Origin of the sequence: Qipengyuania sp. Mu-71 (assembly GCF_036867055.1) — a bacterium.
In the GTDB taxonomy this organism is placed as follows: Bacteria; Pseudomonadota; Alphaproteobacteria; order Sphingomonadales; family Sphingomonadaceae; genus Qipengyuania; species Qipengyuania profunda.
The window spans coordinates 446,754-560,827 of record NZ_JBAJHR010000002.1 but is presented as its reverse complement, the minus strand read 5'-3'; the positions used below and the strand labels follow the sequence as shown (position 1 = coordinate 560,827).

114 protein-coding genes and 2 pseudogenes (2 of these 116 cut by a window edge) are annotated in these 114,074 nt (G+C 60.3%); 57 read left to right on the top strand and 59 right to left on the bottom strand.

The window, feature by feature from the left end; all coding sequences use genetic code 11:
• The 4 genes in view from V6B15_RS14660 to V6B15_RS14645 are tightly spaced (at most 36 nt apart) and all read left to right on the top strand, a layout consistent with a single transcriptional unit that may run on beyond the window.
• Positions 1–401, top strand: partial view of a protein-L-isoaspartate O-methyltransferase family protein gene (locus tag V6B15_RS14660; protein WP_063505652.1) — the 3' portion only. The gene continues 13 nt to the left of window position 1, outside the view; only the last 401 of its 414 coding nucleotides appear in the window; the start codon falls outside the window, past its left edge; it ends in the stop codon at positions 399–401.
• 12 nt (positions 402–413) lie between these two features.
• Positions 414–1,157 (top strand): ZIP family metal transporter, encoded by a 744-nt coding sequence (locus V6B15_RS14655; protein ID WP_063512442.1) that lies wholly within the window; start codon positions 414–416, stop codon positions 1,155–1,157.
• Positions 1,147–2,199, top strand: coding sequence for a sodium:calcium antiporter (locus tag V6B15_RS14650; protein ID WP_320181089.1), 1,053 nt, complete (start codon positions 1,147–1,149; stop codon positions 2,197–2,199). Before V6B15_RS14655 ends, V6B15_RS14650 begins: the two co-directional genes overlap by 11 nt.
• A 36-nt stretch (positions 2,200–2,235) precedes the next feature.
• Entirely contained in the window at positions 2,236–2,508 is a 273-nt protein-coding gene (locus V6B15_RS14645) for an SDR family oxidoreductase (RefSeq protein WP_082835581.1), read from the top strand.
• Between the two features lie 134 nt (positions 2,509–2,642).
• Here V6B15_RS14645 and V6B15_RS14640 read toward each other — a convergent pair whose 3' ends face one another.
• Positions 2,643–3,008, bottom strand: coding sequence for a PRC-barrel domain-containing protein (locus tag V6B15_RS14640; protein ID WP_082850799.1), 366 nt, complete (start codon positions 3,006–3,008; stop codon positions 2,643–2,645).
• Between the two features lie 183 nt (positions 3,009–3,191).
• On the opposite strand from V6B15_RS14640, the gene V6B15_RS14635 reads away from it, so the two are divergent.
• The gene (locus tag V6B15_RS14635) at positions 3,192–3,617 is read left to right on the top strand and encodes a hypothetical protein (RefSeq protein ID WP_230834155.1); all 426 of its coding nucleotides are present in this window, start codon (positions 3,192–3,194) and stop codon (positions 3,615–3,617) included.
• Positions 3,618–3,754: 137 nt separating this feature from the next.
• On the opposite strand, the gene V6B15_RS14630 is transcribed toward V6B15_RS14635, so the two are convergent.
• The gene (locus tag V6B15_RS14630; RefSeq protein ID WP_156491280.1) at positions 3,755–4,060 is read right to left on the bottom strand and encodes a hypothetical protein; all 306 of its coding nucleotides are present in this window, start codon (positions 4,058–4,060) and stop codon (positions 3,755–3,757) included.
• 196 nt (positions 4,061–4,256) lie between these two features.
• On the opposite strand from V6B15_RS14630, the gene V6B15_RS14625 reads away from it, so the two are divergent.
• The 7 genes from V6B15_RS14625 to V6B15_RS14595 all read left to right on the top strand — a co-directional run bounded on the left by V6B15_RS14625 (position 4,257) and on the right by V6B15_RS14595 (position 10,346).
• Entirely contained in the window at positions 4,257–4,733 is a 477-nt protein-coding gene (locus tag V6B15_RS14625; protein ID WP_157052051.1) for a hypothetical protein, read from the top strand.
• Between the two features lie 43 nt (positions 4,734–4,776).
• Positions 4,777–6,015 (top strand): MFS transporter, encoded by a 1,239-nt coding sequence (locus V6B15_RS14620; protein ID WP_050599275.1) that lies wholly within the window; start codon positions 4,777–4,779, stop codon positions 6,013–6,015.
• Between the two features lie 126 nt (positions 6,016–6,141).
• Positions 6,142–6,786, top strand: a complete 645-nt coding sequence (locus tag V6B15_RS14615; RefSeq protein WP_082835583.1) for an SRPBCC family protein — start codon at positions 6,142–6,144, stop codon at positions 6,784–6,786.
• Positions 6,786–7,967, top strand: coding sequence for a zinc-dependent alcohol dehydrogenase (locus V6B15_RS14610; RefSeq protein WP_334201704.1), 1,182 nt, complete (start codon positions 6,786–6,788; stop codon positions 7,965–7,967). The genes V6B15_RS14615 and V6B15_RS14610 overlap by 1 nt, the downstream gene beginning before the upstream one ends.
• Positions 7,968–7,969: 2 nt before the next feature.
• Complete coding sequence (locus V6B15_RS14605; RefSeq protein ID WP_334201703.1) at positions 7,970–8,764, top strand: SDR family NAD(P)-dependent oxidoreductase; 795 nt, start codon at positions 7,970–7,972, stop codon at positions 8,762–8,764.
• A 45-nt stretch (positions 8,765–8,809) separates the two neighbouring features.
• Positions 8,810–9,433: a flavodoxin family protein gene (locus tag V6B15_RS14600; RefSeq protein WP_050600377.1), complete on the top strand. Its 624-nt coding sequence runs from the start codon at positions 8,810–8,812 to the stop codon at positions 9,431–9,433.
• Between the two features lie 43 nt (positions 9,434–9,476).
• Positions 9,477–10,346: an SDR family oxidoreductase gene (locus tag V6B15_RS14595; protein ID WP_050600378.1), complete on the top strand. Its 870-nt coding sequence runs from the start codon at positions 9,477–9,479 to the stop codon at positions 10,344–10,346.
• Positions 10,347–10,433: 87 nt separating this feature from the next.
• Here the strand turns inward: V6B15_RS14595 and V6B15_RS14590 are convergent, their stop codons facing one another.
• Positions 10,434–10,931 (bottom strand): MgtC/SapB family protein, encoded by a 498-nt coding sequence (locus V6B15_RS14590; protein WP_050599070.1) that lies wholly within the window; start codon positions 10,929–10,931, stop codon positions 10,434–10,436.
• A gap of 251 nt (positions 10,932–11,182) precedes the next feature.
• Here V6B15_RS14590 and V6B15_RS14585 point away from each other — a divergent pair, with 251 nt between their 5' ends.
• The 11 genes from V6B15_RS14585 (at position 11,183) to V6B15_RS14535 (ending at position 21,268) form a co-directional block, all read left to right on the top strand.
• A complete protein-coding gene (locus tag V6B15_RS14585; protein WP_050600379.1) occupies positions 11,183–11,404 on the top strand; it encodes a hypothetical protein in 222 nt (73 codons plus the stop codon).
• On the top strand, positions 11,404–11,613 hold the full coding sequence (locus V6B15_RS14580) for a hypothetical protein (protein ID WP_050599068.1): 210 nt from the start codon (positions 11,404–11,406) through the stop codon (positions 11,611–11,613). The genes V6B15_RS14585 and V6B15_RS14580 overlap by 1 nt, the downstream gene beginning before the upstream one ends.
• A gap of 480 nt (positions 11,614–12,093) precedes the next feature.
• A complete protein-coding gene (locus V6B15_RS14575; RefSeq protein WP_157052118.1) occupies positions 12,094–14,208 on the top strand; it encodes a hypothetical protein in 2,115 nt (704 codons plus the stop codon).
• Positions 14,209–14,363: 155 nt separating this feature from the next.
• On the top strand, positions 14,364–14,759 hold the full coding sequence (locus V6B15_RS14570; RefSeq protein ID WP_050600381.1) for a YybH family protein: 396 nt from the start codon (positions 14,364–14,366) through the stop codon (positions 14,757–14,759).
• The gene (locus tag V6B15_RS14565; RefSeq protein ID WP_063512585.1) at positions 14,756–15,247 is read left to right on the top strand and encodes a YybH family protein; all 492 of its coding nucleotides are present in this window, start codon (positions 14,756–14,758) and stop codon (positions 15,245–15,247) included. The genes V6B15_RS14570 and V6B15_RS14565 overlap by 4 nt, the downstream gene beginning before the upstream one ends.
• Positions 15,247–15,831 carry a VOC family protein gene (locus V6B15_RS14560; protein ID WP_050600383.1) on the top strand — a complete coding sequence of 195 codons (585 nt, stop codon included), beginning with the start codon at positions 15,247–15,249 and terminating at the stop codon, positions 15,829–15,831. The genes V6B15_RS14565 and V6B15_RS14560 overlap by 1 nt, the downstream gene beginning before the upstream one ends.
• 99 nt (positions 15,832–15,930) lie before the next feature.
• Entirely contained in the window at positions 15,931–16,929 is a 999-nt protein-coding gene (locus tag V6B15_RS14555; RefSeq protein ID WP_050600384.1) for a methyltransferase, read from the top strand.
• A 96-nt stretch (positions 16,930–17,025) separates the two neighbouring features.
• Complete coding sequence (locus tag V6B15_RS14550) at positions 17,026–18,840, top strand: SMP-30/gluconolactonase/LRE family protein (RefSeq protein ID WP_157052119.1); 1,815 nt, start codon at positions 17,026–17,028, stop codon at positions 18,838–18,840.
• A gap of 1 nt (position 18,841) precedes the next feature.
• A complete protein-coding gene (locus tag V6B15_RS14545; protein ID WP_050600387.1) occupies positions 18,842–19,609 on the top strand; it encodes an SDR family NAD(P)-dependent oxidoreductase in 768 nt (255 codons plus the stop codon).
• A 10-nt stretch (positions 19,610–19,619) separates the two neighbouring features.
• Positions 19,620–20,024, top strand: coding sequence for a nuclear transport factor 2 family protein (locus V6B15_RS14540; protein ID WP_050600388.1), 405 nt, complete (start codon positions 19,620–19,622; stop codon positions 20,022–20,024).
• Positions 20,021–21,268 (top strand): DUF418 domain-containing protein, encoded by a 1,248-nt coding sequence (locus V6B15_RS14535; protein WP_050600389.1) that lies wholly within the window; start codon positions 20,021–20,023, stop codon positions 21,266–21,268. The genes V6B15_RS14540 and V6B15_RS14535 overlap by 4 nt, the downstream gene beginning before the upstream one ends.
• Positions 21,269–21,574: 306 nt before the next feature.
• Here V6B15_RS14535 and V6B15_RS14530 read toward each other — a convergent pair whose 3' ends face one another.
• From V6B15_RS14530 to V6B15_RS14520, 3 genes are all read right to left on the bottom strand, one after another.
• Entirely contained in the window at positions 21,575–22,498 is a 924-nt protein-coding gene (locus V6B15_RS14530) for a HEPN domain-containing protein (RefSeq protein ID WP_050600390.1), read from the bottom strand.
• A 173-nt stretch (positions 22,499–22,671) separates the two neighbouring features.
• Positions 22,672–23,112, bottom strand: a complete 441-nt coding sequence (locus V6B15_RS14525) for a hypothetical protein (protein ID WP_050600391.1) — start codon at positions 23,110–23,112, stop codon at positions 22,672–22,674.
• Positions 23,109–25,100, bottom strand: a complete 1,992-nt coding sequence (locus V6B15_RS14520; protein WP_050600392.1) for a conjugal transfer protein TraG — start codon at positions 25,098–25,100, stop codon at positions 23,109–23,111. The genes V6B15_RS14525 and V6B15_RS14520 overlap by 4 nt, the downstream gene beginning before the upstream one ends.
• Before the next feature lie 57 nt (positions 25,101–25,157).
• Here V6B15_RS14520 and V6B15_RS14515 point away from each other — a divergent pair, with 57 nt between their 5' ends.
• Positions 25,158–26,246, top strand: a complete 1,089-nt coding sequence (locus tag V6B15_RS14515; RefSeq protein ID WP_083437335.1) for a DMT family transporter — start codon at positions 25,158–25,160, stop codon at positions 26,244–26,246.
• A 55-nt stretch (positions 26,247–26,301) separates the two neighbouring features.
• Here the strand turns inward: V6B15_RS14515 and V6B15_RS14510 are convergent, their stop codons facing one another.
• The 14 genes from V6B15_RS14510 to V6B15_RS14445 form a co-directional block, all read right to left on the bottom strand.
• Complete coding sequence (locus tag V6B15_RS14510; protein WP_198143449.1) at positions 26,302–27,030, bottom strand: RES family NAD+ phosphorylase; 729 nt, start codon at positions 27,028–27,030, stop codon at positions 26,302–26,304.
• Positions 27,005–27,436, bottom strand: coding sequence for an antitoxin Xre-like helix-turn-helix domain-containing protein (locus V6B15_RS14505; protein WP_050600394.1), 432 nt, complete (start codon positions 27,434–27,436; stop codon positions 27,005–27,007). The genes V6B15_RS14510 and V6B15_RS14505 overlap by 26 nt, the downstream gene beginning before the upstream one ends.
• Before the next feature lie 72 nt (positions 27,437–27,508).
• Positions 27,509–29,251 carry a relaxase/mobilization nuclease domain-containing protein gene (locus V6B15_RS14500; RefSeq protein WP_050600395.1) on the bottom strand — a complete coding sequence of 581 codons (1,743 nt, stop codon included), beginning with the start codon at positions 29,249–29,251 and terminating at the stop codon, positions 27,509–27,511.
• Positions 29,252–29,491: 240 nt separating this feature from the next.
• Entirely contained in the window at positions 29,492–30,172 is a 681-nt protein-coding gene (locus V6B15_RS14495) for a lytic transglycosylase domain-containing protein (RefSeq protein WP_082847496.1), read from the bottom strand.
• 3 nt (positions 30,173–30,175) lie between these two features.
• Positions 30,176–30,508, bottom strand: coding sequence for a DUF736 domain-containing protein (locus V6B15_RS14490; protein ID WP_050600396.1), 333 nt, complete (start codon positions 30,506–30,508; stop codon positions 30,176–30,178).
• The gene (locus tag V6B15_RS14485) at positions 30,505–31,086 is read right to left on the bottom strand and encodes a S26 family signal peptidase (protein WP_050600397.1); all 582 of its coding nucleotides are present in this window, start codon (positions 31,084–31,086) and stop codon (positions 30,505–30,507) included. Before V6B15_RS14485 ends, V6B15_RS14490 begins: the two co-directional genes overlap by 4 nt.
• Positions 31,083–31,562, bottom strand: a complete 480-nt coding sequence (locus tag V6B15_RS14480; RefSeq protein WP_228135255.1) for a DUF2840 domain-containing protein — start codon at positions 31,560–31,562, stop codon at positions 31,083–31,085. The genes V6B15_RS14485 and V6B15_RS14480 overlap by 4 nt, the downstream gene beginning before the upstream one ends.
• Positions 31,563–31,765: 203 nt before the next feature.
• Positions 31,766–32,647 (bottom strand): replication initiator protein A, encoded by an 882-nt coding sequence (locus V6B15_RS14475; RefSeq protein WP_050600398.1) that lies wholly within the window; start codon positions 32,645–32,647, stop codon positions 31,766–31,768.
• Positions 32,648–32,658: 11 nt separating this feature from the next.
• A complete protein-coding gene (locus tag V6B15_RS14470; RefSeq protein ID WP_050600399.1) occupies positions 32,659–32,931 on the bottom strand; it encodes a helix-turn-helix transcriptional regulator in 273 nt (90 codons plus the stop codon).
• 489 nt (positions 32,932–33,420) lie between these two features.
• Positions 33,421–33,639 carry a hypothetical protein gene (locus V6B15_RS14465; protein ID WP_082847497.1) on the bottom strand — a complete coding sequence of 73 codons (219 nt, stop codon included), beginning with the start codon at positions 33,637–33,639 and terminating at the stop codon, positions 33,421–33,423.
• Positions 33,640–33,948: 309 nt separating this feature from the next.
• The gene (locus tag V6B15_RS14460; RefSeq protein ID WP_050600401.1) at positions 33,949–34,359 is read right to left on the bottom strand and encodes a single-stranded DNA-binding protein; all 411 of its coding nucleotides are present in this window, start codon (positions 34,357–34,359) and stop codon (positions 33,949–33,951) included.
• Positions 34,360–35,412: 1,053 nt separating this feature from the next.
• Positions 35,413–35,817, bottom strand: a complete 405-nt coding sequence (locus V6B15_RS14455) for a hypothetical protein (protein WP_156488758.1) — start codon at positions 35,815–35,817, stop codon at positions 35,413–35,415.
• 11 nt (positions 35,818–35,828) lie between these two features.
• On the bottom strand, positions 35,829–36,485 hold the full coding sequence (locus tag V6B15_RS14450; RefSeq protein WP_230832329.1) for a DUF2231 domain-containing protein: 657 nt from the start codon (positions 36,483–36,485) through the stop codon (positions 35,829–35,831).
• A 213-nt stretch (positions 36,486–36,698) separates the two neighbouring features.
• Positions 36,699–37,136: a hypothetical protein gene (locus tag V6B15_RS14445; RefSeq protein WP_050600404.1), complete on the bottom strand. Its 438-nt coding sequence runs from the start codon at positions 37,134–37,136 to the stop codon at positions 36,699–36,701.
• A 181-nt stretch (positions 37,137–37,317) separates the two neighbouring features.
• Between V6B15_RS14445 and V6B15_RS14440 the strand changes: the two genes are divergently transcribed.
• Together V6B15_RS14440 and V6B15_RS14435 are read left to right on the top strand one after the other, a co-directional pair.
• Positions 37,318–37,605, top strand: coding sequence for a hypothetical protein (locus tag V6B15_RS14440; RefSeq protein ID WP_050600405.1), 288 nt, complete (start codon positions 37,318–37,320; stop codon positions 37,603–37,605).
• A 123-nt stretch (positions 37,606–37,728) separates the two neighbouring features.
• Positions 37,729–38,130: a hypothetical protein gene (locus tag V6B15_RS14435; protein ID WP_228135256.1), complete on the top strand. Its 402-nt coding sequence runs from the start codon at positions 37,729–37,731 to the stop codon at positions 38,128–38,130.
• A gap of 13 nt (positions 38,131–38,143) precedes the next feature.
• Here the strand turns inward: V6B15_RS14435 and V6B15_RS14430 are convergent, their stop codons facing one another.
• The 7 genes from V6B15_RS14430 to V6B15_RS14400 are packed head-to-tail and all read right to left on the bottom strand — an operon-like array spanning position 38,144 to position 43,934.
• Positions 38,144–38,878, bottom strand: coding sequence for a PepSY domain-containing protein (locus tag V6B15_RS14430; RefSeq protein WP_050600407.1), 735 nt, complete (start codon positions 38,876–38,878; stop codon positions 38,144–38,146).
• A gap of 23 nt (positions 38,879–38,901) precedes the next feature.
• The gene (locus tag V6B15_RS14425; protein ID WP_228135257.1) at positions 38,902–39,465 is read right to left on the bottom strand and encodes a YybH family protein; all 564 of its coding nucleotides are present in this window, start codon (positions 39,463–39,465) and stop codon (positions 38,902–38,904) included.
• A 15-nt stretch (positions 39,466–39,480) separates the two neighbouring features.
• The gene (locus V6B15_RS14420) at positions 39,481–40,758 is read right to left on the bottom strand and encodes a copper resistance protein B (RefSeq protein WP_050600408.1); all 1,278 of its coding nucleotides are present in this window, start codon (positions 40,756–40,758) and stop codon (positions 39,481–39,483) included.
• Entirely contained in the window at positions 40,755–42,572 is a 1,818-nt protein-coding gene (locus V6B15_RS14415; RefSeq protein ID WP_063505472.1) for a copper resistance system multicopper oxidase, read from the bottom strand. The genes V6B15_RS14420 and V6B15_RS14415 overlap by 4 nt, the downstream gene beginning before the upstream one ends.
• A gap of 45 nt (positions 42,573–42,617) precedes the next feature.
• Entirely contained in the window at positions 42,618–43,193 is a 576-nt protein-coding gene (locus V6B15_RS14410) for an RNA polymerase sigma factor (protein ID WP_050600410.1), read from the bottom strand.
• 6 nt (positions 43,194–43,199) lie between these two features.
• The gene (locus V6B15_RS14405) at positions 43,200–43,634 is read right to left on the bottom strand and encodes a periplasmic heavy metal sensor (RefSeq protein ID WP_050600411.1); all 435 of its coding nucleotides are present in this window, start codon (positions 43,632–43,634) and stop codon (positions 43,200–43,202) included.
• 3 nt (positions 43,635–43,637) lie between these two features.
• On the bottom strand, positions 43,638–43,934 hold the full coding sequence (locus V6B15_RS14400; RefSeq protein WP_050600412.1) for a hypothetical protein: 297 nt from the start codon (positions 43,932–43,934) through the stop codon (positions 43,638–43,640).
• A 122-nt stretch (positions 43,935–44,056) separates the two neighbouring features.
• Here V6B15_RS14400 and V6B15_RS14395 point away from each other — a divergent pair, with 122 nt between their 5' ends.
• The 11 genes from V6B15_RS14395 (at position 44,057) to V6B15_RS14345 (ending at position 52,467) form a co-directional block, all read left to right on the top strand.
• On the top strand, positions 44,057–44,764 hold the full coding sequence (locus V6B15_RS14395) for a class I SAM-dependent methyltransferase (RefSeq protein WP_228135258.1): 708 nt from the start codon (positions 44,057–44,059) through the stop codon (positions 44,762–44,764).
• Position 44,765: 1 nt separating this feature from the next.
• Positions 44,766–45,233 carry a DUF411 domain-containing protein gene (locus V6B15_RS14390; RefSeq protein ID WP_050600413.1) on the top strand — a complete coding sequence of 156 codons (468 nt, stop codon included), beginning with the start codon at positions 44,766–44,768 and terminating at the stop codon, positions 45,231–45,233.
• 44 nt (positions 45,234–45,277) lie between these two features.
• The gene (locus V6B15_RS14385) at positions 45,278–45,538 is read left to right on the top strand and encodes a DUF5676 family membrane protein (protein WP_050600497.1); all 261 of its coding nucleotides are present in this window, start codon (positions 45,278–45,280) and stop codon (positions 45,536–45,538) included.
• Positions 45,539–45,739: 201 nt separating this feature from the next.
• Positions 45,740–46,486 (top strand): AlbA family DNA-binding domain-containing protein, encoded by a 747-nt coding sequence (locus V6B15_RS14380; RefSeq protein ID WP_050600414.1) that lies wholly within the window; start codon positions 45,740–45,742, stop codon positions 46,484–46,486.
• A gap of 194 nt (positions 46,487–46,680) precedes the next feature.
• Positions 46,681–47,964, top strand: coding sequence for an APC family permease (locus V6B15_RS14375; RefSeq protein WP_230832357.1), 1,284 nt, complete (start codon positions 46,681–46,683; stop codon positions 47,962–47,964).
• A gap of 112 nt (positions 47,965–48,076) precedes the next feature.
• Entirely contained in the window at positions 48,077–48,826 is a 750-nt protein-coding gene (locus tag V6B15_RS14370) for a MauE/DoxX family redox-associated membrane protein (protein ID WP_050600416.1), read from the top strand.
• On the top strand, positions 48,823–49,236 hold the full coding sequence (locus V6B15_RS14365) for a potassium channel family protein (protein WP_050600417.1): 414 nt from the start codon (positions 48,823–48,825) through the stop codon (positions 49,234–49,236). The genes V6B15_RS14370 and V6B15_RS14365 overlap by 4 nt, the downstream gene beginning before the upstream one ends.
• Complete coding sequence (locus V6B15_RS14360) at positions 49,233–49,760, top strand: DUF305 domain-containing protein (protein WP_050600418.1); 528 nt, start codon at positions 49,233–49,235, stop codon at positions 49,758–49,760. The genes V6B15_RS14365 and V6B15_RS14360 overlap by 4 nt, the downstream gene beginning before the upstream one ends.
• Positions 49,757–50,245, top strand: a complete 489-nt coding sequence (locus V6B15_RS14355) for a DUF6692 family protein (protein WP_050600419.1) — start codon at positions 49,757–49,759, stop codon at positions 50,243–50,245. The genes V6B15_RS14360 and V6B15_RS14355 overlap by 4 nt, the downstream gene beginning before the upstream one ends.
• A gap of 94 nt (positions 50,246–50,339) precedes the next feature.
• Positions 50,340–51,044, top strand: a complete 705-nt coding sequence (locus tag V6B15_RS14350; RefSeq protein WP_050600420.1) for an NAD(P)-dependent oxidoreductase — start codon at positions 50,340–50,342, stop codon at positions 51,042–51,044.
• A 70-nt stretch (positions 51,045–51,114) separates the two neighbouring features.
• Positions 51,115–52,467 (top strand): MBL fold metallo-hydrolase, encoded by a 1,353-nt coding sequence (locus V6B15_RS14345; protein WP_050600421.1) that lies wholly within the window; start codon positions 51,115–51,117, stop codon positions 52,465–52,467.
• Between the two features lie 92 nt (positions 52,468–52,559).
• Here the strand turns inward: V6B15_RS14345 and V6B15_RS14340 are convergent, their stop codons facing one another.
• The 3 genes from V6B15_RS14340 to V6B15_RS14330 are packed head-to-tail and all read right to left on the bottom strand — an operon-like array spanning position 52,560 to position 54,452.
• Positions 52,560–53,006 carry a DoxX family protein gene (locus tag V6B15_RS14340; protein WP_050600498.1) on the bottom strand — a complete coding sequence of 149 codons (447 nt, stop codon included), beginning with the start codon at positions 53,004–53,006 and terminating at the stop codon, positions 52,560–52,562.
• A gap of 41 nt (positions 53,007–53,047) precedes the next feature.
• The gene (locus V6B15_RS14335; protein ID WP_050600422.1) at positions 53,048–53,956 is read right to left on the bottom strand and encodes an MBL fold metallo-hydrolase; all 909 of its coding nucleotides are present in this window, start codon (positions 53,954–53,956) and stop codon (positions 53,048–53,050) included.
• Positions 53,957–53,999: 43 nt separating this feature from the next.
• The gene (locus V6B15_RS14330; protein WP_050600423.1) at positions 54,000–54,452 is read right to left on the bottom strand and encodes a beta-lactamase hydrolase domain-containing protein; all 453 of its coding nucleotides are present in this window, start codon (positions 54,450–54,452) and stop codon (positions 54,000–54,002) included.
• A gap of 98 nt (positions 54,453–54,550) precedes the next feature.
• On the opposite strand from V6B15_RS14330, the gene V6B15_RS14325 reads away from it, so the two are divergent.
• Both V6B15_RS14325 and V6B15_RS14320 read left to right on the top strand, forming a co-directional pair.
• Positions 54,551–54,883 (top strand): ArsR/SmtB family transcription factor, encoded by a 333-nt coding sequence (locus V6B15_RS14325; RefSeq protein WP_050600424.1) that lies wholly within the window; start codon positions 54,551–54,553, stop codon positions 54,881–54,883.
• 19 nt (positions 54,884–54,902) lie between these two features.
• Positions 54,903–55,703 (top strand): sulfite exporter TauE/SafE family protein, encoded by an 801-nt coding sequence (locus V6B15_RS14320; RefSeq protein ID WP_197462318.1) that lies wholly within the window; start codon positions 54,903–54,905, stop codon positions 55,701–55,703.
• Between the two features lie 16 nt (positions 55,704–55,719).
• On the opposite strand, the gene V6B15_RS14315 is transcribed toward V6B15_RS14320, so the two are convergent.
• The 8 genes from V6B15_RS14315 to V6B15_RS14280 all read right to left on the bottom strand — a co-directional run bounded on the left by V6B15_RS14315 (position 55,720) and on the right by V6B15_RS14280 (position 66,954).
• On the bottom strand, positions 55,720–58,050 hold the full coding sequence (locus V6B15_RS14315) for a heavy metal translocating P-type ATPase (protein ID WP_050600425.1): 2,331 nt from the start codon (positions 58,048–58,050) through the stop codon (positions 55,720–55,722).
• 12 nt (positions 58,051–58,062) lie between these two features.
• Positions 58,063–59,604 (bottom strand): multicopper oxidase family protein, encoded by a 1,542-nt coding sequence (locus tag V6B15_RS14310; protein WP_050600426.1) that lies wholly within the window; start codon positions 59,602–59,604, stop codon positions 58,063–58,065.
• 55 nt (positions 59,605–59,659) lie between these two features.
• The gene (locus V6B15_RS14305; protein WP_228135259.1) at positions 59,660–60,043 is read right to left on the bottom strand and encodes a copper-binding protein; all 384 of its coding nucleotides are present in this window, start codon (positions 60,041–60,043) and stop codon (positions 59,660–59,662) included.
• Complete coding sequence (locus V6B15_RS14300) at positions 60,022–63,189, bottom strand: efflux RND transporter permease subunit (protein WP_050600427.1); 3,168 nt, start codon at positions 63,187–63,189, stop codon at positions 60,022–60,024. The genes V6B15_RS14305 and V6B15_RS14300 overlap by 22 nt, the downstream gene beginning before the upstream one ends.
• Positions 63,186–64,697: an efflux RND transporter periplasmic adaptor subunit gene (locus tag V6B15_RS14295; RefSeq protein WP_050600428.1), complete on the bottom strand. Its 1,512-nt coding sequence runs from the start codon at positions 64,695–64,697 to the stop codon at positions 63,186–63,188. The genes V6B15_RS14300 and V6B15_RS14295 overlap by 4 nt, the downstream gene beginning before the upstream one ends.
• Positions 64,694–65,908 (bottom strand): TolC family protein, encoded by a 1,215-nt coding sequence (locus tag V6B15_RS14290; protein WP_228135260.1) that lies wholly within the window; start codon positions 65,906–65,908, stop codon positions 64,694–64,696. Before V6B15_RS14290 ends, V6B15_RS14295 begins: the two co-directional genes overlap by 4 nt.
• Positions 65,909–66,046: 138 nt before the next feature.
• Positions 66,047–66,397, bottom strand: a complete 351-nt coding sequence (locus V6B15_RS14285) for a hypothetical protein (RefSeq protein ID WP_063612670.1) — start codon at positions 66,395–66,397, stop codon at positions 66,047–66,049.
• Between the two features lie 113 nt (positions 66,398–66,510).
• Positions 66,511–66,954 (bottom strand): CBS domain-containing protein, encoded by a 444-nt coding sequence (locus V6B15_RS14280; RefSeq protein ID WP_050600430.1) that lies wholly within the window; start codon positions 66,952–66,954, stop codon positions 66,511–66,513.
• 346 nt (positions 66,955–67,300) lie between these two features.
• Here V6B15_RS14280 and V6B15_RS14275 point away from each other — a divergent pair, with 346 nt between their 5' ends.
• Complete coding sequence (locus V6B15_RS14275) at positions 67,301–69,841, top strand: NAD-dependent epimerase/dehydratase family protein (protein ID WP_334201701.1); 2,541 nt, start codon at positions 67,301–67,303, stop codon at positions 69,839–69,841.
• An 801-nt stretch (positions 69,842–70,642) separates the two neighbouring features.
• On the opposite strand, the gene V6B15_RS14270 is transcribed toward V6B15_RS14275, so the two are convergent.
• The gene (locus tag V6B15_RS14270; protein WP_050600433.1) at positions 70,643–71,260 is read right to left on the bottom strand and encodes a cation transporter; all 618 of its coding nucleotides are present in this window, start codon (positions 71,258–71,260) and stop codon (positions 70,643–70,645) included.
• A 74-nt stretch (positions 71,261–71,334) separates the two neighbouring features.
• Between V6B15_RS14270 and V6B15_RS14265 the strand changes: the two genes are divergently transcribed.
• Both V6B15_RS14265 and V6B15_RS14260 read left to right on the top strand, forming a co-directional pair.
• Positions 71,335–71,733 carry a MerR family transcriptional regulator gene (locus V6B15_RS14265; RefSeq protein WP_334201700.1) on the top strand — a complete coding sequence of 133 codons (399 nt, stop codon included), beginning with the start codon at positions 71,335–71,337 and terminating at the stop codon, positions 71,731–71,733.
• Positions 71,730–72,056, top strand: coding sequence for a YnfA family protein (locus V6B15_RS14260; RefSeq protein WP_050600435.1), 327 nt, complete (start codon positions 71,730–71,732; stop codon positions 72,054–72,056). Before V6B15_RS14265 ends, V6B15_RS14260 begins: the two co-directional genes overlap by 4 nt.
• 246 nt (positions 72,057–72,302) lie before the next feature.
• Here V6B15_RS14260 and V6B15_RS14255 read toward each other — a convergent pair whose 3' ends face one another.
• From V6B15_RS14255 to V6B15_RS14205, 11 genes are all read right to left on the bottom strand, one after another.
• Positions 72,303–74,555 carry a TonB-dependent receptor family protein gene (locus V6B15_RS14255; protein WP_050600436.1) on the bottom strand — a complete coding sequence of 751 codons (2,253 nt, stop codon included), beginning with the start codon at positions 74,553–74,555 and terminating at the stop codon, positions 72,303–72,305.
• A 440-nt stretch (positions 74,556–74,995) separates the two neighbouring features.
• Positions 74,996–75,955 (bottom strand): cation diffusion facilitator family transporter, encoded by a 960-nt coding sequence (locus V6B15_RS14250; protein WP_050600437.1) that lies wholly within the window; start codon positions 75,953–75,955, stop codon positions 74,996–74,998.
• Positions 75,955–76,842, bottom strand: a complete 888-nt coding sequence (locus V6B15_RS14245; RefSeq protein WP_050600438.1) for a hypothetical protein — start codon at positions 76,840–76,842, stop codon at positions 75,955–75,957. Before V6B15_RS14245 ends, V6B15_RS14250 begins: the two co-directional genes overlap by 1 nt.
• A 175-nt stretch (positions 76,843–77,017) precedes the next feature.
• Entirely contained in the window at positions 77,018–78,040 is a 1,023-nt protein-coding gene (locus V6B15_RS14240; RefSeq protein WP_050600439.1) for a sodium:calcium antiporter, read from the bottom strand.
• Entirely contained in the window at positions 78,037–78,666 is a 630-nt protein-coding gene (locus V6B15_RS14235) for a cation diffusion facilitator family transporter (RefSeq protein WP_050600440.1), read from the bottom strand. Before V6B15_RS14235 ends, V6B15_RS14240 begins: the two co-directional genes overlap by 4 nt.
• Entirely contained in the window at positions 78,663–79,034 is a 372-nt protein-coding gene (locus V6B15_RS14230) for an STAS/SEC14 domain-containing protein (RefSeq protein ID WP_050600441.1), read from the bottom strand. The genes V6B15_RS14235 and V6B15_RS14230 overlap by 4 nt, the downstream gene beginning before the upstream one ends.
• Before the next feature lie 440 nt (positions 79,035–79,474).
• Positions 79,475–82,771: an efflux RND transporter permease subunit gene (locus tag V6B15_RS14225; protein WP_050600442.1), complete on the bottom strand. Its 3,297-nt coding sequence runs from the start codon at positions 82,769–82,771 to the stop codon at positions 79,475–79,477.
• A 22-nt stretch (positions 82,772–82,793) separates the two neighbouring features.
• Complete coding sequence (locus V6B15_RS14220; RefSeq protein ID WP_050600443.1) at positions 82,794–83,942, bottom strand: efflux RND transporter periplasmic adaptor subunit; 1,149 nt, start codon at positions 83,940–83,942, stop codon at positions 82,794–82,796.
• Between the two features lie 11 nt (positions 83,943–83,953).
• Positions 83,954–85,141, bottom strand: coding sequence for a TolC family protein (locus V6B15_RS14215; RefSeq protein ID WP_269420624.1), 1,188 nt, complete (start codon positions 85,139–85,141; stop codon positions 83,954–83,956).
• 129 nt (positions 85,142–85,270) lie between these two features.
• Positions 85,271–85,618: a hypothetical protein gene (locus V6B15_RS14210; protein ID WP_050600445.1), complete on the bottom strand. Its 348-nt coding sequence runs from the start codon at positions 85,616–85,618 to the stop codon at positions 85,271–85,273.
• Positions 85,619–85,948: 330 nt separating this feature from the next.
• Positions 85,949–86,362, bottom strand: a complete 414-nt coding sequence (locus V6B15_RS14205) for a MerR family transcriptional regulator (protein WP_050600446.1) — start codon at positions 86,360–86,362, stop codon at positions 85,949–85,951.
• 86 nt (positions 86,363–86,448) lie between these two features.
• Here V6B15_RS14205 and V6B15_RS14200 point away from each other — a divergent pair, with 86 nt between their 5' ends.
• From V6B15_RS14200 to V6B15_RS14150, 11 genes are all read left to right on the top strand, one after another.
• Positions 86,449–87,111: a cation transporter gene (locus V6B15_RS14200; protein ID WP_050600447.1), complete on the top strand. Its 663-nt coding sequence runs from the start codon at positions 86,449–86,451 to the stop codon at positions 87,109–87,111.
• Complete coding sequence (locus tag V6B15_RS14195; protein WP_050600448.1) at positions 87,108–89,048, top strand: cytochrome c/FTR1 family iron permease; 1,941 nt, start codon at positions 87,108–87,110, stop codon at positions 89,046–89,048. The genes V6B15_RS14200 and V6B15_RS14195 overlap by 4 nt, the downstream gene beginning before the upstream one ends.
• A gap of 25 nt (positions 89,049–89,073) precedes the next feature.
• On the top strand, positions 89,074–90,693 hold the full coding sequence (locus V6B15_RS14190) for a multicopper oxidase family protein (protein ID WP_050600449.1): 1,620 nt from the start codon (positions 89,074–89,076) through the stop codon (positions 90,691–90,693).
• A gap of 67 nt (positions 90,694–90,760) precedes the next feature.
• Positions 90,761–92,401: an acetolactate synthase large subunit gene (locus tag V6B15_RS14185; protein ID WP_050600450.1), complete on the top strand. Its 1,641-nt coding sequence runs from the start codon at positions 90,761–90,763 to the stop codon at positions 92,399–92,401.
• Entirely contained in the window at positions 92,398–93,792 is a 1,395-nt protein-coding gene (locus tag V6B15_RS14180; RefSeq protein WP_050600451.1) for an aldehyde dehydrogenase family protein, read from the top strand. Before V6B15_RS14185 ends, V6B15_RS14180 begins: the two co-directional genes overlap by 4 nt.
• Positions 93,789–94,268: a signal peptidase II gene (gene lspA / locus V6B15_RS14175; RefSeq protein WP_050600452.1), complete on the top strand. Its 480-nt coding sequence runs from the start codon at positions 93,789–93,791 to the stop codon at positions 94,266–94,268. The genes V6B15_RS14180 and lspA overlap by 4 nt, the downstream gene beginning before the upstream one ends.
• Positions 94,269–94,461: 193 nt before the next feature.
• Entirely contained in the window at positions 94,462–95,097 is a 636-nt protein-coding gene (locus V6B15_RS14170; protein WP_050600453.1) for a peroxiredoxin, read from the top strand.
• Positions 95,098–95,216: 119 nt separating this feature from the next.
• Entirely contained in the window at positions 95,217–96,503 is a 1,287-nt protein-coding gene (locus V6B15_RS14165) for a cytochrome P450 (protein ID WP_050600454.1), read from the top strand.
• A gap of 107 nt (positions 96,504–96,610) precedes the next feature.
• Entirely contained in the window at positions 96,611–97,303 is a 693-nt protein-coding gene (locus V6B15_RS14160; protein WP_157052121.1) for an AraC family transcriptional regulator, read from the top strand.
• Between the two features lie 72 nt (positions 97,304–97,375).
• Positions 97,376–98,260, top strand: coding sequence for a sterol desaturase family protein (locus tag V6B15_RS14155; protein ID WP_157052122.1), 885 nt, complete (start codon positions 97,376–97,378; stop codon positions 98,258–98,260).
• The gene (locus V6B15_RS14150) at positions 98,257–98,931 is read left to right on the top strand and encodes a class I SAM-dependent methyltransferase (RefSeq protein WP_083437337.1); all 675 of its coding nucleotides are present in this window, start codon (positions 98,257–98,259) and stop codon (positions 98,929–98,931) included. Before V6B15_RS14155 ends, V6B15_RS14150 begins: the two co-directional genes overlap by 4 nt.
• A 64-nt stretch (positions 98,932–98,995) precedes the next feature.
• On the opposite strand, the gene V6B15_RS14145 is transcribed toward V6B15_RS14150, so the two are convergent.
• From V6B15_RS14145 to V6B15_RS14120, 6 genes and pseudogenes are all read right to left on the bottom strand, one after another.
• Positions 98,996–99,934, bottom strand: a complete 939-nt coding sequence (locus tag V6B15_RS14145; protein ID WP_050600458.1) for a DUF2493 domain-containing protein — start codon at positions 99,932–99,934, stop codon at positions 98,996–98,998.
• Between the two features lie 269 nt (positions 99,935–100,203).
• Positions 100,204–100,665, bottom strand: a complete 462-nt coding sequence (locus V6B15_RS14140) for a hypothetical protein (RefSeq protein ID WP_083437338.1) — start codon at positions 100,663–100,665, stop codon at positions 100,204–100,206.
• Between the two features lie 12 nt (positions 100,666–100,677).
• Entirely contained in the window at positions 100,678–101,625 is a 948-nt protein-coding gene (locus V6B15_RS14135) for an ArdC family protein (protein WP_050600460.1), read from the bottom strand.
• Positions 101,626–101,794: 169 nt separating this feature from the next.
• Positions 101,795–102,520, bottom strand: a pseudogene (locus tag V6B15_RS14130) (chromosome partitioning protein ParB); the annotation flags it as partial.
• A gap of 58 nt (positions 102,521–102,578) precedes the next feature.
• A pseudogene (locus V6B15_RS14125) lies at positions 102,579–106,159 on the bottom strand (strawberry notch family protein).
• 78 nt (positions 106,160–106,237) lie between these two features.
• Entirely contained in the window at positions 106,238–107,008 is a 771-nt protein-coding gene (locus V6B15_RS14120) for a DUF7146 domain-containing protein (RefSeq protein WP_409438073.1), read from the bottom strand.
• Between the two features lie 309 nt (positions 107,009–107,317).
• Between V6B15_RS14120 and V6B15_RS14115 the strand changes: the two genes are divergently transcribed.
• From V6B15_RS14115 to V6B15_RS14105, 3 genes are read left to right on the top strand one after another with little or no spacing between them, the layout of a single operon-like run.
• Positions 107,318–107,659, top strand: a complete 342-nt coding sequence (locus V6B15_RS14115; protein ID WP_156493942.1) for a helix-turn-helix domain-containing protein — start codon at positions 107,318–107,320, stop codon at positions 107,657–107,659.
• A 6-nt stretch (positions 107,660–107,665) separates the two neighbouring features.
• Entirely contained in the window at positions 107,666–108,916 is a 1,251-nt protein-coding gene (locus tag V6B15_RS14110) for a type II toxin-antitoxin system HipA family toxin (RefSeq protein ID WP_050600463.1), read from the top strand.
• Complete coding sequence (locus tag V6B15_RS14105; protein WP_083437340.1) at positions 108,909–110,135, top strand: VRR-NUC domain-containing protein; 1,227 nt, start codon at positions 108,909–108,911, stop codon at positions 110,133–110,135. Before V6B15_RS14110 ends, V6B15_RS14105 begins: the two co-directional genes overlap by 8 nt.
• Before the next feature lie 254 nt (positions 110,136–110,389).
• Here the strand turns inward: V6B15_RS14105 and V6B15_RS14100 are convergent, their stop codons facing one another.
• A complete protein-coding gene (locus V6B15_RS14100) occupies positions 110,390–110,995 on the bottom strand; it encodes an outer membrane protein (protein WP_253520507.1) in 606 nt (201 codons plus the stop codon).
• A 201-nt stretch (positions 110,996–111,196) separates the two neighbouring features.
• Between V6B15_RS14100 and V6B15_RS14095 the strand changes: the two genes are divergently transcribed.
• Positions 111,197–111,871: an SDR family NAD(P)-dependent oxidoreductase gene (locus tag V6B15_RS14095; protein WP_334201699.1), complete on the top strand. Its 675-nt coding sequence runs from the start codon at positions 111,197–111,199 to the stop codon at positions 111,869–111,871.
• Between the two features lie 9 nt (positions 111,872–111,880).
• Here V6B15_RS14095 and V6B15_RS14090 read toward each other — a convergent pair whose 3' ends face one another.
• A complete protein-coding gene (locus tag V6B15_RS14090; protein ID WP_334201698.1) occupies positions 111,881–112,276 on the bottom strand; it encodes a hypothetical protein in 396 nt (131 codons plus the stop codon).
• On the bottom strand, positions 112,273–114,074 hold the 3' portion of the coding sequence (locus V6B15_RS14085) for an NADP-dependent malic enzyme (protein ID WP_334201697.1). 460 nt of this gene lie beyond the right edge of the window; 1,802 of the gene's 2,262 nt are visible here — the last part of the coding sequence; the start codon falls outside the window, past its right edge; it ends in the stop codon at positions 112,273–112,275. The genes V6B15_RS14090 and V6B15_RS14085 overlap by 4 nt, the downstream gene beginning before the upstream one ends.

Genomic DNA, 114,074 nt, shown 5'->3' with positions numbered 1-114,074 from the left:
ACTATGCTGACCGGCGCCAGTTGATCAACCGCAACCAGATTGCCGCGCGCGGCTTTCGCGACGAGGCGTTTCTGTCCGCCTTTGCCAAAGCCCCGCGCGAGACCTACGTCGATCACCGGATGGATGCGGGGGAAGTCGGGGCAGACGACCGATTGCTCGAGGTCGGGGCGGTAACGGGTTATGCCGCAGCCGTCCTCTCCCGCCCTGCTGGGCAGGTCCATGCGATCAAGTGGCACGAGGCGCTGGCAAGGCAGGCGGCGGCGCGGATTAGGGAGTTGGCCTACGACGATTGCGAGATCATTACGGGAGATGGTCTGAAGGGTCTGCCGAACGAGGCGCCCTTCGACGCGATTTTGGTGGCGGTGCGGTTCGATAGCGTGCCGGACGCGCTCAAGCGGTGATCCGCTGACAGTATGGAGTCTTCTGGCCTTCTTGCGGTACTCGCTCTCGCGCTGCTGCCTTCGCTGGGTAATCTTCTTGGCGTTGCGCTGGCCGAGTGGCGCAAGCCGCCCGAATGGCTGGTCGGCGGCGCGCTCCATGCCGCTGCTGGGATCGCCACCGCGGTTGCCGCAATTGAGCTCATCCCGCGTTCGCAGGAGCGGATCGAGACCTGGCTGTTGGTCGTGGCGCTGATCGTCGGGGCAATCTGCTCCGCAAGTATCGCCAAAGCCACACGAAAGATCCGCGACCGAATGGGTAGCGCCGCAGGCCGTGCGACCACTTGGGGGGCCTATGCCGCAGTGGGCGTTGACTTGCTGACCGATGGACTGATGACCGGCGGCGGGGGAGCGGTGGCGCGCGAACTGGGGCTGCTGCTGGCCCTGTCTCAAGTGGCGGGCAACTTGCCGGGTGGCTTCGCCATCGCTGCGAATTTCCGCTCGGCAAAGATTACGCGCAGGCACCGGCTAAGCGCGCTGGCGATCTATCCGCTGCTTCCGGTGATCGGTGCGTTCGCGGGGTATACCGTGTTGGCCGGAGCGGGGGATGTGCTGACGGGCTTCGTGCTCGCTGTGTTCGCGGGCCTGCTACTGACCGCGACGATCGAGGATATCGTGCCCGAAGCCGACCAGCCCAAGGCTAAGCGCCGTATATCGAGCCCGTCCTTCGCACTGGGCTTCGGAGCACTCCTGTTGACCTCGGCTTATCTTGGACAGTGACATGAGCCTTGCTGGCTTGTCTCTGTTCGCGCTCGTCCCGCTGTTCCTGACCGGAGCCGTGCTCGTCTGGTTCGCCGGAGCACGGCTGGCGGGCTATGCCGACACGATATCGCAGCGGAGTGGCATCGGACAGGCGACTATCGGCGTCATCTTGCTGGGCGCGGTGACTTCGTTGCCCGAAATCACCACCACCAGCGTTGCGGTAATCTCCGACAATCCGCGCATGGCGGTCAATAATCTCGTCGGCGGGGTCGCCTTTCAGGTGGTCGTCATCGCGCTGGCTGATCTGTTCGTGGGCAAAAATGCGCTGACCAGTATGGTGCCGGGGCCGCGCGTTATGCTCAACGCGGCAGTCAGCATCGTGCTTCTGGTGCTCGTGGCGCTGGGCGTGATGGTGGGCGACTGGGAATTATGGGGTATCGGGGTCGGCTTCTTCCCGGTGCTGATCGCCACAATCTATCTTTTGTGCCTCTGGCGGTTAGGGAGGAGCGTCTCTTCGAGAGGCTGGACGCCGGAAGCCTTGCCGGAGGTGGATCGACAAGAAGAAGCTCCTTCCGAGCTTTCCAATATCCGACTTGTCGGCGTCACCGTGACAGCAGCCGTGCTGATTTGTGCAGGCGGCACACTCGTGACATTGGCGGCGGAGGGGATGGCCGAACAAACGGGTACCGATACCGGAGTGATGGGCCTGACCCTACTCGCCTTCGCCACGTCACTGCCCGAACTCAGCACGGCAATTGCCGCGGTTCGCATCCGCCGTGTGGAATTGGCTATTGGCGATATATTGGGCGGAAACATGTTCGATGTGACGCTGATCCTGCTGATCGATATCTTGGCGGCGGGTCCGCTCGTACTCAATCAGGTCGATCGCAGCGCGATGGTGGCCGCGCTCCTCGGCATATTGCTGACCATGCTGGTCCTGATCGGCCTGCTCGAACGGCGGGACAAGGCCATGCTCCGCATGGGCTACGATTCAATCGCCGTGCTTGTCGCCTATTGTGCGGGAATGGCGGCGATCCTGGGCGGCGCCTTTGCCGAATGACTTTCCGACGATTATGGGGTAGAGACCTGCTGTCCAATCCCGTGGCGGAGAAGGCGATGCCAAAGATGTCGATCGACAGCCACGAGGCCGCTACGGGTGAACTGCATCGCGTCCGGGCCGGTTTGGAGACCGCTTATTCCCTCGACGATGCCGGAAGAGGATGTTGCTGAATTCGGCAAGGATTATCCGCTTGGCCGCCCCGCGCAGCCCGCCGAACTTGCGCCGCCATACGTCATGCTGGCGAGCGATGACGCAAGCTACATTTCGGGAGCTACAATCACCGTTACGAGCGGCAAACCAATGATGTGATCATTCGACTCTCTGATATCCGGAATGGGGGCAAGAACTGAGCCTCCGCTAAAGGGCTGTAACCGCGGTCGCGGCCGGAATGACAGTTGCAAAAGGGCCCGACAGTCAAGCCGGGCCCCCCAATGCTCATAGTGCTAAGCTACCTGCGCTGTTTCATAGTATTTGTGAACGCCAGACCGGAAATTATCGTCGTAGGCCTTGTGTCGTTCCTCGGAAGTGAAGCGCGGCCCTTCGCGAAGGGCATCTTCGTCGATGTTAAGGTGGTAGCCACCAAGGTCGGTATCGTAATCGAGCTTCGACCAAGGGACGCAGTGCTTCTCATCACCCATTCCCAGGAAACCGCCGACCGACAAAACTGCCTCTGTTGCCTGTCCACCGCGCTTCTCGATCAATACGTAATCTACGTGGCCGATGTTTTTCCCGCCGCGATCAAAGACGGCTGTACCTTCGACGCGATCACTCGAAATAACAGCGGAATTTTTTTCTGCTTCAGTATGCATTTTGCCACTCCTTTGCTGAAACACACCAGACTACCCGAAAGCACATCGAGAACGGGCCGGTGCTACGGCAAAAAATGCCTTCGATTGAATCTTGATCCGGAACTCGTGGACCCTGTCAGACAGGACGTTCAACAAGTGGGCTAAGAGGGGTACTGTGTGTTTACTTGCGGCTCGCTCTTGATCATGTGCGACCAATGGTTCCCGTCATGCGACCGTTTAACAGCCATTGCCGTTGCCGTAGTGAGTGCAGATGATATTCTAAGCTCGGCCGTTGAGGCGGGGAAACGGTGCGCCAGGGGCGTGGATTTCGTTTCGTCGCCGGAAAGCGGATATTTAAAAGGCAAGGACGGGGACCGGAAATCAATTTCAGAAGTGAGGTTGCTTATGAGTCACTACGTTCTGCATTCTTGGGACCAACGTTCTGCGGCACGCGAAGAGATCGCTTTCGATAGCGTTTCAATTGCTGGGGCGCTGGACAAGGCGAAGAAGGTTGCGCGCGGGACCAAGGCCGACCTTTACGAAAACGGAAGACCTGTCTGCTCTATGGAACTGGTCGGCAAAACGGGGGTCTGGCTGATAGGTAAGCCAAACGAAAGCACGGAAGATTAATCAGGAAGCACTGAGCGCATCGCTGTGATCGGGCTCATATGCGCGTACTTTTCGCCTAGCCGATAAGCGTCGAAAGCGTGCGCCCATAAAATATCTTTTGGTGCCTGTCGGACCATGATTCTTTAGACGCTTTGTCGTCATGCAATATCTGCAGTTTGATCGGACGCTACGATTGAGGAACGGTAGATGACCCCCGAGTTCGCTAAGCTATCCTCCTTGCGGACCAGAGCCAGCATCTGCTTAACGCCCGTATCGGCAATGCGGCGCGCGGCGTTGTGCGAATTGATGATCGCCTCCACCTCGATCCCGTTCATCAGGATCACGCGGCATCTCGTATAGGGATGGACCTCGCGGGTGTCGAAAGGTTTGCTCGTCAATTCCGACCAATTGCGGAACTGACGGTCGATCGGAATGCCTTTTTCTGTAAGTGGATTGAAAGACAAGGGCATCTCCTGAACCTAGTGTTGCAGGTTCGGACGAATGCAGAATCAATTTCAATTAGATCGATAGGTTCCGCCCAAGCTCTGCTTTTGACGATAAGAAATGTTATCTAACACGCTCACATTATTATGAAAAGTCGAGAAACCCGCGGAACAAGGGAAGGCTGGAACAAACTCGAACGTCCGGCGCTCACGGAGTATGACCACGACGAACTTCAGCCAATTGCTACGAGTGGCGCTTGATGACCTGCGGGAGGGCCGTCGCTCACTTGCGTGCAGGATGCAGAAAGTTGCTGTCGCAACAAACGATGCCGTTACGAGAGAGACCTTCCGTACTTTGATTACTCGGTCCAATGAAGAAGCAAACATCCTCGGCCAGATGCTGGGTGATCCTGATGGGAAACCTAATCTCTGGGCAAATGGCATAATGGACGATGCATTGCGCGACGTAGCGTCGACAGCGCAGGGACGGGTGCGAGACGTCGCCGTAATTGGAGCGATCCGCAAATTTCTGGCTGCTGACATCGTGTCGCTGGAAACGGCCATTGCGCTCGATCAGTACGAAGGGGCCGCGAAAAACCAAGCGTTAAATGCGTTTCGCCAGCAAGCTCGGGATACGGACCATCTGCTCCGTGAGCGCTTGGCGGAATTAACCCGGTCGCTTGCTGGGGAATGAGGTAAAGCCTCTTGGCATCTTCACCGAAACCATGCTCTAGCTCGTGCAGCACTGCAGGACAAAGAACGCGTTGAACTCGGCCGAGCGTCTCACGATCGCTGGATTTCTCGCCACTGCAATCGGCTTCGGTCCCGCGAGAGTCGGTCTAGGTCTCTTCATGCCCCAGTTCGCCGATGAGTTCGGCCTTTCGGTGGCCGATGGCGGGCATATCGCGAGTATCGCATTTTCCGCCTTTATGGTGGCTTTGCCAATAACTGCTATCTTTGTTTTTCGGCTCGGACCTCGCACTCCTGTCATTCTGGCCTGCCTGATGGCGTGCGCGGGATCAGTGCTGGTAGCTACTGCATCGAATGCGACAATGCTGACCGCAGGGATAGTCATCGCGGGATCCAGCGCAGGCCTGTGTTGGACCCCGTTCAACGATGCCGCGCGCCACAGTTTAACCGAAGATCGGCGAAATACGGCCCTCTCGATAATCGCGACAGGAACGGCCACCGGCGTAGTAATTGCAGGCGTTCTCTCATTATTTACAGGGATGGGCGCAATCCACTGGCGACACGCTTGGTGGGCCTTCGCCGGCATCGCCCTCTTAGCGGCAATCGTGGCGTGGTTCGGGACCCCGAAGCTCGAACAGAGGCAATCGATGAAGGGGTTCGCCCTTTCGCATTTCTATGGCCGCAAGGCTTGGCCGCTCCACACCCTCGCTTTGGTTTTCGGCGCGACTAACGCGGTCTTCATTACCTTCGCGGCGAAGCGCATAGCCGATACGGGAGGGCTGCCTAGCCTGGTATCGGACGGCGCTTCGGCCGTGGTCTTCATCAGTTACGGTATCCTGGGCTTAGTCGGCGTAGCGGCGGGGCGTCTGGTAGACCGGTTCGGTCTGAGCGGCGTGCTGCGCGTGATTTTCGCGGCTGCCGCCCTCTCGATGGTCCTCATCGCGTTCGCACCCAATGACTGGATCACCGTGATAACCGCAAGCGCATTTCACGGAGCAGCGCTCATGGTCGTCAGCGCGGTGATCTCTTTCTGGAGCCTGAGATTGTTCCCCGGATGGAGCACGACCGGATTCACTGCGGCCCTCATGGCGCTAGCGATCGGGAGCTTGATCGGACCGACTCTCGTGAGCGGAATAGCCGAAAAAATGGGAGGACAGGCGATGTTCGCCATCGCGGCGGTTCCGTCAGTCGTGATTGCTCTTTGGCCCGGGCGTTTGCCCGCCTTGCCGACCATCCGTTCAAGCCCGGCAGGCGATTGCGACCTCGCAACTGCGTCTGACAGATAAACCCGGCCTGAAATTTCACCGAAGAAAGCTCGGTAAAATTGGTCGCAACCCACCAACGCCTCGCCGAGAACGTCCGGAACGGTTTGAGAGGGAATTCGCTGCGTCATCATGTCGCGGAGAAAATCTATGTCTCAAAATTCGAAAATCGGCGCCGGATTGGGCGGCGTCGTTCTTACTGCCGGAGCGATCGCATTCGGAGCGTTCCTGTCCAACAGGCACCAAAATCGCGGATATGGCGATGCCGCCAACCATACCAAACGCCAGCCTGAAGGCGACACCGCGCAGGTCGGCCGATCAGTAACCATCCGCAAGCCGCGAGCCGAAATGTTCGCGTTCTGGTCGGACTTCTCCAACCTGCCGCAATTCATGGAGAATGTGGAAGCGATCGAAGCCGGCGCAGACGGGGTTTCAACCTGGCGGATCAAGGCCCCCGCGGGCCAGACGGTCGCGGTGAAAACCGAAATCGCCAGCAAGAAGCAGGACGAGGTGATCGCCTGGCGCTCGGTCGAGGATTCCGAGATCGAGACCAGCGGCGAGGTTCGCTTCGAGGATGCACCGGGCGAGCGCGGAACCAGGGTCAGCCTGGTGATGGCCTACGACCCGCCCGCAGGCGCGCTCGGCCGAGCGGTGGCGAAGCTGTTCCTGCGCGAGCCGCAGGTTCAGGCCCGGCATGATCTGAAGCGTTTCAAGATGCTCATGGAAACCGGAGAAATAGCGACATCGGCGCGAACGCGGGACGAAACCCGTGCAGCCAAGCAGGAGAACGGATGATGCGAGCACTTACCTGGCATGGAACCAACGACGTTCGCGTGGACACGGTCAGCGATCCGGAAATTATCAATCCCCGCGATGCGATCATCAAGATCACCAGCACGGCCATCTGCGGGTCCGACCTTCACCTATACGATGGCGTCATTCCCGGCGTGGCGCCGGGCGATGTGCTGGGCCATGAATTCATGGGCGAAGTCGTCGAGACGGGGTCTGCGAGCGATCTGAAGAAAGGGCAGCGCGTCGTCGTGCCCTTCACGATCAGCTGCGGCGGCTGTTTCCATTGCAAGCAGCAGCAATATTCGGCCTGCGACAATTCCAACCCGGCTGAAAAGCAGGATATGTCGGCGACGCTCTACGGCCAGCCGATGGCCGCGCTGTTCGGCTATTCGCACCTGACCGGCGGCTATTCCGGCGGACAGGCCGAATACGCCCGCGTGCCCTTTTCCGATGTCGGCCCGATCGTCGTTCCCGACCATCTGGAGGACGACCAGGTGCTGTTCCTCTCGGACATCCTCCCGACCGGCTGGATGGCGGCGGAAAATGCCGACATCCAGCCCGACGATACGGTTGCGGTGTGGGGCTGCGGCCCGGTCGGATTGTTCGCGATCCAGTCGGCCATCGTGATGGGCGCATCCAGGGTGATTGCGATCGACCACTATCCGAACCGTCTCGCACTGGCGAAGCAGCTGGGCGCGGAGATCATCGACTTCCGCGAGACCAATGTGCGCGAAGCCCTGATGGAAATGTCCGGCGGGATCGGCGTGGATGCCGTGATCGACGCGGTCGGCATGGAGTCGCACGGCTTCGCTATCGACAACATGTTCGACGTCGTGAAGCAGAAGGTCGGCATGGGCGCCGACCGCGCGAGCGCGCTGAAGCAGGCGATCCTCGCGGTCCGGTTCGGCGGCAAGGTCTCGATCCCCGGCGTCTATGGCGGGATGACCGACAAGTGGCCGCTTGGGGCAATGATGGAGAAGGGCCTGCAAATCCGCGGCGGCCAGACCCATGTCCAGAAATATACCAAGCCGCTGCTCGAGAAGATCGAGGATGGCACGCTCGACACCACGTTCCTGATCAGCCACCGGCTGCCGCTCGAACAAGCAGCCGAGGGCTACAAGAATTTCAAGGAGCAGCAGAATGAATGGACCAAGGTCATTCTGAAGCCCGGGATGGAGAACTGATCATGGCCGGGAAAATCGACAGGCTGTCCGGGCTGTGCGTGATCACGGGTGCTTCGAGCGGCATCGGGCTCGAGCTCACGAAGCTGGCGGCCCGCGATGGGTGCGAGCTGATCCTCGCCGCCGACCGCGATCTTGCGGCGGCCGAAGCAGCCGCGCGGCAGTGCGGTTCCGCTGGCGTCGAGACGGTCGAAGCCGATCTCGCCACCCGCGACGGCCTCAAGGCCCTCGTGACGGCGCTCGGCGACCGTACGCCCGATGTCCTGCTGGCCAATGCCGGCCATGGGCTGGGCGAAGCGTTCCTCGATCAGGAGTGGAAGGACGTCGCCCATGTCATCCACACCAATGTCACCGGCACGACCTGGCTGCTGCACCATGTCGGGCAGAAGATGCGGGCGAAGAATGCCGGCCGCATCCTCGTGACCGGTTCGATCGCGGGGCACATCCCGGGCGCTTTCCAGCTCGTCTACAACAGCACCAAGAGCTACATCGATTACTTCTGCTTCGGGCTTCGCAACGAGCTCAAGGATACCGATGTTGTCGTCTCGTGCCTGATGCCGGGGCCGACGGATACCCAGTTCTTCGACCGCGCCGGGCTCGAGAACACCGATGTCGGCAAATCGGACAGCAAGGACGATCCCGCCATGGTCGCCGAGGCGGGCTACAAGGCCCTTCTCGAAGGCGACGCCCACACGGTCAGCGGCTTCATGAACAAGATCCAGGATATGTTCGCCGGCGTGATCCCCGACACCGTGCTTGCCCAGATGCACCGCCGCATGGCCGAACCCGACGATCGCTGAGGTCGCACGCCTTCGCCAGTCTGCAAGAAACCGAGGAGAATACCTATGCCTCTCACCGCCATCGCCCTGAACTGCTCGCTCAAGAAATCTTTGGGCGAAGCAAGCTCGACCGACGCCATGATCGCCGTGCTGAAAGAGCATCTGGCCGAGCAGGATGTCGAACTGGCCGAAACCATCCGCATCGCCGATTACAATGTACCCCCGGGCGTAACGTCGAACGAGGGCGAGGGCGAGGGCGACGACTGGCCGGCTATCCGCGAGAAAATCCTGAGCCACGACATCCTCGTTTTCGGCGGGCCGATCTGGATGGGCCAGATCGGGTCGGTCGCCAAACGCGTGCTCGAACGCATGGATGCCTTCACCAGCGAAACCGATGGCCAAGGCCGGATGCCGAGCTTCGGCAAGGTGGCGATTGCCGCGATCGTCGGCAATGAAGATGGCGCGCACTGGAGCTCGGCGCAGCTGTTCCAGTCGCTCAACGACACCGGCTGGACGATCCCGGCGGGCGCGGCCTGCTATTGGGTCGGCGAGGCGATGGGCAGCACCGACTTCAAGGAGTTCGCCGAAACCCCCGATGCGGTGACCGAGACCGCGCAGATGTGCGCGATCAATGCCGCGCATCTCGCCAAACTGCTTGCAGGCGACACCTACCCCGGGACGAAGGCCTGACGGCCCGGAACGCTCACACTCCGTAATCTCTTGGGAGACCATCATGGGACAAGGAACCACCAGCCGGATCGAGCGGCCCCTGCCTGAGCAGCAACAGCGTGTTCCGGGCGCGACCGAGGCAATGCACCCCAAGCCCGATCACGGCGAAGACAGCTACGAGGGCTCCGGCCATCTCGAAGGAAAAAGGGTCGTCATCACCGGCGGTGACAGCGGGATCGGTCGCGCGGTCGCAATCGCCTTCGCGCGCGAAGGCGCGGATGTGCTGATAGCCTATCTGTGCGAGGATCACGACGCGCAGGAAACGAAGGAATGGGTCGAAAAAGCCGGACGCAAATGCGCCTTGATGCGCGGCGATATCAGCGATGCGGCGCATTGCCGGGCGATTATCGACGAGGCTGCCCACACCTTCGGCGGGATCGATGTGCTGGTAAACAACGCTGCCCACCAGATGACTTTCAGGACGTTGGAGGACATTCCCGACGAGGAATGGGAGCGGACCTTCGCCACCAACATCCACGCGATGTTCTATCTTGCCAAAGCCGCTTTGCCCCACATGGGTGAAGGCAGTTCGATCATCAATTCGGCATCGATCAATTCCGACCAGCCCAATCCCACGCTGCTGCCCTATGCGACCACGAAGGGGGCGATCCAGAATTACACGGCAGGCCTCGCGCAACTGCTGGCAGACCGGAAAATCCGCGTGAACTGCGTCGCGCCCGGGCCGGTCTGGACACCGCTTATCCCCTCTACGATGCCCGAAGAGGACGTCGCCGAATTCGGGAAAGATTATCCGCTTGGCCGCCCGGCGCAGCCCGCCGAACTCGCGCCGCCATACGTCATGCTGGCGAGCGATGAAGCGAGCTACATCTCGGGAGCCACAATCGCCGTTACCGGCGGCAAACCGATGATGTGATCTGCCGGCTGCCCGAGTAAGGGGGCGATACAGCGCAGCTGACCAGTTTGGGCTGCTCCGACGAATACGCGGATCTGAGGCGGACGCCTATTCGTCGGGCGACCTTCCGATCGAGCGCGCGATGTTGCGATCCTCCTTGCCGAACTTGTCTTCGGCAACCCGCAGGACTGTGATCATGATCAGGCTGACTACGGTCAGTATTGCCACCAGGGGCCATTGCGCGGCACCGCAGGCGATGCCCACCATGGTCGCTAGCCACAGATGGGCCGCCGTCGTCAGATTGTGGAGCTGGCCCTTGCTGAAGACGATCAGACCGGCCCCGATTATCCCGATGAACGCTCCGGCTGCCTCGAACAGTCGCAGGGGGTCCATCCGCGGGCCGTCGAGCTGATGGTACAGGGCCATGATCGACACCACCATGGCCGCAGCCGAAACACAAATCAGGCCATGCGTTCGCATGCCGGCGGCATGGCCGCGCCATTCGCGATCAAGCCCCAGCACCAGACCGAGAATCGCAGCCACGCCAAGCCGGCTGATGATATCCCAATCGAGCCATTCGAGGGATGTGACAGGGTTGAGTTCCATGATTGGCTGCTCCGCTTTCTGCCCGGATCCCGGGATGGGTCTTTCCGCTCGCCGCAAGCTGATAGGACAATCAACCCGAGTGCTGCAATTGCTGGGTTGGCTGCTCTCTCCCGCCGACAGCCGGCCAGGCCCCTACGATAACCCGTTGCAAACGTGAGACAATATCTTCCTGGGACCCTTGCCCCATACGGGGTCGCTCATATATTTTCTTAGCGCGGACGGGTACTCGACACGACATGAGGAGAAACGTGATGGCGAAGGGAGACAAGGACAAATACACCGACAAGCAGAAGCGCAAGGCCGAGCACATCGAAGTGAGCTACGAGGACCGCGGCGTCTCGCAGGAAGAAGCCGAACGCCGCGCCTGGGCGACCGTCAACAAGGAAAGCGGCGGCGGCAACAAGTCCGGCTCCGGCCGGGGCGGCCAAGGCGGCAAAAAGAGTTCCAGCGAATACGGAGCGGAAAGCAAGTGATGCATAGCTACAAGCTGCGCGCCCGCGACGATCACAACTCAGTGATTGAAGAGATCGACTTCGAATGTCTCTCGATTGCCGGAGCGCTGGATAAGGCCAAGGCCATGGTCAAAGCCGGCCACGCCGATCTCTACGAAGATGGCATGCCGATCTGTTCGATGGAACTGGTGGCAGAAACAGGCGTGTGGCTGGTTGGTAAGCCGCGGTGATCTGAACGCTTAACGAAATTATAGCCGAGCGCCCCTTAAATCGCGCGCAGTTCCAGCTCTGCGTCTGCTTTTCGAATGCGTCGCGCGCGGCAGCTAAAAGGGGATTCGAAAGCAGCGGTGTACGTCCGGAATGAGGGCGCGAAGCTGCCGTTGCGTGAAATGCAATTGGCGGCTGAGCCATTTTGAGCAGGTTGTGTCCGGCTACACTCGCATTGGCGAATGCTGTGGAAACCAATCAGATATGGCGGGAAGTGGGCCGATTGCGGATCGTCCGCTTTTCTACACCATGAGGCAGAAACAGACATTGCGGAGGCATGTATCTACCGCTCGCTTCGTTCAAGGGTCCGTATCGTTTCTCGGTCCTTGTCGCATGGAAGATATGAGCCGTTCAGCCGGCTAGCGCGACTTCATTGATTTCGCGCGCATTCTCTTCAATGTGCTGTCATCCGTTTAGGATGCTGCCATACTGGGAGGGGCGAGTTGAAAGCAAGCGGGTCCGAGGCGTCTTTCGAGGATGCTCGGAAGCTGAAGATATCTGTCTTCGGCAAGCCCACGATAACGCTTGGCTCCGGAGAAGTCCCCAATCTATCCAACCAGCGCGCCCGCGCCATCCTGGCCATGCTGTGCCTCAATGATGGTGAGGCAATGGACCGTGAGACTATCAGCACGATGCTCTGGCCGGGTCGGTTTCCCGCTCAGGCTCGTGCCAGTTTGCGTCAATGCCTTCTGGCCTTGAGCAAACTTCCACCCGAGAGCGAGTGCAACCCACTCATCAAATCGACGCGCAGCACCATCGAACTCAGTCGAACGCGGATCGATGCTGATCTGTTTGTCCTGTTCGATGCCTTGTCGAACCGGCGCGGTGAGGAAGCCTCTCGCTTGATCGAGGACATCGGCGATCGCCCGCTTCTCGACGGTTTCAGTTTCGGTGCCTCATTCGCCGCGTGGCTTACCGAAAGACGCGATGCGATAGAACATCGACTGGATGCGGAAGTGCGCCGGGTCGTCTCATGGCTGAACTCCCGCGATGATCCAGAGACGGCCGCTCGCCTCGAAGCTGCTCTTCAAATCCGGCAGCGCGAAGCGTATCGGAAGCGCGGTGCGGGCTGCCGCATTGCGGTCCTGCCGTTCCATCAGCACGATGAGATCGGCGGCGAGCTTTTCCTGAGCGAGGGCGTCGTCGATGAGCTTTCTTCGCGTCTTGGCAATATCCAGGATATCACTCTTGCGGGGCGCACATCCATCGCGGCGCTTCTGGAGCGAGACTATACCTTGCAGCAGATGGGGAGCGAGCTGGGCGTATCGCACCTGATCGAAGGTGAGGTGCGGCGAACACATCAGGGGATCTCGGTACGCATCGCGCTGATCGATGGCCGATACGGCACCGAAATCTGGTCCGATTTCGTAAGCGGATCGATCGAGGAATTCATCGGATCGCGCGACATGATCGGTGCCACCGTGATTTCGGCGATCACCCGGACGCTCGGCCTTTCAGCACCACCTTCGACCTCGCGGCGCATGACTACAAATCGCGATGCCTATGCGCTGTATCTTCAAGGGCGCGCGCTGGCACAGCGCGTGGGCGTCGACGGAGCCATGGCCAAAGCCATCGAGTTTTTGGAAGAGGCCCTGGATACAGACCCCGAATTTGCAAGTTGCTGGACCGCGCTTGCCGATGCGCACATCAGCGTCGCCGCTCTCACGCCAAGTGTCGAGCGCGTCAAGAATTCACGGGATGCTGCACAATGCGCGCAGTGCGCCATTTCCCTCGATCCGGGGCAGGGTCATGCCTTCTCGATCATGGGCATTCACGAGTGGACGCAATTCAATCCGGCGCGCGCACTGGAACTGTCCTTCGAAGCTTTTGCCCGGGACCCCAATGATGCCGATGTGATCTCTCGGTTGGGATCGTGCCTTCTCTATCTCGGCAAGACGCGCGAAGGGCTTCCCTTTATCGAGCAATCCGTTGCTCGCGATCCGATTTATGGGCGCAACCACGTGATGCTGTCCTCAGCCTATCTCAGCATTGGCGAGGTCGACAAGGCGATCGCCGCAGGCCAGCGCATGGTCGATCTTGGCTTTCCCGGAATGTGGCTCGCCGTGGCGTACATGGCTGCGGGAGACCACGAGGCGGCTGTCAAGGCGCATTACGACAGCAGGATATATCTAGGGACGACCATCATGCGACCTCCGGGAATGCCGGTGATGGACGATGCCGCGCGTGATGCCTATTTCGACATTGCCGCGCGCGGAATTTTCAGCGGGAAGGCCGCCGATCGCGCGGTTTACTGCCAGATGCTCGACGGTCTGCATGCCACAATGGCGGATCCCTATGACTCGTCAATCGCCTTCCCAGCGATCTGGATGGGACATGCCGACCTCGTGATGAAACTCTACTCCGAATGCATTCACCCGGCCAACATGTTCAGCTTGATGAGCCTGTGGATCGATATCGACCCGATAAACCGCACCCGCCTCCATCCCGGCTTCATGCTGTTTGCAGAGAAGATCGGTATGGTCGAAGCGTGGGAGAAGTTCGGCTGGCCCGATCTCATTCCGCACGACCCGCGAAACACGTCGTCGGACCCGGATTGACGCTTTTTTGACGGTTGAGCCTATTGACGCTCGGCTCGGTTCGGCAGACAGTTCTCCTCAGTCGCACAACAGATCGACAAGCCTGCCTTAGCCCGGAAAAGCACCGCTTTCCGGTGCCGGCGAAGCTTGGCCCGGTCGTCGTGGGAGGGGGAGGAATGAGCGAGACGCATCCGGCAGGCGAGAACCTGCACAATCTCTATGTGACCGCGATCAATTCGAACGACACGCAGGCGGTCGCAGCACGCCTGTCCGACAACGTGGTGTTTCAAACCCCGGGCGAACCCGAACTGGTCGGCAAGGAAGCTGTGACCGAGTGGGCTTCGAGCTTCTTCGAGGCATTCGAAGCGCACTGGGACAAGACCGAAAACCTCTTCGAGGTTTCGGGCGATTTTGCGATCAGCCGGTACACCTATAGCGCTCGCATCCAGCCGCGTGAGGGTGGCGCGCCGATGGAGGAATTTGGCAAGGGCGTATGCGTTTATCGCCGAGGCACTGATGGCAAGTGGCTGCTCGCGATCGACAGCTGGAGCACGAATGAAGGCGCGCAATGATGCAGCGTATCTGGATATTGGCGGCGCCGCTCCTCCTTGTAACCGGATGCAGCGCCGAACGCGCGGAACCGGTCGACAAGGATGCGATCGCGCAAGCAGTGAAGACCGACGTCCAGTCGATCGTCGATGCCTTCAATGCCCGCGATGCCGATGCCGCGCTGGCGGTGAACGCGCCCGATACGCGGGTCATGTCGCATGGTCAGCCGAACATGGGCTTCGAGGAGAACCTCGCCACGGTGCGCCAGTATGTCAGCGATCCGGCAGTTCATCTGCAGGTGGCGGACGAAGAAGTGGATGTCGCCGATGCAGGGGACATGGCGGTCTACACTGCGACATATGACTGGGAGTTCACCGATCCCGAGACTGGCGACGTGGCAAACGAGCAGGGCAACTGGGTGATGGTCTTCAGGCGCCAGGAAGACGGCTCGCTGAAAATCTACCGCGAAGTCATCTCGGACATTCCAGCGAGCGGGGAAGGTGTCAGCTGATGCCCATGCCGACGCCCAAGCCCGTCCATGTCGTTTACCGGACGTGCCGCTTTGCAGAAATGCTCGACTGGTACGCACAGGTGTTCGGCTCCGAGGTCGTTTACCAGAACCCCGCGCTGGCGTTCATCACTCATGACGACGAACATCACCGGTTCGCCTTTGCCGATCTGAATGTCATCGCGCCCGGCGTCGATCCTGAGGACCGTGGGCGGGTGGGCGTAGATCACGTCGCCTACGACTGCCCGTCGATGCGCGAATTGCTCGAAGCCTATGACGACCTCAAGGCGCGCGGGATCGCACCCTACTGGTGCGTCAATCACGGGATGAGCGCGTCGCTTTATTACGCCGATCCCGATGGCAACCAGCTGGAATTCAGCGTCGATTGCTTCGCCAGCAAGGCCGAATGCACAGCCTATTTCAAAGGCGATGCGATCGGCGAGAACCCGGTCGGCGTGGAATTCGATCCCGATGAATGGCTGGAGAAGCTGCGCGGCGGAATGGCCGAAGCCAAGCTGCTCAAGATCGACCGCAAGGCCCCGGCGTCGCCTATCCGCGGCAAGCTCATGGAGATGACCGATGGCTGACGGGCTTGGCGAGGTTCCAGTGATCGGGCCGATCTCCTGACGATGATCGGCATCTCCACCGCGTTTTTCATGCTGCGCTGAACCAAGAGGAAATCGACCATGTCCCAACAGATCAGTGCGGAAGAGCAGGTTCTCGGCATCGTTACCAACCACTGGCAGGCGCATGGCGTCGGCCTGGCGGCCAAGCTCGAACTGGCCGATCATCTTGCCGACGGTCCGCTGGCGGTCGAGGAGCTTGCCAAGCGTTCCCGGACGCACGCGCCCAGCCTGTACCGCATGCTGCGCGCGCTGGAGAGCACGGGGATTTTCGCGAGCACGGAAAACGGTTCGTTCGAAAACACGCCCGCCAGCGATTGCCTGCGCCGCAACAAGCCCGGCTCGAACTGGGCCTGGGTGCGCTTCACGCTATGCCCCGGCGCCCCGGTTTACGAAGGATGGCGCGGCTTGCCCCTGGCGGTCGAAACCGGCGAACCGGGCTTCGACCAGCTGCACGGCAAGAGCAATTGGGAGAACATGCAGGCAAACCCAGAGGCCTATTCGATCTTCAATCTCGCCATGCGCGATCTTGCCGCCACGATCGGGCCCGCCGTTGCCTCGGCAATCGACTGGAGTCGCTACAACGTAATCGCCGACATCGGCGGCGGTATCGGGTCGCAGTTGTCCGAAATTCTTGCGGCGCATCCCAATACCAGAGGTATTCTTTTCGATCTTCCGCATGTGGTTGCCGAAGCGCCGAAGAACGAACGGTTCGACGTGGTAGCCGGCGACTTCTTCGCGAGCATTCCGGTCGAGGCCGATGCTTATGTGCTGCGCTGGGTACTGCATGACTGGTCCGACCAAGAATGTATTCGCCTGCTCCGCAACGTGCGAGAAGCGATGCAACCCAAAGCGCGATTAATGATCGTGGAATCGATCATCCCAGGCGGTTCGCAGTTCGACATGGGCAAGTGGATGGATCTCAACATGATGGTCATGGCGACCGGCAAGGAACGGACCGAAGCCGAATTCGCGGCTCTTCTCAAGAATGCCGGTTTCGAGCTCATGTCTATCGAACCGACTGCGTCGCCCCTGTCGATCCTGGTCTTTGAGCCCGCGTGATGAAAACCGATCAAGCACTGGAGGAAGTCGATGTCTAAGTATCGGAAGAACGCATTTGTCCGATCTAAGTCTTTGGGCGCGCTTCTAGCAGCCACGATGCTAGCCTCTCCGTCAGGAGCGCAAGAGAGCGATGTCGCTACGACCACCGGCGGGGGCGATGCGAATATCGGCTACGTGACGGGCGATCCCGATACTTGGCCAGCGGAACTCGAGGCTACGGTAGCAGCCGCCGAGAATCACAAGATCCTGCTCGAGAACGATCAGGTTCGCGTTCTGGAAGTGACGCTGGCACCGGGTGAAGTAGAGCCCTTGCATTTCCACCGCTGGCCCAGCGTGTTGTATCTCCAGCAGGCCGGCGACTGGATCGACCGCGATGCCGAGGGCAACGTGATTTTCGATTCACGCAAAGTGCCACCAATGCCCTTTCCGGTGACGCTTTGGAAGGGGCCTGAAGCGCCGCATTCTCCCGTCAACCTGAGCGACGACGTGACGGTCCGTCTCATCCGGGTCGAGATCAAGCCGCAAGAGGCGTGGGCTCCTGGCGGGCCAAGCGATGAATACTCGTTTTTTCCGGCCGACCGCTCGCTCACCCACGCCGAAGACGGGGTCGTCCTCCCCGACGGCAGGTTGTTGGTCGGGGATTGGGATCACGGTCTCGTTACCCTGTCTGCCGACGGCACCAAGACGCCGTTCGGCGATTTCGCGCGAGCGGGCTTCAGGTCGAAGCCGGACCCCATGTGGAACAGCCCGAACGGCGTTTCGTGGGAGCCGGACGGTCGCCATGTGCTGGTCGCCGACATAACCGGCGGACACATTTACCGCGTCGATACCGAGACCGAAGCGGTAACGCGGATTTACGATCACCCCTACGGGGTAAACGCCGTCGTGCGCGACCCGACCGGCGCGATCTGGTTCACGCAGTCGACCGAGAACGCAGAAGGCGAAGGCAGCGAAGCGCGGATGTTCGCTGCGGCCGACAAGCCGCTTGGCGACGGGGCTGTTTTCCGGATCGCGCCCGAACAGGTTGGCAAGCCCGAGCCAGTTGCCATCAAGGTGGCCGACGGGCTCGACTTCGCCAATGGTATCGCCTTCGACGGGGCGCGGGCGCGACTATATGTCGCCGAAATCGTGCGGAGCCGCATTCTCAGCTTTGCGGTGGATCAGGCGACGGGCGAATTGAGCGAGCGCCGCGTCCTCGCGACCCTTCCCACGCCCGATAATATCGAGCTGGATCGCGATGGCATGCTGTGGGTCGCCAGCCCCTTCGCGAACACCGTTTACGTGGTCGATCCCGATACCGGCGATCGCCGTACGGTGTTCAATCCTGCGCCCGAGACAAGCGCTCGCATCGTCACCGAGACTTATCGACGGTTCGATGCTGGCGAACCGATCCTTTCACTCCTGACACCGGAGATGTGGGGCCCGATGCCCGGCCTGCTTACCGGGATCATCCTCGCACCGGATGGGACGGTTTACGTCTCGAACCTCGGCGATGCGCTGGTGAAGCTCGAACGAGCCGATACGGCCCAAGTCGATCCCTCTCTGGCCAGCGTGCTGACCAACCGGACCGAGGTTGTTCTTGAGGCGATCAAGTCAGGAAACACCGAGCCGATCCTCTCGCTTTACACCGACGATGCCCTCTATTCGCCGTCGGGGGATATGCTGCTGAGCGACCGGACGGCACTCGCTGCCTTCTGGGAAGGCGTTGCCGCAAGCGAGGCCGCCGATGCGACGCTCGAAGTCGTCTCGATCGAGCGCCTCGGGCCAAATGCGTTCACCGAATTGCAGAAATACGAAGTGTTCGACGCCCAGGGCGGCTCACTCTTCGGTGGTTATGCCTTGCTGCTGTGGGTTCGCGAGGATGGCCACTGGCGGATGGCTGCGGATGTCTCGAACGAAGGGAGGCCCTGAGATGGCCGCTTTCGAGGGAAAGGTCGCCATTGTCACCGGTGCAAGCAGCGGGATCGGCAAGGCAACGGCGCTGATTCTGGCCGAGCGCGGAGCCACGGTCGTGGTCGCGGCGCGCCGCACGGAGGTGCTCGACGAACTGGTCGCGCAGATCGAACAGGCGGGAGGCAAGGCAAGCGCTGTCGTCACCGATGTCGCACAGGCCAGCGACGTCGAAGCGATGGTGGCGCATGCGGTAGACACGCATGGACGGCTCGATCTTGCCGTCAACAACGCGGGCATCGGTGCCGAGGTCTATCCGCTGATCGACACGCCAGACGATTACTGGGACCGCGTGATGGCGGTAAACCTTCGCGGCAATTTCCTGTGTCTCAAGCATGAAGCGCGCGCTATGCTGGCGGCGGGCAATGGCGGATCGATCGTCAATATCGGATCGGTCAACACGTTCCTGGGTTGCCCCGGAGCCAGCACATACACCGCGTCCAAGGCCGGCCAGTTGGGGCTGACGACCTCCGCCTCCGCAGAGCTGGCCGAACACGGCATACGCGTGAATCTGCTGTGCCCCGGCGTCATTCACACGCCGCTGCACGAACAGATCAAGGGCAATCTCGGCGCCGAAGCCTTCGATGGCATTCGTCAGCGCAAACATATGCGGCGCTTCGGGGAGCCAGAGGAAATAGCGCGCTGCATCGCCTTCCTCTGCTCCGAAGATGCCAGCTTCGTGACCGGCACTACACTGACACCCGACGGCGGCTTCCACCTATCTTTGTAAGGAGCACACCATGACCAGGGCACTGGAGATCGTGCAGCAATTCTATGCTGCCGTCGGCACTGGCGACAAGGACACAGCTGCATCGCTGATGGCCGATGACGTCCGCTGGATGGAGGCGGAGAACTTCCCGCTGGCGGACCGCAATCCCTATGTCGGCGCGCAGGCCGTGCTCGAAGGCGTCTTCGCGCGGTTGGGCGACGTGCTGGACGATTTCGGCGTCGAGCCGGGACGTTTCATCGCGGACGAGACCAGCGTCGTGATGGAAGGCCGTTACACCGGCACCGGGAAGGCGACCGGGCAGCCCTGCAACCCGCAGGTTGTCCATGTCTGGACTGTCGAGGATGGCAAGATCGCTACCTTCCAGCAGCATATTGATACACTCGCTGTCGCGCGGGCCACCGGCAAAGCGCCATGAGCGAGGCGGTCGCCCCGATTACTGCGAAAGACAGGGTCGGGGAGCTCGACGTGCTGCGAGGCTTCGCCTTGCTCGGAGTAATGACGATCAACCTGTGGGAATTTGGCGGCGAGAGCGTCACCATCACCGCCGATCAACTTGCCGCATTACCCAACGCCGCGCTCAACAGCTCGATCGAATTCTGGCTGCGCCTGTTCGTTTCCGACAAGGCCAACACCCTGTTCGCCTGCCTGTTCGGCATGGGGTTCTGGATTCAAATGGAGCGCCTGGAAGCACGCGGCGCACCGTTCCGCTCGATCTACTTCCGGCGTGCCGGCATCCTCCTGATCTTCGGCTGGCTGCACTTCTTTCTGCTGTTTTCCTGGGATGTCCTGCATGTCTACGGGATCGCCGCTTTCATCCTGCTGTTCAGTCGCAAGCTGTCAGCGCGCACGATGCTGGTCGTCGGAGGGGCGCTGCTCCTGTTTGCCAAGCCTCTGATCTCCGGTGTTTTCGAGTGGTCCGGCGTTTCGGTCACGCTCGATGCGATCACTTCCGCCGATAGCGAAGTCTTGGCCCGCCAGGCCGCAGCGCAGTCAGGCGATTTTGTCACCTTCATGGGCTTGATGGCGGAAAACAACTGGCTCGGCTGGATCATGAACGGCGGCCCCGTTGCCTGGATCGCATACGCTACCGGGAGGTTTTATATCGGCGCGTGGATCGCGCGAAAGGGGTGGATCCAAAACGCCTCGACGAATCTCGCGCCGTTCCGCCGGGTATTGTGGCCCACCCTGGTGCTTGGCCTTGCGCTGGAAGCGACCCATCTCCTTACCGAGAATGCCGAGCCGGGCACCACGCTCTCGGCGATCAGCGCATGGGGCGGCATTCTTCACGCCTTGGCGACGCCGCTGATTGCAATCGGCTACGGCTGCGCGCTCATTCTCCTTTTCAATGGCCGGTCCGCCAAGTGGCTTCTCGCCCCGTTCGGAGCGGTGGGGCGGATGGCGCTGACCAACTATGTGCTTCAGAGCATTGCGATTGTCCTGATCCTCACCGGGGTCGGGCCTGGACTCGCCTTGGCTGGCAAGGCCGGCATCGCCACCTTCCTGCCACTGGTGGCGATTTTCTACGGGGCGCAAGTTCTGATCAGCAATTTCTGGCTCAAGCGCTTCTCTTACGGCCCGCTCGAATGGGTCTGGCGCGCGCTAACCTATGGTGAGCGGCCCGCGATGCGGCGATCGACCTCCGCCATGATCGCGCAATAGCCAGCGCCCCGCTTTCTGCCAGTCCACGTGCCCCGCCCATCTCGCTCTCATCGAGATGTGAGAGCGTTTCTCCTGTGAAGAGGAGAACGGCAAACCAAGCCGCTGCTGCGAACATGAGGGATCCGCCACGTGCCGGACGGGCACCTGGGGTGTTTGTCGTTCCGGCAAATCGCCCCATCGCATCCGAGCAAATATGACGATCGAAACGACCGCTTTGGTCCTTTTAAGTGCAGCCACGAATGACCGAGATTAGGGCGCAAAACAGTCATAGTGTGAAGTGTAATCGGGCCCGCTGGCAAGCCACGGTCAAGCGACTGCTTCACTCTTGAGCTTCTCAAGCCTTACCGAGCATATATCATGGACAACGCGGCCGAGCTCCTCGACCTGCTCTCCGAGCCATTCGAGTTCCTCCTTGGTGATGCGGTAGTGCTGTGAGTAGCGGGCCTTCACGTAGGCTTCTTTGAGCTTTTCAAAGCGCGCCCGATCGCGGCGCGTATCGCGTGGCCAGACATAGGTGAGGCGTGGATCAATCCTCTCCGCTTGGGTGCGCAGAAAACCGAGGTTGTGCACGTGCGGCGTGTAGAAGGTGCAGACCAAAAGCACGCAGTGATAGAGGAATTCGGCGGATTGATGCATGTCAAACGCTGCCGGTTTTAGAAACCCTCGCTCTCGACCCACCTTTGATAGCTCGTATCGCTGCATCGCGGTTGGAAACCACTCGTCGAAATACTCCTGCGCCATCGCGAGTGCCTGCTCGGGCGTTTTGGGCTTAGGCTTATGCAGTTCGGTGTCGTCTGCCTGGTAGAGCGCCACCCCGTCTTTCGCGACATCCATGAAGAAGTAGCGCCCGTGCGCGAGGCCGTCGTTCACTTCCTGCAATGTGTGGACGATAAAATTCACCGGCGTGTTGAGGGTCTTGGTGACGCCGTATTCGCGCATCAGCCGGTCATCGAGCTTGGACCAGTACTTGATGCGGTCAACCAGACGCTTGTCATTGACGATAACAAGCAGATCATAGTCAGACTGGTAGCCCTTTGCAGTATGGGGTTCATCGACCCATGTTCCGCGTGCATAGCTGCCGTACAGAATGACCTTGAGGATGCGCCCGGCCTTCTTCCAGTCGTGCCTCGCCAGCGCGAAGGCGTCATCGAATTCTTCGAAGATAAGCTGCACCACGCGCTCAAGCTCGCGCTGTTTTTGCGGTGGCAGATGATCGAGTTCGGTGCGCATTACACAACCTCTAGCAAGCAGTTGGAATAGTTGCACCTATAGACTGGCGCGTCGGCAATTCGCCCTGCTCCAGAGCGCATCTCTCCTCCTTCCCAACTGAAGCATTTGACCAAGGTCTGCGCGTCTTTGCGCGCGAAGTTGCCGTGAAGACACCGAGGCGCGCTTCCAATGGCCTATTGGCCATTTTCCGCCTCATCATGTTGTGGCTCCCGACGAATAAGCTCGTCGGACAGGTGCTTTCCCGTTTCCATTCTGCGGGCCAGCGCCTCGACGAGATGACTGAAGCGTTTCTCGGCGTCGGCCCGCGCAGCAGCAGAGGCACCGGCACCAAGCGCGGGCGTGACTTCGAGCCAGCGCCGCAGGTAAAGAGCAAACGCCTCATTTCCGACCTCGACGTGATAGTCGAGCTTGTCGATCTGACGCGAAATCCGGTCGAGGCGCCGAGAGAATGCCGCCTCGAGTCTCTCCGATCCATCGGGCGACAAGAACGAAGCGATCGCGGCTTCCACCACCGAAGCCTGCGATACCCGCTTGCGTCCGGCAAAGTCGGCCAGTTGCCGCGAGAGAGCGGGCGGCAGGCGGAAAGTGTGCTTGATGCGGTTGCCTTTGCTCACAATTCGATCCCGTCATCGGGATCGAGCGCCGCCCGCTGCGCATTGGCGCGCATCTGGTCGGCGATCCGGCGGTTTCTGCCCGTCTCTTCGTCGTCGCGCCGGTCGTCGAACTCGAATTCATTGCGCGGTGGCGGTGGCGCGGGCGCTATATCCTCGTGCTGGGGTAGTTCGGGCTCGCGCCGGACACCGCCATCGGCAACCGTGTCGCGATCTTCCGGCTCAGCGTCATCCGACGCGACAAGCGGTTGCTTGGGTGCGCGCGCAATCACCCCTTCCCATTCTCCGGCGCCGGGCTGACTGGGCGATTGTTCGGCTACCGGCGGTGGCTCGACCCGTTTCGCCAATCTGGGATCGGCATAGTAGCGCGCCTTCTTCGCCCGGATCGGATGCGCGCCTGCGAGCATCACGATCTCATCGGTATCGGGCAGCTGCATGATCTCACCCTGGGTGAGCAAGGCCCGGGCCGTTTCGCTGCGTGAGACCATCAGATGGCCAAGCCATGGCGAGAGCCGGTGCCCGGCGTAATTCTTCATCGCGCGCAGTTCGGTCGCGGTGCCAAGCGATTCAGAAATGCGCTTCGCCGTGCGCTCGTCATTGGTCGCAAAGCAGACCCGGACATGACAATTATCGAGGATCGCGTTGTTCTGACCGTAAGCCTTCTCGATCTGGTTGAGCGATTGCGCGATCAGGAATGCCTTGATGCCGTAGCCTGCCATGAAGGCAAGCGCGCTTTCGAAAAAGTCGAGACGACCGAGCGCCGGAAATTCGTCAAGCATCAGCAGCAATCGGCGTCGATCCGATCCTTCGTTCAGGTCTTCGGTCAGGCGGCGGCCCAGCTGGTTGAGAATGAGCCGGATAAGCGGCTTGGTGCGGCTGATGTCGGACGGCGGCACGACGAGATAGAGTGTGACGGGGCGCGCCGGATCGACGAGATCGGCGATCCGCCAGTCGCATTGCCGCGTGACTTTGGCGATCACCGGATCGCGGTAGAGACCAAGGAAAGACATCGCGGTTGAGAGGACGCCCGAACGCTCATTCTCCGACTTGTTAAGCAGTTCGCGTGCGGCGCTCGCCACAACCGGGTGGACGCCTTCCGCTCCCAGATGCTGCGTTGCCATCATTGCGGTGAGCGTCGTCTCGATCGAGCGTTTCGGGTCGGACAGGAACGACGCCACTCCGGCCAGGGTCTTGTCAGGCTCGGCATAAAGAACATGGAGGATCGCTCCGACCAGCAAGGCATGGCTTGTCTTTTCCCAATGGTTGCGGCGTTCGAGTGAGCCTTCGGGATCGACCAGCACGTCGGCGATGTTCTGGACGTCGCGCACTTCGTTAATTCCCCGGCGCACCTCCATCAGCGGATTGTACGGCGCAGAGGCTTCATTGGTCGGATCGAACAGCAGGACCCGACTGAAACGCGAACGGAAGCCTGCGGTGAGATCCCAGTTTTCGCCTTTGATGTCGTGAACGATGGCCGAATGCGGCCAGGTCAGCAGCGTCGGGACAACGAGGCCGACACCTTTGCCGCTGCGCGTCGGGGCGAAACACAGCACATGCTCGGGTCCGTCATGCCGTAAATAGAGATTGGCATGGCGACCGATCACTGCGCCTTTGCCGCCGAGTAGCCCTTCGCGGGCGATCTCGGAGCGGGTTGCCCAGCGCGCGGAGCCATAGGTCGCGCTGGTCCGGGCCTCGCGGGCACGCCAGACCGACATGGCGATTGCCACAACCACCGCAATCAGACCGCCCGATGCGGCGATCATCCCGCCGGTTTCGAATATTCGCGGAGCATAGGCCTCGAAGCTGAACCACCACCAGAAGATCGAATATGGCGGATAGACCGGCTGACCAAACGCGGTGAACCATGCTGGACCGAGCTCTTGCTGGTAGCCGAGCGTTGCAGCAGTCCATTGGGTGGCCGCCCAGACTCCTGCAAGCGCCAGCGCAAATACGGCCAGGATCTGGCCCCACAGGATCTTGGTTGCCGACACAGTCGCCTCCTTTCGCTCAATAACAGGAGGCAGTTGTAACGCCGGTATCAAGTTCGAATGCGTGTGATCGGGGTCCAGCGTAGCCAAAGAAGCAGGAGGCGGGGTCGTGGCAAGACGGATCAATCCAGCGCGGCTGGCACGGAACCCGCTTGCTGGACCCTGTGCCGGATAAGACAACAAGGCTATGATTTGCGAACGAAACCCGACATGTTAAGTCGTTCCAGTATCATGGTATCCGAGAGACCAACGACCACTCCTGCGATTGTCGTGCAGCTTTTGCTAGGCATGGCACTCTTTGGCAGTGCAACGCCGCTCAGCAAGTTAATCGGGCAGCAGTTCTCGGTCTTCACAGCGTCATGCATGCGCATGCTGATCGCTTGTCTGGTCCTTGCTCCATTCACATGGTTGCTGACGAAAAGGTTTGCTCGTGCGAAGCGGTCGGACTGGTTGGTGATTGTCGCGATCTCATTATTCGGGATGGTCGGTTTCACCGCAGCCATGCTTTTTGGCATGCGTCTCACCACAGGCGTGATCGGCTCCACGATCATGAGCGCGACACCGGCAGTGACTGCCGCCGCGGCCGTAGTTTTCTTCGGTGCCGCAATGAACTGGCGCACATCAGGAGCATTGGCCCTTGCGATCGCGGGGATCGTAATGATCAATCTGCTGCGAACCGGGGGAAGCGGAGCCACCGAAGCGCCGATCCTTGGCGCAGCGCTTGTCGCAATGGCTGTGTGCTTCGAGGCAGCCTACACCCTGCTTGCGCGCAAACTGTCCGACGGGATCAGCTCACTGGAAGCCACTCTGGCAGCATCGCTCATTGCCGCTTTGCTCTTCGTTGCTCTGGCTTTTGTTTTCGACTCTCGACCGTTTGATTTTTCCGGCATAGGTCGGGATGGTTATTTTGCGCTGGCCTTTTGGGGTGCGGCCACAGGAGGGCTCGCTCCTGTTCTATGGTATAATGGTGCCCGCAAAGCGCCAGGAGCACTCACGGCAGGTGCGATGGCAGTCATGCCCCTTAGCGCGCTTGTCCTATCTTACGTCCTACTTGGCGAATCCTTTCGCTGGTCTCACCTTTTGGGCTTCGGGTTGGTTTTCGCAGGGCTTGTCCTGATGATAGTCGAGCATGCGAAATCGGCGGATTAATGAGAATGAGATGTTCGTCCCACCCAACCCCTGAGACAGAATGAGCGTCTAGAACCTACGCGGCCTCCCATGTAAATTCAGGACTACCCGACCAGGTCAGACGGTACATGGCGCCCTGAGTCACCGACTGAACGACATTGGGCCATAGCGCCGCGATGCAAATCCCTTCCGGATGGCGAACCGAGGGATAGATGATGCCGTTGTGACCCTCGGCACGAGCCTGCGCCGCCAGCGCGTTGCCGACCGGATAACCCTTTTCAGCATTTGGATGGAGGCCGGGATGATCGGACGTGCCGCGCAGGTCGACAAAGATGCCGGACATACTTGCAATCATCTCGCCATATTCCACCACGGCATTGAAATCGGCTGCATCCGCCAACGCCTGAGTCAGGTGATGTCCGACCTCGGCGAGGCAGGTTTCGACCGCCAGGGCCGCGTACCAAGCCCCACGATCCGCGGGGTTAAATCGCCCCGGCTCGCGTGGTTTGGCGTAAGCGAAACTCGCATTGATGAACTTGGCATGCGGCACGCCGTGCACCAATTCTTCGGCGCTAAGGCCGCCATGGCCGCGCTCCTCGGCTATCAGGCGCGAGCTAGTCGCCCCTTCGATCTCCGCAAGCAGCGTAAGTTCATCGTCATCGTCAGTGAGCGGCGCCATCGCCGCGTCGCGCAGGCGCGCACTCGAAACCAGCCGAATGGTGCGCTCGAACGCTTCTCGTTTGGTAGCCAGATCGGCCGACGGCGGTTCGGGATCGCTCTCAGAGCCCGCCACGAAGCGCGTCAATATACTGGCGGGTTTCGAGCATACGCGGGATACCGCCTTCGATCATTGCCTGGACTGGCGAAAGCCGGTCGAACACAGGTGCCGTATTGACGAGCCTGGGCCAGCGGTCGGCCATGTCGTCGGCAAACAGCAGATGCAGCCCCTTGAACAAGCCGATCAACGCCGAAGCGCGCGTCAACTGGTCCTGGCTAAGCGCGCCTTCCCAAGTTCCGGCCTTCATCCGGTCCCAGGTACTTTCAGAGACACCGAGCAGCGCAGCGCCCTCGGCATTACTGCCACCCCAAGCGTCGACAAGTCGCAGAACGGCTTTGACTGCCGCGCCCGTCAGGCGGTCACGATCATCACTGGCCGCGAAGGTCTGAATGCCTCGCGGTGCTTCGGCTTGCTCTAATGCTATACTTGCCATATCGCATCTCCTGACGCTTGTTTACGCATCACATGGTGTTTCGTCAAGGACAGATTTGTCTGCACAGCCCCGTCAGACAGAAGGCCCCCGTGAGCGCGTGAAGCTCCAGTCAACACTGCCGCGCTCGTTGACCCTGCCTGCGACCGTCTGGCCCAGATGGCGCTCCAGATCCTGCCGCCAGGGGACGAGTTGGAAACCCACACCGTTGTCGATCATCGCGAACCGGCCCGAAGCGAGTGTGACGCGTTCCCGATACACGCCTGCGACATGATCCCCGGAAGTCGCGCTCTGCATGGTGCTTCCGTGACGCGAGGCGAGCGCATCGCTCGCATTGGCCAGGTCCCGGTCACGCAAAGTGCCAAGCAGATTGCGAGCATAGACGATCTTTTGCCCCTGACGCTTGGCTAAGCCTTGCTCCAGGAGGACATCGGCCCGTTTAGCCAATGCCTCGCGTACCTCCGACCCGAACCCGCCTGCCACGGTTTTGAGGCGGGGCGATACGAGTTGCCGATCAAGCCAGGTCGCACCGCCTGCACCGATCTGTCTTTCGAGAGTGAAGTCGGAGCGAACAAGCAGGCTCATCTGCTGCCGGCCTTTCCGATCGGTCCATGCGCTCGTCTCCACGATGGCACCTGGCGCGGCATCACCTGTCCGCTCGAGGTCGGGAAAACGCAGGTGATGAATGCGCCCATCGGCCCCGTCGACGATGGCAAAGGCCTTGCCAGTAAGCTCGTCATGCAGCCCGCGCTCGACGAGCCTGCCAATCACACGCTCACCGTTCGCTTCGTCATGCAAAGCCAGCCGCGCCGGGTCCGCATCAAAGCCTTTGCCGGTCATGGCCCGGTGCATCGTTTTGATGATGTCGCCGCGTTCTCCAAGTGCCCGAAGCGTGGGCTCGATATCGGATGCCAGCGTCCAGCTTGCTGGTCCCACCTGCTCAGCCAGTCCCATGCGTTCGAGCACCTGGGCGCGACCAATCAAGATCGAGCGATCCCTACGTGCGTCCGAACCGGCTTCGGGCCGCAGATCGATCTCGCCAAACGCGCCGCGTTGCTTGTGCAGGCGGCGATCGAGACTGGTCCAGCGTTCAGCGTCAACCTCGCGCGCCAGAGCATTGAGGATATCACGTTCGCTGCGCGGTCCCAGCTCGATGGTCACGCGTTCCTCGGCGCGGGCGCGCATCCCCTCGCTGATATAGGCGCGGTCGATCACAAGGTCCTCGCCGCCTGTCGCGACGCCGCGAACCAGCACATGGATATGCGGATTGTCGGTGTTCCAGTGATCGACGGCCACCCAGTCAAGCCTGGTGTCGAGATCGCTGGCCATATCGGTCATCAATTCACGCGTGAAGGCGCGCAGGTCGCCCATCTCGTTGGCATCCTCAGGAGAGACGATGAAGCGGAAGTGGTGCCGGTCGTCCTCGCAGCGATCGGCAAAGCTATCCCCATCGGCCTGGTCGGAAGCGACATCGAACATCTGGCCATGCGATCCATCCTTCGTGACACCATCGCGCTCAAGATAGGAGATGTGACGCGCGAGCGGCGCCGAGCGGAAACGCGCACCCCCATGCCGCACAACGCGGGCCTTGATCACCACACGGCGCTGGACGGGACTTCGGCGGAGTCCGAGTGCCGCGTGTCTGCCCCGACCGAAATGGCCCGTTCCCGTCCGACCCTTGCCTTGGTGAAGCGGTGTGTGGCCGGCCCGTCGAGATGACTGAAGAACGCGGCCGACCAGCGTACTGGCTTTGCGATATTGGCGCTCCCCGCTGTCGCCCGAGCGACCCGGCCTGACGTTGAAATCCTCGTCAGCCATGCTCAAAATTGACGAGCGACGGCGCATTTAGCGCTGAAAAATATGCAGAATTTGAAGGAACCGACAGCAGAGCAATGCCGGAGACGGCGCTAATTACCCAGAAAAACCAACCACATGCAGCCCGGACGACGGCGCTGCTTTTATCTCGCCATCCTCTCTTACCCTTTCTGACCAGCCCGCAACCCGTTCGCAAAACTTCGCTAGCGGACGACGCAGAACGCAGGGATGCCCGCCTGGCTGTCATTGGTCGGCAACTGTCGATATGGGCGCGAAAAGATCATGCGCGGGCCGTACCGGGCGGACAAAAGCGGTGCCCGAGGCCTCCGGGAGACCCCGATCGCCGGGGGCATAATCCGAAGTGGAAACAGGTGCATCGGGCGCGCCCGGAGCGTCCGCAGAGTGTGAACCCGCCGCGACGAAGATGCGCTCGATCTGCAGCAGGGGCGCAATCTTCGCGACATAGCGGCGGGTTTCGAGGGGGAGCGAACGCCGTCCTGCAAGCCAGGCCTCGTAGCGCCCCGGCCCCGCATTATAAGCTGCAAGGAAGCCAGCTACACCGTAGCGGTCATACATTTCGCGCAAGTACGATGTGCCCGCGAGGATATTGTCGCGCGGGTCGAAAGGATCGCTGCCGAGCGAGTACCGATCGCGCTGGCGCGCCCAGGTGCCAGGCATGAGCTGCATCAATCCCATCGCGCCTGCCGACGACACTGCGCGCGTCCGGCCCGCACTTTCAATGCGGATCACGGCATAAATCCAGTGCTCGGGAATGCCGAAGCGCTGCGAGGCCTCGCGCACATGTGCTGCAATATCGATCGAATCTGGGTGCGTTTGCGCTGCGCGCGATTGCCCGCTCGCTTGCAGAGGATACGCGAGCGCCAGCGCGGCGAGAAGCGCGGTTAGTGCGATACCGAGGCGCACGGTTCAAGCCTTGCTGGCGCGCTGCGCAGGGCGCGACCACGTCAGAACGTGGGAGCCGTCATCGGATGCGAACAGATTGGCGCGTATTGGCCGGGCGAATGCCGGATCGTCGATCAGCACCGCGACAAAGTCGCCGGCTTTGTCGCCGACGCGCTTCCAGCCCGCACCAATTTCGTAGACGGCGTCATTGTCACCCACCATGATCCGGTAGTCCGGCGCATTCTCGGTTTCGGACGGTTGCGCAGGTACGAGGGCGAGCCTTGTATCGAGTGTGAGCGTCTGCAAGCGCCCTTCGAAGCCATCGCGGGTCGCTGTGAATGTGCCGATATATGTCATTGATCGTCTCCTTGGTTGTTGATTGAGGTTGCGGTGATGCTTGGCTGCGCGAACCAGATATGCGCGCCGTCACCGTGCTCGTCGGTCCAGACAGGGCTGGCCCGGCCAAGCAAGTGATCGCGCGCGATGGGTCCGAAATAGCGCCCGTCGAAGCTGCCTGACGCGCGCCGGTTCATGACGAATATCTGGCCTGCTGCGATGGTCCGGCAGCCTTGCCAGACCGGCAGAGCGCGCCCGATACTGTCTGCCGAGCGCGCCACACCGGCGCGCGCACGATTGATGGTGATGGTCAGACCCTGCCTGCAGACAGTGTCGCCGGGACGTGCCGCGATTTCCTTCAGCAGCGGAATTCCCGTCGGCAGATAACCGCGTGTCGCAAGGTAATCGCGCAGCCGAGGCGGCGGATCAATCGCCACGCGCTCGCCAACCTGCAGACCTGCCGTACCGCGGATATGATACAGTCCCGTCGGCACGCTGGCGGTCGCATTCCAGATCAGAACGCGCGAGAGTGGCAGCACGGCGCTGACCAATGCGGCAGCACAGACAGTGCCCGCGATGAGGACCGTTCGACGCTTCATGGCCGAAGATTCCGGTAGCGCAGCCAGACGCGGTGCCGGTCTGGATGATAGGCGCGTGGCGGCATTCCAGCTGCAAGCCGGTTGTGCATGTGCCGCCAGTGGTCGGGCGCTACCTCACATGGATCGGTGCCACCTGCATCGATTGCATCGATCAGGCCAAGGACCTGGCGCACCTTTGGCCAGCCCCGGACCGAGAGCAGTATCTCTGCGCCCGGATCGACTTGCGGAAGCGTGGAATAGGTGTCGCCAGCTGCGACCGCGCGCGCAATTGCGAGAGCCGAATGGATGGTGCCATATTCGTTGGACGCCCAGCGCACGAAAGCGAAGAGCTGCCCCGGCTTATAGCTTTCGACCCGTGTCCTGCGATCGATGATGCGCTGACCGACCGGCTTGCCGAAACGCAGCCAGTCTTCGCGCAGGCCTTCCTGCCACACCAGAGTGACGTGGGTCAGCGGCGGATCGCCATCACACCGCACGGCGCTGCTGCGCGGCGGTGCCAGCCAGTCGGCCGTGCACAGGCGCGGCGACGTTAGCAGGAATCGATAAGATTCCTTGTTAGGATAGTTAAGGAGCTCGCAAGGCCAGCATTTCTGCGGGTTTGCGCTGCATTTCGGTTCCCGATAGTCCGAACTTGCGGTTCCTGATAGTCCGTGCGCGGGGGTTCCTGATAGTCCGAACATCACACCGACTTGTCCACAGGGGGCAGGCCGATCCGCCGACGGGCGACATCGAAGGGATCGACGGGAATTGCCACGAAGCTCAGCCGCTCGCGGCCCAGCTGGTGGTCGAGCGAGAGGGTATAGCCCGGGAGCGGTTGGCGCCGGACGATTGCGCGCATCTCGAAAGCGAACCGTTTGAGCGGTGAAAGCGCACCAGATTTGAGGTGAAGATGGGCAATGTCGAAGCTCCATCCGCCCTTTTGTTTGCCGCCATGTTTGCGCACGATCCGGTATAGCCAGCGCTCCAGGCCCCCGGTCAGCGTGAAATAGGCCGGGTCGATCGTGAGTACGAGCGCTCGGTCGATGACCGCTTCATAGAGCCAGTCCGGCACGATCATCTCGATGCCGAGCGCGCGGCCATTGCCATCGAGGCATTCGCGCCATTCGTTGATCCAGGAAAAGCGGTGGCGACGGCGTCCGCCCAGCTGGCGGATCGATGTCGCGATGCTGGTCGATTGCAGCCTGTCGAGCGCGGCTTTCAGTCGCTCATAGGCGGCCTTGGCGGTACCGCGGCGGGTAAAGGCGAGGATTTCATGCGGGGTGGCGGCAATGAGCCGCGACGTCGGCTTTCCGGCATCGCGCGCCTCGACGATCTGGCTGGCCACCCAGATCAGCACATCGGCGTCCCATATGGTTGCCATGCCATGTTCGGCAGTTGCCTCGACAAGAATTGAGATGTCGCCCATGCGAAAGTCGATGGGCTTCACCCGCTTCGATTTGGCGAGGCTGAAAAAGGGCCATGCCATCAGGTCCTGCGCATCGCGCGCCGCGATTGCTGCGGAGGTTCCGACGAACAGATCGAGCTGCTGTGCTGCGCTGGCAAAGGTCGTGCGGGCCGTCATTGAACAGGCCCTCAGCGCCGAACCGGGCCGGTGTAGCCGTCAATCCTTTTAGCGGGATGGACCACGCCCTTGCCCGGATCGCTGGTCGAGCGGCGCAGCCCTTGTTCGGCCCAGGCATCGAGATCCTCGCGCCGGTAGACGATCCGCCCGCCCAGCTTGTGGTAAGCGGGACCGGTCCCGTAGCAGCGGTGTTTTTCCAGCGTACGCGGCGATAGGCCCAGATGAACGGCAGCATCGGGCGTTCGCAGAAAACGGGGGCGAACTGGTTCTGGAACGGCGGTCATGGGTAATCTCCGCAAAACATGGGGTGGATGGTGCGGCGAGCTGCCGCTTGTTGCAGAGAGTGATGGCGGGCAATTGGTCCCATGGGGGAGCGACAGAACTACGCGAGAACAATTGTCGCCCGTGCCTTGCTGCCCTGCCGCCAAATATGTGTCGCTGACCGTGCGGACGCACGAGAGTCCATCGTCCACCCGATCATGAGCGATGCCCCCAACAAGCTCCGCACCGCGAACAAGGCGGCGGCAAAGGATCGCGTGCGGAGCCAGGGACCGGGACTTGTCGGTCCCGCCAGCTTCGCGCCGGTCCGACCCGCTGCCGGTTCGCAGTGCGCGCGGGGCCCAAAACGAATATGCCGCGCCCTCAGGAGCGCTGCTGGAGGCAGCGCGGGACAGAGCGCGTCCCCAGCCCCGCTCCGCTTTTCGCAGCCATCCCTCCTGCATGCGGACACGCAAAAAGGCAGGAACCGGAGAAGGCTCCTGCCCAATCGCGCGTCAGAACTCGAGCATCGCACCGGGCACAGTATGCACTATGCGGCTTGCCAGATGCGCCGGCAGCGCATTGTAGTCGCCCTCATCGAAGGCGAAGTGACCGAGATCGTCATCCTCGACGACGTGCTGGTCAAAGAAGCTGTGCAAAGCACGCCGTTCGGCAACAGCCAGAGCTGCGAAATAGCTGTCCGAGCTCTGTACAGATTGAGTGAGTGTAGCCATGATATCCTCCTGATGTCTGCCTTGAAACGGCAGGAGGACCGGCAGACGGGCGTGCAGGTACCGGGTCACAGGATCGCCCGCACGGGCGACCACGAAGTGGCGTTGGGGGAAACGATTTTGTCGAACTGCAGCGCAGCTAAAGGAGGCAAAATGGTGGGGCCCCGCCGTCCTTGATGCGGTGGCTGCACGCCCGTCATGATCAGATTTCCGTGGGTCAGCCCCTCCCCGCTCTTACGCTCCTGAACAACACAAGAAGGGGCCCTGTCCGGTGAGGACAGGACCCCTTCGGGAGAGATCGACTGGGAGAGATCAGTCGATTTCGGGAGCGTCGCGATTATCGCTCTCGCCGCCAGATTCACCGCTCTGAGGGTTGCCGCGCGAGAGAAAGTCGACCTTGTCGGCGAGAATCTCGCAGCCGTACCGCTTCACGCCGTCCTGATCGTCCCACTGGGTGTAGTGCAGGCGGCCCTGTACCGACACCAGCTGGCCTTTCGAGCAATACTGCCCGACCGTCTTGGCGAGGCCGTTGAAGCAGGTCACGCGGTGAAATTCGCTGTCCTTGGCGGTGTAGCCGTTTTCATCCTTGTAGGTCTTGCCGTCCTTGTCGCGAGCGGGGCGATCGGTAACGACGGTGATCCCGGTGACGCTGGTCCCGCTCTTGGTTTCCCGTGTTTCGGGATCACGGGCAATGCGGCCGGTGAGGATAACGATATTGGTCATGATAAATTCTCCTTCAGCTCTCAACCCGGAAACCATTTCCGGCTTGCGACCGTCGATGAGAAACAGGGCATGGGAGGACTGCACCGCAGGCGCGCAGCGCCAAGGGAAACCCATTTACGCCGGGTGGTGCGGGCAGCCCGCGCAGCGGGCAACACGGCCGGAAAGAAAATGGGTTGCCGGGCTCAGCTGACCTGGTTCAGACAGGTTCGCATGAAAAGCCGGACTGGGTTCGGAGTGGGCATGAAGGCAGCGCAATGGTCCAACGCTTTATTCGCAGGCCGCGGTCCCTCCGCTTGCAGCAAGAAGGTCCATGAAATTGCGGGCAGCGCCGCAATCATCAGGATCCTCGAACTCAGCTCAAGGTCAGAGGCAGACCCAAGCCTATGAGGCAACCCCCACCAAGCGAAGCGCTTCACCCGGTCTTGCTCAAAGCCGAAATCGACCCGGCAGCGCTCGATACCCAAGGCCATCATCTCGGGGCTAACCGGCGACACATCGGTTGCAAGGACATGACGTAAAAGGAGATCACTGCGAGTTACGGTGACAAGCTAGCCTTTTTCATTTCTGCGCCATCAGGCGTTACGTTGCTTGCATCAGAGCGTTCGGTACTATCGCGTTTGTCACATGCGGCTCCCACAGCTTCTTGCGGTCCACAGGGCAGCGCGCCGCCTTCATCTTCCCATCGCAAAAGGTCTCTATCCTTCTTCTCGATCACCATATGGAATTCTCCAAATTGAAGCGGCGACGCAGCAGTCAATCATCGCACCGGGCAGAGGCCGAGCGTCTACAGCACCAGTATTATCATAGCTCCGATAGCACTGTTCCGGTCGCCCGTTCGGGAGGGGGATGACACTTGCACGACACAATATTCTTTCAGATCGCGGCTCTCCTGAAAATTGCCTCGTGCAGAAGAAACCCCGCGCATGAGCGTATCATACGCGGGGTTTCAAAGCGGCCCAATTGCACCTGCGACCCGCAGGGCTCCGGGGGGACGTCGGGACCGCCTGTTCGGTGAGCGATGTAAAAGACGCTCGATGTTCTTTCCCGCTCGCGTCACATGTCTTTCATGTCGTGATCCGGCATCGTCCGCATATCGTGACCTGCATGCGGGTCGGCGGGCTCGGCTGTCGGCGTGACCGCGCTGGCATCTGCCGGTAAAATTGGCGTCACTGGTGCCGCGCGCGAGTTGCCGGAGCGCGGCCTGGTTGAGGCCTCGCCCATGCTCTCAGGGGAAGTTCCTGCGGTCACTGACTGCGTCTCGCGGTTAGCATCCGAGGAATTTTTCGGACCCTCAACATCGAGGGAAGCTGTGGCAGCCGATGGCGCAGCTCCTATGCCCATTGGCGCCTGCGCGTCAGGCGCCGAAACCTGCGCTTCGTCACACCCGGCGAGGAAAAACAGGGCAGCCACGGCTGGAACGAGACCGGTGGCTGTCATCTTCGATTTGCTTTTACGCATCATACTATCCTCTACAGCCAAGATATGCCGAGATGGTTCTGGCCATGCGCCAGTTCGCCTCCGAGGAACCCCTGGGCGAGAATGAGCACAGCCATCGAAGCAAGCGCAATGCGCAGCATCGTCCGGCTTTCCGGGCGGCGGTGCGCGAGCGCGGCGAGTACAACACCCAGAACGGCAATGAGCATGCCGTTCCAGCGATGGAGCTGCATTGCCGTATCCCCGCCAAACCACAGTCCGGTGTGTATCCACCCGAATATGGCCGCAATGACGGCGCCGCCCGCACCGCCGTAAATGAGCACGCGTACCGCAGGCTCCAAGCCGGCCCCTCTTCGCTTACCGACGAAGAGCTCGGCCAGCGCGGCCATCAGAAACAGGGCAATCGGGAAATGTACCGTGGCGGGATGCAATCTCTTGAGCACACCAACGAAGCCCTCCTCGTTCACATTGGCGGTCTCTCCCGATGCTTCGTCGTGCCCGCCGGAAGCATGAGCGTCACCCGAAGCGCCATTCGATAGCTCCTGGGCTTCACCGGAATTGTTCACTGGACTGGCTGTCGCAGGCGCAGCTGCGCTCTCGGCCCCGCCATGCGCTTCGTCGCCATGCGCGTGGACCGGGCTGACCCAAAGAAGACTTGCGCAAACAAGCGCCAACAGTTGGATTGGCTTCATATTGACGAGTGCCCTTTCTAGGCGGCTTTCCGCTGCCCTACAGATTGTTACGCATCTGGAGATCTCACCCCTCAAAACAGTTTTCTGAGGGTGGGCCAGCGCAGGAGTTATGCGATTTTGTGTGCTCGGGCGATTGCACGTCTGTCCGAATTGCGACCCATTGCAGCGAGCGAAGCCCGGGGGAGCGTCAGCACCGATCCGGGCCGCCGGTTCCTAGTCTTGCTGCGCCATATCCTGCTGGGCAGCCATCTGCTCCATCATATCGTGCATCATCGTCATGCGCTGGTGACAGGCCGCCATCATATCGGCGTTGCCCCCCTGCATCATGCCCGCCATGTGCTCCTGCATCTTTTCGCGGTGCTCGGCCGTCAGCCTTTGGCGTTCGGCGGGATCGCTCGCGGCGCGGGCCTGCTGCATCAGCGCGCGCATTTCAGCCATCTTCTCACGATGGGCTGTCATGGCCTCGGAATCCTGCATCATGTGGCCACTGTGATCCTGCTGCTGTGCTACAGCTTGATTTGCATGGTCATGCTGCTGCTGTGCCATTACCGGGGAGGCTGTCAGGCCAGTGGCGAGCAAGAGGGCCAAGGCTGTGCGGTTCATGGTCGAATTCCCTTCTTTGGTCAGGTGGTGGATGCCTTGTGCATTCATCACCTTTACGCAGCGAACGTCGCTCCCCCTCAAACAATCACGCAAGAGATGGTGGCGGCGAAGGGCAGGCCAACAGCCGAGCCGGTTGCAGCATTACTGATTTTCAGCCACGTTTCCGGCACAAGCCAAGAGAAAAGAAGGAGACGGTCATGGTATCAGAAAAGCCGCCGGGAATGCTGCGATGAGCGCGGTCAACGAAGACGGCAGCTGGGAAGTCCCGGAACCGGACAAGGCCGAACTGGTGCAGATGCGCATTCGGCTCATCACGCTCGAAAACATCGTTCTTGGCCTGCTGTCCGGAGCGAGCAGTGAGCAGATCGAACAGATCAGAAAGCGCGCGGACATGATTGAACCGCGTCCCGAGGCGAGCAGGCACCCTCTTACCGAACTGGCAGCAAATGACATGCGCAAATTTCTTGACCGTGCTGCTCGGCTTACCGACAACGCGGATCATGGAGAGGCTGAGTAATCCGGCAATGCAAACGCGATCGAGGACCGAAAATGCAGGCCAGGAGCGGCTTTGCGATGCACATATCTGTGGAATCATGGCAAGGTGACCAGAACCCATTGGCTAGTCTATATTTGCGGCAGCTTGATCGCGTTCGTCTGGGAAATCTACCAGATGCCGTTTTTCGTTCCGGGCAATCTCGAACCCTATGAACAGACCATTCGTTGCGGCATTGCGAGCCTGGGCGATGGACTTATCCTGCTCGCAGCGTACACGCTCGCAGCCATGAAGGGCGGGCGCGCCTGGTTTCGCCAAGGCGCCAGGATATCTTATGCAATATACTTCGGTTTCGGCCTTGTCGTTGCAATCGCTGTCGAAATCATGGCGACGTCGCTACCGTCAGACAGCCTGCTGAGCTGGCGCTATAGCGATCTGATGCCCCATGAACCATTGACCGGCATGGCTCTGATCCCGATCGCGATGTGGACGATCGTGCCTGCGCTGACGATCCTTCTGGTTCGGTTTGCTCAAACCGAGCGCAACTGAACTGAAAGCAGTCTCAACGAGCGACTTGGCCATGTCTCGCCCGGCGCTTAGTCCTCGGGAACCTGTTGGCCAGCAAGACGAAGCCCGAGATCGCGATAATTGTCCCGCCGATGCCGAACAGCAAAAGCCACCAGCTGTTGATCCGGTCGCGCTGCGTCCAGTCCATGATGTGCAGCCCCCAGATGAAATCGAAGAACCGCCACGTGTCGCTTCGCGCGGAGAGGACCGCACCGCTCGATGCATCGACATAGACGCGCGTGTTAGCCACGTCATTATAGGTGATTTGCCATGCAGGAAACGGGCCCCTGAATTCGGTGCCAACGCTTTCGTCGACCAGGCGCGCCGCATGGATGGATGTTTGCGGACCGACCCAGGCGCGCCGCGCAATTGAACGTGCCGTGGCTGCGGGAATGGGAGATAATATCCGACCGCTTTGTGGCTCATGCAGGCTCACCGCGCCATCGGCTCGCCGCACCTCAGTAACAGTCTTGCCATCAAGAACCCGGGTCGTGATTGCGGTAATGTCATCGCTGTCGGACAGCCATCGCGGGATGGCGGCATCGTCGGGAAGCGTCTGTGCTGCGCGCGAGATGACATGCTCGGATCGCACTTCCTCCAGATCGAGAAAGGACATCAAAGCTCCGGTGCCCATCCACAAAAGCACCTGGAGGCCGACGAAGATCGCCAGCCATTTGTGCAGCTTGCTGCCCAGGACATGCAGGCGCAGCTTGAACGAGCGTTTCGCCACTCGGTTGCCCCCTCGCACTCCGATCAGCGGTTGCGCGGCGCGCGCGACGAGGAATGATATTGCACGATCTTCCAGCCATCGGCGTCATGGGCAAGTACGGATGTGGCCACGCCCTCGCGCTCGATAACCCGACCATCCGTCAGTTCGATCCGGTAGGTGTAGGTTTCGCGCCCGTAAGCGAGATGTCCCATGCGGGTGACCGCGACGGTCGGATCACCGAAGGTGAAACTTGCAATTGCATCCAGTTCGGGCCCGAGATGATGCTCCATGTAATGCGTGAAGCTACCTTCGTCCTTGCCGTTCTCGTAAACGAAAGATTCGTCGGCAAAAAGAGCGTCCATTGCGTCACCGTCGCGGGCAACCAAGGCCTCACGGTAGGCGACCAGAGCCGCTTCTGCACCGGCGACATCGTCGTTCATGGCCGCCATGTGATCGGCATGGTTCATGCCTTGCGCCGAATGGTCCATCTCCATCGCTTCAGCTTGTTCCTGATGCGCCGAATGATCCATGGTCTGCGCCATCGCCGGTACTGCGGAAACTGCGAGGGCCGAAGCCATCAAACCTTGAATGATCATCGAATTCTTCATTAGTCTTTCCTTTTTTTAGAACCAGAACCGGACACCGACGACATAGTTCGTCACGCTCGGGTCTTCGCCGGCCGCACGGGCATAGGCGGCACTATCGCCTATCCGCCATTCCTGAGAGACGCCGATATACGGCGCGAATTCGCGTGCGAATTCATAGCGCAGGCGAAGGCCTGCTTCGATTCGGTCGATCCCCGCGCCAACTCCCAGCTCCGGAATATCCTGAGCCGAAAGTGCAAGTTCCGCGCGCGGCTGAAGGATCAACCGCTGGGTGATGCGCTGGTCAAGTTCGCCCTCGATGCGGGCCGTCACATCGCCCTTGCTGGAAATAAACGCCGCAGCATCGACTTCGAACTTGTAAGGGGCAATACCCTGGATGCCGATCACCGCATGGGTGCGTTCAGGTCCGGTCAAGTCTTGTCGGACACCAGCCTGGAAGTCGAAAAAGGGTGCGATGGCGCGGCTCCACAGAGCCTGCACCTCGGCCCCTTCGATCGGTTCGCCGAAGCTGCCCTCGCCTTCCGATTTGAACCAGAACTTATTGATATCGCCGCCGTAATAACCCTGAACGTCCCAAAGATAGCCGTCCGCGCCTTCGCGCGCCCGGTATTCCACGCGGTCGCCCTGTATCCATAGCCGCATGCCGCCATCGGTTTCGCGGACCAGCTCCTGCCGGGCTTCGTTCATGGCTTCCTCGCCCCAAATTGCAATACCGGCGCGCGCGGGGCCGCTGCCAGCTTCGGGCGGAGGCGGGAGGAGCGGGATCATATCGTCGGCAGACCCTTGCATTGCGGAATGATCCATTCCCTGCATGGCTGGTGACGGCGCGGAAACCTGGCCCATCTGACTGTGGTCCATCTGGCTGTGGTCCATCTGGCTGTGGTCCATCTCGCTCTGGCTCGCCTGGCCTTGAGGCATATCGCCATGATTCATCTGGCTGTGATCCATTTCCATGGATTCCTGACCGGACTGCGCCATGGGCATCTCCATGCCCGAACTTTCTTCACCTTCGGCCATCGCCCCTTGGCTCATCTGCGAATGATCCATGGTTCCGTGATCCATCGCCGGTTGGTCGCTGGCGGTCGGCTCGCAAGCGCCGTCCGCAACGGCATGGCCCATGTCCCGATGGCGCTGCGCTTCCTGCGCACACCTGTCCGCAGCATCCTGGCCCGTGACCGGCTGAGCCCCGGGCTGGGGTTGACTGGTGTCATGCCCGGCATGCTGTGCCGAAGCCGGTGCCGACAGCATCGTTCCGGCAGCGAGCGAGGCAAGCAGGCTTGCTAGAAAAGTCTTCATGCTTCGCTCCCGTCCGGATTGGCGACCGTGACGATCTGAAACATCCCGGCGTGCATGTGGTAAAGAAGATGACAGTGAAAGGCCCAGTCACCCGGCTCGTCGGCAGTCAGGTCGAATTGGGCGCTGCCGCCTGGCTGCAGGATTACCGTGTGCTTCAAGGGCTGGCGATCCGCAGGGGCACCATTGACCAGTTCGAAGAAATGACCGTGGAGATGGATCGGATGCGCCATCATCGTGTCGTTGATGAGCTTGACCCGTACCCGCTCGTCATAGGCAAAGCGGATCGGTTCGTCGGAGACGGCGGAAAACTTCTTGCCGTCGAACGACCACATGTAGCGCTCCATATTGCCGGTCAGATGGATTTCCATCCGCCGGGACGGAGTTCTGCCTTCCTCGTGCGGCCTCAGCGCGCGAAGCTTGCGATAATCGAGCGTGCGATGGGGCACATCGGCAAGGCCAATGCCCGGATCGCCCATGCGATCGACCGGGTTCATCGATACCATGTCGAGGCCCGGGCCGACCTTCACGTCAGGCGGAAGGCGCGACGTATCGCGCATCTGCATGCCAGACATGCCTGCCATCCCCGCCATTGCGTCGCCGTTCGGCGCTCCGCTCGAACCATGATCCATGCCCGCCATGGCACCATCGGTTCCATGATCCATCCCTGACATGTCACCACCAGTGCCTGCACCGTGGTCCATACCGCTCATGCCCATGTCGGCCATGGTGAGCAGCGGCGGATCGCGCAGCGGAGGTATAGCTGCGCGCGCGCCGGGCCTGCTCGCCAGCGTCGCGATGCCCATGCCAGAGCGGTCCATCGACTCCGCCACCAGCGTGTAGGCCGGTTCCTCGCGCGGGGTGACGACAACGTCGTAGGTTTCGGCGACACCGATCTGCAGCTCATCGACCTCGACCGGTTCGACATTCTGTCCATCAGCCTGAACCACTGTCATGGGTAGGCCGGGGATGCGTATATTGAAGAAAGTCATCGCGCCGGCATTAACAAAGCGAAGGCGCACCCGCTCACCCGGCCGGAACAGATACTCCAGATTGTCCAGCGGGCCATGGCCATTCAGAAGATAGGTATAGGCCGCGCTCGATACGTCGAGGATGTCAGTCGGCATCATGCGCATCTTCGCCCACATCCGGCGGTCTTCACCCGACAGCGGATAATCATCAGTCCAGGTGTTCTGGTTGTAGTTGAAGTAGCCTTCGCCCTTCTTGAGCTTGTCGAAGATCGCGTGCGGCGACATGTCGCTGAATTCGCTCAGCACCACGATATATTCGCGGTCGGCCTGCACCGGATCGGGACCTGCGGGATCGACCACGATCGCGCCATAGTGGCCCGCCTGTTCCTGAAGGCCGCTGTGCGAATGCCACCAGTAAGTTCCCGATTGCCGCACGGGAAATTCGGCGGTGAAGGTCTCACCCGGCTTGACGCCGGGGAAGCTCACTCCCGGAACGCCATCGAGCTCAAATGGTACGAGAAGCCCGTGCCAGTGAATGGACGTATCTTCCTCAAGCTGGTTATGCACGTTTAGCCGGACCGTCGTTCCTTCCTGCAGGCGCAGGAGAGGTCCTGGAATACTGCCATTGACAGCGATCGCGCCGCCGCGCCTGTTGCCGCTTGCGAAGGCGGACCGGGCTACGGTGAGGTCGATATTCGGCCCCGCCACCTCGTCCAGTCCCTTACGGGCATTTCCCGCCAGGAGGTCACCGCCGCGCGCCCAGGCCGGCATTGCTCCGGCAAGGCCAAGCAGGCCCATCCCGCCTGCTCCCGTACCAAGGAATTTGCGTCGATTTACGGAAATCATTGAATGCGGCTCCTGATGTGACATACACCCACCCTTACGCGCCTGTCAGCTGTACCCCTCAAAGTTTTTGACCCGTTCTCTCAGCCGGTTGCGCGCACGATATATGCGCGTCTCGATCGCCTTCTCGGTCGTGCCGAGCAACGCGGCGGCTTCGGCCTGGCTTCGGCCTTCGACACTTACGAGCACAAGCGCTTCGCGCAGGCGTATGGGCAACCGCCCGATCTCCGCCTCGACGAGCCTGAGTTGCTCACGGCTCGCTGCAAGGTTTTCGGGATCGGGCGTGTCGTCGGCCACCGCCTGTACCTCGTCGGAACTCGGAAAACCGAAGAAACCGACGACCTTCCTTCGGCGAAGTCGGTCGCGACACCGGTTCAGGACAATTGTTGTAAGATAAGGGCCGACGGGCTTGGAGGCATCGAGACGATGCCGGGTGAGCCAGACCGATGCGAGGCTATCCTGGACCACGTCCTGAGCGGAGGAGGAAGACCCCAGCATGCGCGTCGCCAGCGCAATCAGCCGCGCGATGTGGGCTTCGACAAGAGACGAAAACGCCTGCCTGCTGCCGGCCACGACCTGCGCGACAAGTATTTGTTCTGAATTGCCCCCCTTTTTTACCGGCATGCGGGGTCAGCTGCGCGGGCTGTCGGTGAGAGCTTTGGACACTTGCTGGTCAAATCGTCTTTGCTGATCGGGGTCGAGAATTTCACGCATGTCGAAGACATGGCGGACCGTTGCTTTTTGGAGATCGCCCATGCGTGCATGAACCTCGTCGATGGCCGCCCCCACCCTGGGTCCGTATTCGTGTTCGGCTTCCATCGCCTGCGCGAGTTGGGCGTTGGCAGCGCGCGCAGAGGCCTCGAGCCTGGCCCGTTCCACAGCGAAGCGCGCTTCGAGTGTCTCAAGGCGTTGCTTCTGCTCGTTTGTTAGTGTGAGTTCATCATGCACGAACGCATGTAGGCCCGTATCAGCATCGTGATTGGCCCAGCGATCTGCGGCGAGCGCACCGAGACAACCGGCGAGCGCCGCGAGCAGCACCGCGAGGGCAATATGCAATTTCTTCAATGTCTAGCGCTCCACATGCAGCAGCTCGGAGGGCGAGAGCCGCTCTCCGACAATGATGCTATCTGCTATGCCAGGTTGGGAACCAGCAAATTGTGCAGGCCACCCGCTGGTGCCTGCACCGGCTCCCAGGCCGACGACGAACAGGCCCGCGAACAAGGCCATCCTGCGGCGTCTTTCAACGATTTCGCCAAGCTGGCCTGCCCGTTGCCACACGCCGGTCATGAAATCGTCCGGAACTTTGAAGGAGTCCTGTGTGCCCAGCGTCCCAAGCATCGCATCGAGTGTCTGATTGTTACGCATCCATTGCTCCTGTCGGTTGCCCGCTTCCTATACGCGATAGAATACCCGAACCCTTAAGTTTCTTTTTTGAGGGCTGCGGCCCGGCTGTGCGTATCAGAACGTGCAACGAACAATAGCGAAGGTTGTTTGAACAGATCGGAAATTATGTGGTGAAAAATGCACGCCTCACAAAAGTGGAACGGGAGTTCACTCCTCTGCTTGGCCACAGCTGGCTCACACCGCTCTACGATCGTGCGATTGGCGTTTTCACGCGCGAGGCGAAATGGCGCCGGGAGATCGTCAAACAGGCTCGAGTAAAACCTGGCGACAAGGTCATGGATGTAGGTTGCGGCACGGGGACGTTGTTGCGAGCCTTCATGACCAGCTGCCCCCAAGCAGATTTATTAGGCGTAGAACCCGATCCGGCAGCGCTTGCGATCGCACGGCGCAAGCTTGGTCCTGCTGCGGGCCTCGTTCGATGGCACAACGGATTTCTCGACAGTCTCGACCTTTCGGGTGATCGGCGACCCGATACGATCGTCAGCTCGCTTGTTTTGCACCAGGTTCCCGTGTCGCAGAAGCGCGCGATCCTCGAGCAAATGGAGGCCTTGCTAGCTCCTGGCGGCATGGTGCTGATCGCTGATTACATGCGCCAGGACCATCCGCTCATGCGCGCAATGTTCCGCGCGACCGTTCAGCTTCTCGACGGTTTACCAGACACCCAGCCGAGCGCTGACGGAGCAGTCGAGAAATTGCTAGGCGAAATTTTCGCAAGCGCAGAGCTGCTCGCTCAGATCCATACCGCAACCGGAACCATTTCGCTCTGGCGCGGCTCCAAGAAAGGCATGTAACATGATCAAAGACAATCCATCGAAGCCGCTGCGGCGTTCGCTGACGGCATCGGTTCTTCTCACGCTTGCGGCCTGCTCGAATGCCGCACAGGCCGCCACCTACACGATGTTCAGGGACCCGGGATGTGGTTGCTGCCTGAGCTGGGCAGGACATGTCGAGGGCGGCATGGAAGCAGAAGTGGCTTCGGTCGATACTGACGATATGAGTGCGCTCAAGGCAGCCAAGGGCGTACCGCAGGATATGTGGTCGTGCCACACAATGGAAGTCGAGGGCTACATCATCGAAGGTCATGTGCCCGCCGAAGCGATCGCGCGGCTCCTGCGCGAAAGGCCCGAGGGCGTGACCGGCCTCGCCGTTCCCGGAATGCCGCTAGGCTCCCCCGGCATGGAAATGGGCGATCGAGTGCAGCCCTATGAGGTCATCGCTTTCGGTCCGGACGGCCAGAAAGTCTTCGCATCCTATCCGTAAACGCCGACCAGCCCAGATGACGGTAATTCAACAGGAGAACCATGATGTCAGAGCGTTCGCTCAAATCCTCGATCATCGCCTGGGGCTGGACACTCAGCCTGTTTCTGCTCGTCAGCTATTTGATCTGCATAGCTTTCGGCCTGCTCGCGCCCGAACGGTTCCATATGCATGAGGCCTGGGAACCGCTGCTTCCCGGATACGAATGGCTGACTCTGCCTGGATTTCTCGCAGGCGCAATCGGCAGCTTCTTATATGGGTGGTACATCGCGGTGATCGTGGTGCCGTTATACCGGTACTTCAGATAACGCTTGAGGAAATCAGACTGGCTTGAAACGGCGCTCTATCGATCGGAACAAGCACTTGGTTCCACGCGGGTGTCGGATGCGACAAAAGAAGGCTGGCGACACCAATCAGAATGACGCCTCGACAGGAGACGAACAATTTCGCGATATCGATCCAGCGACGATAGACGGGGTCTGCTCCTGCACACCGCCATAGGCGCAGTCATGGGTTTCGCGATCCTTCATCCGGTGACGACACTTGTCTACTGGTATGAATTCGGTGCCTCGAATATTGCCGCCCAAAGCAACGCGCTCGCTTTTCTGCTTGACCGTCTGTCTTCGGCATTCGCGTTTGAAATGCTAACGATGAGCGCTGTGTATGTGGCGTTGGGCGCTGCGATCGGGCTGGGGTTTGGTATTTATCACAGCCGCCTTTTGGATGAACGCTCGAAAGTTCGTTTCCTCGAACGCGAGCTTGAAGAAGAGCTACCTTTGCTCATTGCCCGGGGCGAAGGAGAGCATGTCGAGTTCAAGTCGTCTATGCGTTGGGACAGACGCGAAGAGCGCGTAAACCGGCGCCTGCAGCAGGTTGTCGTGAAGACAATAGCGGGTTTTCTCAACCATGAAGGTGGCACGCTCTTGATCGGCGTGGAAGATGACGGGACTGTTGCGGGCATTGAAGCGGATATGCGAACGCTCAAGCACGCGAACCAGGATGGATTCGAACGACTTTTGATGGACACTGCAAGAGACGCCCTGGGCGGGGATGCTTGTGCCCTGGTCCATAGTCGTTTCCATGGGCTTGGCGGGCTGACCGTTTGCAGGGTGATCGTCGAGAAAAGCGTGCATCCGGTCTACTACACCGAAGGGGGTGTCGCTCATCTCATGCTGCGCACCGGAAACAGTACCCGGGAGCTGGATGTTCGCGAAGCTCAGGCGCACCTTCAACGAAGAGAAGCCGGGCCGATGTAACTATAACCCGGTCGCACACAGGCGCCTGGAGTCTCGCAGAATCTTTTTTGAGGGGTGAAGCCCTGCCGAACGTACTGTTCGGCAATGATGTTTCTCGAACGGGAGGACATCCATAGGGGAATGTATTGCAAGACCATGGTCACGATCGAACGGGCAATACCGCAGGCTCCATAACGCTGCTGGGCGGCATCGCCATGGGCACCGGCGTTATGATCGGTGCAGGCATCTTCGCACTCACCGGGCAGATCGCCGAACTTGCCGGCCCCCTCTTTCCGCTATCCTTTATCGCCGGGGCGCTGGTCACTTCATTGTCGGCCCACAGCTACATCAAGATGTCGAACAAATGGCCCTCATCGGGCGGCATCGCGATGATTTTGCAAAAAGCATACGGGCCCGGCGTCATCGCCGCATCAGCCTCGCTGCTGATGGCGCTGTCTATGGTCATCAACGAAAGTCTCGTGGCAAGGACCTTCGCAACATATGCGCTGCGTCCGTTCGATCTCGAGAGCAGCGGATGGCTCGTTTCTCTGGTAGCGCTCGCTCTCATTATCTTTGCCTATTTCGTCAATGCAGCGGGCAACAAGTCGGTTAGCGGGTTTTCACTTATCATGTCGGCGATCAAGATCGGCGGCATTGCGCTATTTGCAGTAGCTGCGATCTGGGTGAGCGGTTTTTCATCAGGAGCATTCTCGCAGCCTGTAGCGCTGACCAACGCAGAAGCCCTGGTCGCCTCGGTTGCCTTTTCGATTCTCGCTTTCAAGGGCTTTACCACGATCACCAATAGTGGCGGCGAAATCGTCGATCCGCACAAGAATGTAGGCCGCACGATCATGATCTCGATTGGCATCTGCATCGTGGTCTATCTGCTCGTCGCTGTTGCGGTGGGCTCAAGCCTCAGCATCTCCGAGATTATCGAAGCACGCGATTATTCACTGGCGGCGGCGGCGCGCCCGGCACTTGGCGATCTCGGTTTCTATTTCACCGTCGCGATCGCGATCGCTGCCACCACGTCGGGCGTCATCGCGAGTGTTTTTGCGGTGTCGCGGATGCTGACGATGCTGACCGATATGAAGATGATCCCGCATAGCCATTTCGGCATGAGCGGCGGGATCCGCAGCCACATGCTGGTCTATACGGTTGTCGTTGCCGGAACGCTGGCCGTATTGTTCGATCTTTCCCGTATCGCATCGCTGGGCGCCTTCTTCTATCTCGTCATGGACATGCTGGTTCACTGGGGCGTCCTGCGCCACCTGCGCGGAAAAGTCGGCGCACGCGCCTCGGTGCTTCTCGCTGCACTCGCAGCCGATGGCGTGGTCCTGGCAGCTTTCACTGTCGCGAAATTGCGCAGCGATCCTGCCGTCGTGGCCTACGCCGTGATCGGGATCGCCGCCGTTTTTCTTGGCCAATGGTTCTACCTCTCGCGCAATCCCGGCGCACCAGCATCGCCCGAGAACGATGGAACGGGAGAGGCGAGTTGACCATGCACTTCCTTTCCAGGTGGGAAGCTCTCGAGGCGGGCTCCACTGCACAACCGTGCCCGGCTTGCGCATTGCCCAGTAGCGCCATCACGAAAAACAAACGGAGCGAATTATGACGACCCGAACAGCGACGGTTTACCGCATGGTGATGGAGGATCACGTTTGCCCCTATGGTCTCAAGACGATCGATCTCCTCAAGCGACAGGGATTCGAGATCGACGACAATCACCTGACAAGCAGGGAAGAGACCGACGCGTTTAAAGACAAGCACGAGGTCGAGACCACGCCCCAAACCTTTATCGAAGACAGGCGCATCGGTGGCTATGACGATGTGCGCGAATTCTTCGGCAAGAGCCGCTCGCAGCCCAAGGAGGGCGAAACCAGCTATCAGCCGGTCATCGCGATTTTCGCGGTAGCTCTGCTGCTCGCGCTCGGGCTGAGCTGGGCGTTCTTCGACAATCTCTTTACCGTGCGCGCGGCAGAATGGTTCGTGAGCCTGTCGATGACCTTGCTGGCTGTCCAGAAGCTGCAAGACGTGCGCAGCTTCTCGACCATGTTCCTCAACTACGATCTGCTGGCCAAACGCTGGGTCCCCTATGGCTTCGTCTATCCGTTCGGTGAAGCCGCCGCAGGTATTCTCATGACCGCTGGCGCACTGACCTGGCTTTCTGCTCCGCTAGCACTGTTTATCGGGACTATCGGCGCTGTCAGCGTATTCAAGGCGGTCTATATCGATAAGCGCGAGCTCAAATGCGCCTGCGTCGGTGGCAGCAGCAACGTGCCGCTTGGCTTCGTCTCATTGACCGAGAACATGTTCATGATGGGCATGGGTCTGTGGATGGGCGCAAAGGTCTTCCTATGATCATTGCGCTCATCCTTGCCGTCGCTCTGTTCCTCTTGGCTATCGCCTCACACCTCGCGATCCTTGGTGTCGGCCACCGCCTCCTTGGTCGCAGGCGAGACACGCTGGCCAAACTTGGCGTCTCGCTGCTCGTCCTCAGTTCGCATTTTCTGGTCGCAATCCTTTTCGCGGTCGGCTTCTGGCTGGGCGCGGAATGGGATCTTGGAGGGTTCGACAAGGCCCCGACAATGGACTGGATGGACTACTTTTATTTCTCGCTCATCAACGTGACCACGCTTGGTCTGGGCGACATCTATCCGACCGACCACCTGAGGGTGCTCGCCGGCATCGAAGCCCTGACAGGCTTCGCACTCATCAGCTGCTCGGCGCAGCTATTCTGGACCATGATGCATGAAGGAGAAAAAGCATGACTGAGAAGACGCGCCACTCGGACAAGGGAGGGGGAGGCAGCTACTGGCGGTTCATGGCCATGGTTTCGACCTCAACCGTGATCATGTTCTTCCTGATGTATGCCAACACCTTCACCGTTGACGATATCTTCTGGAGCGAAACCCGGTTCTGGATGATGTTCGTCATGGGCGGAATGATGATGATCGTGATGCTCCTTTTTATGTGGGGCATGTACAAGGACCGGACTAAGAACTTCATCATTCTTGGCGTCGGTGCCGTCGTGTTCGCCCTCGCTCTGTGGTTGGTGCGCAGTCAGACCACCGTCGACGACACCGAATATATGGCAGCGATGATCCCGCATCACTCGATCGCGATCATGACCAGCGAACGCGCAAGCCTGAAGGATCCTAGAGTGCGCGAACTCGCACAGGCCATCATCGTCGCCCAGCGCCGCGAAATCGCCGAGATGAAATATCTGATCAACGATATCGAGCAGAACGGCCCGCGGACCGAAGAACGCCTGCCAGAGGAGATGCAGCAATGAAAAACTTCGCGCTTATAGCGGCCATCGCATTGCCGCTCGCCGCCTGCAATTCCAACACGGCCCCAGGCAATGACCGCGAGGCACAGCTAGATCCGCCCGCAATTGCGGCCCCCATTAAGAATGCAGCCAGTGCGCTGGCAAATGTCAGCCCCGGCCTAATGCTTCCCGAAACCATGAATGGCGCAGATATCGCTGCGCTGGGCGCGGAGAATTCCTGTCAGTTTCGTCTGACCGAAATTGCTTTCCCGTCCTTCGTCTACGACGATAGCGGCCAGGGTGCGGTCAAGATCAACGGTACCCTTATTCCGGTCACTGCCGATGGCCCGGACAGCTATTCGAACGGCGAGCTTCGCATCAGGACGCGCATGCTGGATGATGAAGGCGATGCGGGCCTGCAGATGCAGGAGATGATCGTGGCTGCGCCGAGAGCCAAGGATGAATTCGGCTTCTGGGGCTATACCACCTGTCCCGGCGGCGGAACCTGATTGAAGCAGGGCGGACGGGCGAGCGATGGCTCGCCCGTCCGCCCGCTCAAGCTGATTTTTCTTGCAGACATCATTTCTGAAAAGGAGCGATCCCATGCCCGATACCAGGCCGATTGCTGTCTTCGGTGCCGGCGGTAAAGCAGGCACCGAGCTTTTGAAGCATGCCTTTGGCCGTGACGTACCGATCCGCGCCTTTGAACACAATCTGCCCGAGCCGAGCGAGCGTATAGGCGAGTTCGAATATATCGACTGCGATGTTCTGTCGGATGATTTCGCACAGCAGCTCGATGGATGCCGCGCGGTGATTTCCACTCTCGGTGTCGGGTTTGGTCCAAGCAATGCCATTGATCCGCCACCGCTTTATACCGAAGGAACGCGGAATCTGCTCGAAGCGATGAAGCAAACCGACATAGACCGAATTGCCGTGATCTCCGCAGCGTTCGTGGAACACCAGTCGAGCGTTCCTGCCTGGTTTGAGCTGACGGCCAAGCCTGCACTGTTCAACATCCTGGAACAGATGCGTGCAATGGAGGCGATGCTGAGTGACGCTCCGGATGTCAGATGGACTGCTGCGCGGCCCGGCTGGTTGCTTGACGAACCCTATACCGGCGAAGCGGTGATTACCGACGAACGTCTGGCAGATGGTTGCTTTAGATGCCGTCATGCGGATCTTGCAGCAAGCCTTCTCGAGTTTGTACTCGAAGACACCTGGATCAACGCAAAGCCTGCCATCGGTCGGCCCGAAAACGAGAGCTTGGAGAGCCCTGCCGCCATCAAAGCCGAGCTGGGGATCGATTAAGCCTGGTACCAACGATTGAGGCGAATCGGACTGAACATCACAAATTTCGAGTAGGACACAAGGAAGCCGTATGTATTTCGAGACGATCAAGACCCCGGGTCTTTCGCAACTTTCCTACATTATCGGTGCCGGCGGGCAGGCTGCGGTCATAGATCCGCGCCGAGACTGCGAAGTCTATGTCGACAAGGCCCGCGCCGAAGGACTGGAGATCACCCATATCTTCGAGACCCATCGCAATGAGGACCTCATCAGCGGATCGCCGATCCTTTCCGAAATGACCGGCGCGAGGGTCTATCACGGGCCCAATCCAGCAGGCGAAGTCGTGTTTGCCGAGACTGCGCGCGAAGGCGATTGCTTTGAACTGGGACAACTGAGAATCGAAGTGCTCGAAACGCCCGGTCACACTGACGACCATCTCGCCTTTGTTATCCATGACAGCGAATATTCCGAAGGACCGGTTGGCGTCTTCACCGGCGATGCGCTGTTTGTCGGCGATGTCGGGCGAACCGATTTCTATCCCGAACGCAAGGAGGAAGTTGCCGGGCTGCTGTACGATTCCCTGCAAAAGATTTGCCGTCTCGGAGACCAGGCAATCATTTACCCGGCGCATGGCGCGGGTTCGGTCTGCGGATCGGGTATGGCGGACCGGGAATTCTCCACGGTCGGCCACGAGCGCCGCAACAATCCGCGCCTGCGCATCTTTGATCGCGACGAGTTCATTCAGGCGAAAATTGCAGAGCACCATTACCAGCCGCCGTATTTCCGGTTGATGGAGCGGCTTAATCTGGAGGGCGCAGATGCTGCGCCGCGCATCATGCGCCCCCGCCGGATGGGGCTCCAGCAAATTACCAAGAGCGGCGCTGACCACCTGATCGACGTTCGTGAACCGCTTGGCTATGCCGGCGGCCACCTGCCGGGCGCGATGTGCCTTCCGGTGGGAATGATCCCGGCTTTCGCCGGGTGGTTCATCACCGAGGGCGAGACGATAGCGCTGGTCGCCTCCGAAGAAGACCAGCTTGCCGAGGCGATGGCGCATCTGGTGCGCATCGGTTTTGACAACATCATTGGTGGTTACGTGGGCGTCGTTCCTGCAGCTGCACAGGGCGCGGCGATGCGCAGCGTTCCCATGATCAACACCGATGAAGTCGCGCAAAGACTCGACCAGAACGGCGGCCAATGGACCTTGCTCGATGTGCGTGATCTCGAGGAGCGCCAGCAAACCAGTATCGATGGCTCAGAACATATCTACGTCGGCGAGCTGAATACCCGCTGGAAAGAGCTAAAGCAGGATCATCACTACACGCTGATGTGCGCCAGCGGGATGCGCGCGAGCGTTGCTGCGGGCTGGCTGGCCAGCAAGGGTTTCGAGCACCTCGACATCTATCTTGGTTCCATGGGGGCGTGGAAGAACGCGTCCGGCTGAAGCGCGTAGCTTGAAGCGCGAAACTCTTGCAAAGCACGTCAAAATCTTTTGCGAGATTTTGCTCGTATGTGGCGGGTCAGCGTGCTCGTCGCTCAACTAGCGGCGCGACCGAGCGCCGTATCCATTGAATGACTTCCTGGTCCGCGAACGAAGACAAATGCCAGCGCCCCCAGGATAGCGATATTCTTGAGTAGCGGGCCTGTGTGGCCAGGGGCGATATGGATCGCGAAAGTTATCGGAACGAGAGTGAGAAATAGCGCGGTGCATGAGAGCCGAGTCATCCACCCCAAGGCCAGCGATGTGCCTGCACCGATGAACACCAAGCCAGACAGCCACAAAAGGATGGACGCATCACCAATTAAAACAACATGATCTTTCCATGGCGACAATGCCATCCGGTCGAGCATATATTCATGCGCAAGAAAATGCCCCACTCCGCCGATGACGAATATGAGGCTCAAAGAGAGGCGGAAGACCGGATCGATCAATCGCACTTTTGTGGCCCATGTCGCTAGGTTGTTTTCGACATTCCGGATCATAATGTACCCTCCACCCTCAGGTTGATGCATCGACGGCAAACTTACTGGGTGCGTGGACCTGTTTCTTCGGGCGGTGTTTGCGGTTCACCCAAAACGTTGACCGGCAGTTTCAGATAGATCGTGCCGTTTTCTTCTGCGCCAGGCATGTTCCCACCACGAATGTTGATCTGGATTGATGGCAGGATGAGACGTGGCATACCCAGCTGTTCGTCGCGCTCCTCTCGCATGGCCACAAATGCATCCTCGCCGATCCCGGCGTGGACATGGATGTTGCTGTGCTTTTGGTCTTGTACCGTAGTTTCCCACCGATGCTCCGAGCGGCCTTCCGGTAGGTAGTCGTGACACATAAACAGCCGCGTCTCGCCTGGTAGCTCGAAGATCCGGCGAATAGAGCGATAGAGCGTACGTGCATCGCCGCCGGGAAAGTCGGCGCGCGCCGTGCCGTAATCGGGCATGAACAGCGTATCGCCGACAAAGGCGGCATCGCCGATAACATAAGTCAAGCACGCGGGCGTATGTCCCGGCGTATGGAGTGCCCGAGCCGATATGGTGCCCAGGTCGAAGCTGTCATTATCGGCAAACAAATGGTCGAACTGGCGCCCATCGCGCGGCAGGTCCACCCCGGCATTGAAGATCGGACCGAAGGTATTCTGCGTGACGGTGATCTGGCTGCCGATAGCGAGTCTGCCGCCTAGCGCGCTGCGAATGTAAGGTGCGGCGGACAGGTGATCGGCATGGACATGGGTTTCCAGTATCCACTCACATTTGAAACCCTTCTCCCGGACGAAATCGATCACCTTATCGGCGGACTTTGTCGCGGTTCGTGCCGCTGCGGCATCGAAATCGAGCACCGGATCGATCACCGCGCACACCTTGGCCGCGGGATCGGACACGACATAGGTCACCGTATTGGTATTTGTGTCGAAAAATGCCTCTACGTCAGGTTTCATCGAAAGCTCTTTTTGTATGCAGGTTGAAGGCGGGTCGGAGTGATCAGTCCTGCGCTCGGTCGACGTAATTACGGACAAAATCTTCCAGCGCCGGTTCATCGCAAACGAAGCCCATATCCGCCGCTTGCTGCAGCGTCGCGTCGCCGCCCATTCCCTGTTGCGCCGCCAGATGCATCATTGTGAAGGCCCCTGCGCGCTTGCCCGAAGCGCAATGGACCAGCACCGGCTTCGGGAGCGCTTCGACGCTGGCCCTGAATTCATCGACGAGTTCATCCGACATGGCGCCGCCCGCCACCGGCAGGTGACGATATTCGAGGCCAAGCGATGCCACAACTTCACCTTCCCGGTCCGGGGCGATTGGCTGATCCGCCTCATCCTGGCAGCGCAGGTTGACGACGGCTTTGTAACCATCCTCCGCCAAGGCGCGCAGGTCGCCCTCGGAAGGCGGAGCAGCCGAGACAGCGAAACTGTCGTTGAGGGTCTTGATGTGGGTCATAAGGAATATCCTGGATCTGGCTCAAAGCTCCCGGCCCGCAATAGCGCGGGGGCAGATTACGATTGACTTTATATGCACACCTTCGCATATATGCAAGTATGCAAGCCGAAGATATTCGCAAACAAGCCGAAAAGGCGGTGACCCTGCTCAAGGCATTGGGCAGCCACAACCGCCTGATGATCGCCTGCCAGCTTGTGGAGGGCGAGCGCAGCGTGGGCGAGCTGGCCAATTTGCTGGAGATCGGTGAAACCGTCGTCTCGCAGCATCTTTCGCTGATGCGCAAGGACGGTTTGGTCGCAGCGCGGCGAGACGGTCGCTCAATCCACTATTCCCTGTCCGGCGATGCGACACGGCGTGTGCTGGAAACGCTTTACGCCATCTATTGCAGTCCGGACGGCGAAGCCGGCAGCAGGCCCGGCGAGACAAGTTAATGACGGCTGCGCCCGCCTGATGGATATCGGTCTTGTTCAGGCGTCATTGTCGCTAGCCTCAGGGCTCCTCGTGGGGTTCTCGCTGGGTTTGATCGGCGGCGGGGGATCGATCCTCGCCGTGCCGCTATTGATCTATGTTGTCGGCGTTCGCGACACACATGTCGCAATCGCCACATCCGCTGCCGCCGTGGCCGCGAGCGCCTTGGCCAACCTGCTGTTACATGCCCGTGGCGGCAGTGTGAAATGGCGTTGCGCAAGTCTTTTCGCGGCATTCGGTATTATCGGTGCAGCGGCGGGATCGACTATGGGGAAGATGACACAGGGCGATCTCCTGCTGGGCCTGTTCGGCTTGGTGATGATCATTGTCGGCCTGTCGATGATACGCGAAAAATCGGGTGGGTCCGACCCGGATGTCCGCCTTACCGCAGCGACCGCATTGCGGTTGACCCCGCGGCTGGCGGCCGGTGGGTTTGTTGTCGGCGCACTGTCCGGCTTTTTCGGTATCGGCGGCGGGTTCCTGGTGGTGCCGGGCCTGGTTGCCGCGACGGCCATGCCGATCCTCAATGCGATCGGCTCTTCGCTAGTCTCCGTAACCGCTTTCGGCGCCACCACGGCCGCCAATTACGCATTGGACGGGCTGATCAATTGGCCGATCGCCGGGTTCTTCATTGGCGGAGGCGCGATGGGGGGCTGGCTGGGAACCTGGGCCTCGCACAGCCTCGCGGCGCGCAAGCGGACGCTAACATACATTTTCTCTGCAGTCGTGATCCTTGTCGGTGTGTTCGTCACCGGCGAATGGGTAACGACGGCTTTGTTGTGATCGCCGCCATTCGGCGTCATGTGTCCAGGCGCAGGCTCCGCAGCCGCAGCGCATTCGCGATCACCGATACAGAAGAGAGGCTCATGGCCGCCGCCGCGATCATGGGACTCAGCAGCAATCCGAAGAACGGAAACAGCACGCCTGCGGCGACCGGAATGCCAAGCGTGTTATAACCAAACGCGAAGAACAGGTTCTGCCGGATGTTGCGCATCGTTGAGCGCGACAGCACGATGGCCTGGACTACCCCTGTCAAATCACCGCGCACCAGAGTCACGCCTGCGCTCTCAATCGCCACATCGGTGCCGGTACCCATGGCGATTCCGACATCTGCAGCGGCCAGCGCGGGGGCATCGTTGATGCCGTCTCCGGCCATACCGACGCGGCGGCCTTGTGCCTTCAGCTCCTCAATCTTGCTGTGCTTGTCTTCCGGAGAGACATTGGCATGCACCTCGTCGATCCCCATTTCGCGCGCCACCGCTTCGGCTGTGCCACGGCTATCGCCGGTGAGCATCACCACCCGGATGTCGCGCGAATGAAGCGCCGCAATCGCCGCAGCGCTGGTCGGCTTGATCGGATCGGCTACCGCAATGAGACCTGCCGGACGGCCATCGAACGCGACGAACATAACTGTCTGGCCCTGCTTGCGACCGCCCTCCGCCGAGCCAAGCCAGACGTCATCGTCGATACCGACACGTCGCATCATCTTCTCATTGCCGATAGCAACGCGGCGGTCCTGCACGCTGGCCTCGACACCTTCGCCGGTGGTCGAGGCGAGGTCTGTGGCCTCGGCCGGCGATACGCCGCGCGCTTTTGCGCCTTCGACGATCGCATGGGCCAGCGGATGCTCGCTTCCCATCTCGACACCCGCGACCGCGGCCAGGAATTCGGTTTCGTCAATTCCGTTTGCAGGTGTCACTGCCACCAGGTCGGGTTTGCCCATCGTCAGCGTGCCTGTCTTGTCGACCACCAGCGTATCGATCTTCTCCAATGTTTCGAGCGCCTCGGCGTTACGGATCAGAATGCCATGCTGCGCGCCCTTACCGGTACCGGTCATGATCGACATCGGCGTGGCAAGCCCAAGCGCGCACGGACAGGCGATGATCAAGACTGCGATGGCATTGACCAGCGCATAGGCCAGCGCGGGCGCGGGGCCCCAGATAGCCCAGACTATGAACGTGACGATGGCGATCACCACCACGGCGGGCACGAACCAGCCCGCCACCTGATCCGCCAAGCGCTGGATCGGTGCGCGGCTGCGCTGCGCTTCGGCTACCATCTGGACGATCTTGGACAGCATCGTGTCCTTGCCTACACCGGTGGCGCGCATGACAAAGCCGCCGGTCTGATTGACTGTCCCGCCTATAACTGTGTCGCCGGTTTTCTTGGCGACGGGCAGCGGTTCACCACTGATCATGGATTCATCGATTGCGCTCGAACCCTCCTCAATCTCGCCATCGACGGGCACTTTGTCGCCGGGACGGACGCGCAGACGATCACCGGTGGCCAGCTGATCGAGCGGCACCTCGCGCTCGTCGCCGGACCCGAAGATTTTGACCGCGCTTGGCGGAGCCAGTTCGAGCAGCGCGCGCAATGCGCTGGAGGTCGAGCCCCTTGCCTTGAGCTCGAGGACCTGCCCCAGCAAGACCAACGTCGTGATGACAGCCGCGGCCTCAAAGTAGACCCCGACCCGCCCCGAATGGTCATGAAACGCGGGCGGGAAAATATGCGGTGCAATCGTTGCCACCACGCTGAAAATGTAGGCGATCGCCACGCCGAACCCGATCAGCGTGAACATGTTGAGATTGCGCGTCTTCAGCGACTCGACGGCGCGGGTGAAAAACGGCCAGGCTCCCCACAGAACGACGGGGGTAGCGAGAGCGAACTGCGCCCATTGTGCATAGGCAGATTCGATAAGCTGGTCGAAACTGATCCAGGGAACCATGTCGCCCATTGCATAGACGAACAATGGCAGCGTCAGGAGCGCGCTCCACCAAAAGCGGCGACGCATATCGATCAGTTCAGGGTCTGGTCCATCGTCGAGCGAGACCATCTCCGGTTCGAGCGCCATTCCGCAAATCGGGCACGAACCGGGGCCGGGCTGCCGGATTTCAGGGTGCATTGGGCAAGTATAAATCGTCCCCTCAGGCACCTCTTCGACCGCATTGAGGTGCGCGCCCGACAGGTAGAGTTCGGGATCAGCAAGGAACTTGTCGTGGCAGCGCGAAGAACAGAAATAGTGCTCGGCGCCTTCATACGGCGCAATGTGCTTCGCGCCGTCGATCGCAACGCTCATGCCGCATACCGGGTCGATGGCAGTGCCCTCGATTACGCTTTCATCCTTGCTCACAACATTTCCTTCCTAGCTGTTCATGACGACGAATTGCCCCATCATACCTGCATCCTCGTGCTCGAGGATGTGGCAATGGTACATGTAGGGCAGGTCCGGGTCGGTGTTTTCCTCGAAGCGGACCAGTACGCGCACCTGTTCGCGCGGGTTCACCACCACGGTGTCCTTGTATCCCGTTTCCAGCGGCGGCGGCGCGCGGCCATTGCGCTCGATCACGCGAAACTGCGTATTATGGATATGGAAGGGGTGCGCCATCATCGAAGCGTTGGCGATCTCCCATATTTCCCATTGTCCGACCGGCACGCGTTCGTTGATGACATCCATGTCCATCGCCGCGTCATTGATCGACATTCCCCCGCCCATCATACCCATATCGATCACAAACCGGCGGGTTCGCACGGCGAGCGATGGATCGGGCACACCAAGCGGAGCAAGTTCGGCCGGCAGCCTGACAGACCGAGCCGTATCTGCGGGCCTGATGTCGAGAATGCGAAATACCCCGCCGGAAGGATCACCGTCATTTCCACGGCCCATCATCCCTCCGCCCATCATGCCGCGGCCCTGTCCGCCCATCATGCCCATCATGTTGTCCGGGCTGCTGGCGACAAGGCGCAGCGGGCGTCCTTCGGCGAGATCAAGGATGATCTGCGCCCGCTCCCCCGGCGCAAGCCTGAGCGACCGGACAGGATGGGGTCGATCAAGCAAGCCGCCGTCGCTCGCAATAAGCTGCATCGGTGCACCGCCCTCAAGCGAGAAATCATAGAACCGTGCGTTCGATCCGTTGAGAAGGCGCAGACGGAGCTGTCCGGTCGCTGCGTCAAAGACAGCGTCTTCGGTGCCGTTGACGTAAATCCGGTTGCCACGAACGCCCATCATGCGCGCTTGCATTCCGCTTGGGTAAATCAGTTGACCGGACCCATCGATCATCCGGTCCTGGACGATCAGCGGAATGTCGTCGATGCCATATTCGCTCGGCAGACCGAGGCGCTCTTCTTGATCGTCGCGCACATAGATCGGCGCGGCAAGTCCGGCATAAACCTGCGACCCGGCTCTGCGGTGCAGATGCGAATGATACCAGTAGAGCGAGGCGCGCTGGCGCACTTCGAAAGACGGGCTCCACCTCTCGCCTGGGCAGATCAGTTGATGCGGTCCGCCATCGGCAGAGGCGGGGAGTTCGAACCCGTGCCAATGGACCGTGGCGCCTTCGGCCAGATTATTGTCGATGTGGAAGCGCACCCGTTCGCCGCGGCGCATTTCCAGTGTCGGCCCGAGATAGGGTGCGTCAATGCCGATCGTGGGTGAGGCGACGCCAGCCACGAATTCCTTCTGGCCCGAGGTCAAGGAGAGGCGAAAAACACGCTCGCCCTGTTCGATCCGGCCCACCTGCAACGGCGGTATGGCGAGCGGGTTGGAACCGCCAGTGCTGCCCTGCAAAAGCTTGTTGGGTGCCTCGCACGCTGCAAGCGGCATGACCGCAAATCCCGCTGCGGCCAGGCCCGCGTGCTTCAGCAATGCACGACGCTCGATGGGGAATACCTGGCCTTTGCGGTTCATGATAGCGTTGCTCCTCGAGGGCGACACCGGATTTGTCCGACGCCGCCCCATCGTTTCACTGCTTCGTGATCGACGTGATCACACTGCCTTCAGGACCAGTACGAAACTCGAAGGAAATTCCCTCACCGACGCTGACATCACTCCGCAGTTGCTCGTCTGCCTCGAACGCCATCGTCATTGCCGGCCAGTCAATTGCGGCGACCGGGCCATGCTCGACGGTGATCGTGCCAGCTTCGCCATCGATGGCGGTGACGGTTCCCTCAGCGCTGGCGGTCTGCATCATGTCACCAGGGTCCATTGCCGACATGTCCTGATCATCCATCATCATGCCATCTTCAGCCATCGGCATATCGTTCATCTCAGCCATATCCTGGCCGGAATCACAGGCTGCCAGCGCCAGCGGGGCGGCCAATGAGGTCAAGAGGGTTGTGGTACGCATTTTTCTTCTCCTTCGGAGTGGTTTGGCCGATCTGGCCGGGGACGCCGCAACAACAGATATGCGGCGGGAAGTACAAACATGGACAAAAGCGGAGCTGTGATCATTCCGCCGATCATCGGCGCGACGATTCGGCTCATCACTTCGGAGCCAGCCCCAGTGCCGATCAGGATCGGGAACAGACCGGCCAAGAGAACCGCCACGGTCATCGCCTTGGGCCTCACTCGCAGCAAGGCGCCTTCGCGGATGGCGGCAGAGACTTCCTCTGCATCTGCATTCTCGCCGCGCCGGTCCAACGCGGCTTTCAGGTAGATCAGCATGATGACGCCGAATTCCGCAGACACACCGGCCAGCGCAATAAAGCCGACAGCGGTTGCGACGGACTGGTTGTACCCCATCAGGTAAAGCAGCCAGAAGCCACCGGTCAGCGCGAATGGCAACGTGCCCATGATGAGCAGCGCCTCGTCGAACCGGCGGAAGATCAGATAGAGCAGCAGAAATATGATTGCGAGCGTCGCCGGGACGACAATCTGCAGGCGTTCATAGGCACGTGTGAGATATTCGAATTGCCCGGCATAGGACAGGCTGACACCCGCTGGCAGATCGACTTCTGCGGCGATGACTTCCTGCAAATCGCCAACCACCGAGGTAAGATCGCGTCCGCGCACATCAATGTAGACATAGCTTGTCGGTCGGCCCTGCTCGCTCTTGAGCATGGGCGGGCCGCTGGTCACGCTGACAGCAGCCACGGTGCCAAGCGTAATCTGCTGACCCGACGGGGTGAGAACCGGCAGGTTACGCAGCTCGTCCACGCTGTCACGAATTTCGCGCGGATACCGCACGTTGATCGGATATCGCGCCAGCCCCTCCACGCTGCGGGCCACGTTTGCACCGCCGATTGCGCCAGATACGATCTGCTGGACGTCGGCGATGTTGAGGCCGTAGCGGGCTGCTTCCAGCCGGTCGATATCGACATCGACATAGCGGCCTCCCGATAGCCGTTCGGCCAGTGCAGAGCTCACGCCCGGAACGTTCTTGGCGGCTTGTTCGACCTGGAGCGCAACTCGTTCGAGCTCGCCCAGGTCTTCTCCGGAAACCTTGATCCCTATCGGGCTCTTGATCCCTGTAGCGAGCATGTCGATCCGGTTGCGAATTGGCGGGACCCAGACATTGGCGAGGCCGGGCACCTGCACGGCACGATCCAGTTCCTCGACCAGCATGTCGGGCGTCATGCCCTCGCGCCATTCCTCGCGCGGTTTGAAGCGGATGGTTGTCTCGAACATGGTGAGCGGGGCGGGGTCGGTGGCGGTGTCGGCACGGCCGGCCTTGCCGAACACGGTTTCGACTTCCGGTACGGTCATGATCAGCCGGTCGGTGCGCTGGAGCAGCGCCGACGCCTCGCCGGGTGACAGTCCGGGCAGGGCGCTGGGCATGTAGAGAAGGTCGCCTTCATCGAGCGGTGGGAGAAACTCACCGCCGAGCCGGGAAAAGGGAACAAGCGTCGTCAAGAAGATCAGACCGGCGATGGCCAGCGTGGTCTTGGGGCGGCGCATAACCCAGTCGAGACCGGGTCGGTAAGCGCGGGTCAGCACGCGGTTAACCGGATTGCTGTCCTCTGCAGGGATCTTACCCCGGATCAGCCAACCCATCAGTACTGGAACCAGAGTGATTGAAAGGATCGCGGCAGCAGCCATGGCATAGGTCTTGGTGAAGGCGAGCGGCGCGAAGAGCCGTCCTTCCTGCGCCTGCAGGGTAAATACCGGCAGGAACGACAAGGTGATGATCAGCAGGCTGAAGAACAACGCCGGGCCGACTTCCTTCGAGGCATCGGTGACGATACGCCATCGCTCGTTGACGGACAGAACCGCATCGGGATTTTCCTCAGTCCACCGTTCGATGTGTTTATGGGCATTCTCGATCATGACCACCGCCGCATCGACCATCGCCCCGATCGCGATGGCTATACCGCCGAGCGACATGATATTGGCGTTCACTCCCTGAAAGCGCATTACGAGGAAGGCCGCGAGCACACCCATAGGCAGCGTCACGACCGCGACCAGAGCCGAGCGCGCGTGCCACAGGAACAAAAGGCACACCAAGGCCACGACGATAAATTCCTCGATCAGCTTGGTGGTCAGGTTTTCGACCGATGCGTCGATCAGTTGCGAGCGGTCATAGGTGGTGACAATCTCCACCCCTTCGGGAAGGCTCGCCTGCAATTGTTCGAGTTTGGCTTCCACTGCCGTAATCGCGCTCCGCGCGTCGGCTCCCTGCCGCAGGATGACGATACCGCCTGCAACCTCGCCTTCACCGTTCAGCTCGGCGATGCCGCGCCGCAGTTCCGGACCGATCTGGACATTCGCGACATCGCCGAGCGTGACCGGCACGCCGCCCGCTTCGGCGCGCAGCGGAATGCTGCGGAAATCCGCCAGAGTTCCGAGATAACCCGATGCACGGACCATATATTCCGCTTCGCCCATCTCGACAATTGAGCCGCCAGTTTCCTGATTGCCCGCCTGAACTGCCCTGACAACCTGCGCATGCGTCACACCCAGCGAGGCCATACGGTAGGGATCGAGAACGATCTGGTATTGTTTGACCATGCCGCCAACGCTGGCGACCTCGGCGATCCCGGGTATGGTCTGCAACTCGTAGCGCAGGAACCAGTCCTGCAAGCTGCGCAGCCCGGCAAGGTCGTGTCCGCCGCTACGGTCCACCAGTGCATATTCGTAGATCCAGCCGACCCCGGTGGCATCGGGCCCGAGCGTACTCTGAACTACTTCGGGCAGCCGATTCTGGACCTGGTTGAGATATTCGAGAACCCGCGAGCGCGCCCAGTAAAGATCGGTTCCGTCTTCGAAGATGACATAGACATAGCTGTCGCCGAAGAAGGAATAGCCGCGCACTGTTTCGGCGCCGGGGACCGACAGCATGGTTGTGGCCATCGGGTAGGTCACCTGATCCTCGACAATTCGGGGAGCTTGTCCCGGATAGTTCGAGCGGATCACCACCTGCACGTCGGACAGATCGGGCAATGCATCGACCGGTGTTGTCCTCACAGCCCAGAAACCGGCCAATGCCAGCCCGATCGCCGCCAACACCACGAAGAAGCGATTGGCAATCGAGCTATCGATAATGCGCGCAATCATTGGCCGGTCTTTCGGATCGAGACAATGCGGGGCCCGGTGTCGGCCTGCGCAAATGTGAAGGAAACCCGGTCACCGCGCGCGAAACCGCGCAGTTGCTCTGGCCCCTCGGTGGCGAAAGGCATGGTCATCGCTGGCCATTCGAGTGCAGGCACCGGGCCGTGCCGCAGGGTCACACTGCTTGAGGTGATACGCTCAATTGTACCGGTTGCCCTATAGGTTTGCGGCTCGTCGGCCTCGCTTGACGTCTGGTCTCGGGTCGCCGCCGATGGGGCCTGATCGACAGGACGCACATCGATACCGGTAAGACTGGCTTCGGAGTCGAGCAGGAACTGGCCCGAAGTAACGACCTGCTCGCCCGCAGCAAGGCCAGCAAGGACTTCGGTGCGCCCGTTCGCTTCGCGGCCGATGCGAATTTCTGCGGGGCGATAGCCGCCGCTTTCCTGTGCAATCATCACAAGAGTCCGCTCGCCAGTGCGAATGACCGCTTCCGAAGGAACCAGCAACGTCTCACGTCGCTCAGGTGCCAATGTGACTTGCGCGAACATGCCCGGTTTGAGCCGAAGCCCTAGATTAAGCATGGCGGCCCGCACGGTAATCGTCCTGCTTGTGTCCTGCGCGCTCGGCAGGATGGCGATGATCCGTCCAGCAAATCGCTCGCCAGGAAAAGCTGTGAGCGTCGCGCTGACCGGCTGCCCGACGCGGGCGCTTCCGGCCAATGCCTCGGGTACAGCGGCTTCGAGCCAGATCGGGCTGTAGCCGCTAATTTCGGCAAGGCTTTGGCCTGCCATGACGGTCATGCCCGGCCTTATACCGAGCGATGTGATTGCGCCCGATTGCGGCGCGGTGACGGTAATCGTCGATTGAGGTCTGCCGCTTCGAGCGACTGAGGAGATCACGCCTTCCGGCATACCGAGCAGTCGCAACCGTTGGCGGGCAGCATTGGTAAGCGCCGCGTCTCCTGTTGCCGCTACGGCAAGGAATTCCTGCTGGGCACCGCCCCATTCGGGGATCAGCAGATCGACGATCGGTGCACCTCTTGTAATCAGGTCTTGCGGCGCGTGACCATATGTCCGCTGCACAAAGCCGCCCGCGCGCGGCTGCACGATCGCTACTTCGCTACCGTTATAGGCGAGCGTGCCAGTCACACTCACATCCGGTTCCAACACGCCGTATTCGGCCTCGGCAGTGCGAATTCCGAAATTCTGCACTTGGGTCGAGCTGATACTGACGCCCTCGCCCGCCTGCGCTCCGCCTCCGGCACATTTTGGGACCAGTTGCATATCCATGAACGGAGATTTGCCCGGCTCATCGAAGCGCTGGTCGGGCACCATCGGGTCGTACCAGTAAAGCACTTCGTCGCAGCCGGTGTCGGCACCGAGCTCTTCGCCGCTGCTATCTCCGCCGAGCATCGACAAGCCGTATCCGGTCGCCAGACTGACAAGGGCGATGGCTGCGGCGGTCGCATAAGTGCGCTGGCGCGGCGTAAAACGTTCGAAAGCGGCGTTCATGGCCTGTCCTCCCCATATGTAAGACGTAGAGTTGCAGCGGCTTCGACAGCCATCTGTTCGCGTTCAAGGATCTCGAGTTCGAGCAATGCCAGCGCAGATTTGGCCGCGATCACATCGACGAGGTCTGCACGGCCAGCAGCGAAGCTGGCGGTCTCGAGCTCGGCACGGTCGCGCGCGAGCGGAAGAAGCTGATCACGCGCACGTTCCCACTGCTGCAGTGCGCTGCGCCACGCAGCCAGATCGGCTTCGAACCGGGCCCTGATCACTCTCAGGCGATCGACGCGCTCGGCCGAGGCGGCAGCGGCGTCTGCTTCGGCTGCCGCGATGCGCGGGTTCTGCCGCCTGTCGGTGAAGATGGGTAAAGTGACCGATCCCATGACCGATACGGCACTGCCGAAATCGGGATTACGGTGGCCATAAGTCACGCTGACACCGAAATCAGGTCGCTTTTCAGCGCGTGCCAGATCGGCTGCAGCTTCGGCACGTCGCTGCTCGGCATCCGCCAGACGCAATTCCGGATTGGCCTCCAACGCGAACCGAAGCTCTTCCGGGTCCACGGTAACTTGGGGAGCGCCCCCCGCAGCGACGGGCTCGCTTCCGGCGATATATCGCTGCAGCCGGGCACGCGCGGCTGCGCGCGCGGCCTCGATCCGGGTAATGGCATCCTCGATTTCGAGAAGCTCGCGCCGGATCGCAAGGCTTTCGGCAGGTCTGGCCGATCCCGAAGCGACGGCACTGACTGCGACCGGAACGAAGTCCCTTAAGCTGTCCAGAGAGTCGCGCGCAAGAGCGAGGCGCTGCTGAGCATAATACAGGCCAATCCAAGCCGTCCCGGCCTCGGCGAGGATGGAACGTTCGGACAAGCCAAGACGGGCTTCGGCAATACCGATTTCGGATCCGGCAAGGCCGTATCGTGCTCGCCGCCTGGCAAGATTGGGAATTTCCTGCTCGATGCCCACCGCGAGCTGCGTCGGCAATTGCGCATACGGATTAAATGCAGCGGGTCCGGTGACCGGCAAGTTCATCACGCCTGCACGAACGCGTGGATCGGGCAATTCGTCCGCTGCGTCCGCAGCATCGCGCCTCGCCTGTACACGCAAAGCGCCCGCTTCAAGCATGGGCTGTTCCGCCCGCGCCGCCGCAAGGGTTTCTTCATAGCCGACCGACTGCGCTTGGGCAGCCTGCGCGACCAGCAGGGCCGAAAACGGCACCCAACCAATTCGCCAGTTCATAAATCTCACTCGTGCAGAGCGAGCTGACGACATAACATGCCGCACCGGCGAAGACCGGTTCGTGCGGCTGCATCGTTCGTCAGTCTCGCAAAAGTCGCAACGCGCCTTCAGGGAAAACTAGACGGTGAGGATTGGTTTTGGAGGAGGCGATTCCGGTCGCGGTGGATCTGTTTCAAACCACGGGGCCGCAGAAACAAGGTAGCTCGGTACCAAACGAAGGGGCGCACCCTCCATTTCAGTCGCATTCGACAGAGCCAAAGGCGGCAAGCAATTCATGGCAATCACGCAATCGAGCGTCATGCTGGAACATGGTCCTGCCGGATCGGTGGATGTATCGTTATCGGCCATCTCGGCACAGTCGCTCATCTCCGCCGCCTCGATCTGAGGAAGGGCTGCCGCATTCGCTCCAACCTGGACAAAGAGTCCGAAGCCAAAAAGGATCAAGGTCAAGGTACGAATGAACTTCACCGGCCCGAGATAGTCGGGGGCGAGGCGATTGACAAGTAACGAGCGATTGCGGACGGGGACCGATCAGATCGCCCCGTCCGCTTTATCCGCGTAAAATCAATAGTCTTGTGCGACTAGCAGCATCCCGCCGAAGCTGGCTCCGAACTGGCCTCCGATACCTCGCGCACGAGGTCGCCGGTTTCCTTCTCAGCTGCGCTTCTGGCGATATCGGCCTGCGCAACGATGCCGCAGCATTTGCCTTCGTCATCGACCACCGGAAGCCGCCGAACCTGATTGTCTTCCATCTTGGTGCAGCATTCGTCGACGCTTGCATCGGCGGTGACAGTAACAGGTGATGATGTCATCACCTCCTCAACGCGTTGGTCGGAGGAATTGCCTTTGGCAACACAGCGGCAGGCGATGTCCCTGTCGGTCACCACGCCCACCAACGCACCGGAATCATCGACAACGGGGATTTGGCCGCAATCATTATCGACCATCAGTAAAGCTGCCTCTTGCACGGTGCTCGATGGATTGCAGCATGCGGGGTTCGATGTCATTACGTCTTGGGCCTTCATGTCGCCTCCTACTCTTCGAAAATTGTAGTTTGATATGACAGAACTACGGTCTCCCCTTACCATGTGTTCCTATTTCAAAGCCGACTCGTTGGTCTTTCGCGCTGGTCCGTATTATCGGCTGCCGAGGAAACCCGAGGCTCGGCAGGAAGGGTGCCGTTAGTTAAATCCAATGCCCGCTCGCTGCGGAAATTGCTCTCGATGTGAGGGAAATCGATCGTTATTTCGTAACAGGGAGAAGGACTGCGTTTTCCCGCACGCTTTCGGGTTGGAAACTCTGTTAGATTGAGGTTTTTAGGCACCGCTCAAGGGTCGTGAGGTCGTTCAAAGTCGAAGCAAGGATCATATCTTGACTGACAACTCCGATAAACCTGTCGTGATCGTTACTGGCTCGAGCGGCTATATCGGCTCAGCCATCGTAAAGAAGCTTGCAGCGAGATACCGCGTGATCGGATTCGACCGCGACGCCGCTCCCCATCCCCCGGCAGAGGCCGAATGCGTCTGTGTCGATGTCACCGACCAGGCGAGCATCGATGCCGCCTTCGAACGCGTTCGAACCGCCTATGGCAAAAGGATCGCCTCCTTCGTCCACCTTGCTGCCTATTTCGATCTTACCGGTGAACCGAACCCCAAATATGACGAGGTTACGGTCATGGGAACCGGCCGATTGCTCGAAGCGCTGCAGGATTTCGATATCGACCAGTTCGTGTTTGTCAGCACGATGCTGGTCCATGCCCCCATCAGGGGCGGCGGGCTGATCGACGAGACTTCGCCGCTGGACACGGATCTGCCCTACCGCGAATCGAAAGTCCGCACCGAGCAGTTGATCCGCGAGAAGCGTGGCGACATCCATGCGGTCTTCGTGCGGCCTGCGGGCGTATACGACGATGAAGGCCATTCGGCGTTTCTTGCCCAGCAGATCGCGCGCATTTACGAAAAACGGCCGAGCGCCCGCGTCTATCCCGGTGACCTCGACACCGGACAGCCATATTTGCACCTTGAGGATTTGCTCGACGGGATCGAGCGCATCGTCGACCGGCGGAGCGAGCTTCCCAGTGAATGGCCGGTTCTTCTCGGCGAAGATGACGTGATGTCCTATGGCGAACTGCAAAAGTCGCTTGGACGCCTGATCCACGATGAGGACTGGACGACGCGCACGGTGCCGAAGGGACTCGCCAAGACCGGTGCCTGGGTCGAAAACGAAGTGCTTGGCGAAGAGGCTTTCATTCGGCCGTGGATGGTGGACATTTCGGACGACCACTACGAACTCGATCTCAGCAATGCGCGGGAAAGGCTGGACTGGACGCCGCAGCACAGGCTGAGGACCGCGCTCCCGCGGATCGTCGAAGGTCTGAAAGCCGATCCTTCGGCCTGGTATGGCGAGAACAAGCTCAATGCCGCGCGGGTGGCCGGCAGCAATTTCGATGAAGCCGATGAGGCAGAGCCTGCCCCGCTAAGCGAAGATGCTCTGGCGGACCACGCCGGTCACATGCGCAAGATGCATTTCAACATGCTCTGGGTTCATTGGTTTACGATGTTGCTCGGCCTCTGGCTCGCGACCACCCCGTTTGTCTTCGGGACCTTCGACCAGAGCGAATTTACCGCTGCAGTCACGCGCATAACCGAGGATCGCGATCTTTGGGACCCGGCGCTGCGAAGCTGGCTGACAGCCTGGAACGATGTCGTGAGCGGCATCCTGATCATGGTCTTTGCGGCCATCTCGCTCTCGCCGCGCGGAGGTTGGGCGCAATGGGCCAACACCTGCATCGGCATCTGGCTGCTCGGCGCCCCGCTGGTGTTCTGGACGCCCGATGCCGCCGTCTATGCCAACGATACCTTTGTCGGCGCGCTGGTGATCGCCTTTACCATTCTCGTACCGATGATGCCCGGCATGGCACCCGAAGGCATGATGGATGATACCGACGTACCGCCGGGCTGGACCTATTCGCCTTCTACCTATGTCCAGCGCATGCCGATCATTATCCTCGGCGCCGTCGGTTTCTTTCTTTCACGTATCCTCACGGCATATCAGCTCGGCCATATCGACGGCGTGTGGGAGCCGTTCTTCGCTTCGCCAAGCGCGCTCAACGGGACCGAATACATCATTACCTCCGATGTCTCCAAGGCCTGGCCGGTGGCCGATGGCGGCATCGGTGCGATGAGCTACATGTTCGAGATCCTGATGGGCGTCATGGGCGGCAGGGCCCGCTGGCGGACCATGCCCTGGATGGTGACACTGTTCGGCATCGTCGTCGTGCCCCTCGGCGTGATCAGCATCTACTTCATCATCATCCAGCCGATCATGATCGGCACCTATTGCACGATCTGCCTCATGGCGGCGGCCGCGATGCTGATCATGATCCCCTATTCGCTCGACGAGCTGGTCGCGATGGGCCAGTTCCTGGTTCTCAACACGCGGCGCGGGCGACCGTTCTGGCGCTCGTTCTTCCGCGGCGACGCGCTGCCAGGCGGCAGCAAGGACTCACATCCCGGTTTCGATGCTCCGCTCGCGGCGATCGGCGGTTCGGCGGCGCGCGGGGTCACGGTCCCATGGACATTGGCCATCAGTGTGCTGATCGGTGCTTTCCTGATGTTCTCCAGGCTCGTTCTTGGGAATGTACCGCCTCTTGCTGACAGCGACCATCTGGTCGGCGCGCTGGTCATCACGGTATCGGTAATTGCCATGGCGGAGGTCGCAAGGCCATTGCGCTTTCTCAACGTCGCGTTCGGTGCCTGGCTCATCGTGGCTCCGTGGCTTATGGACGGAGGCGCCAGTACTGTTGGCAACGTTGTCGGTACGATGCTCGGAGCGCTTCTGATTGTACTGAGCCTGCCAAGAGGGCGTCGGAGCGACGAACATTACGGAAGTTGGGACCGGTTCGTTGTTTAGCGGATCGGCATGGCGATGGTGGAGCCAATGCAATAGGATGGTGAGCTTTGGAGCCTATTAATACGGGTAGGCCCGAAGCAGTGTGGCGGGGCGCGCATCCCGCCCTGTGGATCGCCATTTTCGGCGGACTGATTGCCTTCGCCTGGGAAATGTTCCAGCTCCCGTTCTACAGCACTGACGGGCTTGGTCCTGTTGAAGCCGCATACCGATGTGGTCTGGCATCGTTCGGTGACGCGGGTATCATGGTGGCGGCCTATCTGGGCGCCTCGTTGGGAAACCGCCGAACACCTTGGCTTGTCGACTGGCCAATATCCCGCTTCCTTATCTATCTCGCCATCGGTCTCGCGATAACATCCGTGGTCGAAATATTGGCCGTTGGGGCTGCCTGGGGCTGGACCTACAGTCCCACTATGCCGCTAGTCCCTGGGACAAAGATCGGACTCGTTCCCATAATCATGTGGGTTCTTGTCCCGACCGCGACCCTTTGGCTCTCACGAAAAATGGGACTTGGGTCAGCCTAGTCGAAGCGAGCGAAAGTGATTCCTAATGAGCAGCGGTCGCCGGGATGAGCAGCGCGACGAATTGCATCAAGACTGTCACCATCAGGAGAGACAATCGTTACCCGGCCGCCGAAAACATCACCGTCTCCGGAGTCCACCGCAAGGATGGTTTTGATGGACCAGTACTCATGCGGTCACCTGCAATAATTGAAAGCGGTTGGCCTTCAATGGGCTTTGAAAGGAAGTTAGCGTAAGCCAGCAGAGGTCGTGCTATCACGTAACTGCCTGTCGGAGTCCCTTCTCAAGCAGAGCGCAACTCACCGCGCGCTTGACCGAATACCTCAATACTGCCCCAAATTGCTAGGCTGGCCATAATGGCGGCCACGACCAGGTCGGGCCACGCGCGCCCGGTTCCGAAGACACCCAGCGCCGCGCCCAGAACCGCTACATTGCCGATCGCGTCGTTGCGCGAGCAAATCCACACCGAGCGCATGTTGGCATCACCCGTGCGAAACCGGAACAACATCGCGGCAACTGCGAGATTCACCGCAAGCGCGACGGTTCCGATAATGCCCATGGTCCCGGCGTCCGGCGAGGCACCGACAAAGAAACCCCAGATCGCGGAGCCAAGCACCCATAGCCCGAACGCCAGCATGGTCGCTGCTTTGGCAATGGCTGCGCAAGCGCGCCACGCAAGCGCCATTCCGGCAACGCAGAGACTTATGGCGTAATTTGCCGCATCGCCCAGAAAATCGAGTGCGTCAGCCTGCAATGCACGCGAATCAGCAGCAAGGCCCGCCACGATTTCGACGCTGAACATAACCGCATTGAGAATGAGAGCGATCCACAGGATACGGCGCCACAGCGGATCATTATTCGCCTCGACGTCCTCGACAGGACCGCAGCAATTTTTTCCCATTCGCTCGACTCCTTGTGTCGAATCGATTTATACACCTTGTAGTCGCTACAAGGTCAAGCGATCGAGGGAAGCCTATGCGGATCGGTGAACTCGCCCGCGCGGCGGGCGTAAAAGCGGAAACCATCCGTTACTATGAACGCGAGGGCGTTCTCGCGTCCCCGCCCCGCACACAGGCCAACTATCGCGACTACAGTCCTAAGGACGCCCGGAGGCTGAATTTCATTCGCCGCGCGCGCGACCTGGGGTTTTCCATGACGCGCATTCGCGAACTTCTCGAACTGGCCGACGACCGGTCGCGGGCCTGCCATGCGGTCGACACGCTGGCACGAGCGCACCTGGGCGAAGTCAACCGCAAGATTGCCGATCTGGAGGCTCTCCGAAGGGAACTGCGCCGGATGCTGGAAAACTGCGAGCAAGGAACGGTCGGCACCTGTCTGGTCATTGAAGCGCTCGCCGAGGGGACTGAAGCGTGAACGCGATATGGATCTATCCCCTTGCCGCGCTCGCCGAGATTGCGGGGTGCTTTGCGTTCTGGGCCTGGTTCAGAATGGACAGGAGCGCCTGGTGGCTCCTTCCCGGAGTATTGGCGCTCGTGTTGTTCGCCTATCTCCTTGCTCGCATTGAGGCGGATGCTGCAGGGCGAGCCTTCGCCGCCTATGGCGGCGTCTATATCACCGCGTCGCTTGGCTGGCTCTGGCTCGTCGAAGATACACAGCCGGATCGCTGGGATCTGCTAGGAGCATTGATCTGCCTCGGCGGTGCCACAGTCATCCTTTTCGCGCCACGCGTGGCCTGAAAGATCGCGACGAATCCCTGATACTGAAAACACCGGTCGACTTTTCAGGGATACGATTGTCGTTCGAGAACCAGGATTCGCGGACGAGCTCACCCCCAGGCGTCCGCAACAGTCTTGGTGGGGAGTTCCGCCCTGCCCAATCCCGTCTGGCATTCGATCTAGGGTCAGCTTTCATCTCAGTTCTCGCCTCCAAGCACGCAAAATGAAGGGGGCGCGAACATCAACGCCAAAAGCCTCACGCGGAGTTTAAAAACTGACCCGAGCACCACCCACAATGCGCCGCGGAACCCCTGGTCGCAGACCGAACGGGCGCCTGCTCACGGCGTATTGATTGTCGAGAACATTGTCGACGCGCGCAAACAGGGAGAACTTGTCAGTCAGCGCGTAACTTCCCGCAATATCGAAGACGATGCGATCATCGATCCTCTCGTTTTCAGCAACGGCTCCGCTTCCTGGATTGTCGCGCAACTCGGAAACGTAGTTGGCGCCAACGGTAGCCGCCGCACGTCCCATGTTTACCCCCGCTTCGACATAGAGCTGATGGCGCGCGATGTACGGCAGGTCATCGCCTTCGTTTACGTCGCCAAAAAATTCGCTGTCGAAGCTGCTGTCGAATTCTGCATCCGTGAACGTGTAGGCAAGCGAGAGCGGGAACGAGACCGAATTGGAAAGGCGAGGTTCAACCGCCGCCGACAGTTCCAGCCCTTTGACCGTAACCGCGCCGCCATTGAACTGATCGCCAATATCACCGACGCTGCAGCCCACGGATTGAGTGCAGTTGCCCAGAAGGTTCGAGTAGTCGTTGTAGAAGCCGATCGCGGAGACCTGGACCTTGTCGCTCCGATAGCGGACCCCGGCTTCGTAGTTCCAGCTTTCCTCGGCCCGTGCATCAGGATTGCCTGGACCGGGAGGTGAGAAACCGCGCGACACACCTGCCAGCAATATGGCATCACCCAACTCGTAGGTGGCGCCAAGACCTGGCAACCACTGATCGATATTGGTCTGACGGACACGTGTCGGCCCATTTGAGCGATCCGGGTCCGACCCGGCATAGTCGAGCCGGGTCAGGTCAATCCCTTCATACCTCAAGCCGGGAGTCAGTGTCAGGGCACCGATCTCGATCCGGTCCTCGATATAGAACGCGATCGCCTTTGCTTTCGCTTCCCGGTTGGCTTGCTGACCAAGATCGGTCTGCCGTTCGAAGACGAGATCACCCCCGATCTGTGAGTAGAATTCCTCGTTTTGCAGCCTGTCTTCCTCATCCTCGTGGTAGCGGACAGATACGGCAAGGTTGTGCCTCGCGCCGCCCATCTCGAAGGGGCGCTCAAGCGAAATCTGAGCGCCTTCGCTGCGATAGACGCGGTTGTTGTTCCGTATGCGAACCGCGCCCTCGAAGCTATCCGCCCCGCGCAAGATGCTAAGCGCCCCGGCATTGTCCTCTGGATTAACGAAAACCGAGCTAATTGAATCGAAGCTGCCATCGCCGTCGAAGTCGATATCCTGGAGCTTGGACCAGCTGCGGGCAAAGTCGTTCCGGTACAGCGTAGCTGTGATCCTCGTTCCGTCAGAAAATGCCAAGCTGCCGGTAACGCGATATTGATCGTGCTCACCGGAAAAAGCGTCGCGCTGGCTTGCCGCATAGCGACGATAGGGCTCCGCGGCGAAATCGGTGTCGGCAAGTCCAAGGTACGTCTCGTTGGCTTCAAGGTCCGATCGGCCATAGACGAATTCCAGTCGCGCCTCGACAGGCGCGTCCGGTGCTGTGTGAACAGCCAAGCGTCCACGGTAATCCTGTCGCTCGAAACCGGTGTCGGCGTCGGGAAGCCCATCAATCGTCTTGAAGCCGTCGCTGCCCTGCTGGTAGGTTTCAAGCAGCGCGCCGACGTAGTCCGTGTCTCCACCGACCCAGGCCTGTCCCTGATAATAGTCGCGCGACCCGTATTGCCCGGAAGCGTAGCCAGCCAGCCCGTCGGTCGGAATGTCGGTCGACCGAAGATTGACCGCCCCGCCGATCGTACGGGGCCCATAGCGAATGGCGGCAGCCCCTTTCGTGACTTCGACCGCCTGCATGCGCCCGATGGCCGGGAAATAATACGCTGCCGGCGCGGCATAGGGAGCAGGCGCGATCAGCACGCCGTCTTCCATGAGCGTGATGTTGCTCGAACGCTCGACCGGGCTGCCGCGCAGACCGATATTCGGGAATAAGCCGAACCCGTCTTCCTCCTGCGTGTTGACGCCGGGGACCTGTCGCAGAACGCGATTTACATCCCCGTGATCGAACCGGCGCAGATCCTCGCTGTCGATAAGATCGGCCGATCCCGCGATACGGTAGGGATCGATCCGGCCGCCGACCACAATGATCGAATCCACCGGGTTCTCCCGGCGCTCGTCTGCAATCTGTTCGGCGCGCACCTCTCCGTCATCAGGCCCGGTAGTCTCTTGTGCCACCGCCGGTGCGGACAAAGCGATTGCGAGGGACGAGACGGCAGTACGATACATAAAAACTTCCTGTTCTCCGAGTGTGGAAATCCGGGCCCTAACCTTATTGCACTTGCCTCGCAAGAGCAAAAACACGCTTTGGGAAAACTTCTCGGCAGCGCTCGTGCGGGTAGCTGTGCAGCGCAGCGCGGGGGATTTGCGACACCGATGAGGCAAGGATGTGGTAATTTACCTGAGCTTCAAAGAGTAAGCCTGCGGTCGGCTGTTTTCCTTTGTAACCGAGCAACTGCAACGCTTTTAACACCTTGCGCAGCGCGGTCCTTTTTGCACGAGCAGGGCCAGGCCGATGGCAAGCCCGACAATCCTCGCAAGCCTGAGTTAGGGTTGTTCAACGAACACTCGTACGCACCCAAACCTTGCGGCCGAGCTTTGACGGCCCGGGTTTCCGGTTTTTCAGCAATTATCGTGGTCTGCAGACGTCATCGAATACGCACACAAATCTAAGGCTGATGGGGTCCGCCAACTTCATGCGGATGTGCGGTTTGATGCGCGGGAACGAGATCGGCTTCGCAGTCCGTTTCAAAGCACGCTTCGAATGTCGCATGCTCAATTTGAAATTCTTCTTTCAACATCGACCTAGCCCGGCCCTTCACTTTCTCGAATTGCTCAAGTGAAGCGCCTTCAGGGGTTACATGCGTTTCCAGCGCCCGGTGATGCTCGCCGATCGACCAAACATGAACATGATGTACTCCGTCGATCCCATCCAACTTTTCGAGTGCCAAAACGATCCGATCAAACTCCAGCTCGTCGGGAACCGCGCCCATCAAGAGCCGGACTGTCCGCGGCATCAGGGTCACCCCCTGCCAGATGACATAACCGGCGATGATCAGGGTGATGATCAGATCCGCGATGTAGAGATCGTATAGCAGGATCAGCGCGCCAGCAACGATCACACCGACCGACGCGAGAGCATCGGAGACGTTGTGCAGAAAGGCCGCCTTCATGTTGATGCTGTCATGCGAACCGCGATAGACGATGAAGGCAGTCACCAGATCGATGACCAGCGCTATGCCCGCCACGCCTATGACGGTCCATCCCTCGACCGGTTGGGGATCGGCGAACCGGTTGATTGCCTCCACCAACAGGTAGAAGCCGATGATAAGCAGCGTCGTGAGGTTGATGAGTGCGGCGACGACTTCGCCTTGCGCATAACCGAAGGTCATAAGTTTGTCGGCGGGTCGCCGCCCGATTTTGCGCGCGAACCAGGCCAGGCCAAGCGAAGCCGCATCGCTGAAATTGTGCAAGGCGTCGGCTATGAGCGCGAGCGACCCTGAGACGATCCCGCCAATGATTTGGGCAACTGTAAGCAAAACGTTGATCGCCACTGCAAAGATCAGCTGGCGATCGCTGAGATTTTCTTCGCCGTGACTATGTCCGGCGTGACCGTGGGATTGCTCCATTACTCGCGTCCCATTGTGAAGGGTTCAATGCTAAACGCGACTGCCGGTCGCTCTGCGGGATGCTCCAAACCCGAATTCGGAAGATCCACCGCGTCTGATAATTCATCAAGCCCGGCGAAAATGAGTGCGAGAAGGGCGAACCCGACGAGAAAAACAAGAAGCGATTTGAAGTGCCCCGCTGTGTGTGCCGCTTGATGAAGAAGCAAAGCTCTTACCGCCGCAGCCAGGAGCAACCCTGCAAGGACGGTGAGGAGCCAAGGCAGCCCGAAACTATCGACACTGTGTACCATCCAGAATGCCAACAGCGCAGAACCGATGAAGGCCAGAGCGAGACCGACCTGTAGCGCGATGCGGTCCATTCGGCTTGAGCTAGCGGCTATGAACCTGGAGCCAATCTGACGACTGACCAAGACATTCGCCATGGCCAACCCTGCCGCGGTGACTATTGCCAAAGTCACGGAAGCGGCTGCTGCAATACCGAGGGTCAAACCATAGCCGATCAGATCGACGATGGAGAAGATCGACGATACAGCAACATTGGACAAATCCTCGTCATGATCATGCTGCTTTCTTTTGCCGTCCGCGAAACGGCCTCTGAGATAGCCGGCTGCCTTGCACAGAAGAACATAGGCTCCTCCACCGAGCAAAAAGAGCACAGGGATGGCCCAGCTGTCGACTGCCGATTGGACGAACGGCGTAACCGCTAGCGCAGCGGTCGCAAACAGAACGCCCGCAGCAGCAGGATACAACAGATCGGACCGGCGCAATCCCGCCCCCACACGTTCGACCCACAACGTCCCTACGACCAAGCCGGTGCTTGCGAATATCGCAAGAAGCAAAACATGCGATCGGCTTTGTGTCTCAAAGATAGTGTCGAAAAGGCTCATTAGCTTTTCAAACCCCGTACCGCCGGAAGTTCGTCTGCGACTTTCTTCCGCGCGACAGGCAAATCTCCATCAAAATCTTTTCGGGGAGATGTCCTCATAAGCAAGGGCTGATCGTCATGATCCTCTTCGCGGTGGCTATGGCCGCTCCGTTCACCCTGATCTCGGTTGTCATTGCTCATCCGGCTCCTCCGGAGACTTGCAAAGGCTTCACCCACAGGAATATTACGGCAATAAAAGCCGCATTGGCTGCCCAGAACGCGAAGATGTGCCATCGACCAAAGCCTCTTTTCTCTTCGTCTCCCAACGAAAGAAAGAGAGCGTATAGCGCGGCCATCAGCACGACGAACGCGAGACTGACCCAGAAGAGTTGAAAATTCTCGATCGGCGTTCCGATGATGGTGAGCGGGATGAAGGCGAGCGTCATGGTCACGACATGGTCGCCGATCACGCTTGTGCTGGCGGAGGTCACCTGACCGGAGCGCGCGACGCTCCAGGTCGTGAACACCTCGGGCAGCGATGCGACGGCGGCAGTGATGAAAAGACCGCCGACGATATTCGGGATGCCGAGTGCGCTCACGATCCTTTCGGTCGAGAATACGGTGAAGTAGGCCCCGACCGCCAGGGCGCCGACGCCCGCTATGGCCATCCATTTCTCCTTTAGACTCCACTCTACCTCCTCTCCCTTCTCTCGGCCCCGAACGAGAGCCTGAAGGAGATAGGCGAGATACGCGATCAGCAGCAGCCATCCATCGATCGGCTGCAACCCGCGCCAAGGGGCGGGAAGCGTCAGTAGAGCGAAGACCGCGAGGATCGCCAGGTAAGGCAGCGCCTGGACGGTAAGAGCCCCCTTATCGACCGCGACGTAATGATCACGACGATGCTTCTTGTGCTCCTTGTCAGCACCTTCAAGGGCCCCTTTACGGGTCGCCAGATAAGCGGTCGTCACGATCACCGGAATCACCAGAACGGTCGAACCCAGCATGGCGCCAAGGCCGATATCGGACACATCACGAGCAGCGCTCGTCACATTGATGCCCATCTCTGGCGAAGCGGCGGCTAGACCTAAAAAGGAGCCCCCCGCCGCGACGGAGAACCCCCATTGCTTGCGTAATTTCTTGAGCGGTGCGGACAGGCGTTCCGCGCCCCAATGAGCGGCCCAGACGGCGGCGAGGAGAACCGCTGCCCAGACCGCGATCACTTGCGCCAGCCCTCGTGCTCTGTGCCCTCTTCCTCATGGATGTCCATATGCGCATCGCGCAGGATCTCGATGCCGCCGTAGATCGCTATGCAGGCCACACCGATCCCGACGACGAGATCGGGCCAATTCGATCCGGTGAAAAACACTACGATACCCGCTATGATAATCCCGCCGTTCGAAACGAAATCATTCAAACTGAACGTGGTGGCTGCACGTAAATTGACATCCTTATTCTGCAAACGTTTCAGCAGGTAAAGGCACCAGAGGTTCACCGCACCGGCAACCAGCGCCATCACCATCATGACGCCGCCGATCGGATCCGAACCCTCCATGAAGCGCCGGATGGCATCGAGAATCACACCGCCTGCGAACACAAGCAGCATGACCCCGGAAAAACGCGCGGCTCCGCGCTTCCAGACCCGGGAGCGGGTGAGCGCAAGCAGGCTCAATGCATAGACAATCGCGTCCGACGAATTGTCGAGCCCATTGGCAATCAGCGCGTTGGAATCGCCGATTACCCCGGTGATGAAAAACCCTATCGCAATCGCCACATTGAGCCAGAAAACGATCCAGAGAGTGCGGCGCTTTTCGGCCGAATCGAGGTTGAGTTCGCCTTCGCCGCTCATGACGCATTCCTTCCGTCTCTCGCCCAGCTTTCGGCGGCAACCCGCTCGACAGGTGTGAAAAACCTCATCTCCGCGCGGAATAGCGGATCGAAAAGCTTGGTGCCCCACTCTTCCCAACTACTATCGCCGACCATCGCGATCCGGCCGAAGCTGTCCTTGTGCTTCGCATCGAATTTCAGGTCGCGCCAGAGACCGCCCATATCCCAGCCAGAAAAGTCGGGAGCAAGTTCGATAAGCATCGGAACCGTCCCAGGAACTCGCGCCGCGACGCGCTCGAAAAACGGAACGAAGCGGTCATAGTCGCTATCGGAAAGCGTTCCGTCCGCCCTGATGAGCAACAGACCGTTATCTTCGATTGCGGTGAGCATGGCGATTTCTCCTCTTGAATGTTCCGCGCGACCGTCGAGCGGCTTTGGCGCGTCCTCTGGACAGCGGTAAAAGATGCGCTCGAAACCTCGATAGTTGCAGGTGAAGGGCCGTCCCGGGCTACAATCTTCGATCGTAAGATGGCGCACTTGCATTGGCCGCGCATGCCGTTCGAAGGGCTTATGGTCATGGTATATGCGATGGCCTCACCCTCATCGCGCCAGATGCCGACAGCGGACAGATCACCGTCCGAAGGTTGCACCTCTGCATAGAAGCCATCGGCGAAAAACACCCACGCCGTGCCCGTATCGCAGCCGGGCGTTCTGCCGAGGCTCCGCGCGCCCGCAATTGAGTCCGATACCGGATCGCTTCGAGACTTGTCAGTCCCGAAGCGATCTGAGGCAGACAAATTGACCTAGCTAACTTCAATTAGCCCTCCCCTTCAAGTAACATCCCGAAGTTCTTTACGTTCCTCAGGCGTGACGTTGCGACGCAGGCGGTCCCACCATCTTTGGCGCCAGCTTCGCTTCTCCTTGCCATCATCGAGTACCAGGCGAGCGATCGCTGGCAAAACGAACAGCGTGAGCGCAGTGGCTGTGATCAGCCCGCCGATAACCACCGTAGCCAAGGGACGTTGCACCTCAGCACCTGTTCCTGTGGCAATCGCCATCGGCACAAAACCCAGCGACGCCACCAACGCGGTCATGAGCACCGGTCGCAGTCGCGCCAGCGCGCCATCGGCAATCGCCTCATCCAGTGACATCCCGCTGTCGAGTCGCTGCCGGATCGCGGTCATCATGACGAGACCGTTGAGCACCGCCACGCCGGAAAGCGCGATAAAGCCGACCGCTGCCGACACCGAGAATGGCAAGCCTCGCAGCGCCAGAGCGAACACCCCGCCAGCCAAGGCCATGGGAATGGCACTGAACACGGCAAGCGCTGGAACCCATCCACCCAAAGCCATGAACAGCAAGAGGAGAACCAGAGCGAAGGCAATCGGGACGACGATGGTGAGCCGCGCCTGCGCTTCCTGCAGGTTCTGATACTGTCCGCCCCATTCGATGAAGGAGGCCGGCGGCATATCGACGCCGGTCGAAACCCTTTCCTGCGCTTCCTCAACAAAGGAGCCGAGATCGCGCTCGCGTACGTTGGCCGAGACGATCACAAGCCTTCGGCCCTGCTCTCGCCGAACCTCGGCAAGGCCATCGACGACCTGAAAATCGGCCAATGTCCGCAAAGGAACGGTGACCCCGTTTTCAAGCACGATCGGGAGCGCGCCGAGCTGGTCGAAATCGTCGCGCGTAGCATCCTCGAGGCGCACGACAACATCGAAACGGCGATCGCCCTCGAACACCAGTCCTGCTGGCCGCCCGCCGAGCGCGATAGCAACCGACTGTGCCACTTCCTCGACGGTCAGACCATAGCGCGCGATGGTCGGGCGATCGAAGGCGATGTCCAGCGTAGGAAAGCCGGTCACCTGCTGCACCTTCACGTCCGCGGCGCCTTCGACACCTCCAAGCACGCCCGCGACCTCGCCCGCAGCTTCGGTGAGCGCAGTGAGGTCATCGCCGTAGAGCTTGACCGCGACATCGCCGCGCACACCGGCGATCAGCTCGTTGAAGCGCAGCTCGATAGGCTGGCTGAACTCGTAGAGATTGCCGATGAGGCCTCCGAGCGCGCTTTCCATTTCACCAACAAGCTCATCTTTCGGCAAATCGGGATCGGGCCATTCGTCGCGAGGCTTCAGGATGACATAAGCGTCCGAAGCATTGGGGGGCATTGGATCGCTGGCGACTTCGGCCGTGCCCGTCCGTGAGAACACAAGATCAACTTGGGGAAACTCTTCGAGCCGGTCTTCGACCCGCCGCTGCATCGCCAGCGAGCGTTCGAGCGATGTCGAGGGGATGCGCAAGGATTGCACCGCGATGTCGCGTTCATCGAGCTGCGGGGTGAACTCGCTGCCCAGAAAGCCGAACACAAAAACCGCTACTGTGAAGAGACCAACCCCGGCACCAATCATCGGCCAGGGCCGCGCAATGACCTTGCGCACGGCGGGACCGTAGCGCTCTTTGGCCCAGCGAATGGGCTTCACCTCCTTTTCGGTCAGCTTCTTGTTGAGCAGGACCGCAATCATCGCTGGCACGAAGGTCAATGAAAGAACGAAGGCCGAAGCCAGCGCGAGCATCATCGTGATCGCCATGGGCGAGAACGTCTTGCCCTCGACCCCGGTAAAGGTCAGCAGCGGCGCGAAGACGAGGAAGATAATCGCCTGACCGTAGACGGTCGGTTTGATCATTTCCTGCGCTGCGAGACGCGTTTCGGTCAGCCGCTCACCCAAGGTAAGCAAGCGTCCTTCGCGATGTTGCCGGGCCGCAAGCCGGGCGACGCTGTTCTCGACAATGATGACCGCACCATCGACGATCAGCCCGAAGTCGAGCGCGCCCAGGCTCATCAGATTACCTGAGACACCAAGCCGGTTCATCCCCACCGCTGCCATCAGCATCGAAACGGGAATGACCAGTGCGGTGATTATGGCGGCGCGGATATTGCCGAGCAAGAGGAACAGGACGGCGATCACGAGCAATGCGCCTTCGAGCAGGTTCTTTTCGACGGTGGAGATCGTCGCATCGACTAGTGAGGAACGATTGTAGACAATCTCAGCGACAACTCCGTCCGGAAGCGATGCGCGGACCTCTTCAAGTCTCTCGGCAGCACCAGCCGCAACGGTCCGGCTGTTCTCGCCCGCGCGCATCAACACGGTTCCCACCACCGCCTCTTCACCGTTCAGTGAAGCAGCACCGGTTCGCAGGTCGCCGCCGATCTCCACATCGGCCACATCGCCGATGCGGATGGGCACGCCCTCGCGGGTCGCAATGACGGCTTCTTCGATGTCGGCAATGCTGCCCAGCCTCGCGTCCACGCGGACAAGCAGGGCTTCGTCGGCACGATCGACGAAATTGGCGCCTGCCGCCAGATTGGCGGCTTCTAGAGCATCGATGAGTGAGTCGAATGACAGGCCATAGCCGGTGAGACGTGCCGGATCGGGCTGAACAAGGAATTGCTTTTCGAACCCGCCAATCGAATCCACGCCGGCCACGCCGTCGATCGAGCGCATCAACGGCGCGACCACCCAATCCTGCACAGTGCGCAGATAGGCCGCCTTAGCCACCTCACTCTCGAGGCGGTCGCCGCGTTCGGTGATGAAGCTGCCATCGGACTGCCAGCCTGTGCGGCCACCAGTGGTCGCACCCTTGCCACCGGGATGCTCATACTCGATCGTATACATCAGCACTTCGCCAAGGCCGGTGGAGATCGGCCCCATGGTAGGCTCCGCTCCTTCGGGCAATGAAGCGCCAATCGGCGCGAGCCGTTCGTTCACCTGCTGCCGGGCGAAGTAGAGGTCGGTGCCCTCCTCGAAAATCGCGGTGACCTGGCTGAAGCCGTTGCGCGAAATCGATCGTGTCATCTCCAGGCCTTCGATCCCGGCAAGTCCGGTTTCGATGGGGAAGGTCACCTGCGTCTCGACCTGCGAAGGTGAGAGCGCGGCAGCGCTGGTGTTGATCTGGACCTGCGTGTTGGTGATGTCGGGAACCGCGTCGATCGGCAGGCGCACCAGATTGAACGCTCCGTAGATCGCTGCGAACACGGTCAGGACGATGATCGCCCAGCGGAAACGAACGGCGACATCGAGGATGACTCCGATCGGGCCGTGACGGTGGCTACCTTCGTCCGAAGACATGGGAGAAGATGCCGTGGTTTGATCAATGGCCATGTTCTGCGCCCTCCTTTTCGAGCTCGGACTTCAACAGGAAGGCATTGGCAGTCGCGATCCGCTGACCGGGCTCGAGCCCGGAGAGGATCGTCACCATTCCGGCAGACCGGCTGCCGATCTCGACCTCCCGAGCCTGAAATCCGCGTCGTGTCCGCACGAAGACAACATCGCGTCCTTCGAGCACCTGCACAGCATCTTCGGGTACCGCGATACGGCTCTGGTCCAATTCGCCCGAGGGGCGAATACGCGCCTGAAGGAACGATCCGGGCTGCAGACCGGGAACGGCGCGCGTCAAGGTAAGAACCGCTGTCGCGCTACGGCTCTCGGCATCGAGCGAAGGCGTTACCGACCGGACGCGAGCGCCGATCTCCCTTCCATCGCCGAGGATCAACGCAGCCTCGTCGCCAGGCTGGATGCGTGAAGCATCTTCGGAAGGCAGCGCAACCTCGATCTGCAAGCCGCTGGGATTGACCACGCTGTAAAGCTCCTCCCCGGCGTCGACGAACGAGCCGAGCACGATTGGAGCGGCGGTCACACGGCCCGAAAGCGGACTGGTGACAGCGAGCGAGCGTCCATCGCCGCTCACGCCTGCCGCGGCGACGGCCGCCTGCGACCGGTTCAGTTCGGAACGGGCAACGTCAAGATTGGCGCGCGCCGCTTCGAGATCCTGGCGTGCGGTCACGTTGGCTTCGAATAGCCGGCGCTCCCGTTCATAGGCCGCCGAAAGCTCGGTTACGCGGGCGCGGGCGGCACTAAGCTGGGAAGCGAGTGCAGCCGCATCGGCGCTTTCGATCCGAGCGACGGTCTCGCCCTGCCGGACATAATCGCCAAGCGTCTTGCCAACGCTGCGCACGACACCGGAAGCCCGTGCATCGATGCGTGCGCTGGCGGTCGGACTTGCCGCAACCGTTGCAGGAAATACGAGTTCGACAGCGGCACCCGTTTGCACCGCTGCGACCTCGATCTCGGCGGTGCGGATCTGCTCTTGCTCGATTAGCACGAGCCCCTCGGGCAGTTCTGTCTCTGCGACCTCTTCGTCCGCGTGGGTGTCGACCTGGCTGTCAGGCCAGAACATCAGCATCAAGGCCGAAACAAGTATGACAATTCCGGCGATGATCGCCAGTCTTTTGCGGTTCATTTTGGTATTCCTCATTGTGCGGCCAGCCTGATCAGTTCGGCGGCAGCTTGTCCCCGGTCTTCTTGCGCAGCAATCAACGCCTCGCGAATGGCATCGCGCGCTTCGGCTGCGCTCAACACTTCGATCAACGGAAAACGGCCATTGCGATAACCGATGCGGACGAGCCGAAGAGCCTCCTCGGCCTGGGGGAGTGATGTCGTGGAAAGCGTCTCGACGCGCGCTTCGGCAGCAAGATATTGCGATCGTGCGCGCGTCACGGCTTGCTCGAAATCGGCCAACGCTACAGCCTCGCGAGCATTGGCGGCGCGCAGCCTTGCTTCGGCTGCAGCGATATTGCCCTGATTACGATTCAAGAAGGGAAGCGGGATCGAGACACCGAGAAGAAAGGCACTGTCATTGCTTTCCTCGAAGCGTCGAACACCGGCGGAAACGACGGGATCGGGAATGCGCAGGCTGCGCTCACGATCGATCTCGGCGGCGGCGGCGGTGCTTTCCGCACGCGCCACTCGCAATTGCAGACCGCTTGCTGTCGCCATTACAGCACCGGGCGGTTCGATCCCGGGGAACCTGCTCGGAACAAGCGGCGGCGCCCCCTGATCGCCCCATAGCGAGGCGAGGGCCGTTCGGGCTGCAAGACTTGTCGCTTCGGCGGCCTGAAGTTCGGCTTGCGCTTCCGCCAAGGCCGCTTCGGCCCGAAGAGCACGGAGCGGGGGCTCGCGCCCGACTTCTACGAGGAGACCGGCAATGCGGGCGAGCTCTTCGTTTCGCTCAACCACATCGAGGGCCAGTTCGACGCGCGAGGCTGCTGCAGCCGCTGCTACGTAGCGTTCACGGACAAGAAATCCGAGTTCGGCCCCCGCAAGGTCAGCCCGCAGATCCGCCAGCTGTGCCTGCGCCCGGGCAGCCTCGACGCGTGTGCCGCGTTTACCTCCAAGTTCGAGCCGCTGTCCGACAGCAAGCGTATATTCGGTGGCGCTTAGCCCGGAGAAGGCCCCACTCCCGGCGATGTTCTCGACCTCGAGCGATATTTCAGGGTTGGGCCGCAACCGCGCCTGTCCGACAAGAGCCTGCGCCGCCTCGGCTTCCGCTCGAGGGCCGACGATGCGCGGGTTTAACTCGGTGTTAGCGGGTTCGGCAACCACGCCTGTCCGGCCCAACGCCTCGTCGAGCGTCAGAAGCTCCCGCTCCTGCGCTGCCACAGGCGTGACAATTGCGGCGAGGGTTAGCCCTGCTATCAGGGCCCCTCGCCATTTGATGGCTGGCATTTTTCAAAACTCTCTCTGCTGACAAATCGAAATGCGCTGCGTCAAGCAGCGCAGTGACGGTCGTCAGGCGCGAGGAGGGCGTTTGGGTAAATTGCTCGCATCGCCGAATAATTCTTCGGCCATATGCGACCCAACCGTGATGTTAAGCCGGTCGGGCATGTCGTTTAAAAGCTTCGATTTCAGTGCTGCGGCGACGTGATGGCAATGCCCGTGGGCGCATTCCTGCTGCTCCGGGCTTTCGTTTTGCGGGCTCTCGTCCGCATCAATGTCGAACATCTGGACCGAATAGGCTATTTCTGACAGCTCGTCCGCACATTGCGCTGCTTCGACCGCCGGAGACGCCATCAGCGCTGCGACCGCCAAAAGGGCGGCGACAATCCTGACGGGAATCAAGGCGTTCAGATCGAACATCCTGTGGCCCCTAACAAGGTGAAACGAAAGTTGAAACAAAAATCTTCTCGGTTGCTGTAATGTGATATTGTCACGAAGCGTCCGGACAATGAATATTGTTCGAGTAGTTTCTTTTTCGACCAAATTCCATGGAATGAATGCAGCGTTCTTATAAGGCGAAAGCTGATTAATATTCAAATTACCCAAGTTCCGTCATAATCAGCCATCCAATCCTAGATCACGACATCAGAATCTGGATTATCACGATGATAACGCTTCCAGCGACTGGAGGTGCAAGCACTTTTTTTGCTGTCTGGGTTCGGTGTCCATAGTCCCATTATAGCTTTCGCGTCAGCGACCCGCGGAAGAGGCGGCTGGGTTTCGAGAAAGCGTTTCGATGATTTTGCATTCGGAAACCTCGCCGCCCGTGCAGGCCGCGACCACACTTCTCAGTTCGGAACGAAGCGCTTGTAGCCGACTGATGCGCTCGTCCACGGCTCGAAGGTGCCGCAAAGCGATGTCACCCGCCTCGTCACAGCTCTGATCCGGTCTCGCCTTCACGCTTAAAAGCGAGCGTGTTTCATCGATCGAAAACCCCAATTTTCGAGCATGCCGAATAAAGGAAAGGCGCTCGACGTCCTGCTCTTTGTAGGTTCGCTGCCCCGCTGCCGTACGCGCGGCTTCGGGCATCAGTCCGATATCCTCATAAAACCTTATCGTATTGACCTTGGTGCCCGTCGCCTTCGAAAGACCTCCGATAAGCATGAACTCACTCCTCCAGCTCCGAAACCGCGAACCATTCGCAATTTTGGCTTGCTCCTACAGTTGCTAGAGGTGTTACCTACTGGCTTATGTTGGAAAACGAAACATCGGATTGCGGTTGCACAGGCGATACGCAAAGAGCAGGTGCAGACCCGGCCTATCGCCGCGCCCTTTGGATCGTCGTATTGCTCAATCTGGGCTTTGGCGTTTTCGAGGTCTTCGGCGGGTTTCTGGCGGACAGCCAAGCGCTCAAGGCCGACGCCCTCGACTTCATCGGCGATGGATCGATCACGCTCATCGGCATCCTCGCTCTTGCGTGGAGTGCCCGCACGCGCGCCCGGGTCGCGCTGACACAGGGCCTGTTTCTGGGCGCACTGGGCCTTGGAGTAATCGGTCTGGCAGTCTGGCGCTCACTGAACGCGGTCGCGCCGGAAGCCGGTTTGATGGGCGGTATCGCGGCTGCAGCACTGGTGGTGAACATTGCGGCGGCGCTTGTGCTGATGCGGTTTCGCGAAGGCGACGCACACGTGTCCGCGATCTGGCTGTTCAGCCGCAATGACGCGATCGCCAATGTCGGAGTGATCATCGCTGCAGCGCTGGTCGCCTGGACCGGGCAAGCCTGGCCGGATCTTTTGGTCGCGGCGATCATCGCGCTGATATTTCTGCATTCGGCTTACCTCATCGTCCGGCGCGCAACCGAGGAACTTCGCGCGCAACATGCTTCAGCTCTCGAAAGGGTCGTCTCCAAATGACGCTACGCGCCTTTGTCGGCCAGCTAATCGCTATTCTGGCGATGGCAGTCGCAATGCCCGCTTCCGCAGACACGCACGACGAAGTCCAAACGAGTTGGCGCCTTCTCGACTACATCGCGGTGGATTACATAGAAGCGGTCGAAGACGGTAAAGTCACCAACGAGCTGGAATATGCCGAAATGCAGGAATTTTCTGCTTCTGTAGTCGAACGCATGGCGGCCCTACCCGCAAATGCGCAACGTGCACAGCTGGTTGCGGATGCAGAGGCGCTTGCCGAGGCAATCTCGGCGAAAGTGGAGCCTGCTGTCGTCGCACGAGACGCGCGCAGGTTGGCAAGCGAGCTGATCGCGGCCTTTCCCGTTCCGCTGGCCCCGGACGCGGTACCCGACCTTGCGCGAGGCGCCGCGCTGTACGCCCAGAGCTGCGCAAGCTGTCATGGGGTAAGCGGAGACGGCGCCGGCCCCGCCGCAGAGGGACTCGATCCCCCACCAATCGCTTTTGACGACGTCGCCCGAGCCCGCGAGCGGAGCGCTTTCGCGCTCTATCAGGTCATTGGACAAGGTCTCGAGGGAACCGCCATGCCGGGCTTTTCCGATCTCCCGGCGGAAGATCGTTGGAGCCTTGCTTATTATTCTGGGTCGATTGCATTTCCGGAGGTAGAGCGGGGAAGACGTATCTGGAATGACGAACCGGCGATCCGGGCACGCATTCCCGATCTCGCTGCTCTATCCGGTCTCACACCGGCAGCCCTCGGCGAGGCGATCGGAACCGAGCGGGCCGATGCCGTCATGGCCTATTTGAGGGCTCATCCTGAAGCCGTGGCGAGCGATACGACCGGCTCACTCGCTCTGGCGCGCGAACGATTGCAGCAAAGTCTTGCCGCTTACGAAGCGGGTAATAAAACCGAGGCGCGCGAACTTGCACTCTCGGCCTATCTCGATGGCTTCGAACCGCTGGAGGCCGTTTTAAGCACGCGCGATGCCGATCTCCTCGCATCTGTCGAAATCGGCATGGCCGAGCTTCGAGCGGCAATCAGCCGCGGTGATCCGGTGGCCGCCGTCGCCGAGAAGGTGAATGCGCTCGACGTTCTTTTCTACCGGGCCGAGACGGTGCTCGCCCCGGCCAATGCCAGCGAAGCGTCGGCATTTTTGGGAGCCTTTGCGATCCTGTTGCGCGAAGGGCTAGAGGCATTGCTGATCGTGATCGCGATGATCGCGTTCCTGCGCAAGGCCGAGAGAACGGAAGTTCTGCCCTTCGTCCATGGCGGATGGCTCTCCGCTCTTGGGGCCGGAGCCCTGACGTGGGTGGCAGCGACCTACCTGATCGGAGTGAGTGGTGCGGGCCGCGAGCTGGTGGAGGGGTTCGGATCGCTTTTTGCCGCTCTCGTCCTGCTGTCGGTCGGCATATGGATGCACGGCAAGTCGCAGGCCGGCGAATGGCAACGCTATATCCGGAAAACCATGCAGCACGCTCTCTCGCGCAGGTCCGCATGGTTTCTGTTCGGGCTGGCCTTCCTCGTGGTTTACCGGGAGGTCTTCGAGACGATCCTGTTCTTCGCAGCGCTCTGGAGTCAGGGCCATACCGACGCGATTCTTGCTGGCGCTGCCGCCGCAATCGTCTTGCTAGCGCTGATTGCGTGGGCGATGCTGCGCTACAGTCGCCGACTGCCAATTGGAACATTCTTCGCGTATAGTTCGGTTCTGATCGGCATTCTTGCCGTCGTCTTGGCCGGGAAGGGTATTTCGGGGCTCCAGGAAGCCGGATTGTTGGGCATCACTCCGCTTCCGAATCTGCCCCGCATACCGATTCTGGGCATCGCACCGGCACTTGAGCCAGTGGCGGCGCAAATTCTCACGCTCGCGCTCATCGCGCTGGGTTATTGGCGCAACAGAATGAAAGGCATGCAATCCGGAACACCGCAGGCCGAAACCGGTTGACGACGCTCCGGGCAAGGGAAGCATTATGATCGACAGACGTTCTATTCTTGGCGGTGCAGTGCTTGGCGCAGGTGCACTGGGAATAGCCGCGTATGCCCGGCGCGACCTGTTGACAGACCGGAATGCGGCGCTTGCTTCGGTAACCGCGCGCTCGCAACTTCTCGTTCCTCCTCTTTATTCAGGGGAACGAGAAGGCGGCGAGAGGGTTTTCGATCTCAATCTGCGCCACGGCGTCTCACATTTTTTTGAAGGGATCGAAACGCCGACCATCGGCATCAACCAACCCTATCTAGGCCCCACACTTGAGATGCACGCCGGCGATACGGTGCGGATGAATGTCACGAGCGATCTGTCCGAAACGGCGACCGTCCACTGGCACGGTTTTCATCTTCCGGCGCGAGCCGATGGCGGACCGCATCAGCCGATCGAGCCAGGAGGGAGCTGGACCGCGCGTTTCGATGTCCGACAGCGCGCAGCGATGTTCTGGTATCATTCGCATGCGCACCGCCGCTCGGGGCCACAGGTCTATCAGGGTCTGGCCGGAATGATCTACGTCCGCGACAGCGCGAGCGAGGCGCTCGACCTTCCAAACGACTATGGCATCGATGATATACCGCTGGTCGTACAGGATCGCGCTTTCGCGCGCGATGGAAGCCTCGTTTATTCCACACGCATGCATAATATCATGATGGGAATGATGGGTGACACGATGCTGGTCAACGGCGTCGTCGAGCCCGTCTTCGAGGCAAAGTCCGATCGTTTGAGGCTGCGACTAGTCAATGGCTCGAACGCACGCTTTTACCGTTTCGGGTTCGACGATGGCCGCAGCTTCCATCAGATCGGAACCGACGGCGGTTTGCTCGCCGCGCCGCTGCCAACCGACAATGTTGTTCTCGCTCCCGGCGAACGCGCGCAGGTAATCGTCGATGTCAGCGATGGAAGGCCGGTTTCGCTGCTTGCGGACGGGCTCGAAATCATGGGCATGGGAAATAGGGGCCGGGGAATGAGAGGGCCCGGGCCCATGCGCGATTCCGACCGGCCGACGGACAATTGGATGATGGGCGACCGAGGCGGCCGTGGCGGTATGATGGGCGAACGGGAGCGTCGCGATGGGATGATGGGCGGCATGATGGATGAAAGGCGTCGCTTTACCGTGCTGGACATCCGGCCGGCCGCAAGCCGCAGGCGGTCGATCGCATTGCCGCGCCAGCTCGCTACCTTGCCTCAGATCGATCCAGGCGACGCGGTCCGGACGCGCCATTTCGTTCTCGATATGGGCATGGGAATGCGCATGATGCGCGGAGGCGGTTTTACAATCAACGGCAAATCGATGGACATGCAGCGTATCGACGAGACAGTGCGGGTCGATACCACCGAAATCTGGCAAGTCGAGAATGCCTCGATGATGGCGCATCCGTTCCACATTCACGATGTGCAGTTCCGTATCCTCGACCGGAACGGCCGGGCACCTGATGCGGCGGAACAGGGACTAAAGGACACGGTTGTCGTCTATCCGGGCGAGACCGTGCGGCTCCTTTTGCGGTTCGAGGACTACACCGACCCGGATTTGCCTTACATGTATCACTGCCACATCCTCGAGCACGAAGACGCCGGCATGATGGGGCAATTCACCGTCACAGCTTGAATCAGTAGCCGAGCAGAAGATCTGCCACCAACAGCCTCCAAGCCCTCACCAATGCGAGAACCATACCATGAAAGCATCCGATCTTCTTGTCGCCGCGTTGGAAGCCGAAGGCGTCGAGTATATCTTCGCGGTTCCGGGCGAAGAAAACCTCGATCTTCTGGAGTCACTGCGGACCTCGTCGATCCGTCTGATCGTTACCCGGCACGAGCAAGGGGCAGGGTTCATGGCGGCAACCTATGGACGTCTTACCGGTAAAGCCGGCGTATGCCTTGCCACGCTGGGGCCAGGGGCGACAAACCTCACGACGCCCGCAGCTTATGCCGCTCTGGGTGCTTTCCCACTGGTCATGATAACTGGCCAAAAACCCATCAAGGTCTCGAAGCAGGCGCAGTTCCAGATCGTCGATGTCGTCTCGCTTTTCACCCCCTTGTGCAAAATGGCGAAGCAGATCGTAAATGGAGAGCGCATTCCCTCGCTCGTGCGAGAAGGTTTCAGGAGGGCCCAGGAAGAGCGGCCCGGAGCAGTTCTGCTGGAGCTGCCTGAAGATATTGCCGAGGAGGAAACCTCCGAACCGGTCGTGGCGCCCCACCCTCGCCAATATGCGGTGGCGGGAGATGCCGCGCTAGACGAAGCTGCCGAGCGTATTCTGGCCGCCGATCGGCCGCTGCTTCTGGTCGGTGCCGGGGCCAACCGGCGTAGCGCTTGTAAGGCGCTCCGAAAGTTCGTCGACGACACTCAATTTCCGTTTTTCAATACGCAAATGGGCAAGGGAGTGCTTGATGAGGCAAGCCCCCTGTATCTTGGAACGGCGGCTCTATCATCGGATGACTATGTTCATTGCGCCATCGATCGTGCCGATCTGATCGTCAATATCGGCCATGACGTGGTCGAGAAACCGCCCTTTTTCATGGAGCCTGACGGACGCACCGTTATCCATGTGAATTACAAGGCCGCAGAGGTCGACCAGGTCTATTTCCCGCAGCTGGAAGTCATTGGCGATATTGCCGGATCTGTCGAGCGACTGGGAAACCGGCTGCGCGGCAAACATCCTAGTGACCCGGCAGCCTACGCCAATGTCCATGAGGACATCGCGGCGCACATCCGCCAAGGCAGCGACGATGGCCGCTTTCCGATGGTGCCCCAGCGCATCGTTGCAGATGTACGGGCGGTCATGGGCCGGGACGACATCGTCGCACTCGACAACGGCATCTACAAGATCTGGTTCGCCCGCAACTATATCGCGCATGAGCCCAACACCATTCTGCTCGACAACGCGTTGGCGACGATGGGAGCGGGTCTCCCCTCGGCGATGATGGCAGCGATGCTCTCGCCCGAGCGCCGCGTGCTCGCCGTATGCGGCGATGGCGGGTTCATGATGAATTCGCAGGAGGTGGAAACCGCGGTCAGGCTCGGCCTCAACCTCGTCGTACTCATCCTCAATGATTCCGCTTACGGTATGATCCGGTGGAAGCAGGAAGAACTTGGCTTTCCCGATTACGGTCTGAGCTTCGCCAACCCCGACTTCGTTACCTATGCGAAGAGTTATGGTGCGACGGGCCACCGGATCGAAAGCAGCGAAGCACTGGTACCGACCTTGAATGAAGGGTTTGAAAGCGGCGGCGTTCACCTTGTCGACTTGCCGGTGGATTACTCCGAGAACCGCAAGGTTCTGATCGATGAACTCAAGGCGATGGAGTGTCCTCAATGACGTGGCAGGTCCTCAATCCCTACGACCAGGAATGCATTGGCAGCGTGGAGCTGGTCGACTGGCCACAAATCGATCGTTGGCTCGACGAGGCGCGCGCGCTGCACGAAGACCGGCAAGCGCGGCTCCCCGCCCATGAACGCATCGCCATCCTGCAGCGCGCCAGCGTGCTGATGCGCGAGCGCGCGGAGACGCTGGCAATGCAGATTGCGCGCGAGGGCGGCAAACCCATCATCGACGCGCGCGTGGAAACCAGTCGCGCCATTCAGAGCGTCGAATTGTGCATACACGAATTATTCGCCAGCGGCGGGCGCGAAATCCCGATGGACCTGACGCAGGCGGGGGCAGGACGCAAAGCCTATACTTTCCGTGAGCCGATCGGGCCGGTCGTGGCGATCTCCGCTTTCAATCATCCTCTGAACCTGATCGCCCATCAGGTGGGACCGGCGGTTGCAAGCGGATGCCCTGTACTGGTGAAACCGGCCAAGGACACGCCCCTTTCCTGCAAGAGCTTCGTCCAAATCCTTTATGAAGCCGGACTCAATGAAAATTGGTGCCGTTTCGTGCCGTGCTCGGACGAGGTCGCCGAAAAAATGGTCACCGATCCGCGAACGGCATTCTTCTCCTTCATCGGTTCGGCCAGAGTTGGCTGGATGCTCCGCTCCAAACTGGCCCCTGGCACTCGTCTGGCGCTGGAACATGGGGGCGCGGCCCCGATCATCGTCGATGACAGCGTTGCGCATGCCAAGGTAATTCCTCCGCTCCTGAAAGGCGGCTTTTATCATTCTGGTCAGGTCTGCGTCTCGGTGCAGCGCGTGTTCGTTCCGCGCGCCGAATTGCCGGACTTCGCTGCCGAGCTCGCTGCGGGAGCAGAAGCACTGACGGTGGGCGATCCGACCAATGCGGAAACTCAATGCGGTCCGCTCATTCGTCCTGCCGAAGTCGACCGCGTCGAGTCCTGGGTCGATGCAGCCGTTCAGGGCGGCGGCAGGCTCGCCGCAGGGGGTAAACGCACGGGTTCCACCCTTTACCAGCCCACGGTCCTTGTCGATCCGCCCGACGACGCCGATGTATCGCGCAAGGAAGTGTTCGGCCCTGTGGTCTGCATTTACGGATACGACGACGTCGATGCTGCGATCGGCCAAGCGAACGCGCTTCCCTACGCCTTTCAGGCGGCTGTGTTTACCGACCGAATGTCCTGGGCCGATTACTGCGTCGAAACGCTGGCCGCGTCAGCCGTAATGGTCAACGATCATACCGCATTTCGCGTCGACTGGATGCCGTTCGCAGGACGTCGTCAGTCGGGTCTCGGAACAGGCGGTATAGGTTATACGATGGCCGATATGAGCGAAGAAAAGATGGTGGTCGTGAATGCACCCTCCAGCGTCCGATGACCTTGAGCGCGGCGAAACGGCTTGCGCCCGTTTTGATTCTGGTCAGCTTCGGCCTCGACCAATTGTCGAAAACCTGGGCACATTCTTTCGTTGGTCCGGGCAACGCGATCGCAGTGTTCCCGGGCTTCAATTTAGTCGCCATCACCAATAGCGGCGTGGCATTCGGATTGGCTGGTGAAGCAGCACCGGCGATCCTTATCGCGATCGGCGTTCTGCTGTCGGGCATGCTCGGGATTTGGCTGATGAGAACCCGATCCCCCATCCATGCGCTCGGCTTGAGCTTGGCGATTGGCGGAGCGCTCGGCAACGTTGCAGACAGGCTGATGTTTGGCGCCGTCAGGGACTTTATCGATTTGTACTGGGACAATTTTCATTGGCCATCATTCAATCTGGCCGACGTCGCGATCGTAGCGGGACTGGGGCTTTTGGTCCTGGTGGGCGAAGACCAGCCTGAAACCAGCGCGAATACGAGCTGATTAAGACCGGACGCAATGAGAAAAGACGAACGCTTCCGCATAGCGCGGAAGGTCGCCACACCAGCACGCTGGCGATGCCGTCTATCACGTCTGAACGCCGCTTGGTCGCGATCTCGGTTGCACCTACAGCAACTGTAGCACCCATCTGTACGTGTAGCTGCGTTGCTTTAGCGCTCACCACAGGAGATTTTCAATGACACTTCAACTTGGCGACACCGCACCCGATTTCGAAGCCGACACAACCGATGGCACGCTCAAATTCCATGAATGGATGGGTGACGACTGGGCGGTGCTGTTCTCGCACCCTGCGGATTTCACTCCTGTTTGCACGACGGAACTTGGTGAGGTTGCCCGCCTCAAGCCTGAATTCGACAAACGCGGCGTCAAAGTGATCGGTCTCAGCGTCGATCCGCTCGAAGATCATCGAGTTTGGGCGGGCGACATTGCCGAAACCCAGGGTCATGCTCTCAACTTTCCGCTGATCGCGGACCCGGATCGTGAAATCGCCGATCTCTATGGAATGATCCATCCACAGGCCGACGACACTCTTACAGTACGCTCGGTCTTCGTAATCGGATCCGATAAAAAGGTGAAACTTACGCTGACCTATCCCGCGAGCACGGGTCGAAATTTCGAAGAGATCCTGCGGGTCATCGATTCGCTGCAACTGACAGCCGACCACAGCGTGGCCACGCCTGTGAACTGGCAGCATGGCGAGGACGTCATCATCGTGCCCTCGCTCAGCGATGAAGAAGCGCGTGAGAAATTCCCCAAAGGCTGGGAGACGGTAAAACCTTATCTGCGCGTCACACCGCAGCCGCAGGATTGATCGCAGCATAAGGGGCAATGCGAGACTTATCGGCGGGAGCATAATCAAAAGCGCGCCGGTTGGTTTTGCCGTGCCTGGCTCGGCACCGATATGCCAAATCGAGAGGACGGTATTGGTCTATGAAACGTTCCATAAAACAGAGCGAAGAACTCATACCGCAAGGGCCCTTCGACAGCACACTCCATTTCCTGAGGCGGCCCTATGACTTCGTAAGCACGGTCTGCTCGCGAACCGGTGGCAATATGTTCGAAACCCGCCTGTTGCTCCGGCGGACTGTGTGTCTGCGCGGCGAAGCTGCGGCCGAGATGTTCTACGATAAAGCGCGAATGTCGCGCGACGGCGCGATGCCGGAACCGGTTCGGGCGACTTTGACTGGCAAGGGCGGAGTCCAGGGTCTGGATGGCGAGCGGCATTTGCGGCGCAAGGAAATGTTCGTGTCGTTGCTGACGCAAGAGCGTGTCGAGGCTCTGGGAGAGAAATTCGAAAAAATGTGGTTGGCCCAGCTCCCGGCATGGACCCGGGAATCGCAGGTAATCTTCTACGAAGCGCTGCATCCCATATTGGCCGAAGCAGTGTGCGACTGGGCCGGAGTGCCACTACCGGCTGAAGAGCGCATCAAGCGAACTCGCGACCTTGTTCTACTCTTCGACCGCGCGGCCGCGCTCGGCTTGGGCCATTTTCAAGCCCGGCGCGCTCGCAGCCGGTCCGAAGCGTGGCTCGCTCGCATCATCAAGGATGTGCGCGATAGCCGTCTGGTCCCACACGCTGAATCCGCGCTGGCTGTGATCGCTGGGCACCGGGATGAGAATGGCGCGCTGCTAAGTCCCAAGATCGCCGCCGTCGAACTGCTGAACGTTCTGCGCCCAACCGTCGCAGCGTCTGTCTATATCACTCTCCTGGCGCATGCTCTCCATTCGTTTCCCGATTTGGCTCCGACCCCTGCATCCGATCGCTCTGAGATGGGCTATTTCGTCCAGGAAGTGCGCCGGTTCTATCCCTTCTTTCCTGCGGTCGCTGCCAGAAGCCGAAAGGACTTCCGGTGGCGAAATGTTCGTTTTCCCGCCGGGCGACGTTTCCTGCTCGACTTGCACGCAACCAACACTGATCCTCATCTCTGGAACGAGCCGGAAACCTTCAATCCGGAGCGCTTTCGCGAGGAAGGCATTTCCGCGTTCGCATTGATCCCTCAGGGCGGCGGCGATGTCCCGAAAAATCATCGCTGCCCCGGCGAGACGGTCGTGCTCGAAGTGATGGAGCGCGCGTTGCGAATGCTTCTTTGCGAAATGGAATATCGGCTTCCCCCGCAGGATCTGCGCATCGATCGTTCCCGGATGCCGGCGCTGCCAGGCAGCAAGATCATTCTCGAGGATATCCGGCGCAGTGAGCGGTCTTTGAAAGAGACTTGAGGAGAGCCGGGAACGCGTTGAGATCTCTCAGAAAGGAACGTCCGATTGCACAGCAGCTAAGACGAAATCGCTCTTTGAGAAGCACCGACGCCTCATGGGAGGGCAACATGATGCTCGGATTTGGCTGGGCACTTCTCGACGCCCAAACAGGAGAGAACCGTCCGCACAGTCATCTGGCACACCAGATCAGTCTTTCGCTGGTCGACTCTTGCAGCATTAACGCTGACCGAGATCTTCGCTTGTCGCCCGGTGAAGCTGTTCTCATCCCTGCCACCACGGTTCACCGCTTGACGCCATCCGGTGCCATCCTGCGAAATCTGTATGTCGATCCGTTTTTCATGGGAACCCGTGACCTCAACAAGAGTGTTGGACTGGAACGGCTTTCGACCGCTGAAGCGAATGCATTGGCTCTGGTTGGATCTGGGAACGAGGCACGCAAATGGATGGAAGGCTTTTTGAACCGGAAGGGTTCGAGCCAAATCGACCCGCGCCTCCGCTCTACGCTGCAACGGATCGAACCCGGGGCGACACCTTCGGAATTGGCCAAAGCCGTCGGTGTTTCGACCACGCGGATGCGGGAAATTGCGGTTCGGGATTTTGGAGTGCCGACAACCAAGCTCCTGCAATGGTTACAGGTTCAGCGTGCCATCGAGAGCTTCGACCAATCTCATAGTGTCGCTGCCGCAGCGGCCGCGGGTGGGTTTTCCGATCAAGCGCATTTTACCCGTCGTTTGGTCGAATGGTTCGGCGTGACGCCATCACAGGGTCTCGCAAAAATCGAGATTACCATCGTGCGTTAAGACACCAGCGAAACGTTCAATACCGGGGCCCTAAGGGAGCGTAGACGGAACCATCGTTTGATGGAGGCTGCAATGGCCGTTTTTCGTTATCTCTATGGCCCGCTCTATTTTTTCGGTTTTGTCGGGGGCGCTACAGCGCTCGTGTCCTCGGATAGTTCGCCGGCCTGGCTGTTCGTTCTGATCATCGCCTCGATCGGGACCTCGCTTGCCGCCGAGCGAATCGCGCCTTTCGAAAACCAGTGGAACTCGAGCCATGGCGATGGCCGTAGAGACATTTTGCATGCCCTCGTGAATGAAGGATCTCTTGTGGCTATGGTGCTGCTTCTTCCGCTCATCACAAGCCTTGTCCCTTGGGAATCAGCCTGGCCAAAGACGCTGCCCTTATGGGCCGATGTAGCAATGGCTATTGTACTCCTCGACGTGGGGATTACCCTTGCCCATTTCGCCAGTCACAGGGTTTCGTTTCTCTGGCGTTTTCACGCCGTGCATCATTCGGTACGCCGCATGTACGGCTTCAACGGGCTACTGAAGCATCCAGTCCACCAGTTCATCGAGGTTACCGCCGGTGCGTTGCCCTGGCTTCTTCTGGGAATCCCTCTCGATGTCGCCGCCGTGGCTTCCTTTGCGGTGCTGATACAGCTCCAGTTACAGCACTCGAACGTCGACATGCGGGTCGGGCCGTTGGCATATATCTGGGCCGTCGCTCCAGTCCATCGGCACCACCACCTCGCATCCGAAACGGACGGCGACGTCAATTTCGGTCTCTTCTTGACGCTCTGGGATGTTCTGCTTGGTACAGCGCGCTTTGGGTCGAGCCAGCATATCAGAGCGGGGGCGATTGGCCTCGCTGGCATCGAAGATTATCCGGATGCCTATCTAGCACAGTTGGCCGAACCATTTAGAAAGCAGGCACAGTCTCTGCCGGAGCTCGGCCCACAAAGCGAGAGACAGGCATGACCGATCAACATGCAGTCTATACGCCGCCAGCCGGTTATCCTATTCTCACGCCACTCTACGATATCGGGGTCCGACTTTCGACCCGCGAAAAAAGGTGGCGTAGAGACCTTGTGGACCTGATTGAGCCCAAGTGTAACGAGGTCCTGCTCGACATTGGGGCGGGTACCGGCAGCCTGGCGCCACTACTGGCCACGAAAAACCCAGCCACCACGTACTTCGGGATCGATCCAGACGAAGATGCGATCCAGATCGCACGAAAGAAAGCGGGGCGAGCTGGAATAGATGCTGAATTCAACCATGAATTATTCTCGGTGGCCACTGTTGCCAAATGGCCAGCGCCGGACATCGCCACACTCTGCCTTGTTCTCCATCAAGTGCCTTATGATGAGAAGCTCCGCTTGCTGTGCGACATAAACGAAGCACTTAAGCCAAGTGGACGCCTGTTCATAGCAGACTACGGCGAGCAGCAATCACGCCTCATGCGTGTCCTGTTCAGAGCAACGATACAGCAGCTCGACGGTGTTTCGGACACGCAGCCAAACGCGGACGGCGCGCTTGTACCGCTTATGGAACAAGCTGGATTTCTCAGCATCACAGAATGCAAGAGATATCAAACCATCACTGGCTTGATATCGATCTACGGAGCGACCAAGACTTCTGCAGATGAATGAGAAGATTGCTCATTTACTCGCTTGGTTTGGAGTGGCCGGTACATGGATTTGCTGACAGAGAGTTTCACCTCTCGCGAGGATTTGTCCCAAGAGGTCCACGACGGTCAACTACGCTGACCCGGCGTGATTTTGCCTCAATCACGAGTCGCTCAAGTACGCCATTGCCGGGAAAGGCGATGACATAGCGCGGGTCCATTTTGAGCATCTGCTCGTTGCGCTTGAAGCCGGCACGGGCTCCGAGCCTCCTATCGAGGTTGAATACCAGTTGCTGGACATTGTGGCGTTCGGCCCAGGAGGCTGCCAACCGGTCAACACCTTTGCTGTCGCCGCCGTGCAGGATGAACATATCCGGAACCCGGTCGCGCACCTTGTCGAGCGTAGCCCATACGTTCGAAGCGAAGGCCTTGGCCTCGTCGGCGCTGGCAAAGGAGGATCGCCCACCGGCGAATATAACTGCAGTGCCCTCAGGACTATGGGCATCCCGGCGCCGCTCAGCCCTCGCGCGCAGGAAATCGCGGGCCTCAACAACCGCAGAGGTCACTTTCCGCGAATGGTTCGAACGCGAACCGACAAATGGCTTCCATGAAGAACCCGTTTCTTCGAGATAAAGCGATGCGGCGACTTCGCGCATCTGTTCAAACGCTATCATGCTTGCCTCGGCTGCCTGAGCGCGTTCGATCTGCTCTTCGAGATTGCTTGAATGGACTTCGGATCCGTCGGCGGCTGCAAGGAGCGCCCGGACTTCATCGCTCGCCCGGTCGAGCTGCGTAGACTTACGGCTGGCAGCACGGTGGAACAGATTGACGAAGCCCCAGGCCACGTCTTCGGCATCCGCTTCGAGCGATGTTCCCGAGAACATGACAAACATGTCGGACCAGACGGCAGCAAGGGTTTGCTCGACTGCTTCCTCGCTTGGGAAATCGGACGGATCGAAAGGTGCAGGCTTGATGGTTAGACCTGCAAGGTCGAGCCCGGCGAGTTGTTGGGTAAAACTATCGTACATGATTAAGCCTCCTGATGTGCTCAGGCGGCAAAGCTTACGAAACCGGAATGTCTCGCTCCTTGTCCGCCGGAGCCCGATCAGGGCCGGAATAAGGGGGCTGGCGCACCGCGAAGCGGGAAACCTGCAAGGCAAGGCTGGCGCGGGCCACACGGGCCGCAGCCTTGCAGGTTGTGCCAGACCACGGCCGGTCCAGGGCCTCTCCCGGCGGACAGGCACGAGGCATGACGTAGTTCCTTTGCCGACATCATCAGCGGGGCCTGCACGAACAACTAGTTTTCGGCTGCCTGCCGATCTCGTGGCCTTCGCGGTGATACATGGATCCGCTCGAATACGCCCTCGCCATTGGAGAAGCGCCCGATCTGACGAATCTCCCCGAACATCTGCAAGAAGTTGCCGGACACCTGGTCAAGCCATCGCTGAGCTCGGCCAGTTCTGGGTCGGTCATAATCGGCTTCCCAGTAGCAGCTGTCATTCCGTTCGACGAGCCAGACGGCTGCGAGACCGCAATAAATGGAAATGCCGCAATCGGCATAGGCATTCCGGAGCAGTATCCGATCTTCGCGTCCACGCCAGCCATCGTGAGGCAAAAGTGAGGGGAAGGCTTGGCGCGCAGTGCTGACAACATCTTCGACCAGGCATTCATATTGCCAGTCGAGGTCGCCCCTCGCTCCGCTCTCGATCAGGCGGAAAGCGACGATGGCCCCTTGCGGGTAGCTGACAGAGCGTCCCATGATGTGCTCCCCTCACGCAACTTCGGCGAGATCATCGCCGAATGCAGAGTCGCTGCGTTCGTCATGGCCGCCAAGACGGAGTAACAGCGATGATGCTTCCTCAGCCTTAGCCGCTGCCATCAGCATGGCCCTGTCGTCCGATTTCAAGAGCTTCAACCAATGCGATATGTAGCTGGCATGATTGTCGAGGTGAGTAACGGGAAGTCCCAGTTCAGCGCCCAAGATCGCCGAGGAAAGCTCGGCTACGAGTTCTTCAGCGGCATAGGCTTCGCTACCGAAACGGTTCTTGAGATCGCGGTCAAGCCGGGACGAATGCCCGGTCCAGTGCGACAGCTCATGGGCAAGTGTCGCGTAGTAATGGTCAAATCCCTCGAACAGGGTGGCAGGCGGCATGGTGATGCGGTCGCGGACCGGCTCGTAATATGCTTCGCTACCCATGTGCCGCAGCTGCGCATCGATCCGCGCAAAGAATGTATCGAGCTTATGCTGACGCCCGGCGGGTTCTACCGGCTCCACGAGTGGCGCGGGACTGTACATGGCCGGAAGGTCATCGCACTGATCCGCATTGAAGATTGCGTAGGACTTGAGGACGCGGCGGGTCTCGGTGTCTTCGCCGCCATCGGGCGTTTCGACTTCCTTTTCGTAGGTCTTGTAGAAGATGGCGATGCTCGACTTCTCACCTTTTCGCACGTGACCGCCAAGTTTTGCGCACTGGCGGTAAGTCATCCAGTAGGGCGAGGCGAAGCCTGATGCCTCGGCCATCATCCACAGCCAGAAGGTATTCATGCCCCGGTATGGCGTGCCGCAGCTGCGCAAAGGGCGGGAGATTGGAACTCCGCGCCAGGGTTTGATCCAAGGCTTGGTGCCCTGTTCAAGCTTTTCGATGATGGTGGCGGTAATCCGTGCTGCCGGAGACTGGGCCGGTGAACGGGAGGCTGGCGAGCGTTTGAGCTTACGCATGAGAAATCTCCTGATTGCCCGGACGAAATTGCACCGGGCCAGATGCCCAAAAGCCCCCTCCCCTCTGATCCTTGCCGATGGCGGAACCCAAGCTGGTCTTAACGAGAAAAGGCGGCCCGCCCCGAAGGGACGGACCGCCTACCGAACGGCTTCAACCTGTCAGGAGGGATCAGGCGGCCTGCTCGGTGATCTCGACATCGCTTTCGTCATTTTCATCAGGATCAACCGTTTCGTCGGGTTCAGCGGTTCCTCGAAAATACATGATGTCCGGAACCCAGGCGAGCGCACGCTCCTTGGTGCCCGCCTCACCGATGAAATTGCCCGAGAAGATGCGTTCGGCAGCGCTGGCAAGCTCAGCCTTCTTGGAAGCCGAATAGCGGCTGACCAATTCAGGCCCGCCCGCAGCGTCAAGCGCCTCGAGCGTCTTTGCTTTCGCCACGCGGTCGAAATAATTTGCCGCAGTCGGCCGCCACCAATGTGCGGTCTCGATTTCAAGCAAGCCGCCGATTGCCTCGTGGAGAGGAGCCGAGCGCTCACCCTCGCAAGCCAGGCTGGCTACGAGCGTGCGCGACACGACATGGCCGAGCCATGCGGACCTTGCTTCATGGGACAGTGCCCGGAAAGCTTCGAACCGTTCGACATCACTTTCGCCAGAGCGCCAGCTCTCGTCGAGACTGCCGGCGAACTCGGCGAGCGCGGCGCTAGCGGGTGCATCCTTGGCCTCAAAACCTGTAACGGGGCCAGTCTCTGCCGAACCTGAGATCGTCGAAGCCTTCTTCGCACGCCAGTCTTGCCCATCAGCATCGGCAAGCGTGAAAACCATGAAGTCGAGCGCGAGCGCAGGATCGTTTGCCACGTGGATAGCCAGTATGTCGCGGCGTTGCATGGCCAAGTCACTTCGTGGGTTTTGGCCACCCTCCCCTCTAACCCATCGCCATGCGGCTGATCGCTGTTCAGACGGCCAGGGCGGGTAGAATGATCGATGCTTTGGAGACCGGCACGAACAGTCGCGTGCGGTAACGAATGATCTCGGTGAAACAGCCCATGGTTTTGTACCAGTCGAGCCGATCAGGCGCGTATCCCGTAAGTTCGAGCCGTTGCTCGCCTCCGACCAGCGAGCGTTTGACCATCAGCGCGTCATGACTGGCAAGAGGCTGCGGCGTGCCGCTCGCCAAAACCAGCTTCCCCAGTTCGTCGGGCAAGGGACCGGCCACCCCTGCCAGTCCGAACGTTTCGGCAATCTTGGCGAGATCGACATCGAGCACTTCGCGCCCGATGATCGACTGGCCGTCCTCGGCAACGAGCCGGGTGACGCAAACATGAGCTCCCGCCAAGCGATTCCAGACCGGCAAAAGCAGCCCGGTTGCGAGGTGAAGGCGCTCGGTCACTGGCGAAGCGGCTGCCTTAACTTCCTCGGTGCACCAGGCCTTGGTGAACTCGGTCACGCCGATCTCCTCCCACAAGCTTTCACCGAGTGCCTCGATCGTCCAGTTAGCCGATTTGAGCGGCCGGAGCAGCCGACGGCGTTCGATCACCGCGCCATCATCGGCAATGAGCCGCCGGGCCGGGACCGAGAGAGCAACCTTGCCCGATCGCGCATTGCGTAACGGGATGGCGTGAAGCGACCCGATCTCGTGCATCCGCACGAGACGCTTCAGTCGGAGCGGGCGTAGGTGGCGTTTCACCCCAAGCGAGACCAGGCGGGTTTCTGCGCCGGTAACAGGATCGGCTCGCAAAAGCTCGTCGCTGAGAACTTCGAAGCTATCGACGCGAACCGTCTCAAGGCCCAGATCGAGAGTTCCAGCTTCGCGCGCTGCCTCGATTCGCGCTTCGACCAACCCCAGATATTCATCGAAGATAGAATTTTGGAGCGCAATCGGCAGAGCAAGGATGCGGTTGAGCCAGCGCTGGATAGTCGGAAGGTTGTCGGTCAGCCCGCCATCGGGATTCTCGAGCCGAAGGCCGGTTCGCTCGACGAAATCGCCGAAGCTCGTCGCCTCCAGCTTGCCATCATACAACAAGTGGAACCAACGGCTGAGTGCATCCCTAGCATAATCGCTTTCGAGATTATCGGCCGGATCGAAGAGGTTCTGACCGCCGGTCTGGCGCTGTCCTCGCGTCAGGGCACCAAGGCTGTCGAGCCTGCGAGCGATGGTCGAGATAAACCGCCGTTCGCCCTTCACATCGGTGGTCACCGGTCGGAACAGCGGGGCCGAGGACTGGTTGGTGCGGTTGGTACGACCGAGCCCCTGGATTGCATTGTCCGCCCGCCAGCCCGGTTCGAGCAGGAAGTGGACGCGGCGCTGCTGGTTCTGGCAGTCGAGATCGGCATGATAGGAACGCCCGGTCCCGCCAGCATCAGAAAAGATGAGGATGCGCTTCGTGCCCTCCATGAAGCTCTGCGCTTCGGCGACATTGGCACTGCCGCTTCGCCGTTCGAGCCGCTGCTGCCCATCCCTGCCGATAACGAGCCTGCGGCTGCGCCCGGTTACTTCGGCGACCGCCCCGGTCCCAAAATGCTCGATGATCGCGTCGAGCGCTGTGGCGATTGGAGGAAGCGCGCAAAGCTGTTCGATCAGCGCATCGCGCGCGGCAATGGCACGCGAGCAAAGAACCGGATTACCGTCGTCATCGCTCATCGCTTCGGAGCGCAGATTGCCGTCCTCGTCGGTAAAGACCTGCATCAGGCGCACCGGGAAGCTCTTGGCGAGATAGTCGATGACGTATTCGCGCGGACTAAGGTCGATATCGAGTGCCTCGCGTTCCTCGTCGCTGAGATCGGCGAGGCGGCGGTCGAGCATGGCCTCAGCGGTCGAAACCAGCTGCACGACCACCGAATGATCTTTACCGAGCGCTTCTTCTATAGCCGGGATGAGACTCGGCAGTTTCATCGACAGAAGCAGCTGCGCAAAGAAGCGCTGCTTTGTGCCTTCAAATTTTGACAGCGCGGCAGCCTTGGCATTGCGATTGAGCGTATCGCCGCTGTCCTCGTCGACGACTCGTGTGGCTTCGAGCGCGTCATCGAGATTGCGGTGAATGATCGCCCAGGCTTCGGCATAGGCGTCGTAGATACTGATCTGCGCTTCGGTCAGGCAGTGTTCTAGGATCTCGTATTCGACCCCGGCAAAAGACAGCGCGCGGGCGAGGTAAAGACCTTGTGCCTTGAGGTCGCGCGCAACGAGTTCCATCGCTGCTACACCACCGGCGCGGATCTCGGTCATGAAGCCTTCATGCGTCGGGAAAGCGGTTTCGGGTCCCCAGAGGCCGAGCCTCGCGGTGTAACCAAGATTAGCGATCTCCGACGCGCCGGTGGCGGAGGCGTAAAGCACGCGGGCGCGCGGCAGATGGTTCTGCAGCCTCAGGCCCGCCATCCCCTGCTCGGAGCCCTTGACCCTGCCGCGCGTGCTCGAAGACCCAAGCGCATTGGCCATGGCATGGGACTCGTCGAAGGCAATCACGCCTCCGAACTCTTCGCCCGTCCAGGCAAGGATCTGGTCGAGGCGCGTGTCTTCGGCGCGGCCCGAGCGCAGTGTCGGATAGGTGACGAACAGAATGCCTTCGGGCAGCGTTACGGGTCGCCCGAGCTTCCAGCGCGCGAGGGGTTGGATATCGAGCGGCAGTCCGCCAAGTGCTTCCCAGTCGCGGCGTGCATCTTCCAGCAGCGCCTCGTTCTTGGTGATCCAGATATGCCGACGTTCGCCCGCGAGCCAACGGTCCATCATCACAGCCGCAATCTGCCGCCCCTTGCCCGCTCCGGTCCCATCGCCAAGGAAGAAGCCCTGCCGATAGGCGTGGCCGTCTTCGGCCAGCTCGAGCATCGTGCCTTCCTGACTCGGTCGGAATCGGGCCGGTAGATCGCGGGCAAATGCCTGGCACGCATAAATCAGCGTCTCGCACTGTGCCGCGGATAGAAGTTTGTCCGCTTTCCAGTTGGCGGGCAGCAGCGGTCGGACATCCGGAACAGGTGCCGCGACCGATCCCATTGCGACCGATTCCACCAGGGGAGTGGGATGCATCGAAGCATCGGCAAACGCTACGCGGCTTGGCCGATATGGGAGATAGATACCTGGCCGTAGGCCCAGATCGCGAGAGCACCATTGCCGGCGGAGGGTTCGAGCAGCGTATCCCGTGATGAAAGCGCCGCGGCTTTCGCAAGCAGCCAGGCCAGCATCGGAGGGGTCGAGAATTGCTGAAGCTCGATCTGGCCTTCGCTGCGCACGTGACGAGGTGGTAGAGCCGCCTCGAGCCAGTCGAAGCGCGCTTCCGCTTCGTGGAAGCCGGTCGTCAGATCGATCCGCGAAGATCCACGCAGCCAGAGCAGGGAGCCTATCTCGATCGCATTGTTGTAGTCGTCGATGGTCCAGGCGCTGCCCCAGTCCTGAACTCCGGTCTCGTCAGCGAACAAAGCGGAAATATCGGCTCGAGTGAGATGACGTCCAGAAGCGAGGCGCTCGGTGATTTTGACGCCGATAGCGCAGGCCAACGGAACGGCCTGAGATTGTCGGTGGGCGGGAAAAAGGTCTGACTGAAACATGGCGAAAAGTCCTCCTGATTGAGGCATCGGGACACGCGCCCTCTGCCGGATCAGGAAATCGAAAAGCCTTCTCTCCTCTCAAACCTTCGCCTTACGGCATAGCCATGCCTGGAGTTCGTCGTTCCAGTCGGTGCCTCGCACAGATGGTTTGCGGACATGGATCGTCCGGCCTTTTCGCGCATAGGCGGATAGGCTCCGTTCGACTGCGAGATCACCACCGTCATCGTAATCGACGAAGAGATGAAGCTCGGTCACGCTGTCGGGAATGCTGACCAGACCGAAGCGCTCATTGCCCAATGTTGCCCATGCGGGGATGCCGGTCAGGGCATAAGCTGACATCGCGCTTTCGATCCCTTCAGCGAGTCCGAGTTTGGCATCCGCCCGGGCGAAGAGCCGAACGGCAGCTTCACCTAGCGAGCCAAGAGCGCGCTTGGGCTTGTCGAAGTCCGCTTTCCTGTGGCGATCCTGTGACAGGAATGTGCGGTGGATGGCGATGGGCCCCATGTCGAGACTGACCGCCGCGATCATGGCGGGCAGGTAGCGGGTGCGTCCTTTGGGGCCCAGCGGTGTTCGTGGATGAAACCGAAGAGCAGAAGAGGCGGCGAGGATGCCGCGGCTCTTGAGATAGGCCTTGGCCGGGCTGGAACGCACAGGCTCCGCTTCGCGCCAGATCCTCAGCGCCGCCGGCGAGAGATTACGTTTTTCAATTGGCTCGAACTGGTCAGCTGACGAAGAGTCCGAGAATAGGATGGAAGCGTTGAAGCCCTCGCGTGCCAGCGCAGCAAGCACTGCCTGCTGATCGCAACCGGCAAAGCAGTGAAAAAGGATGGCTTTGCGACCGAGCGTCACGCCCAACGATGGCGTGCTGTCATCATGTGCAGGACAACAGGCCATGCCCTTCGTGCCCGACCATCTGCCGCCTCGACTTTCGCAGATACGGCGTGCGGTCCCTTCCAGTGTGGGTCTTGTCGCTTCATGAGTGGGCATGGGTTATGCGGTCCTTTTGGCTCGCTCCCCACAGCCTACCTCTGCTCTTACTGGCGTCCGCAGTACCCTGACAGGAAGCGGCGACCGCAATAGCTTGTCGTGTCTGGTCATAGGATGCATGACATATCATGCGCTATTGCATAAATTAACATGATATGTCATGTACTGCCTATGCCACGCGCCTCCAGAGCAGCTAGCGGACTGCCGCCACAAAGCCAGCGAGCTATAACTCAGCTCGGCAAGGACATCGCGCTTGCCCGGCGTCGCCGCAAAATGCCGCAGCGGTTGATGGCGGAACGAATGCTGGTGTCGGTTCAGACACTTCAGCGGCTCGAAGCTGGTGATCCGACAGTTGGTCTCGCAGTCCTTGTGAGCGCATTGCATGTGCTGGGAATGACCCAGCGCCTTGCCAGCTTGGTTGCGCCAGAGAGTGATCGAGCGGGCATAAGCGAGGACCTCTCGCGCTTGCCCGAGCGAACGCATGCAGCCAGCGATGACGAGCTGGATTTCTGATCGGTCATGACAATCGTCCGCTCCTACGTATTCGTCCATCTTCCCGAAGGTCCTGTCCCGGCGGGACTGCTGACGATGACCGACGAACCGCGCAACCAATTTGCAACGTTCGCTTATGGCCGCCGGTATCTTGAGCGTCCTGACCGGATCCCCGTCGATCCGGTGGCCCTTCCGCTGCACGATGCCGGGACCAGCCGGACCTTCCGCACAGAGGAAGGGTTTGCTGTCTTCGGCGGCATCCGCGACGCCGCTCCCGATGGCTGGGGCCAATATCTTATGTACAAGGCTATGGGCGACCGTCTGCCAAGCGAGATCGACCTCATCCTTGCTTCCGGAGAACATCGCGTTGGCGCGCTCGCATTCGGGCCTACTCCGGAGCGACCGGAGCGCATCACTCCATGGGGCGACGGTCCCGCTCCGGGCGAAGAGTTCACCCTCGCTGAACTCGCCGAGGCAGCAGAACGAGCACAACACGTCGACGAGCTCGACGAGAACCTGCGCGCACTGCTTGCTGCCGGTTCGTCGCTTGGCGGCGCGCGTCCGAAGGCGGCAACGCAAATCGGCGATCGACCCTGGATCGCCAAGTTCCAGAAGCGCGGCGACAGCTTTCCTGAATGCCGCGTAGAGCTGGCGACTATGCAGCTGGCCAGCGAATGCGGCCTCAACGTGCCCGCGCTCGATTTCCGCTGTGTCCTGGACCGCGATATCTATCTGATCGAACGGTTCGACCGCGTGCCGCATGGCAACTGGCTCGAACGGCGACCGTTCGCGTCGGGGCTGACCATGCTGGGCGCGCATGAAAGCGAGGTAAGCAGCTACAGTTACGCTGATCTCGCTGGCGCGATACGTCAGCACGGGACGCAGGTCCGCGCAGACCTCCATGAGCTGTTCCGCCGAATGGTGTTCAATATTCTCGTAACGAATGACGATGACCACCTGCGCAATCACGGATTTCTTTTCGACGGAACTGGCTGGCGGTTGTCTCCACTCTACGATGTCGTCCCCAAACCGCAGGTGGGGCTGGAGCGACGCCTTGTGCTGGGCGTTGGTCCGGAAGGACGCAATGCGACCATCGGAAATGCGCTTGCCGGAGCAGCAGTATTCGATCTCGGCCCCGAGGAGGCCTCGGCCATGACCGAAGAGTTGCGCGTGATGGTTGCAGCGCGCTGGCAGCCATTGTTCGAAGAGGCGGGGTTAAGTCCTGCGGACAGAGGCCGCTTTGCCACCTGCTTCCGGTTAGCAATCGAAGATGGCTAGGCAACCTCCCTCTACTTGCCATCACCCAGACCGCGCCTGCCTCAATCAGCATGAACTGATCCGCAAATACCGTTGTGCGGATTGCGGCGCGGTGATGATGTGTGCCTGCGACGAGGTGCGCGGGCATCGCTTTCTGCCGCATCAACTAAGCGAGGGCTGCGAACTCGATACGCAGGAGCGGGTGCCGGTAACGCATGGCTTCCAAGAGGGAGTTTGTAGTGAATGCCGTGGATTGCCCGCCGATCCGGCACCAGCAGCGGCGATCCACGGGCGCACCAGCAAGATCAGGCGGTACTATTGGCGCGAGCTGTTCTTTGCCAAAGAAGCTGCACTGCACGATTGGGACTCAGAGCATCCGGACGCGACTCACGATGAGCGGCGCTCTGCGCAGTCCGCAATAGAAAAAGCGGTGCTGCAGGATATCAAAGAGCTGCACGCGAGCGCACCCAAATATGCTTTCAATGAAAAGTCACAGGCAGAAGTGATCGATCAATACTCGGTCGAAGTGGAACCTCTGCAGGCGACATATGCCAAGGTCGGACGGAAGGGCGCTCAGATCGTAGTTGGCGACGAGATAATCAGCGCCGAAGAATTCGCTTTGCGGCACTATTCCGGGCAGGGCTGGCAAGTCCTGCAGCTTGAAAGCGTTCCCTTCCACGCACTGTTCGGCGTGATGATGTGGATAGTCATCCAGGATCCAATCGACCCTAAGAACCGGATTGTAAGTTTCGGTGATCGTACTGCGTATGAAGAGCGGCGAACGAAGGAACCGATCTGGACACATTTGCCGAGCGACTTTGGGTCTGCAGGCTATGGAATCCGGCGCGCAACAGCGATCGAGAAACATTTCGACGAATTTCTGCACGACGACGATCTTGAGTGGTTATTCGACTATTGGCGGTTCCACAGCGGAAACCTGCGTCAGTATCTCTGGGCACATCGACCGGAGGATGTCGAGCGAGCTCGCAAGTTGCTCGAGATTTTACCACCTCAAACAATCAAAGCCATTCTGCACTATCTCGTGCAAGACTACTGGGGCCGATATCTGGGATGGCCGGACTTGCTACTGCACCGCGAAGGGGAGTTCCGGTTCGTCGAGGTTAAGTCGTCCTCGGACAGGCTGAGCGATGATCAGAAGCGATGGATCGCTGACAATCATGATGTTCTCAAGCTGCCCTTTTCCATAGCCAAGATTCACCGGATCGCCAGCCAGGCCTAGTTGCGATCGTAAGGCGCCCTTCAGCACTCAACGTCGAGAGAATAGCACTTAGTAATTCAAATTTGCTTGGTGATTACCCGGTGATTGCCAGCAAAGTTTTTGAGGTTCGAAATTTCCGATATTAGATAATATTTTCAGCGTTTTAATGTACTTAAGTATATAAAATCTGGTATTTCCGCTTCCGCCGCAAATAGCAGAAGGCCGCCCGGTCGCCCGGACGGCCTTCCATCATGCCGGTTGGCACCGACTATGGATCAGAAGCGCAGGCCGAGCCCGGCCACGACCTGGTCGGTTGTCGCATCGCCGAAATCGCCGCCGATGTCGTCATATTGCGACCGGCGGTATTCGACCCGGCCTTCGAGCGGTCCGGGCAGCTGGATCTGCAGCCCGCCGCCGAACCGCAGACCGCTGGCATTCTCTTCCAGATCGTCGAGCGATCCGGCGCTGGTGAAGGCCTTGGTGTCGAGCGCGGTATACCCGACCTTGCCATAGGCCGCGATCCCCGGGGTGACCGCGAAACCGGCGCGCGCGCCGATGTAATACTGGCCATCGGCATCGAGCCCGTCGCGGGCACCGCCGAAGCTGTCGGGGAATTCGGTCGACCCGCCACTGGTGGACAGTTCGCCCTCGACGCCGACGAAGGCGCTGCCAAGCGAGAGGTCGTAGCCGGCAGTAACGCCGTAAACCGCCGAATCGGCATCGGCGCTGACGCTGCCGTCGCCCGAATCGACATTGAGCCCCTCGTAGCCGGCCAGCGCGCCGACGTAGAAGCCGCCCGGCGCGGTGTTCTGGGCCTGCGCCATGGCAGGGACGGCCAGCATGCCGGTGGCGATGGCGAGCGTTGCGATTGTCTTTTTCATCTCGATTCCTTTCGCGTGCGTTGGGGGGGGGTGCACGGTCAGGCCGCTTGGCGAAGCCGCGCTTGCGCCCCGCTGAACCGCGCGCCAATCCGACACAGGGCGGCGATGGACGACGCCGATTTTCGACCAAGGGTTTTGCCAAGCCGCCCAAAGGCGAGCTAGCCTGCCGCAAAAGGCACAAGGGCCGGCGGAGAGCAAAACATGGCGAACAGGACGGTATTCATTCTCGGGGCATCGCGCGGGATCGGGCTTGGCCTCGTCGAGGAGTTCCTCGCGCGCGGTTGGGGTGTCGTCGCGAGCGAGCGTTCGCATGGCGACGACCTGCACGCGCTGGAATGCGATGCGCTGCGCATTGTGACCTGCGACGTGACCGACCCCGACAGCTATGCCGACCTGGGCCTCGGTGCGGGCGAGCTCGACACGATCATCATCAATGCGGGGATCGGCGGGGCGCGCCACCAGGACGCCATGCAGGCGACCACCGAGGACGTGGCCGAGATCATGATGACCAATGCCTTTGGTCCGGCCCGCGCGGCCAAGACGCTGCTGCCGACGCTGAAGGATAGCGGCACGCTGGCAGTCATGTCCTCGCAGCTGGGTTCGATCGCCGACAGTTCCGGCGGGTTCGAACTCTACCGCACGAGCAAGGCGGCGCTCAACATGCTGGCCAAGGGCATTTCGGTGCAGCTGGCCGAGCCGCGCGGGATCGGCGTGATCGCGCTTCACCCCGGCTGGGTGCAAACCGACATGGGCGGCCCGCAAGCCACGCTGACAGTGGCGGAAAGCGTCAAAGGGATCGCCGATGTGATAGAGGGTGCAGGGGCCGAAAGCGGGTTCCGCTACCTCGACTATAGCGGCAAGACGCTGCCTTTCTGACAGGCCGCGCTAGGCCGCGGACGACCTTCGCGCCGCCAGATGCGGCATGAGTGCGAAAACCACTTGCCCCGCAAGGCCCAGCAGGCCTTCCGATCTGGCCAGTCCATCAAGCCAGGCGGCAACCGTCCCGCCCATGGCGCGCGTCAGTGCCAGTTCGGCGAGCAGGAGCAGCGCCAGTGCGAGCGCCCCGACCGAGAGCGCCCGGCGGCCCGGCGCAAGCGCGAAATGCCGGACGAGCCAAGTAGCCACCAGCCACGATGCGAACAGGATCACGGGCAGCTCAATCGCGCCTGCCATCAATGCGCCCACCTGCGGCACCAGCCAGAACATCCGCACCGCGCCAAGTCCGAGGCCGATTGCAAACACCAGCCCGAAATACGCCAGCGCCGGCTCGGCCAGTCTCACCCCACGATACCCGCGCTGGCCAGCACCGCCAGCGTCAGCAGGTCGGGCGCGATCGCGGTCATCGGGGCGATCTGCACCGGCTTCTCGCTGCCGATCATCATCGGGCCGACCATCGTCTCGCCGCCCAGCTCGCGCAGCAGCTTGGCCGACAGATTGGCCGATTGCAGCCCGGGCATGATGAGCACATTGGCGGGCCCCGACAGGCGGCTGAAGGGATAGAGTTCCATCACCTTGCGGTTGAGCGCGGCATCGGGCGCCATTTCGCCTTCATATTCGAAGTCCACCGCATCGTCCGCATCGAGCAGCGCGACGGCATCGCGCAGATTGCCCAGCCACTGGCCCGACGGATTGCCGAAGGTCGAATAGGACATGAAGGCGACGCGCGGTTCGTGCCCCATGCGGCGGGCAACCGCAGCGGTTTCCTTGGCGATATGCGCCAGCTCGGCGGCGCTGGGGCGTTCGTTGATCGTGGTGTCGGCGAGGAAGGTGGTCTGGTTCTTGCCGATCATCATGTGGATGCCGAACGGCGTCGCACCGGGCTTGGGATCGATCACCCGCGCCACTTCGCGCGCGGTCTGGGCGTAGGTCCGCGTCAATCCGGTGATCATCGCATCGCCATGGTCGAGCGCGACGAGCAGCGCGGCGAAGACGTTGCGTTCCTGATTGACCATCCGCTGCACGTCGCGCTGCGTGTAGCCGCGGCGCTGCAGGCGTTTGTAGAGATAGTCGTTCATTGCCGGCACCTTGTCCGACAGCGCCGAATTCTCGATGATCCAGTCGTCGGGATCGTCCACGCCCAGTTCGCGCAGCTTCTCGAGCACCTTCTCGGTGCGGCCGACGAGGATCGGTTCGCCATAGCCGAAATCGCGGAACTGGATCGCCGCGCGCAGCGCGACATCCTCCTCCGCCTCGGCGAAGACCACGCGCTTGGGATTGGCCTTGGCCTGTTCGTAGATATTGGTCAGCGCCGCGGTGGTGGGATTGAGCCGCGCCTTGAGCGCGAGGCGATAGGCGCCGAAATCCTCGATCGGGGCTTCGGCCACGCCGCTGTCCATCGCTGCCTGCGCAACCGCACTGGAAACGACTTCCATCAGCCGCGGATCGAAGGGTGCGGGAATGATGTATTCCTCGCCGAACTGGTGGCTCACGCCATAGGCCGCCGCCACTTCGTCGGGCACGCGTTCGCGTGCGAGTTCGGCGATGGCATGCGCGGCGGCGATCTTCATTTCCTCGTTGATCGCGGTGGCGCGCACATCGAGCGCACCGCGGAAGATGAAGGGGAAGCCGAGGACATTGTTGACCTGGTTGGGATAGTCGCTGCGTCCGGTGGCGATGATCGCGTCGGGGCGCACCGCCTTGGCATCCTCGGGCATGATCTCGGGCACCGGATTGGCCATGGCGAAGATGATCGGCCTGTCGGCCATCTTGGCGACCCATTCGGGTTTCAGCGCGCCCGCAGCGGACAGGCCGAGGAAGATGTCGGCGCCGACCAGTGCCTCTTCGAGATTTGTCGCTTCGGTGGGCACGGCATGCGCGCTCTTCCACTGGTCGACATTGTCGCGCCCCGGGGTAATCGGCCCGGTACGGTCGCAAACGATCACGTTCTCGTGCGGCACGCCGATCGCCTTGATCAGCGCGGTGCAGGCAAGCGCGCTGGCGCCCGCGCCATTGACCACCATGCGCACATCCTTGAGCTTGCGCCCGGTGAGGTGGCAGGCGTTGATCAGCCCGGCGGCGGCGATGATCGCGGTGCCGTGCTGATCGTCATGCATGACCGGGATGTTCATCCGCTCGCGCA

Excerpts from the sequence above, each read along its gene's own strand:
- V6B15_RS14655 (WP_063512442.1), top strand. The coding sequence starts at position 414 with ATGGAGTCTTCTGGCCTTCTTGCGGTACTCGCTCTCGCGCTGCTGCCT.
- V6B15_RS14640 (WP_082850799.1), bottom strand. The coding sequence starts at position 3,008 with ATGCATACTGAAGCAGAAAAAAATTCCGCTGTTATTTCGAGTGATCGC.
- V6B15_RS14635 (WP_230834155.1), top strand. The coding sequence starts at position 3,192 with ATGTGCGACCAATGGTTCCCGTCATGCGACCGTTTAACAGCCATTGCC.
- V6B15_RS14625 (WP_157052051.1), top strand. The coding sequence starts at position 4,257 with ATGACCACGACGAACTTCAGCCAATTGCTACGAGTGGCGCTTGATGAC.
- V6B15_RS14615 (WP_082835583.1), top strand. The coding sequence starts at position 6,142 with ATGTCTCAAAATTCGAAAATCGGCGCCGGATTGGGCGGCGTCGTTCTT.
- V6B15_RS14610 (WP_334201704.1), top strand. The coding sequence starts at position 6,786 with ATGCGAGCACTTACCTGGCATGGAACCAACGACGTTCGCGTGGACACG.
- V6B15_RS14605 (WP_334201703.1), top strand. The coding sequence starts at position 7,970 with ATGGCCGGGAAAATCGACAGGCTGTCCGGGCTGTGCGTGATCACGGGT.
- V6B15_RS14600 (WP_050600377.1), top strand. The coding sequence starts at position 8,810 with ATGCCTCTCACCGCCATCGCCCTGAACTGCTCGCTCAAGAAATCTTTG.
- V6B15_RS14595 (WP_050600378.1), top strand. The coding sequence starts at position 9,477 with ATGGGACAAGGAACCACCAGCCGGATCGAGCGGCCCCTGCCTGAGCAG.
- V6B15_RS14590 (WP_050599070.1), bottom strand. The coding sequence starts at position 10,931 with ATGGAACTCAACCCTGTCACATCCCTCGAATGGCTCGATTGGGATATC.
- V6B15_RS14585 (WP_050600379.1), top strand. The coding sequence starts at position 11,183 with ATGGCGAAGGGAGACAAGGACAAATACACCGACAAGCAGAAGCGCAAG.
- V6B15_RS14580 (WP_050599068.1), top strand. The coding sequence starts at position 11,404 with ATGCATAGCTACAAGCTGCGCGCCCGCGACGATCACAACTCAGTGATT.
- V6B15_RS14570 (WP_050600381.1), top strand. The coding sequence starts at position 14,364 with ATGAGCGAGACGCATCCGGCAGGCGAGAACCTGCACAATCTCTATGTG.
- V6B15_RS14565 (WP_063512585.1), top strand. The coding sequence starts at position 14,756 with ATGATGCAGCGTATCTGGATATTGGCGGCGCCGCTCCTCCTTGTAACC.
- V6B15_RS14560 (WP_050600383.1), top strand. The coding sequence starts at position 15,247 with ATGCCCATGCCGACGCCCAAGCCCGTCCATGTCGTTTACCGGACGTGC.
- V6B15_RS14555 (WP_050600384.1), top strand. The coding sequence starts at position 15,931 with ATGTCCCAACAGATCAGTGCGGAAGAGCAGGTTCTCGGCATCGTTACC.
- V6B15_RS14550 (WP_157052119.1), top strand. The coding sequence starts at position 17,026 with ATGCTAGCCTCTCCGTCAGGAGCGCAAGAGAGCGATGTCGCTACGACC.
- V6B15_RS14545 (WP_050600387.1), top strand. The coding sequence starts at position 18,842 with ATGGCCGCTTTCGAGGGAAAGGTCGCCATTGTCACCGGTGCAAGCAGC.
- V6B15_RS14540 (WP_050600388.1), top strand. The coding sequence starts at position 19,620 with ATGACCAGGGCACTGGAGATCGTGCAGCAATTCTATGCTGCCGTCGGC.
- V6B15_RS14535 (WP_050600389.1), top strand. The coding sequence starts at position 20,021 with ATGAGCGAGGCGGTCGCCCCGATTACTGCGAAAGACAGGGTCGGGGAG.
- V6B15_RS14530 (WP_050600390.1), bottom strand. The coding sequence starts at position 22,498 with ATGCGCACCGAACTCGATCATCTGCCACCGCAAAAACAGCGCGAGCTT.
- V6B15_RS14515 (WP_083437335.1), top strand. The coding sequence starts at position 25,158 with ATGCGTGTGATCGGGGTCCAGCGTAGCCAAAGAAGCAGGAGGCGGGGT.
- V6B15_RS14505 (WP_050600394.1), bottom strand. The coding sequence starts at position 27,436 with ATGGCAAGTATAGCATTAGAGCAAGCCGAAGCACCGCGAGGCATTCAG.
- V6B15_RS14500 (WP_050600395.1), bottom strand. The coding sequence starts at position 29,251 with ATGGCTGACGAGGATTTCAACGTCAGGCCGGGTCGCTCGGGCGACAGC.
- V6B15_RS14490 (WP_050600396.1), bottom strand. The coding sequence starts at position 30,508 with ATGACATATATCGGCACATTCACAGCGACCCGCGATGGCTTCGAAGGG.
- V6B15_RS14485 (WP_050600397.1), bottom strand. The coding sequence starts at position 31,086 with ATGAAGCGTCGAACGGTCCTCATCGCGGGCACTGTCTGTGCTGCCGCA.
- V6B15_RS14475 (WP_050600398.1), bottom strand. The coding sequence starts at position 32,647 with ATGACGGCCCGCACGACCTTTGCCAGCGCAGCACAGCAGCTCGATCTG.
- V6B15_RS14470 (WP_050600399.1), bottom strand. The coding sequence starts at position 32,931 with ATGACCGCCGTTCCAGAACCAGTTCGCCCCCGTTTTCTGCGAACGCCC.
- V6B15_RS14465 (WP_082847497.1), bottom strand. The coding sequence starts at position 33,639 with ATGGCTACACTCACTCAATCTGTACAGAGCTCGGACAGCTATTTCGCA.
- V6B15_RS14460 (WP_050600401.1), bottom strand. The coding sequence starts at position 34,359 with ATGACCAATATCGTTATCCTCACCGGCCGCATTGCCCGTGATCCCGAA.
- V6B15_RS14455 (WP_156488758.1), bottom strand. The coding sequence starts at position 35,817 with ATGCGTAAAAGCAAATCGAAGATGACAGCCACCGGTCTCGTTCCAGCC.
- V6B15_RS14450 (WP_230832329.1), bottom strand. The coding sequence starts at position 36,485 with ATGAAGCCAATCCAACTGTTGGCGCTTGTTTGCGCAAGTCTTCTTTGG.
- V6B15_RS14445 (WP_050600404.1), bottom strand. The coding sequence starts at position 37,136 with ATGAATGCACAAGGCATCCACCACCTGACCAAAGAAGGGAATTCGACC.
- V6B15_RS14440 (WP_050600405.1), top strand. The coding sequence starts at position 37,318 with ATGAGCGCGGTCAACGAAGACGGCAGCTGGGAAGTCCCGGAACCGGAC.
- V6B15_RS14425 (WP_228135257.1), bottom strand. The coding sequence starts at position 39,465 with ATGAAGAATTCGATGATCATTCAAGGTTTGATGGCTTCGGCCCTCGCA.
- V6B15_RS14420 (WP_050600408.1), bottom strand. The coding sequence starts at position 40,758 with ATGAAGACTTTTCTAGCAAGCCTGCTTGCCTCGCTCGCTGCCGGAACG.
- V6B15_RS14415 (WP_063505472.1), bottom strand. The coding sequence starts at position 42,572 with ATGATTTCCGTAAATCGACGCAAATTCCTTGGTACGGGAGCAGGCGGG.
- V6B15_RS14410 (WP_050600410.1), bottom strand. The coding sequence starts at position 43,193 with ATGCCGGTAAAAAAGGGGGGCAATTCAGAACAAATACTTGTCGCGCAG.
- V6B15_RS14400 (WP_050600412.1), bottom strand. The coding sequence starts at position 43,934 with ATGCGTAACAATCAGACACTCGATGCGATGCTTGGGACGCTGGGCACA.
- V6B15_RS14390 (WP_050600413.1), top strand. The coding sequence starts at position 44,766 with ATGATCAAAGACAATCCATCGAAGCCGCTGCGGCGTTCGCTGACGGCA.
- V6B15_RS14385 (WP_050600497.1), top strand. The coding sequence starts at position 45,278 with ATGTCAGAGCGTTCGCTCAAATCCTCGATCATCGCCTGGGGCTGGACA.
- V6B15_RS14380 (WP_050600414.1), top strand. The coding sequence starts at position 45,740 with ATGGGTTTCGCGATCCTTCATCCGGTGACGACACTTGTCTACTGGTAT.
- V6B15_RS14375 (WP_230832357.1), top strand. The coding sequence starts at position 46,681 with ATGGGCACCGGCGTTATGATCGGTGCAGGCATCTTCGCACTCACCGGG.
- V6B15_RS14370 (WP_050600416.1), top strand. The coding sequence starts at position 48,077 with ATGACGACCCGAACAGCGACGGTTTACCGCATGGTGATGGAGGATCAC.
- V6B15_RS14365 (WP_050600417.1), top strand. The coding sequence starts at position 48,823 with ATGATCATTGCGCTCATCCTTGCCGTCGCTCTGTTCCTCTTGGCTATC.
- V6B15_RS14360 (WP_050600418.1), top strand. The coding sequence starts at position 49,233 with ATGACTGAGAAGACGCGCCACTCGGACAAGGGAGGGGGAGGCAGCTAC.
- V6B15_RS14355 (WP_050600419.1), top strand. The coding sequence starts at position 49,757 with ATGAAAAACTTCGCGCTTATAGCGGCCATCGCATTGCCGCTCGCCGCC.
- V6B15_RS14350 (WP_050600420.1), top strand. The coding sequence starts at position 50,340 with ATGCCCGATACCAGGCCGATTGCTGTCTTCGGTGCCGGCGGTAAAGCA.
- V6B15_RS14345 (WP_050600421.1), top strand. The coding sequence starts at position 51,115 with ATGTATTTCGAGACGATCAAGACCCCGGGTCTTTCGCAACTTTCCTAC.
- V6B15_RS14340 (WP_050600498.1), bottom strand. The coding sequence starts at position 53,006 with ATGATCCGGAATGTCGAAAACAACCTAGCGACATGGGCCACAAAAGTG.
- V6B15_RS14335 (WP_050600422.1), bottom strand. The coding sequence starts at position 53,956 with ATGAAACCTGACGTAGAGGCATTTTTCGACACAAATACCAATACGGTG.
- V6B15_RS14330 (WP_050600423.1), bottom strand. The coding sequence starts at position 54,452 with ATGACCCACATCAAGACCCTCAACGACAGTTTCGCTGTCTCGGCTGCT.
- V6B15_RS14325 (WP_050600424.1), top strand. The coding sequence starts at position 54,551 with ATGCAAGCCGAAGATATTCGCAAACAAGCCGAAAAGGCGGTGACCCTG.
- V6B15_RS14320 (WP_197462318.1), top strand. The coding sequence starts at position 54,903 with ATGGATATCGGTCTTGTTCAGGCGTCATTGTCGCTAGCCTCAGGGCTC.
- V6B15_RS14310 (WP_050600426.1), bottom strand. The coding sequence starts at position 59,604 with ATGAACCGCAAAGGCCAGGTATTCCCCATCGAGCGTCGTGCATTGCTG.
- V6B15_RS14305 (WP_228135259.1), bottom strand. The coding sequence starts at position 60,043 with ATGCGTACCACAACCCTCTTGACCTCATTGGCCGCCCCGCTGGCGCTG.
- V6B15_RS14300 (WP_050600427.1), bottom strand. The coding sequence starts at position 63,189 with ATGATTGCGCGCATTATCGATAGCTCGATTGCCAATCGCTTCTTCGTG.
- V6B15_RS14295 (WP_050600428.1), bottom strand. The coding sequence starts at position 64,697 with ATGAACGCCGCTTTCGAACGTTTTACGCCGCGCCAGCGCACTTATGCG.
- V6B15_RS14280 (WP_050600430.1), bottom strand. The coding sequence starts at position 66,954 with ATGAAGGCCCAAGACGTAATGACATCGAACCCCGCATGCTGCAATCCA.
- V6B15_RS14270 (WP_050600433.1), bottom strand. The coding sequence starts at position 71,260 with ATGGGAAAAAATTGCTGCGGTCCTGTCGAGGACGTCGAGGCGAATAAT.
- V6B15_RS14265 (WP_334201700.1), top strand. The coding sequence starts at position 71,335 with ATGCGGATCGGTGAACTCGCCCGCGCGGCGGGCGTAAAAGCGGAAACC.
- V6B15_RS14255 (WP_050600436.1), bottom strand. The coding sequence starts at position 74,555 with ATGTATCGTACTGCCGTCTCGTCCCTCGCAATCGCTTTGTCCGCACCG.
- V6B15_RS14250 (WP_050600437.1), bottom strand. The coding sequence starts at position 75,955 with ATGGAGCAATCCCACGGTCACGCCGGACATAGTCACGGCGAAGAAAAT.
- V6B15_RS14245 (WP_050600438.1), bottom strand. The coding sequence starts at position 76,842 with ATGAGCCTTTTCGACACTATCTTTGAGACACAAAGCCGATCGCATGTT.
- V6B15_RS14235 (WP_050600440.1), bottom strand. The coding sequence starts at position 78,666 with ATGAGCGGCGAAGGCGAACTCAACCTCGATTCGGCCGAAAAGCGCCGC.
- V6B15_RS14230 (WP_050600441.1), bottom strand. The coding sequence starts at position 79,034 with ATGCTCACCGCAATCGAAGATAACGGTCTGTTGCTCATCAGGGCGGAC.
- V6B15_RS14225 (WP_050600442.1), bottom strand. The coding sequence starts at position 82,771 with ATGTCTTCGGACGAAGGTAGCCACCGTCACGGCCCGATCGGAGTCATC.
- V6B15_RS14220 (WP_050600443.1), bottom strand. The coding sequence starts at position 83,942 with ATGAACCGCAAAAGACTGGCGATCATCGCCGGAATTGTCATACTTGTT.
- V6B15_RS14210 (WP_050600445.1), bottom strand. The coding sequence starts at position 85,618 with ATGTTCGATCTGAACGCCTTGATTCCCGTCAGGATTGTCGCCGCCCTT.
- V6B15_RS14205 (WP_050600446.1), bottom strand. The coding sequence starts at position 86,362 with ATGCTTATCGGAGGTCTTTCGAAGGCGACGGGCACCAAGGTCAATACG.
- V6B15_RS14200 (WP_050600447.1), top strand. The coding sequence starts at position 86,449 with ATGTTGGAAAACGAAACATCGGATTGCGGTTGCACAGGCGATACGCAA.
- V6B15_RS14195 (WP_050600448.1), top strand. The coding sequence starts at position 87,108 with ATGACGCTACGCGCCTTTGTCGGCCAGCTAATCGCTATTCTGGCGATG.
- V6B15_RS14190 (WP_050600449.1), top strand. The coding sequence starts at position 89,074 with ATGATCGACAGACGTTCTATTCTTGGCGGTGCAGTGCTTGGCGCAGGT.
- V6B15_RS14185 (WP_050600450.1), top strand. The coding sequence starts at position 90,761 with ATGAAAGCATCCGATCTTCTTGTCGCCGCGTTGGAAGCCGAAGGCGTC.
- V6B15_RS14180 (WP_050600451.1), top strand. The coding sequence starts at position 92,398 with ATGACGTGGCAGGTCCTCAATCCCTACGACCAGGAATGCATTGGCAGC.
- lspA (WP_050600452.1), top strand. The coding sequence starts at position 93,789 with ATGACCTTGAGCGCGGCGAAACGGCTTGCGCCCGTTTTGATTCTGGTC.
- V6B15_RS14170 (WP_050600453.1), top strand. The coding sequence starts at position 94,462 with ATGACACTTCAACTTGGCGACACCGCACCCGATTTCGAAGCCGACACA.
- V6B15_RS14165 (WP_050600454.1), top strand. The coding sequence starts at position 95,217 with ATGAAACGTTCCATAAAACAGAGCGAAGAACTCATACCGCAAGGGCCC.
- V6B15_RS14160 (WP_157052121.1), top strand. The coding sequence starts at position 96,611 with ATGATGCTCGGATTTGGCTGGGCACTTCTCGACGCCCAAACAGGAGAG.
- V6B15_RS14155 (WP_157052122.1), top strand. The coding sequence starts at position 97,376 with ATGGCCGTTTTTCGTTATCTCTATGGCCCGCTCTATTTTTTCGGTTTT.
- V6B15_RS14150 (WP_083437337.1), top strand. The coding sequence starts at position 98,257 with ATGACCGATCAACATGCAGTCTATACGCCGCCAGCCGGTTATCCTATT.
- V6B15_RS14145 (WP_050600458.1), bottom strand. The coding sequence starts at position 99,934 with ATGTACGATAGTTTTACCCAACAACTCGCCGGGCTCGACCTTGCAGGT.
- V6B15_RS14140 (WP_083437338.1), bottom strand. The coding sequence starts at position 100,665 with ATGGGACGCTCTGTCAGCTACCCGCAAGGGGCCATCGTCGCTTTCCGC.
- V6B15_RS14135 (WP_050600460.1), bottom strand. The coding sequence starts at position 101,625 with ATGCGTAAGCTCAAACGCTCGCCAGCCTCCCGTTCACCGGCCCAGTCT.
- V6B15_RS14115 (WP_156493942.1), top strand. The coding sequence starts at position 107,318 with ATGCCACGCGCCTCCAGAGCAGCTAGCGGACTGCCGCCACAAAGCCAG.
- V6B15_RS14110 (WP_050600463.1), top strand. The coding sequence starts at position 107,666 with ATGACAATCGTCCGCTCCTACGTATTCGTCCATCTTCCCGAAGGTCCT.
- V6B15_RS14105 (WP_083437340.1), top strand. The coding sequence starts at position 108,909 with ATGGCTAGGCAACCTCCCTCTACTTGCCATCACCCAGACCGCGCCTGC.
- V6B15_RS14100 (WP_253520507.1), bottom strand. The coding sequence starts at position 110,995 with ATGAAAAAGACAATCGCAACGCTCGCCATCGCCACCGGCATGCTGGCC.
- V6B15_RS14095 (WP_334201699.1), top strand. The coding sequence starts at position 111,197 with ATGGCGAACAGGACGGTATTCATTCTCGGGGCATCGCGCGGGATCGGG.